This window comes from Variovorax sp. 10N432 (assembly GCF_056394465.1).
Window position 1 is genome coordinate 54,466 of sequence record NZ_JBFTHX010000018.1, and the last position, 84,469, is coordinate 138,934.

86 protein-coding genes and 1 pseudogene (1 of these 87 cut by a window edge) are annotated in these 84,469 nt (G+C 67.8%); 48 read left to right on the forward strand and 39 right to left on the reverse strand.

Annotated features, from left to right (window positions below):
- From AC1DF3_RS20950 to AC1DF3_RS20985, 8 genes are all read left to right on the forward strand, one after another.
- Window positions 1–800, forward strand: partial view of an N-acyl-D-amino-acid deacylase family protein gene (locus AC1DF3_RS20950; protein WP_286536523.1) — the 3' portion only. The gene continues 706 nt to the left of window position 1, outside the view; the window shows 800 of its 1,506 coding nt (coding positions 707–1,506); its start codon lies beyond the left edge, outside the window; it ends in the stop codon at window positions 798–800.
- Between the two features lie 96 nt (window positions 801–896).
- A complete protein-coding gene (locus AC1DF3_RS20955) occupies window positions 897–1,874 on the forward strand; it encodes a Bug family tripartite tricarboxylate transporter substrate binding protein (protein WP_286522933.1) in 978 nt (325 codons plus the stop codon).
- Window positions 1,875–1,935: 61 nt separating this feature from the next.
- On the forward strand, window positions 1,936–2,889 hold the full coding sequence (locus AC1DF3_RS20960; RefSeq protein WP_478140750.1) for a 2-hydroxyacid dehydrogenase: 954 nt from the start codon (window positions 1,936–1,938) through the stop codon (window positions 2,887–2,889).
- A 10-nt stretch (window positions 2,890–2,899) separates the two neighbouring features.
- Window positions 2,900–3,646, forward strand: a complete 747-nt coding sequence (locus tag AC1DF3_RS20965; protein WP_286536526.1) for a FadR/GntR family transcriptional regulator — start codon at window positions 2,900–2,902, stop codon at window positions 3,644–3,646.
- A 78-nt stretch (window positions 3,647–3,724) separates the two neighbouring features.
- The gene (locus tag AC1DF3_RS20970) at window positions 3,725–5,101 is read left to right on the forward strand and encodes an ABC transporter substrate-binding protein (protein ID WP_478140751.1); all 1,377 of its coding nucleotides are present in this window, start codon (window positions 3,725–3,727) and stop codon (window positions 5,099–5,101) included.
- Window positions 5,102–5,120: 19 nt separating this feature from the next.
- Entirely contained in the window at window positions 5,121–5,993 is an 873-nt protein-coding gene (locus AC1DF3_RS20975) for a carbohydrate ABC transporter permease (protein WP_286522926.1), read from the forward strand.
- Window positions 5,990–6,847: a carbohydrate ABC transporter permease gene (locus AC1DF3_RS20980; RefSeq protein ID WP_286522924.1), complete on the forward strand. Its 858-nt coding sequence runs from the start codon at window positions 5,990–5,992 to the stop codon at window positions 6,845–6,847. Before AC1DF3_RS20975 ends, AC1DF3_RS20980 begins: the two co-directional genes overlap by 4 nt.
- 143 nt (window positions 6,848–6,990) lie before the next feature.
- The gene (locus AC1DF3_RS20985) at window positions 6,991–8,061 is read left to right on the forward strand and encodes an ABC transporter ATP-binding protein (protein ID WP_478140752.1); all 1,071 of its coding nucleotides are present in this window, start codon (window positions 6,991–6,993) and stop codon (window positions 8,059–8,061) included.
- Between the two features lie 44 nt (window positions 8,062–8,105).
- Here the strand turns inward: AC1DF3_RS20985 and AC1DF3_RS20990 are convergent, their stop codons facing one another.
- Both AC1DF3_RS20990 and AC1DF3_RS20995 read right to left on the reverse strand, forming a co-directional pair.
- On the reverse strand, window positions 8,106–8,588 hold the full coding sequence (locus AC1DF3_RS20990; protein WP_478140753.1) for a DUF2846 domain-containing protein: 483 nt from the start codon (window positions 8,586–8,588) through the stop codon (window positions 8,106–8,108).
- A 156-nt stretch (window positions 8,589–8,744) separates the two neighbouring features.
- Window positions 8,745–10,547 (reverse strand): DEAD/DEAH box helicase, encoded by a 1,803-nt coding sequence (locus AC1DF3_RS20995; RefSeq protein WP_478140754.1) that lies wholly within the window; start codon window positions 10,545–10,547, stop codon window positions 8,745–8,747.
- 291 nt (window positions 10,548–10,838) lie between these two features.
- On the opposite strand from AC1DF3_RS20995, the gene AC1DF3_RS21000 reads away from it, so the two are divergent.
- Window positions 10,839–11,084, forward strand: a complete 246-nt coding sequence (locus AC1DF3_RS21000; protein ID WP_478140755.1) for an AbrB/MazE/SpoVT family DNA-binding domain-containing protein — start codon at window positions 10,839–10,841, stop codon at window positions 11,082–11,084.
- 220 nt (window positions 11,085–11,304) lie between these two features.
- Here AC1DF3_RS21000 and AC1DF3_RS21005 read toward each other — a convergent pair whose 3' ends face one another.
- Window positions 11,305–12,558, reverse strand: a complete 1,254-nt coding sequence (locus tag AC1DF3_RS21005; protein ID WP_478140756.1) for a class I SAM-dependent DNA methyltransferase — start codon at window positions 12,556–12,558, stop codon at window positions 11,305–11,307.
- Between the two features lie 252 nt (window positions 12,559–12,810).
- Here AC1DF3_RS21005 and ettA point away from each other — a divergent pair, with 252 nt between their 5' ends.
- Entirely contained in the window at window positions 12,811–14,472 is a 1,662-nt protein-coding gene (gene ettA, locus AC1DF3_RS21010; RefSeq protein ID WP_286522890.1) for an energy-dependent translational throttle protein EttA, read from the forward strand.
- A 169-nt stretch (window positions 14,473–14,641) separates the two neighbouring features.
- Window positions 14,642–15,823 (forward strand): PQQ-dependent sugar dehydrogenase, encoded by a 1,182-nt coding sequence (locus AC1DF3_RS21015; RefSeq protein WP_478140790.1) that lies wholly within the window; start codon window positions 14,642–14,644, stop codon window positions 15,821–15,823.
- Window positions 15,824–15,863: 40 nt separating this feature from the next.
- On the opposite strand, the gene AC1DF3_RS21020 is transcribed toward AC1DF3_RS21015, so the two are convergent.
- From AC1DF3_RS21020 to AC1DF3_RS21035, 4 genes are all read right to left on the reverse strand, one after another.
- Window positions 15,864–16,250, reverse strand: coding sequence for a carboxymuconolactone decarboxylase family protein (locus AC1DF3_RS21020; protein ID WP_286536534.1), 387 nt, complete (start codon window positions 16,248–16,250; stop codon window positions 15,864–15,866).
- Window positions 16,195–16,662, reverse strand: coding sequence for a MerR family transcriptional regulator (locus AC1DF3_RS21025; RefSeq protein WP_286536535.1), 468 nt, complete (start codon window positions 16,660–16,662; stop codon window positions 16,195–16,197). The genes AC1DF3_RS21020 and AC1DF3_RS21025 overlap by 56 nt, the downstream gene beginning before the upstream one ends.
- A gap of 34 nt (window positions 16,663–16,696) precedes the next feature.
- Window positions 16,697–18,070, reverse strand: a complete 1,374-nt coding sequence (locus tag AC1DF3_RS21030) for a TAXI family TRAP transporter solute-binding subunit (RefSeq protein ID WP_286536536.1) — start codon at window positions 18,068–18,070, stop codon at window positions 16,697–16,699.
- 113 nt (window positions 18,071–18,183) lie between these two features.
- On the reverse strand, window positions 18,184–19,200 hold the full coding sequence (locus AC1DF3_RS21035) for a P1 family peptidase (RefSeq protein ID WP_286536537.1): 1,017 nt from the start codon (window positions 19,198–19,200) through the stop codon (window positions 18,184–18,186).
- Between the two features lie 65 nt (window positions 19,201–19,265).
- On the opposite strand from AC1DF3_RS21035, the gene AC1DF3_RS21040 reads away from it, so the two are divergent.
- Window positions 19,266–19,523, forward strand: a complete 258-nt coding sequence (locus AC1DF3_RS21040; RefSeq protein ID WP_478140757.1) for an AbrB/MazE/SpoVT family DNA-binding domain-containing protein — start codon at window positions 19,266–19,268, stop codon at window positions 19,521–19,523.
- Window positions 19,517–19,837, forward strand: a complete 321-nt coding sequence (locus tag AC1DF3_RS21045; protein ID WP_286536538.1) for a type II toxin-antitoxin system PemK/MazF family toxin — start codon at window positions 19,517–19,519, stop codon at window positions 19,835–19,837. Before AC1DF3_RS21040 ends, AC1DF3_RS21045 begins: the two co-directional genes overlap by 7 nt.
- Before the next feature lie 23 nt (window positions 19,838–19,860).
- Here AC1DF3_RS21045 and AC1DF3_RS21050 read toward each other — a convergent pair whose 3' ends face one another.
- The 10 genes from AC1DF3_RS21050 to AC1DF3_RS21095 form a co-directional block, all read right to left on the reverse strand.
- On the reverse strand, window positions 19,861–20,844 hold the full coding sequence (locus tag AC1DF3_RS21050) for a glycerophosphodiester phosphodiesterase (protein ID WP_478140758.1): 984 nt from the start codon (window positions 20,842–20,844) through the stop codon (window positions 19,861–19,863).
- Window positions 20,841–21,404: a YceB family lipoprotein gene (locus AC1DF3_RS21055; RefSeq protein ID WP_286536540.1), complete on the reverse strand. Its 564-nt coding sequence runs from the start codon at window positions 21,402–21,404 to the stop codon at window positions 20,841–20,843. The genes AC1DF3_RS21050 and AC1DF3_RS21055 overlap by 4 nt, the downstream gene beginning before the upstream one ends.
- Window positions 21,405–21,453: 49 nt before the next feature.
- Complete coding sequence (locus AC1DF3_RS21060; RefSeq protein ID WP_286536541.1) at window positions 21,454–22,248, reverse strand: amino acid ABC transporter ATP-binding protein; 795 nt, start codon at window positions 22,246–22,248, stop codon at window positions 21,454–21,456.
- The gene (locus AC1DF3_RS21065; RefSeq protein ID WP_286536542.1) at window positions 22,232–22,885 is read right to left on the reverse strand and encodes an amino acid ABC transporter permease; all 654 of its coding nucleotides are present in this window, start codon (window positions 22,883–22,885) and stop codon (window positions 22,232–22,234) included. The genes AC1DF3_RS21060 and AC1DF3_RS21065 overlap by 17 nt, the downstream gene beginning before the upstream one ends.
- 7 nt (window positions 22,886–22,892) lie before the next feature.
- Window positions 22,893–23,555 (reverse strand): amino acid ABC transporter permease, encoded by a 663-nt coding sequence (locus tag AC1DF3_RS21070; protein WP_286536544.1) that lies wholly within the window; start codon window positions 23,553–23,555, stop codon window positions 22,893–22,895.
- A gap of 15 nt (window positions 23,556–23,570) precedes the next feature.
- The gene (locus AC1DF3_RS21075; RefSeq protein WP_286536545.1) at window positions 23,571–24,362 is read right to left on the reverse strand and encodes a transporter substrate-binding domain-containing protein; all 792 of its coding nucleotides are present in this window, start codon (window positions 24,360–24,362) and stop codon (window positions 23,571–23,573) included.
- Window positions 24,359–25,156 carry a GntR family transcriptional regulator gene (locus AC1DF3_RS21080; protein WP_478140759.1) on the reverse strand — a complete coding sequence of 266 codons (798 nt, stop codon included), beginning with the start codon at window positions 25,154–25,156 and terminating at the stop codon, window positions 24,359–24,361. The genes AC1DF3_RS21075 and AC1DF3_RS21080 overlap by 4 nt, the downstream gene beginning before the upstream one ends.
- A 209-nt stretch (window positions 25,157–25,365) precedes the next feature.
- Entirely contained in the window at window positions 25,366–25,680 is a 315-nt protein-coding gene (locus AC1DF3_RS21085) for a hypothetical protein (protein WP_478140760.1), read from the reverse strand.
- 73 nt (window positions 25,681–25,753) lie between these two features.
- Window positions 25,754–26,719 (reverse strand): Bug family tripartite tricarboxylate transporter substrate binding protein, encoded by a 966-nt coding sequence (locus AC1DF3_RS21090; RefSeq protein ID WP_478140761.1) that lies wholly within the window; start codon window positions 26,717–26,719, stop codon window positions 25,754–25,756.
- Window positions 26,720–26,774: 55 nt separating this feature from the next.
- Complete coding sequence (locus AC1DF3_RS21095) at window positions 26,775–27,215, reverse strand: OsmC family protein (RefSeq protein WP_286536549.1); 441 nt, start codon at window positions 27,213–27,215, stop codon at window positions 26,775–26,777.
- A gap of 192 nt (window positions 27,216–27,407) precedes the next feature.
- Here AC1DF3_RS21095 and AC1DF3_RS21100 point away from each other — a divergent pair, with 192 nt between their 5' ends.
- Window positions 27,408–29,102 (forward strand): long-chain fatty acid--CoA ligase, encoded by a 1,695-nt coding sequence (locus AC1DF3_RS21100; RefSeq protein WP_478140762.1) that lies wholly within the window; start codon window positions 27,408–27,410, stop codon window positions 29,100–29,102.
- 58 nt (window positions 29,103–29,160) lie between these two features.
- Here AC1DF3_RS21100 and acpA read toward each other — a convergent pair whose 3' ends face one another.
- On the reverse strand, window positions 29,161–31,386 hold the full coding sequence (acpA, locus tag AC1DF3_RS21105; protein ID WP_478140763.1) for an acid phosphatase: 2,226 nt from the start codon (window positions 31,384–31,386) through the stop codon (window positions 29,161–29,163).
- A 167-nt stretch (window positions 31,387–31,553) separates the two neighbouring features.
- Between acpA and AC1DF3_RS21110 the strand changes: the two genes are divergently transcribed.
- Window positions 31,554–32,948 carry a cytochrome-c peroxidase gene (locus AC1DF3_RS21110; RefSeq protein ID WP_286536552.1) on the forward strand — a complete coding sequence of 465 codons (1,395 nt, stop codon included), beginning with the start codon at window positions 31,554–31,556 and terminating at the stop codon, window positions 32,946–32,948.
- On the opposite strand, the gene AC1DF3_RS21115 is transcribed toward AC1DF3_RS21110, so the two are convergent.
- Together AC1DF3_RS21115 and AC1DF3_RS21120 are read right to left on the reverse strand one after the other, a co-directional pair.
- On the reverse strand, window positions 32,837–33,328 hold the full coding sequence (locus tag AC1DF3_RS21115; protein WP_478140764.1) for a RidA family protein: 492 nt from the start codon (window positions 33,326–33,328) through the stop codon (window positions 32,837–32,839). The genes AC1DF3_RS21110 and AC1DF3_RS21115 overlap by 112 nt on opposite strands.
- Window positions 33,328–34,686, reverse strand: coding sequence for an NAD(P)/FAD-dependent oxidoreductase (locus AC1DF3_RS21120; protein ID WP_286536554.1), 1,359 nt, complete (start codon window positions 34,684–34,686; stop codon window positions 33,328–33,330). Before AC1DF3_RS21120 ends, AC1DF3_RS21115 begins: the two co-directional genes overlap by 1 nt.
- A 160-nt stretch (window positions 34,687–34,846) precedes the next feature.
- Between AC1DF3_RS21120 and egtB the strand changes: the two genes are divergently transcribed.
- The 5 genes from egtB (at window position 34,847) to AC1DF3_RS21145 (ending at window position 38,698) form a co-directional block, all read left to right on the forward strand.
- On the forward strand, window positions 34,847–36,094 hold the full coding sequence (gene egtB, locus AC1DF3_RS21125; protein ID WP_478140765.1) for an ergothioneine biosynthesis protein EgtB: 1,248 nt from the start codon (window positions 34,847–34,849) through the stop codon (window positions 36,092–36,094).
- A complete protein-coding gene (gene egtD, locus AC1DF3_RS21130; protein ID WP_286536556.1) occupies window positions 36,094–37,083 on the forward strand; it encodes an L-histidine N(alpha)-methyltransferase in 990 nt (329 codons plus the stop codon). Before egtB ends, egtD begins: the two co-directional genes overlap by 1 nt.
- A 38-nt stretch (window positions 37,084–37,121) precedes the next feature.
- Complete coding sequence (locus tag AC1DF3_RS21135; RefSeq protein WP_286522852.1) at window positions 37,122–37,403, forward strand: DUF427 domain-containing protein; 282 nt, start codon at window positions 37,122–37,124, stop codon at window positions 37,401–37,403.
- Window positions 37,400–38,140: a 2OG-Fe dioxygenase family protein gene (locus AC1DF3_RS21140; protein ID WP_286536557.1), complete on the forward strand. Its 741-nt coding sequence runs from the start codon at window positions 37,400–37,402 to the stop codon at window positions 38,138–38,140. The genes AC1DF3_RS21135 and AC1DF3_RS21140 overlap by 4 nt, the downstream gene beginning before the upstream one ends.
- Window positions 38,141–38,251: 111 nt before the next feature.
- Window positions 38,252–38,698, forward strand: a complete 447-nt coding sequence (locus AC1DF3_RS21145; protein WP_286503925.1) for a universal stress protein — start codon at window positions 38,252–38,254, stop codon at window positions 38,696–38,698.
- 6 nt (window positions 38,699–38,704) lie between these two features.
- Here the strand turns inward: AC1DF3_RS21145 and AC1DF3_RS21150 are convergent, their stop codons facing one another.
- On the reverse strand, window positions 38,705–39,343 hold the full coding sequence (locus tag AC1DF3_RS21150; protein ID WP_478140766.1) for an RluA family pseudouridine synthase: 639 nt from the start codon (window positions 39,341–39,343) through the stop codon (window positions 38,705–38,707).
- A gap of 124 nt (window positions 39,344–39,467) precedes the next feature.
- Here AC1DF3_RS21150 and AC1DF3_RS21155 point away from each other — a divergent pair, with 124 nt between their 5' ends.
- On the forward strand, window positions 39,468–40,655 hold the full coding sequence (locus tag AC1DF3_RS21155) for an MFS transporter (RefSeq protein WP_478140791.1): 1,188 nt from the start codon (window positions 39,468–39,470) through the stop codon (window positions 40,653–40,655).
- A gap of 3 nt (window positions 40,656–40,658) precedes the next feature.
- Here the strand turns inward: AC1DF3_RS21155 and AC1DF3_RS21160 are convergent, their stop codons facing one another.
- Genes AC1DF3_RS21160 through AC1DF3_RS21170 form a run of 3 tightly spaced genes read right to left on the reverse strand, consistent with a single transcriptional unit; the run spans window position 40,659 to window position 41,364 of the window.
- Window positions 40,659–40,940 (reverse strand): 2Fe-2S iron-sulfur cluster-binding protein, encoded by a 282-nt coding sequence (locus tag AC1DF3_RS21160; protein ID WP_478140767.1) that lies wholly within the window; start codon window positions 40,938–40,940, stop codon window positions 40,659–40,661.
- Complete coding sequence (locus AC1DF3_RS21165) at window positions 40,937–41,221, reverse strand: VF530 family protein (RefSeq protein WP_286536560.1); 285 nt, start codon at window positions 41,219–41,221, stop codon at window positions 40,937–40,939. Before AC1DF3_RS21165 ends, AC1DF3_RS21160 begins: the two co-directional genes overlap by 4 nt.
- Complete coding sequence (locus tag AC1DF3_RS21170) at window positions 41,218–41,364, reverse strand: hypothetical protein (protein ID WP_286522844.1); 147 nt, start codon at window positions 41,362–41,364, stop codon at window positions 41,218–41,220. The genes AC1DF3_RS21165 and AC1DF3_RS21170 overlap by 4 nt, the downstream gene beginning before the upstream one ends.
- Before the next feature lie 94 nt (window positions 41,365–41,458).
- On the opposite strand from AC1DF3_RS21170, the gene AC1DF3_RS21175 reads away from it, so the two are divergent.
- Both AC1DF3_RS21175 and AC1DF3_RS21180 read left to right on the forward strand, forming a co-directional pair.
- The gene (locus tag AC1DF3_RS21175; protein WP_286536561.1) at window positions 41,459–41,974 is read left to right on the forward strand and encodes a GNAT family N-acetyltransferase; all 516 of its coding nucleotides are present in this window, start codon (window positions 41,459–41,461) and stop codon (window positions 41,972–41,974) included.
- 12 nt (window positions 41,975–41,986) lie between these two features.
- Entirely contained in the window at window positions 41,987–42,892 is a 906-nt protein-coding gene (locus AC1DF3_RS21180; protein ID WP_478140768.1) for a DUF808 domain-containing protein, read from the forward strand.
- A 603-nt stretch (window positions 42,893–43,495) separates the two neighbouring features.
- On the opposite strand, the pseudogene AC1DF3_RS21185 reads toward AC1DF3_RS21180, so the two are convergent.
- Window positions 43,496–43,885, reverse strand: a pseudogene (locus tag AC1DF3_RS21185) (transposase); the annotation flags it as partial.
- 490 nt (window positions 43,886–44,375) lie between these two features.
- Here AC1DF3_RS21185 and AC1DF3_RS21190 point away from each other — a divergent pair.
- The 6 genes from AC1DF3_RS21190 to AC1DF3_RS21215 are packed head-to-tail and all read left to right on the forward strand — an operon-like array spanning window position 44,376 to window position 49,762.
- Window positions 44,376–45,614: a phophatidylserine decarboxylase associated domain-containing protein gene (locus tag AC1DF3_RS21190; protein ID WP_478140769.1), complete on the forward strand. Its 1,239-nt coding sequence runs from the start codon at window positions 44,376–44,378 to the stop codon at window positions 45,612–45,614.
- A gap of 58 nt (window positions 45,615–45,672) precedes the next feature.
- The gene (locus AC1DF3_RS21195) at window positions 45,673–46,407 is read left to right on the forward strand and encodes a HalD/BesD family halogenase (RefSeq protein WP_478140770.1); all 735 of its coding nucleotides are present in this window, start codon (window positions 45,673–45,675) and stop codon (window positions 46,405–46,407) included.
- Window positions 46,400–47,326: a hypothetical protein gene (locus AC1DF3_RS21200; protein ID WP_478140771.1), complete on the forward strand. Its 927-nt coding sequence runs from the start codon at window positions 46,400–46,402 to the stop codon at window positions 47,324–47,326. Before AC1DF3_RS21195 ends, AC1DF3_RS21200 begins: the two co-directional genes overlap by 8 nt.
- Window positions 47,323–48,585, forward strand: a complete 1,263-nt coding sequence (locus AC1DF3_RS21205) for an ATP-grasp domain-containing protein (protein ID WP_478140772.1) — start codon at window positions 47,323–47,325, stop codon at window positions 48,583–48,585. Before AC1DF3_RS21200 ends, AC1DF3_RS21205 begins: the two co-directional genes overlap by 4 nt.
- Window positions 48,586–48,601: 16 nt before the next feature.
- Window positions 48,602–49,585, forward strand: coding sequence for a PLP-dependent cysteine synthase family protein (locus AC1DF3_RS21210; protein WP_478140773.1), 984 nt, complete (start codon window positions 48,602–48,604; stop codon window positions 49,583–49,585).
- Window positions 49,586–49,762 carry a hypothetical protein gene (locus AC1DF3_RS21215; RefSeq protein ID WP_478140774.1) on the forward strand — a complete coding sequence of 59 codons (177 nt, stop codon included), beginning with the start codon at window positions 49,586–49,588 and terminating at the stop codon, window positions 49,760–49,762. It abuts the gene before it with no gap.
- A gap of 88 nt (window positions 49,763–49,850) precedes the next feature.
- Here AC1DF3_RS21215 and AC1DF3_RS21220 read toward each other — a convergent pair whose 3' ends face one another.
- Window positions 49,851–50,072, reverse strand: a complete 222-nt coding sequence (locus AC1DF3_RS21220) for a hypothetical protein (RefSeq protein WP_478140775.1) — start codon at window positions 50,070–50,072, stop codon at window positions 49,851–49,853.
- Window positions 50,073–50,338: 266 nt separating this feature from the next.
- On the opposite strand from AC1DF3_RS21220, the gene AC1DF3_RS21225 reads away from it, so the two are divergent.
- From AC1DF3_RS21225 to AC1DF3_RS21235, 3 genes are all read left to right on the forward strand, one after another.
- Window positions 50,339–53,707, forward strand: a complete 3,369-nt coding sequence (locus AC1DF3_RS21225; RefSeq protein ID WP_478140776.1) for an autotransporter outer membrane beta-barrel domain-containing protein — start codon at window positions 50,339–50,341, stop codon at window positions 53,705–53,707.
- A gap of 94 nt (window positions 53,708–53,801) precedes the next feature.
- A complete protein-coding gene (locus AC1DF3_RS21230; RefSeq protein WP_286536565.1) occupies window positions 53,802–54,218 on the forward strand; it encodes a hypothetical protein in 417 nt (138 codons plus the stop codon).
- A gap of 19 nt (window positions 54,219–54,237) precedes the next feature.
- A complete protein-coding gene (locus AC1DF3_RS21235) occupies window positions 54,238–55,035 on the forward strand; it encodes an enoyl-CoA hydratase/isomerase family protein (protein WP_286536566.1) in 798 nt (265 codons plus the stop codon).
- Window positions 55,036–55,132: 97 nt separating this feature from the next.
- On the opposite strand, the gene AC1DF3_RS21240 is transcribed toward AC1DF3_RS21235, so the two are convergent.
- Together AC1DF3_RS21240 and AC1DF3_RS21245 are read right to left on the reverse strand one after the other, a co-directional pair.
- Window positions 55,133–56,230, reverse strand: coding sequence for a M14 family metallopeptidase (locus AC1DF3_RS21240; RefSeq protein WP_286536567.1), 1,098 nt, complete (start codon window positions 56,228–56,230; stop codon window positions 55,133–55,135).
- A gap of 214 nt (window positions 56,231–56,444) precedes the next feature.
- Window positions 56,445–57,095 carry a glutathione S-transferase gene (locus tag AC1DF3_RS21245; protein ID WP_286536568.1) on the reverse strand — a complete coding sequence of 217 codons (651 nt, stop codon included), beginning with the start codon at window positions 57,093–57,095 and terminating at the stop codon, window positions 56,445–56,447.
- Between the two features lie 82 nt (window positions 57,096–57,177).
- Here AC1DF3_RS21245 and AC1DF3_RS21250 point away from each other — a divergent pair, with 82 nt between their 5' ends.
- From AC1DF3_RS21250 to AC1DF3_RS21265, 4 genes are all read left to right on the forward strand, one after another.
- The gene (locus AC1DF3_RS21250; RefSeq protein ID WP_478140777.1) at window positions 57,178–57,840 is read left to right on the forward strand and encodes an alpha/beta hydrolase; all 663 of its coding nucleotides are present in this window, start codon (window positions 57,178–57,180) and stop codon (window positions 57,838–57,840) included.
- Window positions 57,841–57,936: 96 nt separating this feature from the next.
- Window positions 57,937–59,514 (forward strand): glutamate--cysteine ligase, encoded by a 1,578-nt coding sequence (gene gshA, locus AC1DF3_RS21255; protein WP_286536570.1) that lies wholly within the window; start codon window positions 57,937–57,939, stop codon window positions 59,512–59,514.
- 119 nt (window positions 59,515–59,633) lie between these two features.
- Window positions 59,634–60,014, forward strand: a complete 381-nt coding sequence (locus AC1DF3_RS21260) for a response regulator (RefSeq protein WP_286536572.1) — start codon at window positions 59,634–59,636, stop codon at window positions 60,012–60,014.
- Window positions 60,015–60,096: 82 nt separating this feature from the next.
- Window positions 60,097–61,014 (forward strand): SDR family NAD(P)-dependent oxidoreductase, encoded by a 918-nt coding sequence (locus AC1DF3_RS21265; RefSeq protein ID WP_286536574.1) that lies wholly within the window; start codon window positions 60,097–60,099, stop codon window positions 61,012–61,014.
- A gap of 34 nt (window positions 61,015–61,048) precedes the next feature.
- Here AC1DF3_RS21265 and AC1DF3_RS21270 read toward each other — a convergent pair whose 3' ends face one another.
- Window positions 61,049–61,408, reverse strand: coding sequence for an HPF/RaiA family ribosome-associated protein (locus AC1DF3_RS21270; RefSeq protein ID WP_478140778.1), 360 nt, complete (start codon window positions 61,406–61,408; stop codon window positions 61,049–61,051).
- Window positions 61,409–61,565: 157 nt separating this feature from the next.
- On the opposite strand from AC1DF3_RS21270, the gene ylqF reads away from it, so the two are divergent.
- Window positions 61,566–62,528 (forward strand): ribosome biogenesis GTPase YlqF, encoded by a 963-nt coding sequence (gene ylqF / locus AC1DF3_RS21275; RefSeq protein WP_286536576.1) that lies wholly within the window; start codon window positions 61,566–61,568, stop codon window positions 62,526–62,528.
- 12 nt (window positions 62,529–62,540) lie between these two features.
- Here the strand turns inward: ylqF and AC1DF3_RS21280 are convergent, their stop codons facing one another.
- Together AC1DF3_RS21280 and AC1DF3_RS21285 are read right to left on the reverse strand one after the other, a co-directional pair.
- A complete protein-coding gene (locus AC1DF3_RS21280; protein WP_478140779.1) occupies window positions 62,541–63,464 on the reverse strand; it encodes an RNA polymerase sigma factor in 924 nt (307 codons plus the stop codon).
- The gene (locus AC1DF3_RS21285; RefSeq protein ID WP_478140780.1) at window positions 63,445–63,750 is read right to left on the reverse strand and encodes a hypothetical protein; all 306 of its coding nucleotides are present in this window, start codon (window positions 63,748–63,750) and stop codon (window positions 63,445–63,447) included. The genes AC1DF3_RS21280 and AC1DF3_RS21285 overlap by 20 nt, the downstream gene beginning before the upstream one ends.
- Window positions 63,751–63,895: 145 nt before the next feature.
- Here AC1DF3_RS21285 and AC1DF3_RS21290 point away from each other — a divergent pair, with 145 nt between their 5' ends.
- The 8 genes from AC1DF3_RS21290 to AC1DF3_RS21325 all read left to right on the forward strand — a co-directional run bounded on the left by AC1DF3_RS21290 (window position 63,896) and on the right by AC1DF3_RS21325 (window position 72,115).
- Window positions 63,896–64,939, forward strand: a complete 1,044-nt coding sequence (locus tag AC1DF3_RS21290; RefSeq protein WP_286536579.1) for an aldo/keto reductase — start codon at window positions 63,896–63,898, stop codon at window positions 64,937–64,939.
- 131 nt (window positions 64,940–65,070) lie between these two features.
- Window positions 65,071–66,300 carry an ABC transporter substrate-binding protein gene (locus tag AC1DF3_RS21295; RefSeq protein WP_478140781.1) on the forward strand — a complete coding sequence of 410 codons (1,230 nt, stop codon included), beginning with the start codon at window positions 65,071–65,073 and terminating at the stop codon, window positions 66,298–66,300.
- A 79-nt stretch (window positions 66,301–66,379) separates the two neighbouring features.
- Window positions 66,380–67,255, forward strand: a complete 876-nt coding sequence (locus AC1DF3_RS21300; protein ID WP_286503956.1) for a branched-chain amino acid ABC transporter permease — start codon at window positions 66,380–66,382, stop codon at window positions 67,253–67,255.
- Window positions 67,256–67,262: 7 nt separating this feature from the next.
- Window positions 67,263–69,212 carry a branched-chain amino acid ABC transporter ATP-binding protein/permease gene (locus AC1DF3_RS21305; protein WP_478140782.1) on the forward strand — a complete coding sequence of 650 codons (1,950 nt, stop codon included), beginning with the start codon at window positions 67,263–67,265 and terminating at the stop codon, window positions 69,210–69,212.
- Between the two features lie 14 nt (window positions 69,213–69,226).
- On the forward strand, window positions 69,227–69,949 hold the full coding sequence (locus AC1DF3_RS21310) for an ABC transporter ATP-binding protein (RefSeq protein ID WP_286503958.1): 723 nt from the start codon (window positions 69,227–69,229) through the stop codon (window positions 69,947–69,949).
- 118 nt (window positions 69,950–70,067) lie between these two features.
- Window positions 70,068–70,493, forward strand: coding sequence for an ester cyclase (locus tag AC1DF3_RS21315; RefSeq protein ID WP_478140783.1), 426 nt, complete (start codon window positions 70,068–70,070; stop codon window positions 70,491–70,493).
- The gene (locus AC1DF3_RS21320; RefSeq protein ID WP_478140784.1) at window positions 70,490–71,107 is read left to right on the forward strand and encodes a TetR/AcrR family transcriptional regulator; all 618 of its coding nucleotides are present in this window, start codon (window positions 70,490–70,492) and stop codon (window positions 71,105–71,107) included. Before AC1DF3_RS21315 ends, AC1DF3_RS21320 begins: the two co-directional genes overlap by 4 nt.
- A 72-nt stretch (window positions 71,108–71,179) precedes the next feature.
- Window positions 71,180–72,115, forward strand: coding sequence for a M14 family metallopeptidase (locus tag AC1DF3_RS21325; RefSeq protein WP_286536586.1), 936 nt, complete (start codon window positions 71,180–71,182; stop codon window positions 72,113–72,115).
- A 6-nt stretch (window positions 72,116–72,121) separates the two neighbouring features.
- On the opposite strand, the gene AC1DF3_RS21330 is transcribed toward AC1DF3_RS21325, so the two are convergent.
- Together AC1DF3_RS21330 and AC1DF3_RS21335 are read right to left on the reverse strand one after the other, a co-directional pair.
- The gene (locus AC1DF3_RS21330) at window positions 72,122–72,979 is read right to left on the reverse strand and encodes a peptidoglycan DD-metalloendopeptidase family protein (protein WP_478140785.1); all 858 of its coding nucleotides are present in this window, start codon (window positions 72,977–72,979) and stop codon (window positions 72,122–72,124) included.
- Window positions 72,980–72,987: 8 nt separating this feature from the next.
- A complete protein-coding gene (locus AC1DF3_RS21335; protein WP_286536589.1) occupies window positions 72,988–74,790 on the reverse strand; it encodes a glutamine--tRNA ligase/YqeY domain fusion protein in 1,803 nt (600 codons plus the stop codon).
- Window positions 74,791–74,926: 136 nt separating this feature from the next.
- Between AC1DF3_RS21335 and AC1DF3_RS21340 the strand changes: the two genes are divergently transcribed.
- Window positions 74,927–75,265, forward strand: a complete 339-nt coding sequence (locus AC1DF3_RS21340) for a hypothetical protein (protein ID WP_301812377.1) — start codon at window positions 74,927–74,929, stop codon at window positions 75,263–75,265.
- Between the two features lie 77 nt (window positions 75,266–75,342).
- Here AC1DF3_RS21340 and AC1DF3_RS21345 read toward each other — a convergent pair whose 3' ends face one another.
- From AC1DF3_RS21345 to AC1DF3_RS21370, 6 genes are read right to left on the reverse strand one after another with little or no spacing between them, the layout of a single operon-like run.
- Window positions 75,343–76,164, reverse strand: coding sequence for a LytR/AlgR family response regulator transcription factor (locus AC1DF3_RS21345; protein WP_286536592.1), 822 nt, complete (start codon window positions 76,162–76,164; stop codon window positions 75,343–75,345).
- Window positions 76,165–76,168: 4 nt separating this feature from the next.
- A complete protein-coding gene (locus tag AC1DF3_RS21350; RefSeq protein WP_286536593.1) occupies window positions 76,169–77,230 on the reverse strand; it encodes a sensor histidine kinase in 1,062 nt (353 codons plus the stop codon).
- Window positions 77,227–78,267 carry an alpha/beta hydrolase family protein gene (locus AC1DF3_RS21355; RefSeq protein WP_478140786.1) on the reverse strand — a complete coding sequence of 347 codons (1,041 nt, stop codon included), beginning with the start codon at window positions 78,265–78,267 and terminating at the stop codon, window positions 77,227–77,229. The genes AC1DF3_RS21350 and AC1DF3_RS21355 overlap by 4 nt, the downstream gene beginning before the upstream one ends.
- The gene (locus tag AC1DF3_RS21360; RefSeq protein WP_478140787.1) at window positions 78,261–78,551 is read right to left on the reverse strand and encodes a 2TM domain-containing protein; all 291 of its coding nucleotides are present in this window, start codon (window positions 78,549–78,551) and stop codon (window positions 78,261–78,263) included. Before AC1DF3_RS21360 ends, AC1DF3_RS21355 begins: the two co-directional genes overlap by 7 nt.
- 24 nt (window positions 78,552–78,575) lie before the next feature.
- Window positions 78,576–79,097: a DUF6622 family protein gene (locus tag AC1DF3_RS21365; RefSeq protein ID WP_286536596.1), complete on the reverse strand. Its 522-nt coding sequence runs from the start codon at window positions 79,095–79,097 to the stop codon at window positions 78,576–78,578.
- A 40-nt stretch (window positions 79,098–79,137) separates the two neighbouring features.
- Window positions 79,138–79,551 (reverse strand): DUF2306 domain-containing protein, encoded by a 414-nt coding sequence (locus tag AC1DF3_RS21370; protein ID WP_286536597.1) that lies wholly within the window; start codon window positions 79,549–79,551, stop codon window positions 79,138–79,140.
- A 216-nt stretch (window positions 79,552–79,767) separates the two neighbouring features.
- Between AC1DF3_RS21370 and AC1DF3_RS21375 the strand changes: the two genes are divergently transcribed.
- The gene (locus AC1DF3_RS21375) at window positions 79,768–81,060 is read left to right on the forward strand and encodes an efflux RND transporter periplasmic adaptor subunit (protein WP_286536598.1); all 1,293 of its coding nucleotides are present in this window, start codon (window positions 79,768–79,770) and stop codon (window positions 81,058–81,060) included.
- Window positions 81,061–81,070: 10 nt separating this feature from the next.
- Window positions 81,071–84,184, forward strand: coding sequence for an efflux RND transporter permease subunit (locus tag AC1DF3_RS21380; protein WP_478140792.1), 3,114 nt, complete (start codon window positions 81,071–81,073; stop codon window positions 84,182–84,184).
- Window positions 84,185–84,469 lie beyond the last annotated feature (285 nt).

Sequence of the window (84,469 nt, forward strand, 5' to 3'; positions counted from 1 at the left end):
TCCGCGACGAACTGGCCGGCATCCTGCCGGCGCTGCAGGAGGCCGCGCTGACTGCGCGGCAGTCGGGACTGCCGCTCGTGATCTCGCACCACAAATGCGCCGGACCCGCCAACTGGGGCCGCACCCGCGAGACGCTGCCGCTCATCGARGCGCTGGCGCAAGGCCAGGAGATCGGCATGGACGTCTATCCCTACACGGCCGGCTCGACCGTGCTGCGCGAGGACCTGGTCGACGGCATCATCGACATCCTGATCACCGGCAGCCAGCCGCACCCCGAGGTCGGCGGCCGCTATCTGGCCAACATCGCGGCGGAGTGGGGCGTCACGCAGCAGGAGGCGGCCCGGCGCCTGAAGCCCGGCAATGCCTGCTACTTCCAGATGCGGGAGGACGACGTGCAGCGCGTGATGGCGCATCCGCTCTCGATGATCGGCTCCGACGGCCTGCCGAACGACGAACGTCCGCATCCGCGGCTGTGGGGTGCGTTTCCGCGCGTGCTGGCCAGCTACTGGCGCGAGAAGGGCCTGCTGCGGCTCGAAGAGGCGGTCCACAAGATGACGGGCCTGTCGGCRGCGCGCTTTCGCATCGACGGCCGCGGCCTGCTGAAAGCCGGCCACATGGCCGACGTGGTGGTCTTCGATCCGCTGCGCGTGAAGGACGGCGCGACCTTCGAGCAGCCGCGCCAGTTCAGCGAAGGCATCGAACGGGTCTGGGTCAACGGCGTGTTGAGCTACACGGCCGAGGGGCGCGCCACCGGTGCGCGCGCGGGGCGTTTCGTGCGGCGGGCAATGGCCGCCGGCTGATCGCGGCCGATCAGGGTTTCTCCTGCCGGCCGTCGAAGTCAATCATCATATGATTTGAATCGAGGGCTCCGCGGCGGGCTCCGCAGGAGACGATTCATGGCCCATTCATCGAACGCGGGGCGCCGGCAGTTGCTGCAGGGCCTCGGTGCCGCAGCCTTGCTGCCCTGGGTGCTGCCCGTGCAGGCCGAAGACTACCCGACCAAGCCGGTCGAACTCGTGGTGCCGGCCTCCGCCGGCGGCGGGACCGACGCGCTGGCGCGCGCCTTCGCGGAAGCCGCGAAAAAGCACTTCCCGCAGCCGCTGGTCGTCAACGACCGGCCCGGCGCAAGCGGCGTCGTCGGCATGAGCGACGTGCTCAACGGCAAGCCCGACGGCTACAAGGTCAGCGTCGTCATCGCCGAACTCGTGATCCTGCCGCACCTCGGCCTTTCGAAGTTCACCTACGCCGACTTCCAGCCGATCGCGCGCCTCAACGCCGACCCGGCCGCGATCACGGTGCAGTCCGACGCGCCCTGGAACACGATCGAGGAATTCCTCGCCGCCGCCAAGGCCAAGCCCGGCGAGATGAAGGTCGGCAATTCCGGCAACGGATCGATCTGGCACCTGGCCGCCGCGGGCCTCGAGGACAAGACCGGCGTCAAGTTCAACCATGTGCCCTACCAGGGCGCGGCACCCGGCGTGGTGGCGCTGCTCGGCGGCCACATCGACGCGGTGGCCGTGAGTCCCGGCGAAGTCGCGGTCCACGTGCAGGCCGGCAAGCTCAAGATGCTTGCGGTGATGGCCGACCAGCGCCTGAAGGCCTTCGACAAGGTGCCTACGCTCAAGGAGCGCAAGATCGACCTCTCGATCGGCACCTGGCGCGGGCTGGCGGTGCACAAGGCCACGCCTGCCGAGATCTCGACGGTGCTGCGCACCATGGCCCGCAAGGGCGCCGACGAGCCGCTGCTGCGCGAGCAGCTCGACAAGCTCAACCTCGGCTTCGCGTACCTCGACGCCGAGGCCTTCGGCCAGGCGATGCAGCGCGACCACGACTATTTCAAGCAGCTGGTGCAGAAGCTGGGGATCAAGGTATGAGCCCCCGCCCGGCCGTTCCGAAGGGGGCTCGCACCGCAGTGCGAAGCACGGAGGTTTTCCAATGAGCAGCGCCACCGACCGGCCCGAGCTGCTGCTCGTCGCGCCGCTGATGCCCTTCCTGCTCGACCAGCTGCGTCAGCACTACACGCTGCACGACCGCATCCACGTCAGCGACCCGGCCGCCTTCGCCGCCGTGGCGCCGCGCATCCGCGGCGTGGTCGCCAACGGCGAGGCCAAGGTCCCGCGCGAACTGATCGCGCAAATGCCGGCGCTGGAAGTGATCTCGGTCTTCGGCGTCGGCTACGACGGCATCGACGTCCCGGCCGCGCACGCGCGCGGCGTGYCGGTCACCAACACGCCGGCGGTCCTCAACGACGATGTGGCCGACCTCGCCATCGGCCTGCTGATCGCGGCCGCGCGCCGCATCCCGCAGGCCGACCGCTTCGTGCGCGCCAACGAATGGACCCACGGCCCGATCGCGTTGAGCCGCAAGGTCACGGGCGGCCGGCTCGGCCTGGTCGGCATGGGCCGCATCGGCCAGGCGATCGCCGAGCGCGCGCTGGCCTTCAAGATGGAGGTGGCCTACACCTCGCGCTCGCCGCGTGCCGGTGTCCCTTATGCCTACCACCCCGACCCGGTCTCGCTGGCCGCGGCGGTCGACTTCCTGGTCGTGATCACGCCCGGCGGCGCCGCCACCAAGGGCCTGATCGATGCCCGCGTGCTGCAGGCGCTCGGCCCCGACGGCTACCTCGTGAACGTCGCGCGCGGCAGCGTGGTCGACGAAGCCGCACTGATCGATGCGCTGCGCCACGGCACCATCGCCGGTGCCGGGCTCGATGTCTTCGCCAACGAGCCGAACGTGCCGGAAGCCCTGCGCACGCTGCCCAACGTGGTGCTGACGCCGCACATCGGCAGCGGAACGAAGCAGACGCGCGAGGCAATGGGCCAGCTCACCTTCGACAACCTGCACGCCCATTTCACGGGCCGGCCGCTGTTGACCCCGGTCGACGCCTGAGCCGATCGCGATGGCCAAGAACACCCATGGCCGCACGCTGGACCTGCTCGGCGAGGCGATCGTCTCGCGCCGCTACGCAGTCGGCACGCCGATGCCGGCCGAGCCCCAGCTGTGCGAAGCTTTCGGCGTCAGCCGCACGGTGGTGCGCGAGGCCGTGAAGTCGCTGGTGGCCAAGGGCCTGATCATCACCGGCCCCAAGGTCGGTACCCGGGTGCTGCCCGACGAGGACTGGAACTGGTTCGATCCCGACGTGATCACCTGGCAGGCGCGGGCCGGCCTCACGCCCGAGTTCCTGCGCGACCTGCAGGACCTGCGGCGCGCGGTCGAGCCGGCCGCGGTGCGGCTGGCGGCCGAGCGCGCAACGGCCGAGGACATCGAAGAGATCGAGGCCGCCTATGCCGGCATGAAGCACGCCGTGGAATTCGGCGGCGATTACGTCAGCTTCGACCTGCGTTTCCACAACGGCCTGCTGCGCAGCGCCCGCAACCGGATGCTGGCACAGATGAGCAAGGCGCTGCACGCGCTGCTGCGCACCAGCTTCGAGATCTCGACCATCAAGAAAGACGGCCCGGCGCAGTCCCTGCCGATGCACCGTGCCGTGCTCGACGCCGTGATCGCGCGCGATCCGGCGCGGGCCGAGCAAGCCATCATCCTGTTGATCGACGGCGCGCGCGCCGACATCGACGAGGTGCTGGGTTCGCGCCGACGACTGCCCCGGCTGTCGCGTCCGCCGCCGCGCCTGCGGGCCGCCGTCTGACGCGGAGCACCATAGTTACTTCCCACCCCCGGCTCGCGCATCGAGCTGTTCAGCTGCAAGAAAAAGGAGACAGGCAACATGAAATTCAAAGCACTCGTGGTCCCGACGATGATGGCCCTGGGCCTCGCCGTCGCCGGCCAGGCCTCGGCGCAGGAGAAGCTCACCGTCTGGTGGGTCAAGGGCTTCTACAAGGCCGAGGACGATGCCTTGTTCGCGGCCATCAAGAAGTTCGAGGACAAGCACAAGGGCGTCAAGGTCGAACTGTCGCAGTACCCGGTGCAGGACATGATCCCCAAGACCGTCTCGGCGCTCGACTCCGGCAGCCCGCCCGACGTCGCCTATGCCGACGTCTACGACTTCCAGGTCACGGGCAAGTGGGCCTATGACGACAAGCTCGAGGACATCAGCAGCGTGCTGGCGCCGATCGCCTCCCGCTTCGCGCCCAACACGATCGAGACCACCTTCCTCTACGACGACAAGACGAAGTCGAAGGCCTACTACGCCTTCCCGATCAAGCAGCAGACGATGCACATCGAGTACTGGATCGACATGCTCAACGAGGCCGGCTTCAAGGAGTCGGACATCCCGACGAACTGGAAGGACTACTGGTCGTTCTGGTGCGAGAAGGTGCAGCCCGCGAGCCGGCAGAAGAGCGGCAAGCGCAACTTCGGCATCGGCATGCCGATGGGCGTCGATTCGAGCGATGCCTTCTATTCGTTCCTGACCTTCGCCGATGCCTACAACGTGAAGCTCGTCAGCGACAGCGGCAAGCTGCTGGTCGACGACCCGGCCGTGCGCGCCGGCCTGATCTCGGCCATGACCGACTACACCAAGCCCTACCTGACGGGCTGCACGCCGCCGTCCTCGACCAGCTGGAAAGACCCGGACAACAACGTCGCCTTCCACAACAAGACCACCGTGATGACGCACAACGCGACCATCTCGCTGCCGGCCAAGTGGCTCGATGACTCGAACAATGCCTCGCTCACGCCCGAGCAGCGCGAGGAAGCGAAGAAGAACTACACCGAGCGCATCCGCACGGCCGGCTTCCCGAACAAGCCCGACGGCAGCAAGATGGTCTATCGGACGGCGGTGAAGACCGGCGTGGTCTTCAAGGAAGCCAAGAACAAGGCGCGCGCCAAGGAATTCGTGGCCTTCCTGCTGCAGGAAGAAAACCTCACGCCGTACGTCGAAGGCTCGCTGGGGCGCTGGTTCCCGGTGACCAAGGCCGGCCAGGCAAGCCCGTTCTGGCAAGCCGACTCGCACCGCAAGTCGGTCTACAACCAGTACGCCGCCGGCACGGTGACCTTCGAATTCACGAAGAACTACAAGTTCACGGTGCTCAACAACGAGAACGTGTGGGCCAAGGCGATGAATCGCATCGTGAGCGACAAGGTGCCGGTGGACAAGGCGGTCGACGAGATGATCGAGCGCATCAAGACGGTCGCTCGCTGAGCTGAAACGGCGGCCGACCATGAGTTCCACAGCAAGCGCCGTGACCGCGGCCGGCACCGCCGCGACACCCATCAAGCTCGGACGCTGGCAGTTCTGGGGGCGGATGATGGTCATCCCCTACCTGCTGGTGTTCGCCATCTTCGTGCTCTACCCGGTGTGCTACGGCCTCTGGCTGGCGCGCCATCCGCAGAGCTACGTGCACCTGGTCGAAGACCCGATCTTCTTCCGCTCGGTGATCAACACGATCATCTTTCTGGTCGTCGCGATCAACGTCAAGATGCTCGTGGCGCTGGTGCTGTCGGGCTTCTTCGTGCAGTCGCGCTGGTGGATCAAGATCCTCGCCGGGATCTTCATCCTGCCCTGGGCGGTGCCGTCGATCCCGACCATCCTTTCGGTGCGCTTCATGCTCAACCCCGAATGGGGCGTGATCAACACCACCATCTTCCGCCTGACCGGGCTCGACGGGCCCAACTGGCTCAACGACCCGACGCTGGCGCTCAGCTTCGCGATGCTGATGCACATCTGGAAGTCGCTGCCTTTCTGGACCCTGATCCTGGTCGCCGGGCGGCTCGCGATTCCGGGCGAACAGTACGAGGCAGCCTCGGTCGACGGCGCGAGTTCATGGCAGAAGTTCCGCTTCATCAGCTGGCCGGCACTGCGCACGCTCTACGTGACCTCGCTGATCCTGTCGATGATCTGGACGCTGGGCGACTTCAACAGCGTCTACCTGCTGACCGGGGGCGGTCCGGCCGACCTCACGCACGTGCTGGCGACGCTCGGCATCCGCTACCTGCGACTCGACCAGGTCGATCTGTCGATGGCCTCCATCGTCGTCGCCATGCCGCTGGTGCTGCCGCTGGTCTATTTCATGATGAAGAGGTTGTCCAAATGAGCCGCAAGCGCTGGACCGTCAAGGCCGTCGGCAACGAGGCCAAGCTGCTGCTGATCGGCATCCCGGTGCTGCTGTGGACGCTGATCCCGATCTACCACATGGTGCTGTTCGCGATCTCGCCGCGCGGCACCGCGACCAGCGGCCGGCTGTGGCCGACCTCGCCGACCTTCGACAACTTCTCGACGGTCTTCCATCAGAAGCACTTCTATCTCGATCATTTCTGGGTGCAGCTCGGCAACTCGCTGTTCATCGCGGTGGCGGTCGGGGCGATCACGCTGTTCGTCGCCACCACCGCGGCCTTCGCGATCAGCCGGCTGCGGGTGCGGGGCGGCCGCACGGTCATGAACATGGCGCTCTTCACCTACTTCATCCCCGCCGCGTTCCTCGCCGTGCCGATGTACAAGACCATGGGCAACTACGGCCTGCTCAACAGCCAGTGGGCGCTGATCCTCGCGATGGTCACCATCGCATCGCCCTATTGCATCTGGGTGCTCAAGCAGGCCTCCGACAAGCTGCCCTACGAGCTCGACGAAGCGGCGCGCATGGACGGCGCTTCGCCGCTGCAGCTGTTCCGCCTGGTGTACCTGCCGCTGATGGTGCCCTCGCTGGTGGCGGTGGGTACCTACGCGCTGCTGCTGGCCTGGAACGAGTACCTGTACGCCTTCCTGCTGCTGTCGAACGACCGCAGCGTGACCCTGGCCGTGGCGCTCGGCAACTTCCTCGCGGCCGACGATTCGCCCTGGGAACTGTTGATGGCGACCGGCCTTATCTACGCGCTGCCGCCGGCGGCCATCTACTACACGTTCAAGCGCTACATGGTCGGCGGCATCACCGCCGGCGCTGTAAAGAGCTGACCCCCAGGTTGCCCGGCACTTCGTGTCCGGGCGCCGACCCCCTTTCAGGGGGCGACACCGGCGGCCCGGCAAAGCCGGTTCCGCGGTGTCCCCCGAACAGGCCCGGGCTACGCCGGGCCAACAGAGAGAAAGAGACGAAAACAATGGCTTCAGTCACTTTTCGGGACGTCCAGAAGTCCTACGGCAAGACCCGGATCATCGAGCGCCTGGGCTTCGAGATCGAGGACGGCGAGTTCGTCGTGCTGGTCGGGCCTTCGGGCTGCGGCAAGTCGACGCTGCTGCGCATGCTGGCCGGCCTGGAGGACATCAGCGGCGGCCAGATCATGATCGACGGGCGGGTCGTCAACGAGCTCGAATCGAAAGATCGGGACATCGCGATGGTGTTCCAGAGCTACGCGCTCTACCCGCACATGACGGTCGGCGAGAACATGGGCTTCAGCCTGCGCCTGCGCAAGGCCGAGAAGGGCCTGACCGACAAGCGGGTGGCCGATGCCGCCAAGATCCTGAACCTCGACCACCTGCTCGGGCGCTATCCGCGCGAGCTGTCGGGCGGACAGCGGCAGCGGGTCGCGATGGGACGCGCGATCGTGCGCGACCCGAAGGTCTTCCTGTTCGACGAGCCGCTGTCCAACCTGGACGCCAAGCTGCGCGTCGCGATGCGGGCCGAAATCAAGGCGCTGCACCAGCGGCTCAAGACCACCACCGTCTACGTCACCCACGACCAGATCGAGGCCATGACGATGGCCGACCGGATCGTCGTCATGCACGACGGCGCGGTCGAGCAGATCGGCACGCCGCTCGAGCTCTACGACCGGCCTGACAACCTGTTCGTCGCCCAGTTCATCGGCTCGCCCTCGATGAACGTGCTGGAGGGCACGGTGCGGCGCGCCAACGGCCAGTGCAGTGTCGAGGCGCAGGGCGCCTCGTGGCCGGCGCCGGCCGCGACAGGGGCGGTCGACGGGCAGGCCGTGCACTATGGCGTGCGGCCCGGCGACATCACGCTGGCCGAGCCGTCGCAAGGCGTGCCGGCGAGGGTGATCGTGGTCGAGCCGACCGGTGCCGAGACCGAATTGCTGGTCGATGTCGGGGGCGCCCAGCTGACGCTCGCGGTGCACGGCCGGGTCGATGCCCAGCCGGACCAGATGGTCGGGCTGGTGATCGGCAGCGAGAGCGTGCACCTGTTCGATCGCCAGACCGCCAAGCGGCTGGGCTGATACGGCTTCTGATACGGCTTCGCAGGGGGCGCGCCGCCGCGCGCCTACTTTTCTGCCTTGAGGACCGTTCCGAGCTGCAGTTGCTTGACTTGGTACTTGCCTTGGACTTCGTCGATCTTGCTCACGCTGTTGCGGGCCATGATGACGCCCATCGAGGGCTCCTGCTGGATGTAGATGATGTCGCCGTCCTTGGCGCTGATCTCGGTGTCGGCCCAGTTCTCGGCCTTGGAATAGATCTTGTGCGTTCCGGGCTTGACGTTGAAATAGATGTACTGGCTCGATCGGGTGTAGCCCATCTCGGACGCGGCTTCCTGATCGTCGACGAAAACGTTGAACCGGACCAGGCCGCCCATGCCGGAAGGGCGCACGACGTAGACGATCGCTTTTCCGGACTCCGGCAGCTTGGGGAGTTGGAAGGAAGCAGTTTCGCTTTTCATGACCTCGGGTGAGGGCAGGCTCGCGCACCCGGCGAGCACGGCGAAAGCTGTTGCGAGGAAGACAGCGGAGATCGAACGGTCGAGTTTCATGGAGGAGGCAGTCTATGAATGCACGCGCCGGGCCGTCTAGAGGAAATGCTTCATGGGCGCACCGGAATCGGCTGCTTCGGGCGTGCCGGATCGCGGCGCAATGAAGCAACGAAAAAGGGCGCCGAAGCGCCCTTTTGTGGATGTGTGGTCGAGCTCTCAGCGACCGAAGGAGCGGCCACCGCCGCCACCGCCGTAGCCACCGCCGCCGCCATAGCCGCCACCCGAGCGGCCGCCGCCACCCGAACGGCCACCGCCGCCGGAACGGTTGCCGCCGTAGCCGCCGCCGCCGCCACGACGGCCGCGGCCGCCGAGGCTGTCGACGCTGGTGCGCAACGGATCCGGCTGGCCGTCGCCGCCGGCGACCGCTTCGGCGCGCAGATGCGCCACCGCATCGGCTTGCGTCGGGCTGTGGCTGTTGCCGTGATGGCGCGGCTGGCGCTCTTCATGCGGCAGGTGGTTCTGATGGTGCGTCGGCGCATGGTGCGGCGCGCGCGCCGGTCCTTGCGGTCCGCGTGCCGGGCCCTGGCCGCGGCCGCCCTGGCCACGCGGGCCCTGGCCGCCGCCGCCGTTGGCGCTGCGGCCGGCCGGTGCGCCCTGGCCCTGGCCGCCGCCGCGACGCTGGCCACCGCCATTGCCACCGCCGCCGCCACCACCACTGCGCTCGCCCTGGCCCGCCTTGTTCTCGCGGATGCGCTGCATCATCTCGGTGCGAGCCGCCTTGGCCGCGGCCTGCATCACTTCGCGGCTCGGCGGACGGCCGGCGCCGCCCCAGATCGTCTGGCGACCCATGGCGATCGGCTCGGCGCGTTCGCCGTCCTCGGGGCCGAAGCCGTCGATGACCTGCACCGGAATCGTCTGCTTGGTGAAGCGCTCGATCTCCTGCATGAAGCCTTCTTCGTCGAGGCACACGAAGCTCACGGCCTCGCCGCTCGAACCGGCACGGCCGGTGCGGCCGATGCGGTGCACGTAGTCTTCGCTGACGTTCGGGATCTCGTAGTTGACGACGTGCGGCAGCTCGTCGATGTCGATGCCGCGGGCCGCGATGTCGGTCGCCACCAGGGCACGGATGTCGCCGCTCTTGAAGCCGGCCAGCGCCTGCGTACGGGCGCTCTGGCTCTTGTTGCCGTGCAGCGCCATCGCCTCGATGCCGTTCTTGGTCAGGAACTCGGCCACGCTGTTGGCGCCGAACTTGGTGCGGGTGAAGACCAGCACCTGGCTCCACTTGTGCTCGTTGATGATGTGGGCGAGCAGCGCCTTCTTCTTGCCGCGGCCGACCGGGTGGATCACCTGCGTGATGCGCTGCACCGTGGTGTTGCGCGGCGTGACCTGGATGCTCTGCGGGTTCTTGAGCAGCGTGGCGGCGAGATCGCGGATCTCGTCGCTGAAGGTGGCCGAGAACAGCAGGCTCTGCTTTTCCCGGGGCACCAGCGCGAGGATCTTCTTGACGTCGTGGATGAAGCCCATGTCGAGCATGCGGTCGGCTTCGTCGAGCACCAGGATCTGCACCTGCGACAGGTCGAGCATGCCTTGCTGCTGCAGGTCGAGCAGGCGGCCGGGGGTGGCGACCAGGATGTCGACGCCGCTCTTGAGCTTGCTGATCTGCGGGTTCATGCCGACGCCGCCGAAGATCACGGTCGAGGTCAGCTGGAGGTACTTGCCGTAGGTGCGAACGGACTCTTCGACCTGGGCCGCGAGTTCGCGCGTGGGGGTCAGCACCAGGGCACGGATGCCGGTGCCGCCGAACTTGTTGGTGGCGCTGCGGCTCATCGTGAGCTTGTGCAGCAGGGGCAGGGTGAAGGCAGCGGTCTTGCCGGTGCCGGTCTGGGCGCCGCCCAGGAGGTCGTGGCCGTCGAGCACGGCCGGAATGGCCTGGGCCTGGATCGGCGTCGGCGTTTCGTAGCCCTGCTCATGCACGGCCTTCAAGATGGCCGGGGCCAGCTTCAGTTCATCAAAGTTCATTGAGTTCAACAAGCGCCCTACACGGCGCAGTGGTATCCACCCGCTCGGGCGTCATGTGGACGTCGAGCCAGTAAGGGCAGATGAAGGTCAGAGGTGGGAGCCCGAAAGCCTGCATAAGGCCGTCTTCGTCCCCGGCGGAGAGCCGGCGTCGCGGGCAACTGGACCCGGCAACAGGCGCTATTGTCTCATGAACCGGGATGAAGGGTGAAATGACGCGGCCGGTCGTGGAAGCATGCGGTCTGGAACTGCGGCGCTAAGCTCTTACTTCGTCAGCATTACCAGGAGCCGCCCGTGCGACTCACCTCCAAGGGTCAGGTGACCATTCCCCAGAACATTCGCGAGCTCGCGGGCCTCAAGCCCTACGACGAGGTGGAGTTCGAGTACCGCAACAAGCAGATCATCATGAAGCCCGTGAAGCCCGTGAAGCGCACGACATCGCCGGCCAAGGAGGCGATCGCCCTGCTGCGCGGCAGCGCGAACTCGAATATCGGCTTGTCGGCGGACGAGTGGCTGGAGATGACGCGCGGCGAACGCTGAGGCGCCGGAAACCTTCCTGATCGCCAGCAGTGTCCTGATCGACGTCATCCACGAAGATCCGGGATGGATGGACTGGTCGGCTTCGGCCATCGGTGAATGCCTGAACCGTGACAAGCTGGCTTGCCGGACTTCTATATCGGCGCCCACGCTCAACTGACGGGTTGCACCCTCGTGTCGCGCGACAGCGCGCGCTACAAGACCTATTTCCCCAAGCTCAAGCTCATTTCACCAAAGCACGAGTAGAGCGTCCGCCGCCGGCCCGCTCCAGATAGACGAACATGCCCTGGATCGCCTCGCGCTGGTCTTCGCGGATCGGTGCTCGGATCAGTTGGACCAGTTCGAAGCCGTGGCGCGCGGCCAGCCCGCGCAGGTAGCGCTCCGAATGGGCGTAGCGCAGGCTCGGCAGCAACTCGAAATCGACGCTTTCGTCGCCGCTGCTCTCGGCCGAGAAACAGAAGAGTCCGCCCGGCTCCAGCCGCTGCTCCAGCGCGGCGAAGACCGGCTCCAGGTCGCCCACGTAGATGAAGACGTCGGCGGCGGTGACCAGGTCGTAGCGGGCGTCCGTGCCTCGCAGGTAGGCCCCGATGTCGGCGTGCGCAAGCTGGTCGTAGAGCCCGAGGGCCCGGGCCTTGTCCAGCATCTGGCTCGACAGGTCGACGCCGGTGAGCCGCCCCGCCATCGGCCTGAGCAGCGCAGCGCACAGGCCGGTTCCGCAGCCGAGATCGAGGGCCGAGCGGAAGCGGCCCCGGCCCAGCGCGGCGAGGTGCCTGGCCAGGGTGCTGTGCGCCTGGTAGCCGAGCAGGCCCACCAGGTGCGCATCGAACTCGTCGGCGTAGTCGTCGAACAGGGTCTCGACATAGTGGCCCGGCGCGGTCGCCGGCGCGGGGCCGTCGGAGACCGCGGCGAGGTAGTACCGGTGCAGCGCCGGATCGCCGCCGTGCGCCAGCGCCTGCTCGAAGGCATGGGCGGCTTCGGGGTGGCGGTTCAGTTCCCGCAGGATGCTGCCTCGATTGCTCCAGGCCTGGGCGATGCCGGGGTCGGCGGCCAGCGCGTGGTCGTAGGAGGCGAGCGCCTCCGCGGGCCGGCCCAGCGCCTGCAGGGTCTGGCCATGGCGAAGCCACAACTCGCCGGCGGGAAGCGCGTCCAGCGACAGCACCTTCTCGAAGGCCGACAGGGCTTCCGGGTGCCGGTTCAGTTGCCCGAGGGCGCTGGCCTTGTGGAACCAGGCATCCGGGTCCTCGGCTTCGGCCTCCAGGGCCTGCTCGGCGGCCGCCAGGGCCGCCTGCGGGCGCGACAGCTTCAACTGCGTCGCGGCGAGATTGACCAGGGTCGAGACGCGGCCCGGCAGCAGCGCGAGCGACGACAGGAAAAGCTGCTCCGCGGCCTCGAAGCGGCCCGTCTCGAGGGCCTTCAGCCCGTCGAGGAAGAACTGTCGGGCCTGGGCGAAGGCATCGGGGGTGGGGGAGGGGCGCATGGCGGCAGGGGCGGCGGCCGCCGCGGGCGGCGTCCGGAGAGCTCGGATGGAGCCGGAGAATAGCAGCGCCGCGCGCGCTTCTTCAGGGAATCGAGGGGCTGGGTTAGACTTGGCCCCAAACCCCGGTCGGAAAACGCGCTGCAGCAGCAAGCGCCTGCCACGCAAGGCAGATTCGCCATCGATCCTCGCACAAGATCGTTGTCGGGTTGCCCGGCCACCCCGAACAGTCCCCATCACCGAACAGAGATAGACATGGCCCAGTACGTCTACACCATGAACAAGGTCAGCAAGACCGTGCCGCCCAAACGGCAGATCTTGAAGGACATTTCGCTCTCGTTTTTCCCCGGCGCCAAGATCGGCGTGCTCGGCCTGAACGGCTCGGGCAAGTCCTCGCTGTTGAAGATCATGGCCGGCATCGACAAGGAGATCGAGGGCGAGGCGCTGCCGATGCCCGGTCTCACGATCGGCTACCTCGAGCAGGAGCCCAAGCTGAACGCCGCCCACACGGTGCGCGAATCGGTCGAGGAAGCCATGGGCGCGGTCTACGCGGCCAAGGCGCGGCTCGAGGAGGTCTACGTCGCCTACGGCGCCGAAGACGCCGACTTCGACGCACTCGCGGCCGAGCAAGCCGAGCTCGAAGCCATCATCGCCACCGCCGGCACCGATTCCGAACACCAGCTCGAGATCGCGGCCGACGCGCTGCGCCTGCCGCCGTGGGACGCTAACATCGGCGTGCTGTCGGGCGGCGAGAAGCGCCGCGTCGCGCTGTGCCGGCTGTTGCTGAGCAAGCCCGACATGCTGCTGCTCGACGAGCCGACCAACCACCTGGACGCCGAATCGGTCGAGTGGCTCGAAGTCTTCCTGCAGCGCTTTCCCGGCACCGTCGTGGCGATCACCCACGATCGCTACTTCCTCGACAACGCGGCCGAGTGGATTCTCGAACTCGACCGCGGCCGCGGCATTCCCTGGAAGGGCAACTACAGCACCTGGCTCGAGCAGAAGGGCGAACGCCTGGCGCAGGAGCAGAAGAGCGAAGAAGCCCATGCCAAGGCCCTGAAGAAGGAACTCGAATGGTCGCGCCAGAACCCGAAGGCGCGCCAGGCCAAGAGCAAGTCGCGCCTGGCCCGCTTCGAGGAACTGAGCGATTTCGAATACCAGAAGCGCAACGAGACGCAGGAAATCTTCATTCCCGTGGCCGAGCGACTGGGCAACCAGGTGATCGAGTTCAAGAACGTCACCAAGTCCTTCGGCGACCGGGTGCTGATCGACAACCTGAGCTTCGAGATCCCGGCCGGCGCGATCGTCGGCATCATCGGTCCGAACGGCGCCGGCAAGTCGACCCTGTTCAAGCTGATCGCCGGCAAGGAAACGCCGGACTCCGGCGAGGTGGTGATCGGCCAGACGGTCAAGATGGCCTTCGTCGACCAGAATCGCGACGCGCTCGGCAACGAGAAGACCGTGTGGGAAGACATCTCGAACGGCCTCGACATCATCAACGTCGGCAAGTTCCAGATGGCCAGCCGGGCCTACGCCGGGCGCTTCAACTTCAACGGCGCCGACCAGCAGAAGAAGGTCGGCACCTTGTCGGGCGGCGAGCGCGGCCGGCTGCACCTGGCGAAGACGCTGATCGCGGGCGGCAACGTGCTGATGCTCGACGAGCCGTCGAACGACCTCGACGTCGAGACGCTGCGGGCCCTCGAAGACGCGCTGCTGGAGTTTGCCGGGTCGGTGCTGGTCATCAGCCATGACCGCTGGTTCCTCGACCGGATCGCGACCCACATCCTGGCGGCCGAAGGCGACAGCCAGTGGACCTTCTTCAACGGCAACTACCAGGAGTACGAAGCCGACAAGAAGAAGCGCCTGGGCGAAGAAGGTGCCAAGCCGCACCGGATGCGCTTCAAGGCCCTGAAGTAACGACAGCAGGGCGAATAGACCCGGGCGCATCGCAGCGCCCCTTCCGAAGGAGCATGCCATGGCAGCAGCGACTCGGTATCTTCTGGCGACGGCCCTGGCCGCCGTGGTCGGTTGCGGCGGTGGCGGTGGCGGCAGCAGCGTCGCCATCTCCGCCTTCGGCGTCAACGGCATGTCGACGCAGGGCGCGCCGGCCCCGGCCGGCAGCAGCGCCGCCGCACCACCTGCTGGCGCCGCGCCGGCCTCGCCGTCGTTCAAGGTCACCGAACTGGCGACCGGCCTCGACACCCCCTGGGCTTTGGCCTTCCTGCCCGACGGCCGCATGCTGATCACCCAGCGCGGCGGCCAGTTGCGGCTGCGCAATGCCGATGGGTCGGCCGTCAATGGCGGTGCCGATCTGGTCGCCGGCGTGCCCGCGGTCGCGGCGGTGGGTCAGGGCGGGCTGCTCGACGTCGCGGTGGACCCGGCCTTTGCGAGCAATCGACGCATCTATCTCAGCTTCGCGGAGCGCGACGGCGCCGATCCGAGCCTCAACGGCACGGCGGTGGCCCGGGCCGAACTCGATGCGGCCAACCGCACGCTCGGCAACCTGACGGTGATCTACCGCCAGTCGCCCAAGGTCGACAGCACGGCGCACTTCGGTTCGCGGCTGGTGTTCGACCGCAACGGCTATCTGTTCGTGACCCTGGGCGAGCGCCTGCTCGACACCCAGCGGGGCTTCGCGCAAGACCTGTCGCGCGGTAACGGCAAGGTGGTCCGGATCACCACCGACGGCGCTCCGGCGCCTGGCAACCCCTTCGCCGCCACCGCCGGCGCACAGCCGCACATCTGGAGCTACGGCCACCGCAATCCGCAGGGGGCGGCGCTGCATCCCGCGACCGGCGATCTCTGGACCCACGAGCATGGTCCGCAGGGCGGCGACGAGGTCAACCTGACCCTGCCGGGGCGCAACTACGGCTGGCCCGTCATCAGCTACGGGCAGGAATACGGCACGCTCACGCAGGTGGGCGAGGGCACCGCCAAGCCGGGCCTCGAGCAGCCGCTGACCTACTGGGAAAAGATCGACGGCTCGGCCTGGACGCCAGGCACCCAGAAATCGTCGATCGCGCCGAGCGGCATGGCTTTCTATACCGGCGATGCGCTGGCCGAATGGAAGGGCAATCTCTTCGTCGGGGCGCTCGCCGGCACCGCGCTCTGGAGGCTCAGGCTCGACGGCAACGCGGTGGTCGGCCGCGAGCGATTGCTGGCCGAGCGCGGTGAACGCATCCGCGACGTCCGGCAGGGGCCCGACGGCTGGCTGTACCTGTTGACCGACAGCAGCAATGGCAAGCTGCTGCGGGTGGAGCGTCAGTGAACTGAAAGGCGCCGGCCGACGACCGGCCGAGGCTGTCGCGTCAGTGCGCAGCCTCGGCCGCGGCGGCGAACACTTCGCGGGCCGCCCCGAGCCCGTTCAGCGCTGCCGGAAAACCCGCATACACCGCCATCTGCATGATGGTCTCGACGATCTCGGTGCGGCTCACGCCCACGTTCAGCGCGCCCTGGATGTGCACCTTGAGCTGCGGGGCCGCATTGCCCATCGCCGTGAGCGCGGCGACCACGGCGATCTCGCGCGACCGCAGGTCCAGGCCGGGCCGCGAATAGATGTCGCCGAACGGGAATTCGATCAGCAGCCGGGCGAAGTCGGGCGCGATGTCCTGGAGGCTCTCGACGACGCGCACGCCGCCTTCACCGTCGATCTCCTGCAGCTTGGCGAGTCCGCGCTGGTAGCGGGTGGTTTCCATGGTTTTCCTTTTCCGGCCCTGGGCCCTGTGAAAGGGAACGCTCGATGCCGGCGTAGTGCGCGATCTTCTGCGTGAGCGCATCGACCGATTGCGCGAGCGACTGCATCTGCAGCCGCAGTCCGGCGAGGTGTGCTTCGAGCATCTCGCGGCGCTCGCCGACGCTGGCGTCCCCCTGACTTCGAAGCCTGGCAAAGGCCTGCATGCCCTGGATGGACATGCCGGTCGTGCGCAGGCGCAGCAGGAAAGCGAGCCAGTCCATGTCACTGTCCGCATAGCGGCGCTGGCCGCCCGGTGCGCGCGGCACGGCGGCGATCAGGCCGATGCGCTCGTAATAGCGCAGCGTATGGGCCGTGAGGCCGGTGCGGCGCGCCACCTGGGCGATGGTCAGCAGTGGGCTCGGGCTCGTTTCCATGTCGGGGATTCTGGAAGTTCGAGCGCGCTCCAAGTCAAGCGGGTCCGGTTGAAAGTTCTTGCGCGGCGCCCGCCGCACGCGGTGCGTCCGCGAGCACGCGCCTGCGCACCGCCTCGATGTTGTTGCGCAGCGCATAGAGCTCGTCGGCATAGGACAGCGGCACCGCGACCTTGTTGACCACGCGGTCGAGCTCGCCGAGTTCCTTCAGCAGCGCGTCGGGGTCGCCGGTATGCGCCTCCAGCTTGTGCTCGACCTCGCGCAGCCGTGCATACCAGCGGAACACGCGGCGGCGGACCCGGAACTGGTAGAGCGGCGGCACGATCCGGCTCAGCGGCAGCATCAGCACCAGCAGGCCGCCCAGCACCAGCCACATCCGTTCGACCAGGTTGCTGGCCCAGAACGGCAGGTAGCGCTGCCAGAACGGCGGCGTGCCGTTGATGGCGCGATCGCCTTCGGGGCTGACYGGCAGCTCGCTGGTCCGGGTGTTGGGAAAGTCGCGCGCGCGGTTGAACCAGCCGGCGCCGCCATGCAGGCTCTGCGCGGTCTGTGCGAACAGCTGTCGCAGCGCGGGGTGGGTTTCCTCGCGCGACAGCAGCGAGGTGGTGGCGGCCAGCAGCGACACGTCGTGCGATGGCAGGTCGGCCGCCAGGTCGACCACGCCGCGCGGCAGGTCCACCGGCTGCAGGAAGGCGAATCGCCGCGAATAGGCGTCGCTCTGCTGGAAGTCCATCAACTGGATGTCGGGCGCGCGCAGCAGCCGCTGCACCAGCGGGGATTGCGGTGCCGAGGCCAGCACGATCACGTCGAGCAGGCCGGCCTGCAGCGCTTCGGTCGCGGGCGTCTGCTCGAGGTTCGACAGGTTCAGCGCGGCCGGGTCCATGTGGTTGGCGTGGAACATCCGCTCCATGATGTCGGGCACGCCGCTGCCCGGCTTGTCGACGTTGATGCGCAGGTCCTTGAGTTGGGTCAGCGAGGTCAGGGTGCCGGTCTTGCGGTCGACCCGCTTCGCCGCATCGGTCCGGTAGAAGAACCACAGCGGCTCGAAGAACAGGCTGCCCAGCGAGGTCAGGCCGGCGGCCTCGTCCTTGACCGGATCGGCGCTGCCGCCGCGCACGAAGGCCACGTCGGCGCCGCCGCTGCGCAGCAGCTGCAGGTTGTCGAGCGAGCCGTCGGTGGGCTTGAGTTCGACTTCGATGCCGTTGGCCTTGAGAGCCGCGGCGTAGCGCTTGCCGAACTCGGCATAGGCGCTGCCGGCCGGCCCGGTGGCCAGGGTCACGCGCCGGGGCGGCTGAGGCTGCAGCCACCAGTAGGCGGCGGCCAGCAGGGCGATGACGAGGAAGATGACGGGCCCGGCGGAAGCGATCAGGTCGCGGATCGACAGCAGGAACAGGCGGATGGCTTGGGGCATGCGGAATGTTGGAACGAGGCTCGGGGACACCGCGGTCGCGGCAGCGGCATTTTCTGTGCTTTCCGCCCCCGGCTGGTTACAAAGCGCATGTCGGGTGCCCGCGCCCGAGGTGCTCAGCCCAGGTCGCCGGCGGCCGGGAAGTGGCTGCTGCCGATGCGCACGGAGCGCGCCGCACGCACCGCGCGCACGGTCGCCAGCGCCACGACCTCGGCGGCCATGGTGCCGAGCACCGTCATGCCGGGCGCGTCGCCTTCGAGCGGCACGCGGCCGGTGGCGAGCGCGAAGAGGGTGTCGCCGTCGCTCATCGTGTGCACCGGGTTGATCGCCCGCGCCAGTCCGTCGTGGGCCACGCTGGCCAGGCGGTTGGCCTGCACCTTGGTCAGCACGGCGTCGGTGGCGACCACGCCCAGCGTGGTGTTGGTGCCGGCCAGCAGCGGCTTCGGCAGCTCGCCGCGCAGCAGCGCGCGGCGGGTGTCGAGCAGGGCGCGGCCGTCTTCGGTGCGCGCGCCCGCCACGACGTGACCCGTATCGGGATCGATCACGTCGCCGAGCGCGTTGCAGGCGATCAGCGCACCGACCGTGACGCCATTGACCGTGATCGACGCCGTGCCGATGCCGCCCTTCATGGCTCGTTCGACGCCGAACAGCTTGCCCACCAGCGCGCCGCTGCCGGCACCCACGTTGCCCTCGGCCGGCGCCGCACTGGAGGCCGCCGCGCAGGCCGCGTAGCCGGCATCGGCATCGGGCCGGATGCGGGCGTCGCCGACCGGCAGGTCGAACAGGACGGCCGCCGGAATGATCGGCAGGGTGCCGAATCGGACGTCGAAGCCCACGCCGCGCTCCTCGAGCCAGCGCATCGCGCCGTCGGCGGCGGCCAGGCCCCAGGCGCTGCCGCCGGCGAGCATCACGGCGTGGACCTGCTGCACCAGGTTGCCGGGCGCCAGCAGATCGGTCTCGCGGGTGCCGGGCGCGGCGCCGCGCACGTCGACGCCGGCCACGGCGCCTTCGCGCGCGATGATCACGGTGCAGCCGGTGGGGCGGCGGGGGTCGCTGTAGTGGCCGACTTCGATGCCGGCGACATCGGTGATGGCGCCGGCATGGGGGCGATCGGGAGCAGACTGATCAGACATCGGGCGATTATGGTTGCTGTTCGACCTGTTCAACGGAATCGGCCGGTGATAACATTGTTGCCACCATGAAAGCGCTGCAAGTTCCTATCCGGGCGATCGGAAATTCTCGCGGGATCGTCATTCCCAAGCCACTGCTCGCGCAGGTCGGCCTGGAAGCTGTCGTCGATCTCACCGTCGAGCGGGACGCCATCGTCCTGCGCAAGCCGGCCGCGGCAGTGCGCAGCGGCTGGGCCGAGGCTGCGCGGCAAGTGGCCGAGCGCGGTGAGGACGTGTTGACGATCGGCGATTTCCCCAACGCCGAAGACGATGAGTCGGCATGGTGAAGCGCGGCGAGATATGGCTGATCAACCTTGACCCGACGATCGGGAGCGAGATCAAGAAGAGCCGTCCCTGCGTGGTGGTGTCGCCATCGGAACTGCATGATCATCTGCGCACGGTCATCATCGCGCCGATGGCTTCCAAGGGCTTCGAGGCCCCATTTCGCGTGCCGGTGACGCACGCCGGAACCAAGGGCCTGATCTTGCTCGATCAGATTCGCGCCGTCGGCAAGGCCAGATTGATCCGCCGGCTCGGCGCCGTGTCGGGCAGCCGATTGAAATCGGTTCTGACAACCTTGCAGGAAGTCTTCGCGCAGTAGCAGGTCAGCGTCATCGAGCGCCCTCAGCGACCGCGCTTCGGCGGCAGGGGTGCGCCCCGCTCGCCGAGCAGGTCGCGCAGGATCGCCGGGTCGTCCGTGATGATGCCGTCCACGCCCCAGTCCAGCAGGCGCGCCATGTCGGCGCGCTGGTTGACGGTCCAGGGCAGCACGGCCAGTCCGAGCGCGTGCGCCTCTTGCACCAGGGCAGGGCTCAGGTCGTTGTAGGCCGGCGACCACGTCACCGGCCCTTTGCCGTCGCCCGCGGCGGCCTTCACGAGCCGCGGCGCGCTGCCGAAGTCCGCGATCTTCAGGCCCGCGGTCCAGCGGCTGTCCTGCAGCGTCCGGCTGCTCGTGAGGTAGGCGCGCGGCATCAGCGGCGCCGATTGGCCGACCAGCGCCAGCGTGCGCCAGTCGAAGCTCTGCACCGTCACGCGCGGGGCCATGCCGGCCTTGTCGATCTCGGCCAGCAGCGCGCGCACCATCTGCTCGGGCGACGCCGTTTCTTCCGGCCGCCCGGGGTCGAGCTTGGTCTCGATGTTGAAGCGGACGTCGGTCGCGCCGAGTTCGTTGGCCCGCGCGAACAGCGCGGCGAGGGTCGGAATGCGCTCGCCGTCGCGCCACAACTGCTTGGGAAAGGGCTTGCCGTAGCTGCTCTCGGGATTGATCCGGCCGACATCGTAGGTCTGCAATTGCGCCAGCGACAGCGCGCGGATCGGAGGGCCCTTGGCTGGCAGGAAGTTGCCCCGGGTGTCGCGCGTGTGGTCCGGATTGAGCACCGTGTCGTGCGAGATCACGACCACGTCGTCGGCGGTCAGGCCGATGTCGAGTTCGAGCGTGGTGACGCCGATGGCGATCGCATGGGTGAAGGCGCTGAGCGTGTTCTCGGGCGCCAGGGCACGCCCGCCGCGATGGGCTTGCAGGTCGACGGCGCGCTGCAGTGTCGGCGCCGGTGCGGCGCAGCCGGCCAGCAGCAGCGCCGAGGCGAGCCAAAGGGCCGGGCGGCTCATTTCAGCGCGACGGTGATGCCGTCGTCCTGAACGGTGATGTCCCCGATTTCGTAGGTCTTGCGGCCGACCGTGAGTTCTTCCGGCTTGAAGGTGCGCAGAGGCTGGTCGCGCAGCAGTTCCTGCGCGACCGCGCCGCCGATCTGCTGCAGCCGCTCGGCGTCGCGGCCGCCCAGGCCCTGCAGCTCGATCCGGTCGGCCTGCGGCCGGTCGAGCCGGACCGCACGCGCCGCGGCGTCGTACTTGAGCGCGCTGCTCACCGTGACGATGCCTTCGACTTGCGAGGGCCGCAGCAGCGGGCTGGCGATCGAGAGCACCGCGGTGATCGCCGCCCGGTTGTTGCGGGCGTCGAGACTGAGCTGGGGATCGCGCAGGCCGACCGTGAAGATCTCGGCGTAGCGCTGCTGCACCGGGAAGCGCTTGGCGACCTGCGCCTGGAGTTCCTCGCGGGTGGCGGTGTATTCGCTGGTGAAGAAGTTGAAGCCGGCCAGGGCGGCCAGCGGCGCCATGGCGGTGGCGCCCCACAGGGCGCGCAGCAGCTGTCGACGGGAATGGTGTGGCATACCCTTCCGAGCTTGCCACAGGCCGGGGGTTCCCGGCCGCGCCCCTCGATCAGTCGTGCAACGATGAAAGAAACTGTTGCAGCTCCGGCGTCTTCGGGCTGCCGAACAACTCCGCCGGCGGCCCCATCTCGTGCACGCGGCCCTGGTGCATGAAGATCACGCGGTCGCTGACTTTGCGTGCGAAGCTCATTTCGTGCGTCACCATCAGCAGGGTCATGCCCTCGACCGCCAGCGACTCCACCACGCGCAGCACCTCGCCCACCAGTTCGGGGTCGAGCGCCGAGGTGATCTCGTCGCAAAGCAGCACCGCCGGCTCCATCGCCAGGGCGCGGGCGATCGCCACGCGCTGCTGCTGGCCACCCGAGAGCTGATCGGGCATGGCGTCGAACTTTTCGGCCAGGCCGACCCGCGTGAGCAGCTTGCGGGCCTGCGAAGCCGCCTCGATGGCGCTGCGCTTCTTGACCAGGGTCGGCGCCAGCATCACGTTCCTGCCGACCGTCAGGTGCGGGAACAGGTTGAAGCTCTGGAAGATCATGCCGACGCGCTGGCGCAGCTCGCGCATCGCCATCGCGCTCTCATGCAGCAGCGGCTTGCCGTCGACCGTGAGCGAGCCTTCCTGAAACACCTCGAGGCCGTTGATGCAGCGCAGGAGGGTGCTCTTGCCGGAGCCGCTCTTGCCGATGATCGCGATCACCTCGCCGCGCCTGACCTCCAGGTCGATGCCCTTGAGCACTTCGTTGCTGCCATAGGACTTGCGCAGCGCCGTGATGCGCACGATCGGCGCGGCGGAGACCCGGGCGGCGGCAGCGGCTTCGGATGCGGGGGCTTCAGCGACGAGCGACATTGATCTTCCTCTCGAGGTTCTTGGCGTACAGGCTCACGGGAAAGCACAGCACGAAATAAAGCAGGGCGACGCAGCTGAACACCACGAAGGGCTTGAAGGTGGCGTTCGAGATCATGCTGCCGGCCTTGGTGAGCTCGATGAAGCCGATCACCGAGGCCAGTGCCGTGCCCTTGATCACCTGCACCAGGAAGCCGACCGTGGGCGCCACGGCGATGCGCGTGGCCTGCGGCAGGATCACGTGGCGCATCTGTTCGCCGAAGCGGAGCGCCAGGCTGCCCGAGGCCTCCCACTGGCCTTTCGGAATGGAGGCCACGCAGCCGCGCCAGATCTCGGTCAGGAAGGCGCTGGTATAGAGCGTGAGCGCGACCGAGGCCGCGGTCCAGGCCGAGACGTCGACGCCGAACAGGGCGATGCCGAAGTAGGCCAGGAACAGCTGCATCAGCAGCGGCGTGCCCTGGAAGACCTGCACGTAGAGGCCGATGAGCCGGTCGGCGACCGGACCTCCCGACAGCCGCGCGAACAGCAGCAGGCCGCCGACCACGCCGCCGCCGACGAAGGCGATCAACGACAGCACCACGGTCCAGCGCAGCGCCAGCAGCAGGTTGCGAAGGATGTCCCACAGCGAGAAATCGGTCATGGGCTTGCTACCTTCCGAAGAAGTACTTGGGGCCGGCCCAGTTGAGCAGGCGGCGGGCACCGACCGACAACGCGAGGTAGATCACGGTGGCGATGATGAAGGCCTCGAAGGCGCGGAAGTTGCGGCTCTGGATCAGGTTGGCCGCGTAGCTCAGCTCCTCGGTCGAGATCTGGCTGCAGACCGCCGAACCCAGCATCACGATGATGATCTGGCTCACCATCGCCGGCCAGACCTTCTTCATCGCCGGCGGCAGCACCACGCGCAGGAACACCTGCACCTTGTTGAGCGCCAGGCTCACGGCGGCCTCGATCTGGCCGCGCGGCGTGGCCTCGATGCCGGCGCGGATGATCTCCGTCGCGTAGGCGCCGAGGTTCATCACCATCGCGATCACCGACGCCACTTCGGGCGACAGCTTGAAGCCGGCCGCGGGCAGGCCGAAGAAGATGAAGAACAGCTGCACGATGAAGGGCGTGTTGCGGATCAGCTCGACATAGCTGCCCACCAGCCAGCGCAGCCAGGCCGGGCCGCTGGCGCGCGACCAGGCGCAGGCGACGCCCACCACCATGCCGATGACTGTCGCGATGGCCGTCAGCCCCAGCGTCCAGAGCACGCCCCGCACCAGCAGGGGCCATTGGCCGAGGACCGCGCCGAAGTCGAATTCGATGCCCATGGCAGGCCGTCGCGATCAGACCGGAAGGTCGCCGGCCGGACGGCCCAGCCACTTCTTCGCCATCGCGTCGAGCGTGCCGTCCTTCTTGGCGTTGGCGATGATCTCGTTGACCTTGGCCTTCAGCGGGTCCTCGCCCTTGGCGATGCCGATGAAGCAGGGGCTGTCCTTGAGCAGCAGCTTGTACTCGGCGCCGAGCTGCGGGTTCTTCTGCATCATGTCGCCGGCGACCGCGGCACTGGTGGCCAGGGTCTGGGTCTGGCCGGCCACGAAGGCGGCGATGGTGGCGTTGTTGTCCTCGAATCGCTTGTACTCGAGGCTGGCCGGCGCGACCTTGGCGAGCTCCTGGTCTTCCATCGCGCCGCGGGTCACGGCGACGGTCTTGCCGCCCATGTCGGCGAAGCTCTTGATGTTGAGGTTCTTGCCCGCGTAGACCGCCTGGAAGAAGGGCGCATAGGCCGCCGAGAAGTCGATCACCTTTTCGCGCTCGGCATTCTTGCCCAAGGTGGAGATCACCAGGTCGGCCTTGCGGGTCTGCAGGTAGGGGATCCGGTTGGCGCTTGTCACCGGCACCAGCTCGACCTTGACGCCCAGCTTGCTCGCGATCAGCTGCGCCATCTCGACGTCCAGGCCCTGCGGCGTCATGGTCTTGTCGACCGAGCCGTAGGGCGGGTAGTCGGTCGGCACCGCGATCTTGATGAGCTTGGCCTTCATGACGTTGTCGAGCGCGCTCTGGGCATGCGCGAAGCCGGTGGCGAACAGCGTGACGGCGGCGAGTGCGAGCGCGAAACTGCGCTTGGATGACTTCATAACAGGGCTCCTAGGTAGGTCGATGAATCGTCGGGTGAAGCTTCGGGTCCGGCCGCCTTGCGTCCCCTCCTGGCGGGGGTGGTACGCAAGAGCTGTGCCTCGCTCCGGGTGGGGTCGGCCGCGCCCTGCATCGGCGCCAGCGCATCGCGCAGCCGGGCCAGCGGGTCGGTCGGTGACGGCACGCGCAGCGCCGACTGCACGGTGCCGATGTGTTCGCTCATCAGGGCCTCGGCGGCCGCGGTGTCGCCGCGCTCGAGTGCCGCGACGATGCGCACATGGTCCTCGCAGGACTGCGCGGCGTCGTGCGAAGACTGGTAGAGCATCGCGATCAGCGTCGTGCGCGCGGTGAAGTCGCGCAGCGTGTCGGCCAGCAGCGAGTTGCCGAGGCATTCGGCCAGGCAGACGTGGAAGTCGCCCAGCAGGTAGCTGCGGTTGCCGATGTCGCTGTCCTTCAGTGCGGCCTTCTCGCGCTTGAGGTGTGCCTTGAGGGCTCGCAGCGCGTCGCGGTCGATGGCGCCGGCGCTGCGGATCAGGCCGGACTCGATCACGCGGCGGGCTTCGAAGGCTTCGCGCGCCTCGTCCTGCGAGGGTTCGATCACGAACCAGCCGCGGCGCGCGCTCACGGTGACGATGCCGCGGGCCGCGAGTCGTGTCAGCGCCTCGCGCACGATGGTGCGGCTGCAGTCGAACAGCATCGCGAGCTGCTGCTCGCCCAGGCGGGCGCCGGGCGCGAGCTTCTGCGCCATCACCGCTTCGACGATGCGTGCACTGATTTCGGGAGCGCTGATGGACATGCCTGCACATCAGCAGCTTTCATGCCTGCTTGTATGCAAGAAGCTGGTGCATGCATGCGTGCGCGTACGTGCGGGCGAAAAAAAGGCCCGCACGAGGCGGGCCTAACCTTGATTGCACTTGCAGCAATGACTAACACCCCGATTTTCGCGCTGTCCGGCGCGTTTGGGTGTGAAAAATTCGACAGTCGCGGACTGTTACCTGATTTGCTTTACAAGCCCATGAACTCCGAAATCCTCCGGACGACGGATTTCGGCGGCGGCGTCGAGAAGAGCGTTTCAATGGGCGGTGGCGCGCGCCGGGCGGCCACGGTCTCCAGCGCCTCGGCGACCAGCATCGACGAACCATCGGCCCGCCGCCGCCATGCCCGGGCCACCTGGGCCAGTTCGGCGGGGGTCAGCGGCTTCGGCGGACTGTCCGGGGCGGGCCGCCGCTCCAATTGCTCCGGCGCCAGCCTGGGCCGCCGGCCGCCGAACAGGCCGTCGGGTGCGGGGTCGGGGCGGCGAGAAAAATAAAGATGATCCATGTAAGACATTGTGACTACACGGATTGCGCGTTTGAAGCCGTCCGAAAGTTGTAGGGCGAGCTTTGCCCGGCCCTCAGTCCATCTTCGCGCCCGACGCCTTCACCGCCTTGTCCCAGCGCGGGGTTTCGGCGGCCAGGAACTTCGCGAAGTCTTCGCTGCCCAGGAAGGCCGGATCGGCGCCCTGGCTCACCATGCGCTCGCGCACCTCGGGGCTGGTCAGCACCTGCCTGAAGGCGTCGCTGAGCTTGGCGACGACGTCCTTGGGCGTGCCCGCCGGCGCCAGGAAGCCATAGAAGCCGACCACTTCGAAGCCCTTGATGCCGGCCTCGATCACGGTCGGCACCTCGGGCAGCGCCGGATTGCGGGCGGCGCTGGTCACGGCCAGTGCCCGCACCTTGCTCTGCTTGTGGTAATTGGCCGCCTGCGGGATCGACTCGGCCATGAACTGCACCTGGCCGCCCATCAGGTCGGTGAAGGCCGGCGCGCTGCCCCGGTAGGGGATATGGACCATGAAGATGCCGGTCGCGCTCTTGAACATCTCTGGCACCAGGTGGCTGATGCCGCCGTTGCCGGCCGAGCCGTAGTTGAGCTGGCCGGGCCGGGCGCGGGCGTAGTCGACGAACTGCCGCAGGTTCTGGACCGGCAGCTTGGGCGTGACCAGCAGCGCGAGCGGCTGCATCGCGGTGCGGGCGATCGGCGTGAAGTCGCGCAGCGTGTCGTAGGGCAGCTTGGCGTAGAGCGCGCCGTTGATCACCGCGACGCCGGTGTTCGCCAGCATCAGGGTGTAGCCGTCGGGTGCGCTCTTGGCGACCGCCTCGGCGCCGACCGAGCCGCCGGCGCCGGGCTTGTAGTCGACGATCAGGGGCTGGCCCAGCACCGCCTGCAGCCGGTCGGTGAGCAGCCGCGCATGCTGGTCGAGCGGGCCGCCGGCCGGGAAGCCGATGACGATCTTGATCGGCTTGTCGGGAAAGGCGGCCAGGGCGGCCGTCGAAACCGCCAGCCACAGCAGTGCGGCGATGCCTTTGCGGGCCATGTTCATGCGTGTCTCCTCGTTGTGAGGGCGATCATAAACAGCGGCCCGGCGGCCTCGGGCGTCAGGACTTGAGCGTGGCTTTCAGCGTGATCTCCGGCACGCTCGCCAGCGCCTTCGACAGCGGGCAGCCGGCCTTGGCGCCGGCCGCGAGTTCCTGGAATTTCGCCTCGTCGAGGCCGGGCACCACGGCTTCGAGTTCGAGCTGGATGCGATCGATCTTGAAGCCCGGACCGTCCTTGGCCAGCCGCACGGCGGCTTTGGTGTCGATCGAGGTGGCGGTCAGGCCCGCGCCTTCGAGGGCGAAGGCGAAAGCCATCGTCAGGCAGCCGGCGTGCGCCGCGCCCAGGATCTCTTCGGGGTTGGTGCCGCGCTTGTCGTCCTCGAAGCGGCTGGCGAAGCCGTAGGGGTAGTCCTTGATCGCCCCGGTCTCGGTGCTGATCAGGCCCTTGCCGGTCTTGCCGGCGCCTTCCCAGTGAACGCTCGCGTGCTTGTCTGCAGCCATGGAAGCTCCTCGTCGAAATGGGTTGAGAGGCTGCTCTTTTACGGCAGATCGGGCGCCGCGTCTGTCGGTCGATGGCGGTAGCCGGCTTTTTCCTGGCGGCAAGAGGGAGTCGCCCAGGTGACGTCTGTCGGGGCTTCCCCGATGCGTCGGCGCGGCCGGGCATCGTAGGCTCTCACGCTCTCTGGAGACTGTATGGATCGACCGCACTACAAGTTCTGGCCCCAGCGCCTGCCCCATTCGATCACCGTGCCCGCGACCTCGCTCTGGCACAACCTGGCGGTCAATGCCGCGCGCTATCCGCGCAAGCCCGCGCTGGTCTTCTTCGGCAGCGAGATCAGCTATGCCGAGTTCGCGGCCCAGGCCGAGCGGCTGGCCGGCACCTTGCACGCGCTGGGCGTGCAGCGCGGCGACCGCGTCATTCTGGACATGCAGAACTGCCCCCAGCTGGTGATCGCGCATTTCGCGATCCTGCGGGCCAATGCGGTCGTGGTGCCGGTCAACCCGATGAACCGGGCCGAGGAGCTCAAGCACTACATCACCGACCCGGATGCCAAGTTCGCGATCACCACCGGCGACCTGGCACCCGAACTGGCCAAGGCCAGCAATGCGCTCGATCCCAAGGACCGGCTGGCGCACATGATCGTCACCCAGTTCACCGACACCTTCGACCCCGAAGTGACCGGCGACGAGGCCCCGGCGCCGGCGTGGCGCGACTGGCTGCTGACGCAGCATCCGCCGCCGGCCCTGGAGGGCGGCGCCGTGATGCGCTGGACCGAGGCGCTCGCTGCCGGCCATCCGCCGCCCGAGCATGTGGTGGGTGCCGACGACATGGCGCTGCTGCCCTACACCAGCGGCACCACCGGCCTGCCCAAGGGCTGCATCCACCATCATTCGAGCCTGATGCACAACGCCTGCGCCGGCCAGCTCTGGGGCCTGGGCTCGGCCGAGGTGGTGGTGCTGGCCGTGGTGCCGATGTTCCACATCACCGGCGTGGTCAGCATGATGCACACGACGGTGCTGATCGGCGGCACGCTGGTCATCATGCCGCGCTGGGACCGCGACGTCGCCGGGCGCCTGATCTCGCGCCGCAAGGTCACCAGCTGGACCAACATCCCGACCATGGTCATCGACCTGATGGCCAGCCCGAATTTCGCCAGCTACGACCTCAGCAGCCTGAGCTACATCGGCGGCGGCGGTGCCGCGATGCCGCAGGCCGTGGCCCAGCGCCTGTTCGAGCAGTTCGGCCTCAAGTACCAGGAAGGCTACGGCCTCACCGAGACCGCCGCGCCCTCGCACGCCAACCCGTTCGAGAACCCGAAGCAGCAGTGCCTGGGCATCCCCTACATGAGCACCGATGCGCGGGTGGTCGACCCCGACACCCTGGTCGAGATGCCGGTCGGCGAATCGGGCGAGATCATCATGCGCGGCCCGGGCGTTTTCGAGGGCTACTGGAAGCGGCCCGACGCCACGGCCGCGGCCTTCATCGAGTTCGAGGGCCAGCGCTTCTTCCGCTCGGGCGACATGGGGCGCATGGACGAGGACGGCTACTTCTTCATCACCGACCGCCTCAAGCGGATGATCAACGCCAGCGGCTTCAAGGTCTGGCCGGCGGAGGTCGAGCTGCTGATGTTCCGCCATCCCGCGATCCAGGAGGCCTGCGTGATCGGCACCAAGGACGCCTACCGCGGCGAGTCGGTCAAGGCGGTGGTGGTGCTGCGCCCCACGCACAAGGACACGACCGAGCAGGAGATCATCGACTGGTGCCGCAAGAACATGGCGGTCTACAAGATCCCGCGCGCGGTGCAGTTCGTCGACGCGCTGCCCAAGAGCGGCAGCGGCAAGGTGATGTGGCGGCTGCTGCAGGAAGCCGAGAGCGGCGGCGCCTGAGCCAGTCGCCGCCTGCCGCCGCAGGCCGGGGCGCGCAACGCCCCCGGCCCCATGCGGATCAGGACTTGCCGCCGAAGTCCAGCGCGGCCGTGAGGTCGCCCATCGGATGGGCGCCGTTCTTCACCAGTGCCGCATCGCGGTCGAGCAGGCCCTGCAGCGGCGGCAGCGACCAGCGGTGCGTGATGAAGCGCAGGGTCGAGGCGGTGTCGTACGGGGTCTTGTCGACGTAGCCCTTCTTCGAGAAGGGCGAAACGATCAGCGCCGGGATGCGCGTCCCGGGGCCCCAGCGGTCGCCCTTGGGCACCGCTGCGTGGTCGTAGAAGCCGCCGTTCTCGTCGTAGGTGATGACGACCAGCATGTGGCCCCATTGCGGGCTGGCCTTGAGCTTGGCGACCAGGTCGGCGATGTGATCGTCGCCATCCTTGATGTTGGCGTAGCCATTGTGCTGGTTCAGGTTGCCCTGCGGCTTGTAGAAGCTCACGGCGGGCAGCTTGCCGGCGGCGGCGTCCTTCAGGAAGTCGCTGTCGAAATCCTTCAGGTGCGCGGCGCGGGCGTCGGCGTGCGCCACCGGGTCGAAGCTCGCGTAGTAGTTGAAGGGCTGGTGGTGGAACTGGAAGTTCGGCGACTGCGCCGCCGGCGGCACGGCGGCCGGGAACTTGCGGTCGCCCTCGGCGATGGCGGTGGTGCTGTTCCAGGCGCCGCCATACCAGGCCCAGCTGAGCCCCTTCTTGTCGAGCAGGTCGCCGATGGTGGTCTGGGTCTGCGGCGGCAGCGTGTTGGCCTTGGTCGGGTCGGCATAGAGCTTGGTGCTGTCGCCGGCCGCCGGCGCATTGCTGCTCGGCTGGTAGGGCGGCTGCATCGTGTTCACTGCATAGAAATTGCCGCTGGCGTCCTTGGGCGTCAGCGTGCTGTCGTTCTTGTAGACCGCGGCGCCGGCCAGGACCGAGGCCGGCGAGGTGGCGGCCGGCGTGAGGCGGACGAAGTTGCCGCTGGCATCGACGTCGATGGCCGAGATCGAGGCCTTGGCCGGCGAGCTGTCGGCGTCGGCATTGGGATAGACCGGCGCGCAGGCGCACACCAGGTACTGGTGGTTGAGGAACGAGCCGCCGAAGGCGCCCATGTAGAAGTTGTCGGCCAGGGTGTTCTCCTGCGCCAGCTTCCACAGCTTCATCTGACTGCCGTCGAAGTAGCCCATGCTCAGCGCACCGGCGTCGGAGTAGGCTGCGAACTTGTCGTTCTTGCCGCCGTTGATCTGCATCTGGTTGTTGTAGAAGCGATGGACCAGGTCGCGCGTGATGGTGGTGCCGTCGATCGCGGTGCCGGTGTTGAAGAAGCCCGCGGGATCGTCGATGCGGAACATCTTGTTGGGCATGCCTACCGTCTGCGCCTGCGTGATCACGGTGGTCTGCCCGCTGGCGGTGACGCCGCCCCAGACCGGCGGAAGTGCCGGCAGCACCGAGCCGTCGAAGTCCTTCTGCGCCTCGACGCTGCCGGTCGACGAAGGGTTGACGCCCGGGATGCCGTTGGCGCCGGGATAGAGCCCGTAGAGGTTGTCGAAGCCGCGGTTCTCGGCGTAGATGACGACCACGTTCTGGATCTGCTCGAGCGCGAAGCGGTTGCGCAGCGCCTGTGCGATGTTGCCGCCCGCGCCGGCCTCGGCCACGGCCTCGGCGATGCGCTCGATCGACTGGTCGATCTCCACCTGCAGCGCGGTCCGGACGGCGACGTCGGTGATCTTGTTGTGGTCGGCCAGCAGCTGGGCCTCGCTGACGCCGATGCGCGCGGCCAGCGCGGTGCGGGCGGCGGCCAGGTCGCCGCCGTTGGCATCCATCAGCGCGGCGAGCTCGGTGCTGATGGCGCTCACCACGCCGTTGGCGCCGGCCGGCGCGCGGAACACCAGCGCATCGGTGACGGCGCTCTCGACGCCGGTGGCCGGGTCGAAGCGCTTGCTCGCGGTGCCGATCTCTGCCACCAGCGCGCCCTGGCCGTTGACCTTGAACGCGCCGTTGGCGTCGGTGACGGCGCTGGCCTCGCCGCTGTCGCAGCGGCCGTTGTTGTTGGCGTCGATGCAGACCTTGGCATTGCGGTAGTAGCTGCCGGTGACCACGCCCGAGGTGGTCGGCGTGGCGGCGCTGGTCGGCAGGAAACCGAAGTTCGATCCGCTGCTGCCTCCGCCGCAGGCGGCGACCACCGCGACGGCGATGATCGAGGCGGGCCAGGGCGCGAGGCGCAGGAACTTGGCGCGCAGGGGAGCGCGTTCGCTGTTGGAAGTGCGGTTCATCATGTGAGGTGTTCTTGGATGTCGATGAGCTGGCCGAATGGCCAGCGTCCGCGATGCTCTGCCGGCTTCGTGACAAGGAGATTTCAGCGCGGCTGTCATGGTGCTGACACGGGTCCCGGATAGGCTGGGCTCCCCGCACCGCCTCCGTTCCCTGAAGGCGGCGCCCCTCGATGCCGCTCTTGTTTCCGTCGTTCTCCCGCTTCGTCCCGCACGGTCTCACCGTCCTGCTCGCCATGGCGCTGGTCGGCTGCGAACGACCGGCGCCGCAGGCAGCGGCCGCCACGCCCGCCACGGCGCCGGTCCCTGCCTACGTGGGAGCGACCTATGCACCGGTCCCCGGCCGGCCGCAACCCGGTGCCGCGCAATTGACCGCCCTGGGCCGACGGATCTTCTTCGACGCCTCTTTGTCGGCATCCGGCACGCAATCGTGCGCCAGCTGCCATGACCCGCGCCATGCCTACGGCCCGCCGAACGCGCTGTCGGTGCAACTCGGCGGCGCCGACGGCCGCACGCCGGGGCCGCGTGCTTCACCGTCGCTGCGTTACCTGCAGACGCTCGCCGCCTTCAGCGAGCACCATCACGACAACGACGGCGATGACAGCATCGATGCCGGACCGACCGGCGGCCACATGTGGGACGGCCGTGCCGATTCTGCCCACGCGCAGGCCGCGCTGCCCCTGCTGTCGGCGGCCGAGATGGCGAACGCCTCGATCGAAGAGGTGGCGCACAAGCTCGCGCGGGCCGCGTATGCGGACGAGCTGCGGGCGGCCTTCGGCGACGACCTGTTCCAGGACGACGCGGCGGCGTTCCGGGCCGCCAGTCTGGCGCTGGAGGTGTTCCAGCAGTCGCCCGCCGACTTCTATCCGTTCACGAGCAAGTTCGACGGCGTGCTGCGCGGCCAGCTGAAACTGGACGCCGCCGAGGCCCGCGGGCTGAAGCTCTTCAACGCGCCGGACAAGGGCAACTGCGCCGCCTGCCACATCAGCGAACGCACGCCGGACGGCGCTTTTCCGCTGTTCACCGACTTCGGCATGATCGCCATCGGCGTGCCGCGCCATCGCGGCTTGGCGGCCAACGCGGATCCGGACTTCCACGACCTCGGCCTGTGCGGGCCGATCCGCACCGACCTGCGGGACCACCCCGAATATTGCGGCCTGTTCCGCACGCCGAGCCTGCGCAACGTCGCGCTGCGCCAGGCCTTCTTCCACAACGGCGTGTTCCATTCGCTGGAGGAGGCCGTGCGCTTCTATGCGCAGCGCGACAGCGCGCCGGGGCGCTGGTACGGGCGCGACGCCAGGGGCCGGACGGTGCCGTTCGACGACCTGCCCGCGCAGTACCACGGGAACGTCAACACCGAGCCGCCCTTCGGCCAGCATCGCGGCGACCGGCCGGCCTTGAGCGAAGCGGAGATCCGCGACGTGGTCGCGTTCCTGAAGACGCTGACCGACGCCGATCAGCTGCCGCCGTCGAACTCGACCTCGGCCTCGATCTCGACCGGGATGTCGAAGGGCAGTTCGGCCAGGCCGACCGCGCTGCGCGCGTGGGCCCCGACCTCGGGGCCGTAGAGTTCGAGGATCAGGTCCGAGAAGCCGTTGATCACGGCCGGCATGCGGTTGAAGCCGGCCGCGGCGTTGACCATGCCGAACACCCGCACCCAGGCGCTGACGCGGTCGAGGTCGCCGAGGGCGCGCTGCAGGCTGCCGAGGATGCCGAGCGCTGTCAGGCGTGCCGCTTCATAGCCCTGCTCGACGCTGAGTTCGCGCCCGACCTTGCCCAGCGGCAGGGCGAGTCCGCCGTCGCTGGCGGTCGGGCCGTGGCCCGATATGAACGCCCGCCGGCCGACCAGCCGGACCCACGGAAAGGGCAGCACCACACCGGGCGGCAGCTTGGCGGGCGGCGGCAGCGACAGGCCGAGGTTCTGCAGTTTCTGCTCGATGCGTGCCATCAGTCTTTCCCCTTGGCGCGGACGTCCGCCACGACCCGCGCATAGCGCTGGAAGCTCCAGTAGGCGCTGGCCCAGTCCATCAGCACCACGAAGCGGTTGCGGAAACCGATCAGGAAGTAGATGTGCGCGAACAGCCAGAACAGCCACGCCAGCTTGCCCGAAAAGCGCAGCGGCCCGAACGGGCTGCCGAGGTCGACCACGGCCGAGTTGCGGCCGATGGTGGCGAGGTTGCCGTAGTCGCTGTAGCGGAAGGGCTCGGTCGGCTGGCCCGCGATCCGGCGCAGGATGTTCGAGGCCGCGGCGCGTCCCATCTGCTTGGCACCGGGCGAGACGCCGGGCACCGGCGTCGGCTCTTTGCCGGGCTGGTGGCTCATCGCGGCCGCCAGGTCGCCGACCACGCTGATGTCGGGCCGGCCCGGCAGGCTCAGGTCGGGCAGGACCTTGACCCGGCCGGCGCGGTCGGTCTCGGCGCCGGTGGCCGCGGCCAGCATCCGGCCGAGCGGTGAGGCGGCGACGCCGGCGGCCCAGATCACGCAGCCGCAGTCGATGCGGTGGCTGCCGAGGCCGGCGCCGCCATCGCTGAACGGGGAGGCGATCTGCAGCCCGGTTGCGTCGATCGCGGTGACGCGGGCGTTGAGCCGGACCTGGACGCCGAGCTTCTGCAACTGTTCCAGCGCCCGCTGGCTGAGCGACTCGGGCATCGCCTGAAGCACGCGGGGACCACCCTCGATCAGCAGCACCTCGGCGCTGCTCGGGTCGATGTGGCGGAACTCGCCTTCGAGGGTATGCCGGGCGATCTCGGCCAGCGTGCCGGCCATCTCGACGCCGGTCGGGCCGGCGCCGATGACCGCGAAGGTCAGCAGCGCGCGCCGCCGCACCGGATCGGTCTCGACCTCGGCCGCCTCGAAGCTCACCAGCACGCGGCGGCGGATCTCGAAGGCGTCGGCCAGGGTCTTGAGGCCCGGTGCCATCGGTTCCCAGGCGTCGTTGCCGAAGTAGCTGTGGGTGGAGCCGGCGGCGACGATCAGGTGGTCCCAGCCCAGCTGGCTGCCGTCGGCCAGTTGCACCGTGCGGGCCGCGGGATCGATCTGCGTCACCTCGCCGAGCAGCGTCGTCACGTTGGAATGGCCGCGGAACAGCACCCGGATCGGCGCCGCGATGGACGGCGCGGCCAGGCCCGCGGTGGCCACCTGGTAGAGCAGCGGCTGGAACAGATGGTGGTTGGTCTTGTCGACGATCGTGATGTCGACGTCGGCTTTCTGCAGCTTGCGCGCCGCCTCCAGGCCGCCGAAGCCGCAACCGACGATGAGGACATGGGGGCGGCCGGAAGCCGGGGCCGTCGGCGGGGGGATGCTCATCCGCCGGATGATACGCAGGGACCGGGTCGGCGCCGGGCTGGCAGGCGGAAGCGAGTTGTGCCAAAGTGGCGCGTTCCGGTCAGCGCGCAGGCGCGACCTCGTCCTACGGCGTCTCCCCGCCTGCATCGGCTAGAAACACCCAAGTCAAACTGGAGACCCCATGAACCTGATCCGGCCCAAGCTGCCGGCGGCAGAGGCGTTGCGCGAACTTTTCGAGGCCGTGCGCGCGCACAGCCTCGAACTGGCCGCCCCCCTGTCGGCCGAGGACCAGTGCATCCAGTCGATGCCCGACGCCAGCCCGACCAAGTGGCACCTGGCACACACCACCTGGTTCTTCGAGACCGTGCTGCTGCAGCCGCACGCGAGCGGCTACCAGGCGTTCGACCCGCGTTTCCACTATCTGTTCAATTCCTACTACGAGGCGCTGGGACCGCGCCACCCCCGGCCCCAGCGCGGCCTCCTGACGCGGCCCTCGCTCGACGAGGTGCACGCGTACCGGCGCCACGTCGACCGCGCGGTGCTGGACCTGATCGCGCACGCCGGGGAAGCCGACTGGGCGACCATCGAGCCGATCCTCACGCTCGGCCTGCACCACGAGCAGCAGCACCAGGAACTGATCCTCACCGACATCCTGCATGCGCTGTGGTGCAACCCGCTGCTGCCGGCCTACCGCGCGCCGGGCGGACCGGGGCTGCGCCTCGCATCGTCGCCGCCGCCGCTGAACTGGCTGGCGCGCCCCGGCGGCGTCGCCGAGGTCGGCCACGTCCAGGGCGGCTTTGCCTTCGACAACGAGATGCCGCGCCACCAGGTCCTGCTGCGCCCCCATGCGATCGCCGACCGGCTGGTGAACTGCGGCGAGTTCGCCCAGTTCGTCGCCGACGGCGGCTACCAGCGGCCCGAGCTCTGGCTGTCCGACGGCTGGGCCGCGGTGCAGGCACAAGGCTGGCGCGCACCGGCCTACTGGCTGGCGGCCGACGACCCGCGGCTGGCGCACGAAGGTGTGCCGGGCGGCTGGCAGGTGTTCGGCCTGCACGGGGTGCGGCCGCTGGAACCCGAGGCGCCGGTGGCGCAACTGAGCTTCTTCGAGGCCGCGGCCTACGCCGAATGGGCCGGTGCGCGGCTGCCGACCGAATTCGAATGGGAGGCCGCGCATGACGCGCCCGGCATCACGCAGATGAGCGGGCAGGTCTGGCAGTGGACCCGGTCTTCGTACGATCCCTACCCGGGCTTCCGGCCGCTGGCAGGCGTCGCGGCCGAATACAACGGCAAGTTCATGGTCGGCCAGCTGGTGCTTCGCGGCGGCAGCGTCGCGACACCCCCGGGGCACACGCGGCCCAGCTACCGCAACTTCTTCCCGCCGGCCGCACGCTGGCAGTTCTCAGGGCTGCGGCTCGCGAAAGACCTCTGATGGGCAATCCGGCATTCAACCTCCATGCGTTCCGCGCCGCGCAACGCGCAGCGCCCCTGTCCGACTTCGCGCGCGAGCTGTTCGCCGGCCTGAGCCTCGACGCTCGCAGCATCTCGCCGAAGTTCTTCTACGACGTCGCGGGCTCGGCCCTGTTCGATCGCATCTGCGAACTGCCCGAGTACTACCCGACGCGCACCGAGCTGCGCATCCTCACCGAATGCGCCTCGGAGATCGCCGCCCAGATCGGTCCCGATGCCGAGATCATCGAGTTCGGCGCCGGGTCGCTGACCAAGGTGCGGCTGCTGCTCGACGCGCTCGAGTCGCCGCGGCGCTATGTGCCGATCGACATCTCAGGTGCCCATCTCGAGGCCGCGGCCGAGCGGCTGCGAACCGACTATCCGCGGCTGGCGGTGCAGCCGGTGGTGGCCGACTACACCATGCCGCTGGTGCTGCCGCCGGGGCGCGGCAATGGCGCCGGCCAGCGCGTCGGTTTCTTCCCCGGCTCGACGCTGGGCAATTTCTCGCCCGACGAGGCGCTGGCCTTCCTGCAGCTCGCGCACCGGCTGCTGCGCGGCGGCGGACTGCTGCTGGGGGTCGACCTGGTCAAGGATCCGGCGCTGCTGCACGCCGCCTACAACGACGCCCAGGGCGTCACGGCGGCCTTCAACCTCAACCTGCTGCGGCGCGCCAACACCGAGCTCGGCTGCGACTTCGATCTCGACGGCTTCACGCATGCGGCCTTCTACAACTCGCCGCTGCGGCGCGTCGAGATGCACCTGGTGAGCCGCCGGGCGCAGGCGGTGATGCTCGACGGCCAGCGATTCCAGTTCGACGAGGGCCAGACGCTGCACACCGAGAACTCGCACAAGTTCACCGTCGAGGGCCTGCGCGCGCTGGCCGTCAAGGCGGGCTTCCGGCCGGCGGCGGTGTGGACCGATCCCGAGCGGCTGTTCAGCGTCCACTGGTTGCAGGCGCCCGCGGCACAATAGGGCGCTGCCCCCGTTGTGGCGGGCACCGGAGAAACTTGATGAAAGCAGTTTGGAACGGCGTCACCGTGGCGCAGAGCGACGACACGGTGCTGGTCGAAGGCAATCACTACTTCCCCATGGATTCGCTCAACCGCGACCATGTGACCTTCAGCAATCACAAGACCACCTGCGCCTGGAAGGGCACGGCGAGCTATTTCTCGCTGCTGGTCAACGGCGAGCTGCATGCCGATGCGGCCTGGTACTACGCAGATCCCAAGCCCGAGGCCGAAATGGTCAAGAACCGCGTCGCCTTCTGGAAGGACGTGAAGGTGACGGAGTGAGCCTTGCGTTCAGTCCCCCCTTCACACCGCCCGACCGACTCGTTCCCACCCTGCGCCAGGACGGCTATGCGGTGCTGAGCCCGCAGGGTGTAGCCGACTGGCTGGGCACGCCGCTGGCACAGCTCGAAGCCCTGCACGACGACTGGTCCCATCTGCCGCCTGACGACTACCTGAAGGACGGCGGCCGCTATCGCACGCGGCGCCACGCCTGTTTCACGGTCGACGGCGCGACGCTCGAGCAGGCGCCCCACCGCGCCCACTGGCAACCAGTCGAATACAACGCCTTGCACGGCGGCATGCAGCGCTGGTTCGCGCCGATGGAGGCCGCGACCGTGGCGCAGCCGGCCTGGCAGCAGCTGATGCGCAGCCTCGGCGAGGTGGCCAGCGGCGTGCGCGGCACGCAGCGCTGGTATGTCGAGGCGCACCAGTTTCGCATCGATACCGCCGACGGCATCGGCCGCCCGACGCCCGAGGGCGCCCACCGCGACGGCGTCGACCTGGTGGCGGTGGCGCTGGTCGGGCGCCACAACATCAAGGGCGGCGAGACCCGCGTGTTCGAGGCCAGCGGGCGGCGCGGCGAACGCTTCACGCTGACCGAGCCGTGGACGCTGCTGCTGCTCGACGATGCCCGGGTGATCCACGAGTCGACGCCGATCCAGCCCTTGATCGAGGGCGAGGCCGGCTGGCGCGACACGCTGGTCGTCACCTGTCGCAGCGGCGGTTTCCAGGGCGATTGACGCCAGCGTTCCCGCTCCGCAGTCGTCCTACAACCGATGGCCGTGCCTTGGATGTAAATTCGAGGCCCGGTTCGCGCGAACGAGCCCTGTAGAGAACCAAAGAGGTCCGCCATGTTCAATCACATCCTGGTCCCGATCGACGGGTCCGACACCTCCATGCTCGCGGTCAGCAAGGCCAGCGGGCTGGCGCTGGCGTTCGGCAGTCGCATCACGCTCATCCATGTGGTGGACAACTACCCTTTCATCGGCGTCGGCGCGGACTATGCGCTGGGCCAGAACGAATATCTCGCGGCCGCCACCAGCAGCGCCAACGCGGCGCTGGCACGCGGCGTCGCGGCGCTGGCCGCCGAAGGCCTGCACAGCGACCAGCGCGTGATCGACGGCCATGTGGTGCACGAAGGCATCGTCGACACCGCGATCGCGATCGGTGCCGACCTGATCGTCATGGGTTCGCATGGGCGCACGGGCATCGAGAAGCTCCTGCTGGGCAGCGTCACGCAGCGCGTGCTGCAAGACGCCAAGTGCCCCGTGCTGGTGGTCCGCGGCGACCTCCACTGAAGGCCCTCAGGCGAACGGCAACGGACTTTCGAATCGGAGCGCCCGGCCGTCGGCCGGGTGGTGCAGCGCGAGCGTGGCCGCGTGCAGCAGCAGGCGGGGCGCGCGCTGCCGGATCTCCTCGCTGCCGTAGAGCGCGTCGCCCAGGATCGGGTGCCCGATCGACAGCAGATGCACACGCAACTGGTGGCTGCGCCCGGTCAGGGGCTCCAGCCACAGGTGGCTGGCCCGGCGTTCGGGAAGCAGCCGCTTCACGCGCCAGCGCGTCTGGCTCGGCTTGCCCGACGGATCGATCTTCTGCAGCGGCCGGCGGGGCCAATCAGCCGCCAGCGGCGCGTCGATCAGCGACCATTCCGCCGCCGCCGGCAGCAGGCCGTCGACGATCGCTTCATAGCCCTTGTGCACCTGCCGGGCCGCGAACGCATCGCCGAGCAGGCGCTGCATCTGCGCACTGCGCGCCATCAGCACCAGGCCGCTGGTCGCCATGTCGAGCCGGTGAACCACCCGCGCGTCGGGCCATTGGCGCTGGGCCCGGGCACTGAGGCAGTCCTGCTTGTCCTCGCCGCGGCCGGGCACGCACAGCAGTCCGGCGGGCTTGTCGAGCACCAGCAGGTGCGGGTCTTCGTGGATCGGCTGCAGCTCGGTCATCGGGAGACCGAGTCTAGGGCCTGCGAACAGGCCCTAGGCTCGGATATCCTCGACGCCGATGTCCGCCGCCTCCGAACCCGTCCGCCGACCGAGCTTTTCCGACCTGACGAGCGAGCGGCCCTTCATGCGGCTGTGGTCGGCGCGGCTGTTCGGCACGGCCGCCAGCCAGATGCTGCTGGTGGCGATCGGCTGGCACATGTACGACCTCACCGGCAGTGCCTGGGATCTGGGGTTGGTCGGTCTCTACCAGTTCGTGCCGGCCCTGCTGCTGGCATTGCTCGCCGGCCATGTGGTCGACCGGCACCATCGCGGCCGCATCGTGGCCGCCTGCTTCGGGGTCCAGGGCGCGGTGGCGCTGGTGCTGCTGCTCGCCGTGCAGGCCCGGCACGACACGCGCGGCCTGCTGCTCACCCTGTCGCTCGTGCTCGGCGCCGTCCGTGCCTTCCAGATGCCGGCGCAGCAGGCGCTGACGCCGCTGCTGGTGTCACCCATGATGCTGCCGCGCGCGATGGCCTTCAGCTCGGCCGGCATGCAGGGCGCCATCATCGGCGGGCCGGCGCTGGGCGGGCTGCTGTTCGTGGCCGGCATGGGCGTTGTCTACGGGGTCGCTGTGGCCTTCTTCGTGGTGGCGGCCGCGCTGGTGCTGCGGCTGCGCTATGCCCACCTGCCACCGGCGCGCGAGCCCGTCACCCTGCGCACCGTGCTGGCCGGCGTCGACTTCATCTGGAAGCGCAAGCCGGTGCTGGGCGCGGTCTCGCTCGACCTGTTCGCGGTGCTGCTCGGCGGCGCGGTCGCGCTGCTGCCGATCTATGCCAAGGACATCCTTCACACCGGGCCGTGGGGCCTCGGGCTGCTGCGCGGTGCGCCGGCGGTGGGTGCGCTGGCCATGTCGATCCTGCTGACGCGGCGGCCGGTCGAGCGGCACGTGGGCCGCACGCTGCTGCTGGCGGTGGGGCTGTTCGGCGTCTGCATGGTGGTGTTCGGCCTCTCGCGCAGCTTCACCGTGTCGCTGGTCGCGCTGGCGGTTTCCGGCGGCGCCGACATGGTCAATGTCGTGATCCGGCAGACCCTGGTGCAGCTCGAAACGCCCGATGCCATGCGTGGCCGCGTCAGCGCGGTCAACTCGATCTTCATCGGCGCCAGCAACCAGCTCGGCGAGTTCGAATCGGGCGCCACCGCGGCCTTGCTGGGGCCCGTGGGCTCGGTGGTGGCGGGCGGCGTCGGCACCGTGCTGGTGGCGCTGGCCTGGTTCAGGCTCTTTCCGTCGCTGGCGCAGCGCGACCGGATCGTCCGTCAGTCGGGGGCGGCGTGAAGCTTAGAAGACGGAGAACGCGTACGGCACGTCGAGCACGACATCCCCCACCGGCTCAGCCACGCACGGCAGGATCCAGCCCTCGGCCTTCTCGTCGACGCTGACGCCGGGCCACTCGATGCGATAGCGGATCTCGCCGCTCACGAGCCTGCACAGGCAGGTGCGGCAGGTGCCGTTGCGGCACGAACTCGGTAATTCGATGCCGGCGGCATCGGCGGCCTGCAACAGGGTCTGGCCGGCGTCGCAGTCGAAGCTGAAGCCGCCGGGCTGGATCTCGGCCTTCATTCGGGCCGCTGCGCCGCCGACTGCTGGCGGCGCTGGTCGCGCAGCATGAAGAGGTACAGGCTCTCGACCTTCTCGCGCGCCCACGGTGTCTTGCGCAGGAACTTCAGGCTCGAGGCCACGCTCGGGTCGCTGGTGAAGCAGCGCAGCGGAATGCGCTCGCCCAGGCCGGCCCAGCCGTAGTGCGCCGCCAGCGCGGTCACGATGGCTTCCAGCGTGAGCCCGTGCAGGGGATTGCGCGGCTGCTTCGGCGCGGCCGCGCCCGGAGCGGGCGCCTGGCTCACTTGTTCTTGAGCTTGCCGCGCGGAATCACGGCCGTGGTGATGGTGCGCACCGGCTCGATGGCGGCGCCCGGCGGCTTCGGCGGCGAAGTGTCCTTCTTCGGTTTCTTGGCTTCCTTGGTGCTGCGCTGCTGACTCTTTGCCATGGTTTTCTCTCCGGAATAGATGCGAATTGCGTCGGTCAGTTTAGCGGGGCGGCGACAATAGGCTGCTTCACCGTTCCGTTTCCCGCATTCATTCATGTCCGACTACGAAGTTCGCCCCGCCACCCTGCGCGATGCCAAAGCCATCGCCGAAGTCCACGCCGCCGCCGCCCGGGCCGCCTATGAAGGCATCCTGCCCGAGGACGAATTGCGCGCGCTGGCGCCTGCCACCCGCGAAGCCAAGTGGCGCGATGCCATCGAATTCAGCGAGCCGCAGGTGCAGGTCGCGGTGCTCGACGGCGAAGTGGTCGGCTTCGTCGGCTTCGACCGCTCGCGCGATGCCAAGACGCCGTCGACCACCGGCGAGATCTGGGCCATCTACGTCCTGCCCGAGCACTGGGACAAGGGTGTCGGCGTCGCCCTCTGGGACGCCGCGCGCGACGGCCTCGAGGAAGAGGGCTGCACCGTGGTCACGGTCTGGGTGCCGCTGCGCAACGATCGCGCCATGCGCTTTCACGAACTGGCCGGCTTCAAGCGCGAGATGAAGACCGCCAAGACCACGGCCATCGGGAGCGTGAAGATCGAGGAGATCCGCCTCAAGCGCAACGTCTAGCCGAACCACGCGATGGCCTCCAGCCTGCTGCTGCTGCTCGACGACATCGCGACGGTACTCGACGATGTCTCGGTCCTGACCAAGGTCGCGGCCAAGAAGACGGCCGGCGTGCTCGGCGACGACCTGGCGCTCAATGCGCAGCAGGTGTCGGGCGTCAAGGCCAACCGGGAACTGCCCGTGGTCTGGGCGGTCTGCAAGGGATCCTTCGTCAACAAGGCGATCCTGGTGCCGGCGGCGCTGGCCATCGGCACTTGGTTGCCGTGGCTGGTGACGCCGCTGCTGATGGTCGGCGGCGCCTTCCTGTGCTTCGAGGGTTGCGAGAAGCTCGCCCACAAGTTCCTGCACAAGGAAGAGCACGCGCAGGACACGGCCCGGCACGAGCACGCCGTGGCCGACGAGCACGTCGACATCGCCGCGGTCGAGAAGCAGAAGGTCAAGGGCGCGGTGCGCACCGATTTCATTCTCTCGGCCGAGATCATCGCGATCACGCTGGGCACGGTGCAGGGCCAGCCCTTCCTGACCCAGCTCACGGTGCTGGTCGGCATCGCGCTGATCATGACCGTCGGGGTCTACGGGCTGGTTGCCGGCATCGTCAAGCTCGACGATGCCGGCCTGTACCTGAGCCAGCGCCAGGGCGCGGGCTCGCGCGCCATCGGCCGCGCCATCCTGGTCGCGGCCCCCTGGCTCATGAAGGGGCTTTCGATCGCCGGCACCGCGGCGATGTTCCTGGTCGGCGGCGGCATCCTGGTGCACGGTGTGCCGGCGCTGGGCCATGCGGTAGCGGCCTGGGCGGCGAACGTCGGCGGCCTGCTGGGCGGCCTGGCCTCGATGGGCGCCAATGCCGCGGTCGGGATCGTCGCCGGCGCGATCGTGCTGGCGGCAGTCGAAAGCGTAAAGAAGGCTCGCGCCAAGCGCTGACCCTCGGTGCGTCAATTGGCAGCGGGCCTTAGAGCGTCGCTTTGTCTGGCCGGGCGGTGGGCGCGGGGCGCCGCAGTCGCTTACGCGCCAGCAGCTCGATGCGCTTGCGGTCGTCTGTCATGGCATCGCTTGGGCGATGTCGGCACGATCAGCGTCGTATAGGTGTCTCTCCAGCTGGCGCCTAGGCGATCCGTGAATCTGCCGACAGTCGATAGTCGGCCCTGCAAAATTCAGCAGTTGCCCAAGCCAAGCGTTGCCCGCTGCCTGTTGGGGAGGCGCAGCCGTTGCGAGTGTCACTGCCAGGCTGAGGAGCAACGCGAACAGCGGAGCCCTTGAGCCCTGATATGGTCGCTCCTGTCAATGGGGCGCTGAGTGCTGAGGTTGGCGCCCAGTGGCCCGGGGTGATACGGCACAAGTCTGCTGCTGCGACGATGGATCAGACTGATATCCGTGGGTTGGCTACCACCGTGCATCGATCCGTCATGGAAGCTGCCTCGCTCTAGTGGCGCAGGTTGCCCCGGGGGGTTCTGAGATAGGGCCGGCGAGGGTTCTTCCCATCGTGATCGTGCCGCATCGCCTCGAGCCACTGGGGTGATGCTGGAGCTATTGCGTCGAAGTGGCCGGCGCTGCCTGCTGGGCGATGGCCCAGACGAATCCCGCCAGCTCCCGTGCCACCGCCACGCACACCTTGTTGGCCTGCACGCCTCGGCCTGACAGGTGCGCGAACCGAGAACACAAGCGCACCTGCGCCTTCCATGCGTGAGTACGGATGCCCGCAGGCAGTGCCTTGCTGCGAGCACGCAGTTCGTTGCTGATGCGCGCCGGGAAGCGGTAGTTCCACGCCGCCTCGGTCAGCAGACGCCGCGCATGTGCATTGCCGGTCTTGGTGATCGAGCCGCGGCGCACGCTGTTGCCGCTGGAGTGCTCCGAGGGCAGCAGGCCGAGGTACCCCATGAGCTGACGCGCACTGCCGAATCGGGCGATATCCCCGATCCCGACACCAGTTTGAGCACCTGCTTCTGTCGCTGCTGCAGCCACGCCTTGCAGCAAGGGCCGAACAGATCGTCCTGTTCGAGGACCTGCGGGCGAACAACGGTGCGAGGTCGGCCTCGATCTGTGTCCATGGAAGACCGGCCAGCATCGCTTGGGGTGGCGCAGGTCGATCAGGCGCGGGCGGAAGAAATCTGGGCGTTGGCGGACTCGGGCGTGCGGGAAATCTCCCAGGAATAGATGCCTCAGGCAATAGCCCTGGGAAATACCGGCGTCGGAAATATCAATCGAACAAAGCGTTCGTGCGCGAGACGAGAGATTGTCAGAGTCGACTAAAAATCCGTCGTGCATCAAGAAGTGTGTAGAAAAATTGACATTCGTGGTGCTTGCTCGCCACACAAGGTGAACCTTCGTCAACCATATTGCCGGCCAACCACTTGCCCGTTTTAATTGCGTGTCTCCAGACGCGATCCAAAAACTTATAGAGGGAGCCATGGCAGAAAACAACTCAATCTTCGCGGGGTGCTCAGCGCACGAGCGAGCCCAAGTCGAAGCATTCCTGTTAGATGTGGGTGAAGAGGCGCGTCGTGGACGCGTCGATCCGGAGAAGTACTCGGCGCCAGTGCGGGCACTGGATGATTTGCTTCAGCGCGATCCGATTATGGCGATGTACGCGCTTGAAATGCTCGAACAAGTGCCGGGTCCGCAGCGAGTGGTGGGAAGCGTGCCGGCACTGCTGGCAGCGCTGCAGCTGCTGTCGACCCGTGCCCCGGCCTTCCACCCAGATCCTCTGCGGGCAAACTTTTTCCCTGCCTCCACGCTGTTCGTGCACATGATGATGACGCCTGCCGGGCAGGCTTTGTTTCGCATGAATTCGTTCAATGACTGCCTCAGGGCCATTCTCAAAAGCTGGTGTCTCCACCTCGACTCCCCGCAATCGAAAAACGTGCTTCACGCTGAGGAGGGTGGGTGGCTATCCGCGGCGTCATGGGAGCACCACCACCTCAGTGATTATCAGATCCCAGAGAGAACTACACCTCACTGGGGTTTTCCTTCCTTCAATGCCTTTTTTCATCGACAGATTAGGCGCGAATGTCGCCCAGTTGCCGAGCCTCTCAATCCTAAGATCATTGTGTCGCCCAACGACGGAACCTTGTACAAGGTGGCGCACGAAATCAAGCGCACCGACCGTTTTTGGATCAAGAGCCAACCCTACTCCCTCGAACACATGCTGGCCGGCGACCAACTGTTCAAGCGATTCTTCGGCGGGACCGTCTATCAGAGCTTTCTGGACGGCCGCAACTATCACCGCTTCTGGTCCCCCATCGGTGGGTTCGTCAAGAGGATCGTCCACATCGAAGGCTTAATGTTTAGCAACGCCGAATCGACGGGCGCGGATTTGACCGCAGGCACCTACTCGCAAGCCTATATGAGTTGCGTCAACACGCGGGCGCTCGTGTTTCTTGAGAGTGACGATCCAGCCATCGGCTTGGTATGTCTCATGGCCGTAGGCATCTCGGAAGTGTCATCGATTTCGATTTCTGTCCTTGAAGGCCACAGGGTTGAAAAAGGCGGGGAGATTGGCTATTTCAGCTACGGCGGAAGCAGCATCTGCCTACTTTTTCAATCCGGGGTAATCCGTGACTTCACCATCGATATTCGCGATACCGGCACAGAGGTGGGTACCCGCGGCGCGGTACTAAAGGCCGGCCAAAGCATCGCATCTTGTTAATGCTCTCCGTTGCGATCTGGTGCCCTGTTCGCCCTCGAATTTTTCCTTTCAAAAAAGTATGCTGATATCTGACGAAACTGCCGATTTGGACGAAATGGCTGCTCACCTCGGGCAATACGATACGGATTCTCTCGCACAGGCATTGGGCGAAGGCGGCGTGGTCCAACTGCACGACTTTCTACCTTCTGCGCTTCTCCGCGAGCTGAGTCAGCAAGCAAATGGTATTTTGGATGCTTGCGGCAAACGGATTGACGTACGGGTTCGTTCAACCGGAAATACACCGAGGAAATATCTCAGTGTTGGCCGAAACGATGTGTTCGAGCACTCCAGCCTGATCAAACGGCTCTACTTCGACCCGAGACTCATTCGCTTCTTCGCAAAATTGATGCGAAGCGAGATTATTGTGGCACCTTACGAGCCTGAGCAAGTCGTGGTCAATCGGATGAGTCAGCGGGGTGACACCCATGGATGGCATTGGGACGACTACACCTATTCGGTCGTGCTGGTGCTGGCTGCGCCTCATCGAAAAAATGGGGCTCAGGTCGAGTGTGTTGATGGAACGTCCTGGGACAAGAATGCTGCTCAGGTGGAACACTACCTGCGTAAGCTGCCGGTCCGGTCCTTGGATCTTCAACCAGGCTCAGCGTACGTACTTCTCGGAAAAAGGGTTATGCATCGTGTCTCACCAATGTTGAAAGCCGATACTCGAAAGATTATCTGCTTCACCTACGCGACCGAGGCGGAACGATTTTTATCCGTTGACCATGGAAGTATGCAGGACATCTATGGTTAGCACGCGCTCTCGCTTTTTAATCGGGGTTCTGAGCGTGCTTGGTTTTGTGGTGCTCTCGGATGCACGAGATATCTATCTTGAGCAGCACATCAAGGTCGAGAACCCGTTTGACTACTTGCTCATCGTGTTCGGCGTCACGGCGCTGTTTTATGCCACCACCAGCCGTGTCAAAGCCCTAATTTCTCCATCTGCCGAGAAATCGAAATTCACGACAGACCTCGCATGGTTGAATCTGGCGACCGCGAGCAATTGGCTAGGGTGGTACCTCTCCCTGAGATACTTGACGGCACCGACGGTGGTTGCACTGTATGCCGGCATCATTCCCATGGCAACATTGGTGGTCAATCGGTTGCTGCGATCGACCAGTGTGACTTCAAGAGCTGATTGGCCATCCGCCATCTTGCTGCTGTCCTGCACGATGGTCTGGGCATTTGTCAACGTTCAGGCGCTGGAAGGTTCTCAAGCGGCCATGGGCCTTGGTCTTGTGGTCATGTGCTCCTTTTCCATTGCCGCCACAACCGTGGTTTCGAAGCGGCTGGCGGACGCACAGGTGCCTGCACGCAGGATCATGGCGCATCGCTTCTACCTCTTGCTCGCTATCGCGTTTACCGCATCTTCTCCCGCTGCGGAGCTGCTGGATGTGGCTTGGCGCAACTATCAGGTGCTGCTCGCCACCAGCGCGGGAACGATCGTGCCTCTCTGGCTGTTACAGAAGGGTATCGAACGTTGCGAGCCCGTATTGACCGTCGTGATCATCGCCACCTCACCTGCTTTTAGCCTAGCGCTCTATTTCCTCCTGATTGGCGGAGCCTCAGTCCAGACCGACACAGTCCTCATGTCGATGACCGTCGTGGCGATAGCCGTATCTCACACTTTTGTTCAGCATCGACACCAAACCCTTCGGAGTAACGCAGCATGAACTATACGTTCCAAAAAAAGCCCGGTTCATGGGTGATCGTGGACGGTTTCGGCAGCGGTAAGCACTACGTACGTCTTTTGAAAGAAAAGGGCAACAACGTCTATCATGTACAAAGCACGGAGAACGTCGCCGAATATTTGCGAAAAAGCTTCGATCCGCATCAGTACAAGGCGAATTTTATTCACACGGGTGACTACGAAAAAATCTTGAATGAACTGAGATCGATCGAAGACCTGGTTTTCTTGGTGCCAGGTTGCGAGACTGGCGTTGTGCTGGCCGACTTCTTGTCAGAGGACCTTGGAGCGCCAACGAATGGGCGTTTCAAAAGCTCTTCACGCAGAAACAAGTTCGACATGGTCAAGGCGCTGTACGCCAGTAACGTCAGAGCAGCGAAAACGTTTTGTGTGGGGAGTTTGGAGGAGCTTGAAGCTATCAGTAAAGAGTTGGGGCTTCCTGCAGTGATAAAGCCGTGTGAGAGTGCTGGATCCGACGGCGTCCTTATCTGCAAGACGAAGGCTGAATTATTTGCTGCCTTTCAGAAGATCCATCGAGCCATTAATTTTTTCGGTTCTGTCAATGAACGGGTCATTGCCCAGCAGCTATTGGTTGGTAAGCAATACATCGTAAACACGGTCAGCTTCGAAGGTCGGCACGCCATCGCCGAGATCTGGGAAGACAACCGGGAAGACGTGGGCTCTACCTACCTTTACAACTATGAACGATTGCTGCAGGAGCGAGGGCGGCTGGAAGAGACGTTGATTGAATATACGAAGTCGGTGCTGGACGCACTGGGCATTCGCTTTGGGCCCTGTCACGTGGAACTCATGGTCGACGATGGCGTTCCCACGCTCATCGAGGTGGGCGCGAGGCCGGCCGGTGGCATTCAACATGAAGTGATGCACGACGCTCAGGGCTATTCACACGTGAGCGCTTCGATAGACTGCTACTTGGGCCGCGGTTTGACGCAAGCCTACTTCGATCGCGATTTTGCCAAGCATGTAGCTTCTGTCTCTCTTATCAGCCGGCATTCGGGCATTCTCAAGAGGTATCGGAGCATGGAGAAAATTGAGACGCTTCCGTCATTCAAGTGCTTGGTGGGGCTTCCTGACATTGGTTCGCAGATTCCGGTGTCCAAAAGCCTCGATACCCAGCCTGGGATTTTGATGCTCTCTCATGAGCGCAAGCAGCAAGTGCTGGATGACGTGGATGCGTTCCGGGCTATCGAGCTCGACGGCATGTTCGAGCTTGAGAATTTCTGATTTGACGGAGAACGCGATGTGGAAGAAGAATATTCTCGAGACTATCGGAAATACGCCGATGGTGCAGATCAACACGTTGACAGCGCACGTCCCGGCTACACTGCTGGCAAAGCTAGAAACCTTTAACCCTGGGCACTCCACCAAAGACCGGATGGCTCTCAGGATGATCGAAGATGCTGAGCGTTCAGGATGCCTGAAGCCGGGTGGAACTATCATCGAAGGCACAAGTGGCAATACGGGCATGGGATTGGCGATAGCTGCCATAGTTAAGGGCTACAAGTGCATTTTCACCACTGACAAGCAGTCGAAAGAGAAGGTGGATGCCCTGAAGGCGCTGGGCGCGGAAGTGATCGTATGCCCGACGGACGTCGCGCCGGACGACCCCAGTTCTTACTATTCAGTGTCCTCTCAGTTGGAGCGGGATATTCCCAACGCGTGGAAGCCGAATCAATACGACAATCCTAGCAACACTCTGGCGCACTACGAAACGACGGGTCCTGAGATCTGGGAGCAGACTGACGGACGAATTACTCACTTGGTCGTGGGCGTGGGAACCGGAGGAACCATATCCGGAGTGGGAAAATTCCTTAAAGAAAAGAATCCTGACATCAAAGTATGGGGTATTGACACCTACGGTTCTGTGCTCAAGAAGTACAAGGACACAGGGGTTATAGACCAGAGCGAAATCTACCCCTACGTGACCGAAGGCATTGGCGAGGACTTTCTGCCTGCGAATGTAGATTTTTCCATCATCGACCACTTCGAGAAGGTGACGGACAAGGATGCGGCACTCATGACGCGTGAGATCTCGCTGAAGGAAGGCATTTTTGTGGGAAATTCCTCGGGTGCTGTCATGGCTGGGCTGCTGCAGTGCGCGCACAAGCTGACGAAGGGCGACGTCGTCGTCGCCATTTTTCATGACCACGGCACTCGATATCTGGGAAAAATGTTCAACAGCGAGTGGATGCGCTCTCAGGGCTATTTGGACTTGGTCGAATGATTGGAAATCACCGCAGGTGAAGATTTTGCCCACTTCTCCTATCGCGCTCGGAATTTCGATCTGGCAAAGCACCGGATCACCGAGGCGCAGGCCACGAACAAGACCTCAGGCGTGCTCGGCGACGATCTGACGCTCGTTGGCGGGCGTCAAGGGTGGTCCATGCTCAAGGCAGTCTGAAAGAGAATGCCCGCGGCCGGGGTCGTGGAACAGCGTCATATTGGCGAGTTTCGGCATCGCAAAGCGGGTGCGACAGCCCAACTGAAGCTCAGCGGTCCCGGCCCCCGGCCCGCTGCACCAGGGCCACGACCACCAGCGCGACGCCCAGCACCAGCGCGAACCATCCCACCACGGAGGCCCCGCCGACCGTCTCGCGCCAGCCTGGCGAACTCAGGAAGTTGGGGGCGATCAGCACCGCGGCGCCGATGAGGATGCACAGCACGCCGCGCTCGATCATGCGCGGGTTGCGGGAGGGTCGTCTGGAAGCCATCGTGCGAGTGTAGGGCGCCGGCTGGCTGTCACGGCAGTGTGACAGCGATCGGTCCAGCGCCGGCGCAGCCCCGATTCAGTGCCAGGTCGCCGTTCGACACGGTGGCTGCTGGGATCACTGCTATCTGAACCATAGCGTTGTTAATCGAAAGTGCACCATTTGTGCGCAATCCGTGAACTTGTTCCAACGAAAAAGAGTACCTAACTACTACAGTCGTAAGTATTAGTTTTGGCCTCCGGGCCCCTCGTTTTCGGAAGAGCAACCGCATGAACCGCGTTTTCAGTGTCGTCTGGAATTCCTCCCTTCTGGTCTGGGCCGTGGCGTCCGAACTGGCGCCGCGTGCCGGCAAGACGACGACGCGCAGCGTTGTGGTGGGCGGGATCGCCGCCGCGCTGCTGGGCTTTGGCGGGGCCGCGGCAGCCGCCTGCACGACCAGCGTCGACGTGATCACCTGCGACACCAGCAGCACGCAGGGCACGACGGTGGGCACGGGGCCCGGCATGCCGCAGAACATCTCGGTGATCGTGAACGCCGACGCCCAGGTGAGCACCGGCGACCACACCGCGATCAGCATCGGCGACCACTCCAGCATCGTGATCCACGACAACGCCACGGTCGAGAACCTGGCGCTGAACGGTTCCACCGGCCCCTACGGTACGGGCGCCAACACGATAGAGATGGGCTCGAACAACACGCTGACCATCGCTCAGGGAGCCAAGGTGCGGTCGAGCGGTTCGTCGAGCACGGCCGAGGCGATCAATCCGATCGGCAGCGGCAACGTGATCGTCAACAACGGCGAGATCCGCTCGAGCGCGGGCGGCGGCGCCTTCTGGTTCGAGGCGAACTCGGGCCACAACACCGTCGTCAATGGCGCCACCGGCATCATCGCGTTCACCGGCGGCTCGGACAACATCATGGGCGTGTCCGGCACGATGGCGATAGATTTCACCAACAAGGGCCAGGTGCTGGGCTCGCTGACCTTCGCCGACGGCGACGACCGGCTGACCATCCACGACGGCTCGAAGATCACCGGCAGCATCGACGGCGGCGGCGGCAGCAACACGCTGGCCCTCGGCGGCACCGGGGTCGGCACCTTCGACAAGGCGTTCTCCAACTTCCAGACCCTGGTCAAGGAGGACAGCGGCACCTGGACCTACAAGAACCTGCTGCCCGGTTCGGGCATCACGAGCACCCGGGTGGCGGGCGGCACGCTGGTGCTCGGCTCCGACGCGAGCGCCTATACCGGCAGCATGACGGTCGACGCCGCGGGCACGCTCGAGACGCCCGCCGCCTTCGCGCCCCTGGCGATCACCGACAACGGCCTGGTGCGTTTTGCACAGCCGGCCGACGCCAGCTACACCGGCCTGCTGAGCGGATCGGGCGGCATCGAGAAGACCGGCGCCGGCACCCTGACCCTGACCCGCGACCAGGCCATCACCGGCACGACCACGATCAGCGCCGGCACCTTGAAGCTGGGCACGGGTGTCACGGGCGGCAAGGTCGACGGGCCGATCGTCGACAACGGCGCCCTGGTGATCCACCGGTCGGACGCCGTCACCTTCGGCGCGCCGATCAGCGGCAGCGGCAGCGTGACCCAGCTCGGCGGCGGCGTCACCACCTTCACGGCCGACAACAGCTACCTGGGCGGCACCACCATCGCGGCCGGCACGCTGCAGCTCGGCAACGGCGGCTTCACCGGCGGCGTGGTCGGCGCGATCGTCAACGACGCGGCCCTGGTCATCAACCGTTCGAATGCCCTGACCCTGGCCGGCCCGATCAGCGGCAGCGGCCGCGTCACGCAGCTCGGCACCGGCAGCACGACCTTCACCGCCGACAACAGCTACACCGGCGGCACGACCATCGTCGCCGGCGCGCTGCACCTCGGCGACGGCGGCACCACCGGCAGCGTGGCGGGCAACATCCGGAACGACTCGATGCTGGTCCTGAACCGCTCGAACACGCTGCAGCTGGCGGGCGCGATCAGCGGCAGCGGCGACTTGCTGCAGATGGGCGGCGGCACCTCGGTGCTGTCGGGCGCCAACAACTACAGCGGCGCGACCACGGTCGCCGCGGGTACGCTGAAGGCCGGTGCGGCCGGTGCCTTGAGCGCCGCGTCGGCTCACACGGTGGCGGCGGGCGCGACGCTCGACACCGGCGGCTTCGACCAGCGCGTCGCGTCGCTTCGCAACGCCGGCACGGTCAGCCTGCTCGGCGCCGCCGCGGGCAGCAGCCTGACGGTGAACGGCGCCTACATCGGCAGCGGCGGCGTGCTGAGTCTCGGCACCGTGCTGGGCGGCAGCGGCAGCCTCAGCGACCGCTTGGTGCTCGATGGCGCCGGCGCCAGCGCCAGCGGCAAGACCACGGTGCGCATCACCAACCTCGGCGGCCTCGGCGGCCTGACCGCCGGCAACGGCATCGAGGTGGTGAGCGCCGTCGGTGGCGCCACCACCACGGCGCAGACCACGCGCGACGCCTTCGCCCTGGCCAATGGCCATGTCGACGCGGGTGCCTTCGAATACCGCCTCTATGCGGCCGACGCCTCGGGGGCGGGGGAGAACTGGTATTTGCGCTCGACGACGACGGTGTCGCCGACGCCGCCGACGATCCCGCCGGTGCTCGAGAACACCAACACGGGCAAGACCGAGTCGCCGGCCATCGTCGTGCCGACCTACCGCGCCGAAGTGCCGTTGTTCGCCGCGCTGCCGGCCCAGCTGCGCCAGTCCGACCTGGCGATGCTGGGCAACCTGCATCGGCGCGTGGGCGATGAACTGGCGCCGGCGGCCGGCGCGGCGGCCGGCGACCCGTCCGGCGGCCGCCAGGCCTGGGCGCGCGCGGTCTACAGCGACCTCGACATCCGGCAGGAAGGCCCGGCATCGGCCCAGAGCCAGGGCCACGTGAGCGGCATCCAGGCCGGCACCGACCTGCTGGCCAGCGGCGCCTGGCGTGCCGGCCTCTACGTCGGCACGCTCGATGGCAATGCCGGCGTGGTCGGCAATGCGCGCGGGCTGATCGCCTCGGTCGGGAGCAACGACCTGAAGTCGCGCTTTCTCGGCGGCTATGCGACCTGGATGGACGGCGACGGCCTCTACGCCGACGCCGTGCTGCAGGGCGGGCGCCACAGCTACACCGTGCAGCCCTACGGCAACCTGAACATCGACGGCAAGGCGAGCAGCCTCACGGCCTCGATCGAGGCCGGCAAGGCCTTCGCCCTGGGCGAGGGCTGGACGATCGAGCCGCAGGCCCAGCTGATCCACCAGAGCATGCGCTTCGACAACGTGCTGATCGGCGGCGCGCTGGTGACGCAGGATGCCGGCGGCGGCTGGATCGGCCGTCTGGGCGTGCGCGTCAAGGGCGACGTCATGACCGCGGCCGGACGGCTCCAGCCCTATGGCCGCCTCAACGTCTACCGCGCCGGCTCGGGGACCGACGTCGCGACCTTCATCGGTCCGGCGGCGAGCACCCCGATCGCCAGCCCGGTCGGCTCTACCTCGACCGAGGTGGCCGCCGGCATGACGCTGGCGCTGACCTCCGCCACCACGCTCTACGGCGAAGTCGGGCAGATCTACAGCGCCGGCGGCGCCGCCAAGGTCCAGTCGACGCTGCAGGGCTCGATCGGCATGCGGCTGCGCTGGTAGACGGGCGTGCGGCGGGCCTGGATTGGGTTCAAATACGCTTCCAGCAGCCGCCCCCGCCGGGCGGTGATCCGAAGCCATCGCCAGACCGGAACCCATGGACCATTCTCGTACCCGACTTTCCGTTTCCCTCGGGCGCATCGTTGCGCCGCTGCTGCTCGCCTTCGCCGCCTCGGGCGCGCCCGCGCAGCAGGACGCCGACCGCTTTCCCGCCGCCGCGATGAGCTTCCTGGGCGGCGAGCTGCCGGCCATGGAAGCCGCCATCACTGCGCGCGACCGCGACTATTTCGAGGACGCGATGGGCCGGATGCTCGACTTCTCCGACAGCTGGGGCTTCAAGACGCGCGACAACCCGGCGCTGGCGCGCTTCCCGATGTGCACCGATGCCGTGTCGGATTTCCTGGTGGTCGGCATGTGCCGCATCATGACCACCAATTCGGCCTGCGAGCCCGGCATGGCAGCCAGGTTCAACAGCAACCTGCAGAAGTGCCGCGAGCTCGCGGCCAAGCTCTGACGACCCGAGGGACTGCACCATGGACTACGGCCACTACCGCACCCTGTCGATCACCCGCCGCGGCGACGCCGGCGCCGTGCTCGACATCCAGATGCGCGCCGCCAACGGCAAACTGCCCACGGCCGGGCCTGACGGCCACCGCGAGCTGGCCGAGATCTGGCGCGACGTAGCGGCCGACGACAGCGTGCGCTGCGCCGTGCTGCGCGGCGAAGGCATGGGCTTCTCGGGCGGCGGCGACCTGGCCATGGTCGAGCAGATGTCGGTCGACGACGCGGTCCGCACCCGGGTCTGGAAAGAGGCGCGAGACCTGGTCTACAACCTGATCAATTGCGACAAGCCGATCGTCAGCGCGATGCATGGGCCGGCGGTCGGCGCCGGGCTGGTGGCCGGGCTGCTGGCCGACATCTCGATCGCCAGCAAGACCGCGAAGATCGTCGACGGCCACACCCGCCTGGGCGTCGCGGCGGGCGACCATGCGGCGATCGTCTGGCCGCTGCTGTGCGGCATGGCCAAGGCCAAGTACCACTTGCTGCTGTGCGAGCCGGTGAGCGGGGAGGAGGCCGAACGCATCGGCCTGGTCTCGCTGGCGGTCGACGAGCCCGAGCTGCTGCCGCGCGCCTACGAACTGGCCGACCGGCTGGCGGCCGGCAGCCAGAGTGCGATCCGCTTCACCAAGTACGCGCTCAACAACTGGCTGCGCCAGGCCGGGCCGACTTTCGACGCCTCGCTGGCGCTCGAGTTCATGGGCTTCGCCGGGCCCGACGTGCGCGAAGGCGTGGCCTCGCTGCGCGAGCGGCGGGCGCCGAAGTTCGGCTGAATCGTTTCAGGCCGGCGCCGGGCCGCCCCAAGGCGGCCTGCGGCCCCCTCGGGGGGCAGCGACCCACACGAAGTGGGGGAGCGTGGGGGCCATGTCTTCAGGCCGACTTCAGACCTTGCAGCGTCTGCAGCAGCACCACGCGGGTCTGCCCCAGCACCATGCCCTTCCATTCGTCGTTGTCGCAATAGAAGGCATCGCGCAGGTCCTGGCGGATCGCGCGTTGCTGGGTTGCCGGCGCTTCCGGATGGCGGCGCAGCCAGGTGTCGGCGCGCAGCCGGTTGAGCACCTCCAGGTCGGGCAGGGTGCCGAACTCCAGGCCCATCAGCGAGGCCCGGGCCTGCGGGCACTCGTCGTACACCGTCGACACCACGGGACCCGAGACGTCGGCCGAGGCCGAATTGCCCTCGAAGGGCGCGAACACGTCGGCGCCCCACCAGGCGCGCGCGCGGGCCAGATCGGCCACCGCGTTGCGGCCCGGGTAGATCTTCTCGCCGTGGCCGTAGGGACCGAGGCCGGTGTGGATGTCGATCCAGGCGATGTCGGTGGCGTTCGCCGCGTACTTGCGCAGGATCGCACGCACCGTGCGGTTGCTCCACGATGGCCCGGTGCCGCCGTAGAACACGCCGTCGGGCGAGGCGTACTGGCCCGCGGTCACCGCGGTGCGGTAGGCGCGCAGGCCGTGCTGCGCGATGTAGGCGGCCATCGCGGCCTCGTCGTCGGCGCCAGGCGGCCAGCTGGCCGGCAGCACGAAAGGCTCGACCTCGGCGTAGGCCGCGTTGACCGGCGGCGGCGCATCGAAGGAGATGTGGTTGCGGTTGAGGTCGATGTTGTCCTCGTTGGTCCGATGCAGGTGCGAGAAGCCGTGCGGGTTCACCGCATGCACCAGCAACAGCGCGACGCCCGCCTGCGCCAGCCGGGCCAGCAGGTCGGCATCGTGCAGCGTCGCCACCTGGCAGCCGGAGCCGCTGAACCCCTCGGGGCCATGGGTGCCGGAGCTCACGATCAGCAGCTTGGCGGCGCCGGGCGCGCCGATCAGCGCGACGTCGGTGGCCAGCGTCTCGCCGAGTGCGCCGCGATGGGCCTCGAGCACGAAGGATTCGACCGTGGCGCCGCTTCCGGCGGCGGCGTCGAGGAACTTGCGCCGGGCCTCGGCGTAGGTGCCTGAAAAATGGCGGGTGGCTGCGGAAGTGTGCATCGTGGGTCCTTGGGATGTCATTCGGGTTCAAGCGGGCTGATGGGCGCCCGCCGCGTCGATGTCCTTGCCGGTGAAGTCCTTGAGCCACAGAAGGCCCAGCAGCGACACCAATGTCATGGCGAGAAGGTAACAGGCCGGCAGGCAAACATCGTGCCCCGGCCGCCCAGCACTTCGTCGAGTGCGTGCAGCTGGCTGCGAAGGCGCAAGCAGGTTCTCAGGCGTAGCGCGCCAGCATGGCCTCGGTGTTGGTCTTGCGGTCGGCGTTGACCGTGGCCACGTGCGGCCGCTGGCCCATGCGCTTGAGGTAGTCGCGCGAGGCCGGCAGCAGCTCGGCCAGCAGGTCGCGCCCGTAGATCAGCCGAGTCGCATTGGCGACCAGCGGCAGGTGCGTGATCGCGGCGCAGTCGGCCAGGGTGAACCGGTCACCGGCGATGAAGGGCGTGTCGAAGCGCGCCAGCTTGCCGAAGGCCGGGATGTTCTTTTCGAGCTGCTGGCCGATCTTCTGCTTGAGGCCGTCGCTGACCTTGCCGCCGAAGAAGGCCTCGGGGTAGAGGTTGCGGGCCACCAGTTCGAGGTGCAGTTCGAGGTAGAGATTCAACTCGCGCACCTTGGCGGCGGCATAGGGGTCGGCCGGCAGCAGCGGAATGTCGGGGTAGGCGGCCTCGATGTACTCGTTGATCGCGGCCGACTCGCACAGCATGCCCTGGTCGGTCCGCAGGTAAGGCACCTTGCCGAGCGGCGAGGCCGTCAGGTCGGTTTCGCCGATCCAGGCCAGCTCTTCGTCGAAGCGAACGTTCTTCTCGAGCAGCGCCAGCTTGACCTTGTTGTAGTAGTTGCTGGCGGCGAAGCCGATGAGTGTCAGCATGGGATGTCTCCTTGGTTGGTTCGGCCGCCATTCTTGCCGGCTTGCCCGAACCCGGGCCGATTTCTGCGGTAACTTCGGTGCCATGTCACATCCGCCCATCGAAATCGAAACCGGCCCGAACCCCACGGCCACCGTCCTCCTCATGCACGGCCTCGGCGCCGACGGCAACGACTTCGTGCCGATCGCCAACGAACTGGACCTGTCGTCGGTCGGTCCGGTGCGTTTCGTGTTCCCGAACGCGCCGGTGATCCCGGTCACCATCAATGGCGGCTATCGCATGCCGGCCTGGTACGACATCCTGGGCGCCGACCTCGCCAAGCGCGAGGACGAGGCCGGCCTGCGCGGCTCGCAGCAGACCCTCGAGGCGCTGATCGCCAACGAGAAGGCCCGCGGCATCCCGGCCTCCCGGATCGTGATCGCCGGTTTCTCCCAGGGTTGCGCGATGGCCTTCATGACCGGCCTGCGCCATCCGGAGCGGCTGGCCGGCATCGTCGGCCTGTCCGGCTACCTGCCGCTGGCCGACCTGACGGCGGCCGAGCGCGACCCGGCGAACCAGCAGACGCCGATCTTCCAGGCCCACGGCCAGCGCGACGGCGTGGTGGTGATTGCCAGGGCGATCCAGGGCCGCGACACCCTGAGGGCGCTGGGCTACGACCTCGAGTGGCACGAGTACCCCATGGAGCACTCGGTCTGCATGGAGGAAATCGCCGACCTGAACCGTTTCCTGGTCCGGGTGCTAGGCTGAAAAGGGGGCGCCGGCGGCGGATTTTCAGTCCGCCTGCGCGCCTTTTCCGGTCATGCTACCTTCCGTCCCCACGAAAGAACGATGGGTGATAACTAAATGAGTAACTTCAAGGAGCGCCTGGACGCGCTCTCGCCCGCGCGGCTCCGGGGGGTGCGGCGCGGGATCGAGAAGGAAAGCCTGCGGGCGCAACCCGATGGCAAGCTGGCCCTGACACCGCATCCCGCGGCGCTGGGCTCGGCGCTCACGCACCCCCACATCACGACCGATTTCAGCGAATCCCAGCTGGAGCTGATCACCGGCGCCCATGCGGACGTCGACACGGCATTGGACGAACTCGTGCGCGTGCACCAGTTCACCTACCGCGTGCTCGATGAGGCCGGCGACGAGCGCCTGTGGGTGTCGAGCATGCCCTGCGGCCTGCCGACCGACGAAACCATCCCGATCGGGCGCTACGGATCGTCCAACGTGGGCCGCGCCAAGAGCGTCTACCGCATGGGCCTGAGCCACCGCTACGGGCGGCGCATGCAGACCATCTCGGGCATCCACTACAACTGGTCGCTGCCGGACGTGTCGAGCGAGCAGTACTTCGCGCTGATCCGCAACTTTCGCCGCCACGCCTTCCTGCTGCTGTATCTGTTCGGCGCCTCGCCGGCGCTGTGTTCGAGCTTCGTCGACGGCCGGCCGCACGAGTTGCAGCCGCTGGGCGAGGGCAGCATGCACATGCCGCACGGCACCTCGCTGCGGATGGGCCGCCTGGGCTACCAGAGCGACGCGCAGGCCTCGCTGGCGGTGAGCTACAACAGCCTCGACGGCTACGGCGCCTCGCTGCAAGATGCGCTGACCCGGCCCTGGCCGGCCTACGAGGCGATCGGCATCCGCAACCTGGGCGGCGACTACAACCAGCTCGCCACCAGCCTGCTGCAGATCGAGAACGAGTTCTACGGCACGATCCGCCCGAAGCGCGTGATCTACCCGGGCGAGCGCCCGCTGCACGCACTGCGCGAGCGCGGCGTCGAGTACGTCGAGGTCCGCCTGATGGACCTCGACCCCTTCGAGCCGGTCGGCATCAATGCCCAGACCATGCGCTTTCTCGATGTCTTCCTGCTGCACTGCCTGCTGTCCGACAGTCCGCCGGACACGCGCGAGGAGATCGCCGACCTGGCGCACAACCAGCACCTGACCGCCGCCCGCGGGCGCGAGCCCGGCCTGCGGCTGCGGCGCGGCGGCCGCGAGGCCGGTCTGACCGAGTGGGGCGCCGAGCTGCTGGAGCAGTTCGGCCCGATCGCCGCCGCGCTCGACGCGGCGCACGGCGGCACGCAGCATGCCGATGCGGTGCGCGCGGCCGGCGTGGCGCTCGGCGACCCGGCCGTGCTGCCCTCGGCCCGCGTGCTCGAGGCCATGAAGGCCCACGGCGATTCCTTCGTCGGCTTCGTGCGTGCCCGCTCCGAGGCCACCCGCGAGGCGCTGCTCGCGCTGCCGTTCGCGGAGGCGCAGCGGACCCTCTTCGAGCGCATGACCCAGACCTCGATCGAGGCCCAGAAGCGGATCGAGGCCAGCGACAGCATGCCGTTCGAGATCTACCGCGAGCAGTACGTGTCGCCGGCGCGGCTCGGCTTCAAGAACCACTGGGCCGAGACGCCGGCCGAACCGGTGAGCCAGCGCGCCGCGCTGTGAGCGGCACGGGCGGGTAGGTCGCTGCCTACCCGCATTGACCGCCGTGACCCACCCGCCTGCGCGCGGCGCCGGGGATGATGGCAACAGAGACATAAACCGCACTCTGTTGACATCCCACCATGACTTTCAAGACCTACCTGGTCGAAGACAACCCCGTCATCCGCGAGAACCTGGTCGGCTTTCTCGAAGAGATCGTCGATGCCACCGTGGTCGCGCACGCCAGCGGCGAAGACGAGGCCGTGGCCTGGCTGCGCCAGCATGGCGAGGGCTGGGACGTGGCCATCGTCGATCTCTTCCTCGACCAGGGCAACGGGCTCGGCGTGGTCGACGCCTGCCGCCAGCGGGCCGCCCACCAGAAGGTGCTGGTGGTCAGCAACTACGCCACTCCCGACGTCCGCGCCCGCTCCAAGGCGCTCGGTGCCGACGCCTTCTTCGACAAGTCGGGGGAAATCGACCTGCTGCTCGACTACTGCGAGCGCCTGAGTCGCCGAAACGACTGATCCGCCCGCTGCGCCCGCCGGGCGGCCTGCTTTCTGGGGTAAAACGCGTCGCGTCAACGACTCCTACGAAAGCACTGAAAGCATGAGCAGCATCGATTTCAAGGGCCGCGTGGCCATCGTGACCGGCGCCGGCGGCGGGCTGGGCCGCCAGCACGCGCTGGCATTGGCGGCGCGCGGCGCCAAGGTGGTGGTCAACGACCTCGGCGGTGCCCGCGACGGCTCCGGCGGTTCGGTCAGCGCCGCCCAGGCGGTGGTCGACGAGATCCGGGCGGCCGGCGGCGAGGCGATCGCCAATGGTGCCTCGGTGACCGATTTCGAGGCCGTGCAGGCGATGGTCGCGCAGGCGGTGGCCACCTGGGGCCGGGTCGACATCCTGGTCAACAATGCAGGCATCCTGCGCGACAAGAGCTTCGCCAAGATGGAACTGGCTGACTTCCGGCTGGTGATGGACGTCCACCTGATGGGCGCCGTGCATTGCACCAAGGCGGTCTGGGCGCTCATGAACGAGCAGAAATACGGCCGCATCGTGATGACCACCTCGTCCTCGGGCCTGTACGGCAACTTCGGCCAGAGCAACTACGGCGCCGCCAAGCTGGCGCTGGTGGGCCTGATGCAGACCCTGTCGATCGAGGGCGCGAAGAACGACATCCGCGTCAACTGCCTGGCGCCGACCGCCGCCACCCGGATGACCGAAGACCTGATGCCCGAAGCCGTGCTCGAGGCCTTGAAGCCCGAGGCCGTGGTGCCGGCGATGCTGGTGCTGGCCGGCCAGGAGGCGCCGAACCGCACCATCCTGTGCGCCGGCGCGGGCAGTTTCGAGGCGGCCCACATCACCTTGACGAACGGCGCCTGGATCGGCCTCGGCGGCGATGCACCGGAGCGGCTCGCCGACCGGCTGGCCGAAGTGACCGACCGCAGCGGCGAGATCGTCCCGCAGAGCGGCGCCGCGCAGGGCAGCAACGAGGTCGGCAAGGCGATGGCGAACGCCGGCCGGCACTGATGGATGATGCGGCCCGGGCACGCGCGGGCCCTCCTTATTCGACCACCGCGTCGCCGTCCTTGCGGATCGAGTCGCGGTCGCGGCGGCCATAGAGCCGGCCCAGGGTGCTGTCGAGGGCGCGCTTGAGCTTTTCGGCGGCGCCGCGGAAGGCCTCGTCGAGGCCGGCCGCGTGGTGGCTCACGGCGAGCGGCTGATGGCCCGCGATGCGGGCCTCCATCGTGCAGCGCTTGTCCGCACCGCCGCTGGCGGTGTGGTTCTCGTCGCTCAGGTGGATCTCGACGCGCGTGACCTCGGCCGCGAAGCGGGCCAGGGTCTGGCGCATCTCGGTGTCGGCCCAGCGCTCCAGGGCTTCCTTGTTCTCGATGCCGTTGCCGGTGTTGATCTGGATCTGCATGGTGAGCGGTCCTTTCCTCGCAAAACCCTACTGTGCCCTGATCGGCGCGTGCAAGACGTAAGCATTTCGGCAACGTGGTCGAGGTCGGAACGACCACCTGCGCGGCGCGGCGACAATGGCGGGCCCGCATCCCGCAGACTGAGAAAGAATTTCCCCGATGGCCATCCAGTGGTTCCCCGGTCACATGCACCTGACCCAGAAGGCCATTGCCGAACGGATCAAGGACATCGACGTCGTCATCGAGCTGCTCGACGCCCGCCTGCCCGGATCGAGCGCCAACCCGATGCTGGCCGAGCTCACCGGCCACAAGCCGGGACTCAAGGTGCTCAACAAGCAGGACCTGGCCGACCCGGCCTGCACCGCGCTCTGGCTGGCCCACTACAACGCGCTGCCCGAGACCCGCGCGATCGGCCTCGACGCCAGCCAGACCACGCCGGCGCGCCAGCTGATCGATGCCTGCCATGCGCTCTCGCCGGCCCGCGGCGGCATGGCCAAGCCGATGCGGGTGCTGATCTGCGGCATTCCCAATGTCGGCAAGTCGACACTGATCAACACTTTGACCGGCAGCCGCAAGGCCAAGACCGGCGACGAGGCCGGCATCACCAAGCTGGAGCAGCGCATCACGCTGGCCGACGACTTCTACCTGTGGGATACGCCGGGCATGCTGTGGCCGCGAATCATCGTCGCCAAGAGCGGCTACAACCTGGCGGCCAGCGGCGCCATCGGGCGCAACGCCTTCGACGAGGAAGAGGTGGCGCTCGAACTGCTCGACTATCTCAAGGGCCACTACGCGGGCTTGGTCGAGGCCCGTTTCAAGATCGATCCGATCGGCGCGCTGAGCGACGAAGAGGTGCTCGAGGCGATCGGCCGCAAGCGCGGCGCGCTGCTCGGCAAGGGCCGGGTCAACCTGCAGAAGGCGGCCGAGATCGTGATGAACGAATTCCGCAGCGGCAACATCGGCCGCATCACGCTGGAGACGCCCGGGGAGTTCGCCGAGTGGCTGGCGGCCGGACAGCTGCTCGATGCCGAGCGCGCCGCGAAGAAGGCGGCCCGGGGACGCAAGAAGGGTTCTGGCCGGCGCGAAGACGCGCAGCCGGATCCGGCGGACGATCCGGCCTGAGCACCGTTCTGCTCAGGGCGCGAGCACGAGATCGGCGTCGCGGGCGATATAGGGCACGTGGCGGAAGTCGCGGATCAGGCGCAGCCGCCCGTCGTGCCACTGCAGCTCGATGAAGTAGCCGGGCGGACCGTCGCCGCGCCCCGGCAGCACGGCCAGCACCGCGTGGCCGTCCAGCCATGCGGGCACCAGCCGCCAGTCGTCGAGGCGCTCGTAGTTCGAGAAGTACACGCCGACCTCGCGTCGCCCCGCGGCCTTGCGGCGCGACACCAGGTCCAGCCGCACGTCGTCGGCCAGCAGGGCGCGCACGCCGTCCCAGTCGCGGGCGTTGAACAGGCGGGCGTAGCGCAGCAGCTCGGGGGTCGGGGCGCGCGCCGGCGCCGTGTCCGGCGTGGTGGCCGGCAACTGCCGCAGCAGGCCGCGTCCGCGATGCAGCGCCGCCTTCACGGCCGGCACGCTGAGCTCGAGTTCGGCGGCGATCTCCTCGAGCGAATGGTCGAGCACGTCCTTCAGGATGACGCAGCCGCGCTGCGCCGGCGCCAGCTGCAGGAAGCTGCGCAGCGCGGCCCGCACGGCCTGCTCGCGCGCCAGCGCATTGTCGGGCTCGAGTGCCGCATCGTCGGCGAGCTCGAGCGCCGCTTCGAGCGGCTCGGCCCGCCGATGGGCCTCGCGCCGCCAGTGGTCGATCGCGCGGTTGTGGGCGATGCGGAACAGCCAGGGCCGCAGCGGCGGCATCGCCTTGTGCTGGGCGAGCTCGAAGCAGGCCCGCGCCAGCGTGTCCTGCACCACGTCCTCGCCATCGGCGACCGATCCGGTCATGCGCGTGGCGTAGCGGTGCAGGTCGGGCCGGATGTCGTCGACCAGCGCGAGGAACTGGCGCCGCGCCTCTTCGAGGGTGGCGATCAGCGCCTCGGGCGCCTCAGGACCCGAAGAAGCCATAGGCGCCGATTTCGCTGATCCCGACCGTGACGGGCGGCTCTTCGCAGCGCTCGCGCACGCCCGCCACGAAGGCCTTGAAGGCGGGCAGGGCGGTCAGCAGGTTGCTGCCGTCCGGCGCCTCGTGCGAGGCGATGTGGACGAAGCTCACGCCGTCCTCGAGCTTGAAGGTGGCGTAGCGCAGGCCGGTCGGCCTGCGCTCGGCGAGTTCCTGGTACACCGCCCGGACCAGGCGCTCGTTCTCGTCGACCCGATCGGCCTTGAGCTTGTAGCGGACCATGCGTTCCATGATGGAGCCTTTCTCCGGCGAGGCCGGTCTCATTGTTCACCAGGCAAAGACGTTTCGGGCGGCCCGAAGGATGCGGTGCGCGGCCGCCTGCACGATCGGCCGGACCCGCCTATGCTCTGCCGCTTCGACACAAGGAGTGTTTTCGATGCGCAACCATCCCCTGGGCCGCACCGGCCTTTTCGTCTCCGAACTCTGCCTCGGCACCATGACCTTCGGCGGCAGCGAGGGCATCTGGAGCCAGATCGGCGACCTCCAGCAGGCCGACGCCGAGCGCCTGGTCGGCCAGGCGCTCGACGCCGGCATCAACTTCATCGACACCGCCGACGTCTATTCGGGCGGGCTGTCCGAGCAGATCACCGGCCAGGCCCTCAAGAACCTCCAGGTACCGCGCGACAGCGTCGTGGTCGCCACCAAGGTCTTCGGCGAGACCGGCCCCGGGCCGAACGCCCGAGGCGCCTCGCGCAGCCACATCATGGATGGCCTCAAGGCCAGCCTGAAGCGGCTTCAGCTCGACCACGTCGACCTCTACCAGATCCACGGTTTCGACCCCGCCACGCCGATCGAGGAGACCGTTCGGGCCCTCGACCAGCTGGTGCGACAGGGCCATGTGCGCTACGTGGGCGTCTCCAACTGGGCCGCCTGGCAGATCGTCAAGGCGCTCGGCATCGCCGAGCGCTGGGGACTGGCGCGCTTCGAATCGCTGCAGGCCTACTACACCGTGGCCGGCCGCGACCTCGAGCGCGAACTGGTGCCGATGCTGCAGAGCGAAGGCGTCGGACTGATGGTCTGGAGCCCGCTGGCCGGCGGCCTGCTGAGCGGCAAGTACGGGCGCGAGCAGCAGGCCGAGCAGGGCAGCCGGCGCGTGAGCTTCGACTTTCCGCCGGTCGACAAAGACCGGGCCTGGGACTGCGTCGATGCGATGCGCCCGATCGCCGCGGCGCATGGCGTCTCGGTGGCACAGGTGGCGCTGGCCTGGCTGCTGCACCAGCCCCAGGTCACCAGCGTGATCGTCGGCGCCCGCCGTGCCGAACAGCTGGCCGACAACCTGGCGGCGACCCAGGTGGCGCTGAGCGCGTCCGAGCTGGCGCAGCTCGACCAGGTCAGCCGGCTGCCGGCCGAATACCCCGGCTGGATGTTCGCGCGGCAGGGCGAGAACCGCCGCAAGCAACTGGCCGGCGAGCCGCGTTGAGCTGCCGTCCGGGAGGTCTGGGGATGGATATTTCCTATAGCGTTTTTAGGGTTGTCACTCTCTCTGAAAGACGCGTGTAACGGTATGTTCTCAGGACTACTTTTTCTCGACCCCTATTGGAGACATTCCTGATGCTGTTTCGATTCAAGCTTCTTGCCGTGGCGGGCGCCGTGGCCTTCAGCGCTGGCGCGTTCGCGGCCGACCCGATCAAGATCGGCGTCGACGGTCCGTTCACCGGCGGTTCGTCTTCGATGGGCGTCAGCATGCGCGACGGCGTGCGCCTGGCCACCGAGGAAATCAACAAGAGCGGCGGCGTCCTGGGCCGTCAGATCCAGCTGGTCGAACGCGACGACGAGGCCAAGAACGAGCGCGGCGTGCAGATCGCTCAGGAGTTCATCAACAAGGAAAAGGTCGTGGCCGTGGTCGGCTACATCAACACCGGCGTGGCCCTGGCGTCGCAGCGCTTCTTCCAGGAAGCCAAGATCCCGGTGCTGAACAACGTCGCGACCGGCTCGATCATCACGCACCAGTTCGACAAGGAGCCCGAGAACTACGTGTTCCGCAATGCGGCGCACGACAGCATCCAGGCACCGATGATCGTCGAGGAAGCGGTCACCCGCCGCGGCTTCAAGAAGGTCGCGATCCTGGCCGACTCCACCAATTACGGCCAGCTGGGCCGCGAAGACCTCGAGAAGGCGCTGAAGGCCAAGGGCATCACGCCGGTGGCGGTCGAGAAGTTCAACATCAAGGACGTCGACATGACGGCCCAGCTGCTGAAGGCCAAGGAAGCCGGCGCCGAGGCGGTGCTGACCTACGGCATCGGCCCCGAGCTGGCGCAGATCGCGAACGGCATGACCAAACTGGGCTGGAAGGTCCCGATGGTCGGCAGCTGGACCCTGTCGATGGCCAACTTCATCGACAACGCAGGCCCGGGCGGCGACGGCGCGCGCATGCCGCAGACCTTCATCCAGGAACCGACCACGCCCAAGCGCAAGGCCTTCATCGCCAGCTACCTGGGCAGCTTCAAGCCGAAGAACAACCGCATCGATTCGCCGGTCTCGGCCGCCCAGGGCTACGACTCGATCTACCTGCTGGCCGCCGCCATCAAGCAGGCCAACAGCACCGAGGGTCCGAAGATCCTGGCCGCGCTGGAAGACCTGAAGACGCCGGTCGAGGGCGTGGTGACCACCTACACCAAGCCTTTCGCCAAGGGCGACCACGACGCCATCACCGCCAACATCCCGGTGTTCGGCGAGGTCAAGGGCGGCCGCGTCAACTACGCCAACGCCGACGACATGAAGAAGGCGGCCACGGTGCAGCTGAAGAACAACGCGGCCAACGACGCCCTGCTGAAGCCCTGATCCGCGCCTGCCTGACGGCGCCGCCCCGGGTCGCTCCCGCGGCGGCGCCTTTTTGTGCCAACGCCTCCCGAAAGCCGTCATGCAAATCCTGACCCAACTCATCTTCAGCGGCATCGCGCTGGGCATGATCTACGCCGTCATCGCCTTCGGCTACCAGCTCACCTTCGCCACCTCGGACACCCTCAACTTCGGCCAGGGCGACGCGCTGATGCTCGGCGCCCTGGTGGGCCTCACCCTGGTCACCCTGGGCGTCAACTATTGGCTCATGATCCCGCTGGTGTGCCTGTTCGGCGCGGTGCAGGGCGCCGTGGTCGAACGCATCGGCGTGCGGCCGGCGATCAAGATCAAGTCGGAATTCGGCTGGATCATGTCGACCATCGCGCTCGGCATCATCTTCAAGAACGTGGCCGAGAACGTCTGGGGCCGCGACGACCTCAAGTTCCCGTCGCCGCTGCCCGAGGCGCCGATCAAGTTCCTCAACGCCAACGTGCTGCCGATGGAGATCCTGGTGGTGGTGGGCGCCATCCTCATGATGCTGGCGGTCGAGCTGTTCAACCGCCGCTCGATCTACGGCAAGGCGGTGGTCGCGACCTTCAACGACCGCGATGCAGCCAAGCTGATGGGCATCAACACCGGCCTGGTCATCACTTTCTCGTATGCGCTGTCGTCGCTGACCGCGGCCTTCGCGGGCGTGCTGATCGCGCCGCTGACCTTGACCGGCGCCACCATGGGCGCGGTGCTGGGCCTGAAGGCCTTCGCGGTGGCGATCATCGGCGGGCTGACCAGCGGCATGGGCATCATCCTCGGCGGCATCATCCTGGGCATCGCCGAGACCACCACCGGCTTCTACCTGAGCACCGGCTACAAGGACGTTCCGGGCCTGGTGCTGCTGCTGATCGTGCTGGCGGTGCGCCCGGCCGGCCTGTTCGGCAAGACCGCGATCAAGAAGGTCTGACGCTCACATGAATACCAAAATCGGACGCTTCCTCCTCGCTCTCGTCGGCTTCGCGGCGCTGCTGCTGTTCCCGATCGGCGTCGACAACCCGTACTACATCCACCTGCTCGAGACCATCATGATCTACGCGATCCTGCTGTTCGGGCTGGACATCGTGGTCGGCTACACCGGCCAGGTCTCGCTGGGCCATGCGGGCCTGTTCGGGCTCGGCGCCTACACGGCGGGCGTGCTGGTCTACAAGCTCGGCGCACCGCTGATGGTGGCGCTGATCGCCTCGATCGGCGTCACGGCGCTGTTCGGTGCGCTGCTGGCATTGCCGGCCCTGCGTGTCACGGGGCCGTACCTGGCAATGGTCACGCTGGCCTTTGGCACCATCATCCAGATCCTCATCAACGAGATGAGCTTCATCACCGAAGGGCCGATGGGCATCAAGCTCACCAAGCCGCCGCTGTTCGGCCACAAGCTCGACGAGCGCGAGTTCTACTGGCTGGTGGTCGTGATGCTGGTGCTGTCGCTGGTCGTGGTGCATCGCATCCTGCGCTCGCATCTCGGGCGCGCCTTCGAGGCGCTGCGCGGCAGCCCGGTGGCGTCGGACTGCATGGGCGTGTCGGTGTACCGCTACAAGGTCTATGCCTTCGTGATCAGCGCCGGCTTCGCCGGACTGGCCGGCAGCCTGTATGCGTATTCGGAGCAGTACATCTCGCCGAACACCTACAACTTCGAGCTCACCGTGCTGTTCCTGCTGGCCGTGATCATGGGCGGGCGCAAGAGCCGCATCGGCGCCATGCTGGGCGCGACCATCATCGTGCTGCTGCCCAAGCTGCTCGACGACGTGGAGTTGTTCCGCTACGTGTCGGTGGCGCTGGCGGTGCTGGTCATGGTGGTGGCGGTAGTGGGCGTGCAGATGAAGCGCGTCACGCCCAAGCAGATGGCCATTCCGGTGGTCGGCAGCATCGCGCTCGCGGGCCTGTCGTTCTGGCTCCAGACCATGACCGACTGGCGGCTCTCGATCTTCGGCGTGATCATGCTGTTCGTCGTCTACTACCTGCAGGACGGCATCGTGGGCTTCGTGCGCAACGCGCTGAACCTGCGCCGGCCCAAGGCCCGGCTCGAGGTCGAGGGCGCCGGCATCGCGCCGGCCGATGCCGTGGCGACCGCCGCCATGGCCGGCGGCCAGCCCGAGGTCCTGCAGGCGTCGGGCGTGCTGATGCAGTTCGGCGGCCTGAAGGCGCTCAACAATGTCGACCTGACTGTCAGGCGCGGCACCATCCACGGCCTGATCGGGCCCAACGGCTCAGGCAAGAGCACGATGATGAACGTGCTGACCGGCATCTACGTGCCGACCGCCGGCGCGATCAGCTTCGGCGGGCGTTCGCTGGTCGGTCGCACATCGTCCGACATCGCGCTGTCGGGCATCGCGCGCACCTTCCAGAACGTGCAGCTGTTCGGCGAGATGACGGCGCAGCAGAACGTGCAGGTCGGGCTGCATCACACCTTCCGCAGCAACCTGTTCGACGTCGCGGTCCACACGCCGCGCTACAAGCGCGAGAGTGCGGCGGCGGCCAACCGGGCGCTGGGCCTGCTCAAGTTCGTCGGCCTCGAGGCCTTCGCCGCCGAGGAGGCGCGCAACCTGCCGTACGGCAAGCAGCGGCTGCTCGAGATCGCCCGCGCGCTGGCGCTCGACCCGCAGCTGCTGCTGCTCGACGAACCGGCCGCCGGCCTGACGGCGCCGGACATCAAGGAGCTGATCGCCATCATCCGCAAGATCCGCGAGCACGGCGTGACCGTGATCCTGATCGAGCACCACATGGACGTCGTGATGAGCATGTGCGACACGGTCTCGGTGCTCGACTTCGGACAGAAGATCGCCGAAGGGGAGCCGGCCGCAGTGCAGGCCGACGCCAAGGTGATCGAAGCCTATCTGGGCGGCCAGGAAGCCGAGCCGCAGCCTGCGTAAGGAAACGGGACCCAATGCTCACCATCCAGAATCTATCGGCCGGCTACGGCAAGGTGCAGGTGCTGCACGGCGTCTCGATCGAGGTGCCCAAGGGCAAGGTCGTGACCCTGATCGGCTCCAACGGCGCCGGCAAGACCACGACCATGCGCGCCGTCTCCGGAATGATCCAGCCGACAGCCGGCGAGATCACGCTCAACGGCAAGCGCATCGACGGCCTCGAGTCCTACCACATCGCCAAGCTCGGGCTCGCGCATTCGCCCGAAGGCCGGCGCGTGTTCGCCACCATGACCGTGACCGACAACCTCACGCTGGGTGCCTTCCCCCGGCTCACGGGCAGTCGGCCGCGCGGCGATGTCGCGGGCGACCTCGAGCGCGCGCTCGACCTGTTCCCGCGGCTCAAGGAGCGGCGCACCCAGCTGGCCGGCACCTTGTCGGGGGGCGAGCAGCAGATGCTCGCGATGGCCCGCGCGGTCATGCTGAATCCCGAGGTGGTGCTGCTCGACGAGCCCTCGATGGGCCTGGCGCCGATCCTGGTGGCCGAGGTGTTCCGCATCATCGAGCGGCTCAAGCAGGAAGGCGTGACCATGCTGCTGGTCGAGCAGTTCGCGGCCGCCGCGCTCGGCGTGGCCGACTACGGCTACGTGCTCGAGAACGGCCGGATCTCGTTGCACGGGCCGGCCGAGAAACTGCGCAACGATCCGGGGGTGAAGGCGGCGTACCTGGGCAGCGGACACTAGGTTTGCGGCCATAGATTCCGTCAATGAACGGGGCTGGCTCATTTGAGACTAATTTCTTGTAATGAGATTATTGTCTCATTAGAGTTGACGGGAACCCCATCCCCTGGAGGACCCGGACATGGCGCTCACCCGAACCGAGATGGACCGCAGGATCGATCAGCATTTCCGCTTCGAGGCCGCGGACGATGTCGAAGGCGTCCTGGCGACACTGTCGCCCGACGTCGAGCACGACATCGTCGGCGCGCCGTCGGGGCCGACGCGGGGGCGCGACGGCGCGCGGCCTTTCTACGAGGCGCTGTTCAGCGACCTGTCCGACAGTCGCGTCGAATGCCTGCGGCGGCTTTACGGGGCCGATTTCCTGGTTGACGAATCGATCTGGCGCGGCAAGGCGCCCGGGCGGCCCTTCGGCCTCGAGGGCCGCGGCCGGCCGCTCGAATTCAGGCTGCTCCATGTGGTCGAGTTCACTGACGCCGGGGACATCCGGCGTGAGAACGTATGGCTCGATCTCGCGGCCATCATGCAGCAGCTGCCACAGGATTCATGAGCGGCCCGCCAAGCGAGAAGGCCGGCCGTCCCAACCAGCGCCGGCGCACGCGCAAGGACCTGCTGCAGGCCGCCGCACGGCTTATGCAGGCGGGTCGCCAGCCCAGCCTCGAGGAGATCGCCGAGGCGGCGGCCGTGTCGCGGGCCACCGCCTACCGCTACTTTCCGAGCATCGAGGCGCTCCACCGCGAGGCCTCGCTCGACATCGCGGTGCCCGAAGCCGCCGCAGTGCTCGGCGACACCCGCTCGCAGGACCCGGTGCAGCGGCTGGAACGCGTCGATGCGGCGCTGAGCGGCATGATCGCCGCCAACGAGGCGTCGCTGCGCATGATGCTGGCGCAGTCGATGGAGCGCGTGGTGCGGGGCGGGCACGACGCCGAAGTGCCGGCGCGCCAGAACCGGCGCAGCCCGCTGATCGAGGCCGCGCTGGCGCCGGCCCGCAGCCAGTTCAGGCCAACAGCGGTGAAGACGCTCGAGCAGGCGCTGGCGCTGGTGATCGGCACCGAATCGATGGTGGTCTGCAAGGACGTGCTGCAACTCGACGACGCGCAGGCGTCGAAGGTCCGGCGCTGGGCGATCCGGGCGCTGGTGGCGGCGGCGAAGAAGGCCGACTGACGCTCGCCCGCCGTGCCGGATCGGCGCACTTGTAGCAAACTGCTGCAATTCCGTCTCCTAACGACCCCCCCCATGACCGACCCCCAACCCGCCCTTGAAGTCCTGCCACGCGACATTTCCGCCTACCGCGAGGGCAACACGGGCATCGACTACGTGCACCGATTCGAATCCGGCAAGCCCGGTCCGCACGTGCTGATCAATGCGCTGACCCACGGCAACGAGATCTGCGGCATGGTGGCCGCGACCCATCTGCTGGACAGCGGCGTGCGGCCCAAGCTCGGCACGCTGACTGTCAGCTTCGCCCATGTCGAGGCCTACAACGCCTTCGATCCGGCCAAGCCTTTCGACAACCGGCAGATCGTCCACAACCTCAACCGCGTCTGGTCCGACGAATGGCTCGACGGCCCCGAGGACAGCCCCGAGCTGCGGCGCGCCCGCGAACTGCGGCCGGTGGTGGCTGCCGCCGACCACATCCTCGACATCCATTCGACCAGCCAGGACGTGGTGCCGTTCTGGGTCTACCCGGACTTCGAGCGCAATGCGCGGGTGGCGACCGCCATCGGCCTGCCGCCGGTGCACCTGGTGATGCCGAGCGGCCTGGGCTCGGGCACGCCGTTGATCCAGCACGGCCTGCATGCCGGCGCCGATGCGCCGGGCGCCGCGATGGTGGTCGAGTGCGGCCAGCACTTCAAGCAGAGCGCGGCCGATCTGGCGACCGAGGTGACGCTGCGCTTCCTGGCGCACTTCGGCTTGATCGACCGGGCAGGGGCGACGCCCGAGGCCGAAGCGCAGCGCCGCTTCGAGCTGCTGCAGACGCACCTGATCAAGTCGGAGGATTTCCGCTTCGTGCGGCCGCTGATCGGCTTCGAGACCTTTGCCGAGGGCGAGCTGATCGCCACGCAGGGGACTGACGAGATCCGCGCGCCCTGCGACGACTGCACGGTGTTCATGCCGGCGCAGCGGGTGATCGTCGGGCGCGAGGCGGTGTATCTGACGAAGCCGCTGTAGGCCGCCTCAAGCCGCAATGAACAGCGCCGGATCCACCATCGTCCGGTTCAGCATCACCCCCCAGTGCAGGTGCGGCCCGGTCACGCGGCCGGTGGCGCCCACGGCGGCCAGCCGCTCGCCGCTCTGCAGCACGTCGCCGGTCTTGACGTCGATCCGGCTCAGGTGGCAGTACATCGTGAGCAGGCCACAGCCGTGGTCGAGCCAGACGGTGCCGCCGTTGAAGAAGTAGTCGCCGGTGTCGATCACCCGGCCCGGCAGCGGCGCCAGCACCGGCGTGCCGGTGGCGGCTGCGATGTCCATGCCGCTGTGCGGATTGCGCGACTGGCCGTTGAAGACGCGGCGCAGGCCGAAGGAGCTCGAGCGTCGGCCCGGCACCGGCACTCGCATCTGCAGCGCGTGCGGCGCGGGTTCGCTGAAGGTGGCCATCACCGTCGCCTGATGATCGCGCTCGCGCTCGTAGCGGGCCTGGTCGGCAGCCGACAGGTCGACCGTGCCCGGTGCCACCTTCAGGCGCTGTTCGCTGTATTGCTTGGGCGCGATCGTGTAGGCGATCGGACGCTCGGCGCCATCCCCCGTGCGCACCATGATGCGGGCCTTGCCCGGGGCTGTCGCGAGGGGAATACCGACCAGCGCGGTCCATTCGATCGGGTCACCCAGCACCAGCAGCGGGATGCCGCCCTCGGTGCGCGCCTCCGGCCGCGCCGCGGCAGGACCGAGCGACAGGCGCGCCACGCCGCCCGGGACCTGGGCGCCATGCGGCCAGAGCGCAGGGGCGGGCGTGGCCGGCGAGGGCGTTGCAGCGGCCTGCGCGGCCGGCAGCGACAACAGGCCCATCGATGCAAGCAGGAGCGAGCGGCGCTGCATGGCGTGCCTCACTTGCCCCAGCTGTCGCGCATGCCCGCTGCGCGGTTGAACACGCGCTGGCCGGCGGCCGCCGCCTTGGCATCGACCACGAAGTAGCCGTGGCGTTCGAACTGGAATCCGGCTCCGCCCTCGGCGGCGCCGGCGAGCGAGGGCTCGACGAAGGCCTGGCAGGTGACCAGGCTGTCGCGATTCAGTTCTTCCAGCAATTCGCCGCTGCCCGGCTGGGCCGCCGCGAACAGGCGTTCGTACAGGCGCACCTCGGCCTGCAGCGCATCGGCCGCCGCCACCCAGGTGATGTTGCCCTTGACCTTGATCGCGTCCGCACCCGGCGTGCCGCTCTTGGTGTCGGGCACCAGCGTGGCCTGCACTTCCTGCAGCTTGCCCGAGGCGTCGCGGGTGCCGCCCGTGCAGACGATCGTGTGGCCGTACTTCAGCCGCACCTTGTTGCCCGGGAACAGGCGGAAGAAGCCCTTGGGCTGCACGTCCTCGTAGTCGGTGCGCTCGATCCAGACCTCGCGGCCGATCTTGAAGCTGCGCTGGCCGCGCTCGGGGTGGTGCGGGTGCACCGGCGCCGTGCAGTCGTCGAGGAAGCCGGCGCCCATCAACTCGTCCCAGTTGGTGATGACCAGCTTGACCGGGTCGAGCACTGCCATCGCGCGCGGCGCGATCGGGTCGAGTGTGTCGCGCAGCGCGGCCTCGAGGCTCGCGTAGTCGATCCAGCCGCCGGACTTGGTGACGCCCGAGCGCTCGCAGAACAGCTTCAGCGCCTCGGGCGTGTAGCCGCGGCGCCGCAGGCCGGCCAGGGTCGGCATGCGCGGATCGTCCCAGCCGTCGACGTGGTTCTCCTCGACCAGCTGGCGCAGGCGGCGCTTGCTGGTGATGACGTGGGTCACGTTGAGCCGCGCGAACTCGTACTGGCGCGGATGCGGCGACGCGACCAGGCCGCCTTCGGCCAGCCGGTCGAGCAGCCAGTCGTAGAAGGGCCGCTGGTCTTCGAACTCGAGCGTGCAGAAGCTGTGGGTGATCTGCTCCAGCGCGTCCTCGATCGGATGCGCGAAGGTGTACATCGGATAGATGCACCACTTGTCGCCGGTGTTGTGGTGGGTGGCGCGGCGGATCCGGTACAGCGCCGGGTCGCGCATGTTGATGTTGGGGCTCGCCATGTCGATGCGGGCCCGCAGCACGGCGGCGCCATCTTCCAGCTGGCCGTCGCGCATGGCGCGGAAGCGCGCCAAGTTTTCCTCGGGCGTGCGGCCGCGGAACGGGCTGTCGGTGCCGGGCGTGTTGAAGTCGCCTCGGTTGGCGCGGATCTGCTCGGCGCTTTGCTCGTCGACATAGGCCAAGCCGGCGCCGATCAGGTATTCCGCGGCCTGGTACATGAAATCGAAGTAGTTACTCGCGAAGTACACATGGTCGTTGGCCTCGCCCGGCTTGGCAGGGTTGTCGGCCAGATGGGTGTCGTAACCCAGCCATTGCACGGCGTCGCGGATGGCGTCGACGTATTCCTGCTCTTCCTTTTCGGGATTGGTGTCGTCGAAGCGCAAATGGCAGACGCCGCCGTATTCCTTCGCCAGCTCGAAGTTGAGCCAGATGCTCTTGGCGTGGCCGATGTGCAGGTAGCCGTTGGGCTCCGGCGGAAAGCGCATGCGAACCTTGGCCGGATCCTGCATGCCCCCGGCGTGATGGGCCGCGTCGCCCGGGGATCCGCCCCATTTGCGGGTGGAATAATTGCCCTGTTCGAGGTCGCTTTCGATCACGTGGCGCAGGAAATTGCTCGGCTTGGTGCTGTCGTTGTCTGCAGGGGAAGTCATCCATCCATTCTAGGTGGCCCCTCAGGCGCGTTACCTTTGGCAACGATCTTCACGCAAGGCCGTGCACCAGGTTCACACCTCGCGCGTTCAATACATGACATGGGCGGCCAATATCCGCCTTCACAGGAGTTTCACGATGAGCCTTACCCGCACCACCTTTTTCAAATGGGCTGCCGCCGGCGTCGTTGCCGCCGGAGCCTTGTTCGCCACGGCATCGGCCAGCGCGGCCGTCGGCTGGTCGGTGGGCGTCAACGTGCCCGGCGTGGCGATCGGTGTCGCCACTCCGCAGCCCTACTACGCACCCGCCCCGGTGTACGTTGCGCCGGCGCCGGTCTATTACCCGCCGCCGCCGGTCTACTACCGCCCGGCACCGGTGTACTACGCGCCGCCTGCCGCCTACTACCGGCCGGCTCCCGGCTACTACCGTCCGGGCCCGGGCTACTACCGCCATCACGGACACGGGTACTACCGCTGAGCGGCCGATAGCCTCTTTGTTTTGCTGTCACCATGAAAAACCGGCCCCGTCGAACGGGCCGGTTTTTTCATGTCGGTTCACATGGCACGGAACAGGTGCGCGTAGAGCCGGCTGACCGGTATCCGGTCGTCCCGGCCCCGCAGGCTGAGGTGCTGGCGGCCGGTCTCGTCGCGGTGCACCGCCTCGATCGCGCTGCTGCGCACGACCACCGCGCGATGCACCTGCCAGAAGATGTCGGGGTCCAGCTGCGGCAGCAGCTGCTTCAGCGGCGTGCGGATCAGGTATTCGTGGCCGGCGGTCAGGACGCGGACGTACTTGTCGGCCGCCTCGAAATACAGCACCTCGTCGACCGGGACCATGCGCACCGTGGCGCCGCCGGCCTCGCTGGCGGCGATGAACCTGAGCGGCCCGCCGTTGGGGGCCGGTGCCGCCGCGGCACCGGCCAGCAACTGGCGCCACTGGGCCAGCGTCCGCTCCAGGGCGGCGGGCTCGGCGGCCGCCGCGGGCGCCTGGGCCGCCAGCGCCTGCTGGAGGCGCGCGACGGTCTTGCGCAGCCGTTCGGGCTGGACCGGCTTGAGGACGTAGTCGATCGCCTGGGTCTCGAAGGCACGCGCCGCGTATTCGTCGTAGGCGGTGACGAACACCAGCTGCGGCATCGGTGCCTCGTCGGCCGGCCAGGTGTCGGCCAGTTCGGCGGCAGCGCCCAGGCCGTCCTGGCCCGGCATCCGGATGTCGAGGAACAGCACCTGCGGCAGCCGCTGCAAGGCCTCCCGCACGGCGCTGGCACCGTCGCCGACGCTGGCGATGATCTCCAGGTCGGGCCAGGCGGCAGCCAGTTCTGCGCGCAGGGCCTGCGCGAGCAGCGGTTCGTCTTCGGCGATGAGGGCGGTGGCTTTCATGCGATCAGGTGGGAAAGACGACAGTTGCGAGGGTTCCGCCCGCGGCCGTGGCCTCGAGGGTCAGGCTGCCGCGGGCGCCGTAGACCGTGGCGAGGCGCTCGCGCACCTGCGTGACGCCGAAACCGCCGCCCTCGGACGGCGGCCCGGTGCCGAGCCCGACACCGGTGTCGAGGATCTCGATGCGGATCTGCGGCAGGCCGTCGGCGGCTCGGTTCTCGCGCAGCGCCCGAATGCGGATCTCGCCGCCCTCGACCTTCGGCTCGAGCCCGTGGCGGATGCTGTTCTCCACCAGGGGCTGCAGCAGCAGCGGCGGCACGGGCAGCTCGCGCAGGGCGTCCGGCAGGTCGAGCGCGAAGCGCAGGCGCGGACCCATGCGCACCGACATCAGTTCGAGGTAGTCGCGCAGGCGTTCGAATTCGCGGGCCAGCGGATGCGCCGTGGCGCGCGAGGCGGCGAGCGTGACGCGCAGGTAGTTGTTGAGGTGGTCGAGCATCTCGACCGCCCGCGGCGGATCGACCGTGATCAGCGCCCGCAGGTTGGCCAGCGTGTTGAACAGCATGTGCGGCTCGAGCTGGGTTTCGAGCAGCTTGAGCCGGGCCTCGCCCGCATCGCGCTCGGCGGTGGCGATCTTGGCGATGAGGGCAGCCGCCTTGCCGCGGGCGTGGAAATAGAAGCTCGCGGCGGCACCGGCGACCACCGTGATGACCAGGCTGATGGTGTTGTCGCGCGAGGACGAGACGTTGCGGTAGTTGAAGAGGAAGTCGCCCACCCGGTCGCCCGCCAGGAAGCCGCAGGCGATGCCGATGGCCGTCAGCAGCAGGCCGCGCCAGCCTTGCGGCCAGCCATGGCCGCGGCCGGGGCCGCCGCCCTCGCAGTGGCGCTCGTCGACCAGGTAGCGGCCGAACTCGATGACGCTCCAGGTGATGGTCCCGACCGACAGCGCATAGCCGACCTGCACCAGGTAGGTCTTGTTCGGCCAGATGGCGGTGGTCAGCACGGCCACCACGCAGCAGAACGCGATGACTTGCAGGTAATGCCGGCCCGCGCTGGACCAATGGATCTTCATGGCGCCAGATTCTGGACGAAGAAGCGGGCGATGGCGGCGTAGACGCCGGCGAGGCTCGCCCGGTCGAAGCCCGGCGGGTCGTCCAGCAGCCGGGCCGCCCGGTCGGGCAGGTCCGGCACCTGCGGCGACAGGATCGAGCCGTGGCCCGCGGCGGGCATGTCGGCGAGCAGTGTGCAGCGGGCACCGCAGGCGGCGCGCACCGCGTCGATGTGCCATTGCGGGGCGAGCCACTCGTCGTGGCCCGCGCGCACGAGTCCGAGGGGAATGCGGGGATTCGCGAGCGAGCTCATCTCGATGGTGGCGGCCATGGGCACCGCCGCCACCGCCGCAGTGACCCTTGGGTCCGTCCAGGATTCGAGCGTGGTCTGGCTGCCCAGCTTCCAATCGATCACCCGGCGGGAAGCCGCGAGGCGCAAGCCATCCAGCATGCCGCCCGTGAGCGAAGTCGCAAGGCCCACGCAGGCCGGGAAGTCCTGCGCCAGGTGCGCCTGGCAATGCGCGTTCAGCAGGGCAGGCGACCAGCGCGCGCCGGCCAGGGTCAAGGCAGTCAGGCCGCCGGCGGACATCCCGTAGACGCCGACGTGGCTGAAGTCGAGCAGCGGCGCGAAACGCGCGTCGGCGGCCATCGCATCGATGGCTTGGGACACCTCCCTTGGGCGATGGCGCCAGGTGGGCGGACCGACGTCGCGCATGTCGCGGTAGTTGTCGCCGGCGTGCTCGGGCATCGCCACCGTGAAGCCGGCGTCGACCAGCGCGATCGCCAGGTCGGCCTGCGGCCAGGGCGAGCCGCCCGAGCCGTGCGACATGACGACCAGGTGCCCGTTGCCGCGCAGCGGCGCCGCGTCGGCCGCCAGCTCGAACGCGAACGGGCCGCGGACGAAGCGGGCGGCCGGCGCGGCGGTCGGGAAGAACACAGTGACCGGACCGGTGTCCGGCGGTGCCGGCAGCACGGCGACACCGGTGGCGGCAGACGCCGCGTGGCCGAGGGCGCCGAGCAACGCCAGCGCCAGCAGGCGCCGCAGGCCCGCCGTCACCACGGGTCCCCCTTGGCGCCGGCGGCCAGCCTGGCGCGCTCGCGCTCGACCATGCGGCCGAGCAGGGCGCCGCCCGGAGGCAGCATCCAGACCGACAGGCCGTGGGCCAGCAAGCCGACGCCCCAGCCGAGCAGCGGGTAGATGGCCCAGCTGCGGCCGTTGGCCAGCGACAGGGCGACCAGCCCGAGGTTGACGAGGGCGTAGACCGCGGCATGGGCGAACCAGCCCAGCTTGGCCTTGGCCCGCCGCAGGGCGAGCTTTTCGATGCGTGCTTGATCGATGGACATGAGGGACTCCCGGGTCGAATGGATTCAGGCGCCACCGACGTTGTACAACGCGCGATCCTCGCGCAGCGCCAGCTTCCAGAGCCGGAGCGCGCGGCCGGCGAAGACGCCGCTGAAGAAACCGTACATCAGGGGCACCGCGAGCGCGAAGGTGGCGTCGTGGCGGATTTCAGGATGCATCGCGAGCGTCGCCCCCACAGCGTACTTGGTGAAGAAGATGCCCATCATCAGCGCCAGCGGCACCGCGCTGCCGGCCAGGTGGAAGGTGCGTGACGCCGGTGCATAGCGCGTGCTGGCCGGCAGCCCGCGCTGGAGCACCAGCGTCAGGGCCACCAGGGCGGTGGCGGCCCAGGCCAGCAGGGCGGTCGGCGAATCGCCGAAAGCCGAGGTCACGCCGAAGATCGACAGGCCGGTCATCACGATCGGCATGACCGTCACGCGGCCCAGTCCGACGCTGTTCGCGAACAGCTGCTTGGCGCCGAGCCACACCAGGGCCGCGAACAGGACGAACACCCACTTGGGCGTGTGCAGGAAGATCTGGGTCAGCATGGCGATTCTCCGTGAGAGGTTGAGGAAGGAAGGTGCGGGTTCAGGCCACGCCGAGCCATTGGCTCCAGAGGATCTGGCCCAGATAGCGGCTTGGCAGCAAGGTGAAGGCGCCGGCGACGATGCAGGCGCTGATGTAGGTCGCCTGCATGGCGATGCGGTGGCCGCGGATGTCGCCCTTGGCGAGTTTCCAGAAGGCGCGCGACAGGCCGAAGAAGGTGGCCGGCACCAGCAGGTGCACCAGCGTGTAGCCGCCGATGTTGGGCAGCCTGAAATCGCGGATGAAGAGCGCCGACAGCGCGGCCATGACGATCAGCGTGACCCAGGCGTAGCCCAGTGCGCGGTGCAGGCGCGGCCGCTGGGTCCGGCTCTGGCGGGCCCAGAGCACCAGCGGCCCGAGAGCCAGGGCGGAGGCGGCGGCGGCGAGGTGGACGGCGATCACGGGGGACATCTGCATGGCGGGCTCCTGAAGACGATGGGCGGACTGTGCCGAGGCTTCCGGGTGCCCGCCATGGGCATGCGACGAACTGCAGCCGGGCGGCGCCAGTTGCATTCGGTGATCGCCGGACGCACGCGGTCAACGCCGGCTTTACCGAGGCTTTACGGTTCGTAAGGGCTGGGCGCTACGATTCGGCGATCCACTACGGGCTGCCGAATCCACGCCCACTCACCGATGTCGTCCCCCCTTCCCGAGCCCGCCACCGACCACCTCCCCGCGATCCGCCCTGTTCCTTCACGACGGCGGCGCTGGCTCGGCAGCCTGGTGGCGCTGGCCGTGGTGCTGGGCCTGGCCGTGGGCGGCTGGTACCTGATCAAGCGCTCCGGCGAGCCGGCCGGCGGCCGGCCGAACTTCGGCGGCGCCAGTTCCACGGTCGGCCACGCAGCGGCCAGGCGCATGCAGATGCCGATCGTGATCGACGCCCTCGGCACCGTGACGCCGCTGGCCACCATCACGCTCAAGCCGCAGGTCGGCGGCGTGCTGACCGAGGTGCTCTACACCGAGGGCCAGTCGGTCGCCAAGGGCCAGCTGCTGGCCCGCATCGACCCGCGTCCCTACGAGCAGGCCTTGATGCAGGCCCAGGGCACCCGGGTGCGCGACGAGGCCCAGCTCGAGGCCGCGCGCGTGACGCTGTCGCGCTACCGCACGCTGCTGACCCAGGACTCGATCGCCCGCCAGGACGTCGACACCCAGGCGGCGCTGGTCAAGCAGCTCGAAGGCGCCGTGATCACCGACCGCGCCGCCGAGGCGGCCGCCAGGCTCAACCTCGACTACACCCGGATCACCGCGCCGGTGGCCGGACGCATCGGGTTGCGCACGGTCGATCCGGGCAACAACGTGGCGGCCAACGCCAGCACCGGCATCGCGGTGATCACCCAGATGAATCCGATCGACGTCCAGTTCGCGGTGCCTCAGGACCGTGTGCCCGACATCCAGGCCCAGCTCGCCAAGGGCGAGGCGCTGCAGGTCAAGGCACTCGACCGGGTGCGCAGTGCGGTGCTCGACACCGGCGTCTTCTCGACCCTCGACAACGTGGTCGACACCAGCACCGGCACGGTGCGGGCCAAGGCGCGCTTCGCCAACAACGGCACGCCGCTGTTCCCGAACCAGTTCGTCAACGTTCAGATGGTGCTGCGCACCGTCGATGCGCTGGTGGTGCCGGTCACCGCGGTGCGCATCGGGCCCAACGGCAACTTCGTCTACGTGGTCAACGAGGACCGGACGGTGTCGGTGCGCAACGTCAAGCGCGGCGACGCCACGGTCGACGTGGTGGCGATCCTCGACGGGCTGACGGCCGGCGAGGATGTCGTCACCGAAGGCGGCGACCGCCTGAAGGACGGCGCCCGCGTGGCGCTGCAGGGCGACAAGCCGGCGACGGCGCCGCGGCCGGGCGCGTCCGGTCCGCGCGGCCCGCGTGCGCCCGGCAGTCCGGGCGGCGAGGGCAGGCGCCAGCGGCCGCCGCAGTGAGGCAGACGTGCTGAGTCCTTCACGTCCCTTCATCGAGCGGCCGGTCGCGACCGCGCTGCTCATGGTCGCGATCGTGCTCGCGGGCCTGGTCGGTTTCCGATTTCTTCCGCTGGCGGCGCTGCCGCAGGTCGACTATCCGACGATCCAGGTGCAGACGCTCTACCCGGGCGCCAGCCCCGAGGTCATGAGCCGCACCGTGACCGCGCCGCTGGAGCGCCAGTTCGGCCAGATGGCCGGCCTCGACCGCATGAGCTCGACCAGCGCCACCGGCGTCTCGATCGTGACCTTGCAGTTCGCGCTCGACCAGACCCTGGACGTCGCCGAGCAGCAGGTGCAGGCGGCCATCAACGCCGGCGGCTCGCTGCTGCCGGCCGACCTGCCGGCGCCGCCGGTGTACGCCAAGGTCAACCCGGCCGATGCGCCGATCCTGACCCTGGCCGTGAGCTCCGAGACCATGCCGCTGACCGAGGTGCAGAACCTGGTCAACACGCGGCTGGCGCAGAAGATCAGCCAGGTCGGCGGTGTCGGGCTGGTGTCGCTGTCGGGCGGCCAGCGCCCGGCGGTGCGCATCCAGGCCAACACCAACGCGCTGGCCGCGGTCGGCATCGGCCTGGACACCCTGCGCACCGCGATCGCGGCGGCCAACGCCAACAGCGCCAAGGGCGGCTTCGACGGCCCGAAGCGGGCCTACACGATCAATGCCAACGACCAGCTGGTCACCGCGGCCGACTACAAGAACCTGATCGTCGCCTGGAAGAACGGCGCGCCGGTGCGCATGACCGATGTGGCCCGCGTCATCGACGGCGCCGAGAACACCCAGCTCGGCGCCTGGGCCGGCTCGGATTCGAGCGCCGCGCCGGGCGCGCAGGACGGCAAGCTCTATCCCGCGATCATCCTCAACGTGCAGCGCCAGCCCGGCGCCAACGTGATCGGCACGGTCGACGGCGTCAAGAAGCTGCTGCCCGAGCTCGAAGCCTCGCTGCCCGGCGCGCTGAAGGTCGAGGTTCTGAGCGACCGCACCACCGGCATCCGCGCCTCGGTGCGCCACGTGCAGCTCGAGCTCGCGCTGGCGGTGGTGATGGTGGTGCTGGTGATCTTCTTCTTCCTGCACAGCCTGCGCGCCACCGTGATCGCCAGCATCGCGGTGCCGATCTCGCTGATCGGCACCTGCGGCCTGATGTACCTGCTGGGCTACAGCCTCAACAACCTGAGCCTGATGGCGCTGACCATCGCGACCGGCTTCGTGGTCGATGACGCGATCGTGATGATCGAGAACATCGCGCGCTACCTCGAAGAGGGCGAGCCGCCGTTCCAGGCCGCGCTCAAGGGCGCGACCCAGATCGGCTTCACCATCATCTCGCTGACGGTGTCGCTGGTCGCGGTGCTGATCCCGCTGCTGTTCATGGGCGACGTGGTGGGGCGGCTGTTCCGCGAGTTCGCGGTGACCCTGGCGATCACGATCCTGATCTCGGCCGTGGTCTCGCTGACCCTGGTGCCGATGATGTCGGCGCGCTGGCTCAAGCCGCAGGCCGAGGAGGGCGGACGCTTCGGCGCCGCCGTGCAGCGCTTTTTCGACCGCATCATCGCGCGCTACGACACCTGGCTGCAATGGGTGTTCCGCCATCAGCCGCTGACCTTGCTGGTGGCGCTGCTGACGCTGGCGCTGACGGTGGCGCTGTACGTGCTGATTCCAAAGGGCCTGTTCCCGACCCAGGACACCGGGCAGCTCAAGGCGCGGGTGCTGGCCGCGCAGGAAGTGTCCTATGCGCGGATGGCCGAACTGCAGCAGTCGGCGGCCAACATCGTGCTGGCCGACCCGGACGTGCAGAGCCTGAGTTCGGTGGTCGGCGTCGACGCCGCCAACAACATGGCGCTCAACACCGGCAGCATGCTGATCAACCTGCGCTCCGGCCATGACAGCCAGGCCGTCGTGATGCAGCGGCTGCGCGAGCGGGTGCGCGAAGGCGTGGCCGGCGTGTCGCTCTACCTGCAGCCGACGCAGGACCTGACCATCGACGCTGAGACCGGTCCGACCGAGTTCCGGGTCTCGCTCGAAGGCGCCGACACGGCGACGGTGAACTCCTGGGCGCAGAAGCTGGTCGAGCGCCTGCGCAGCGTGCCGCAGGTGCGCAACCCGACCACCGATGCGGGTGCCAAGGGCCTGTCGGCCTACGTCGACATCGACCGCAACACGGCGTCGCGGCTGTCGGTGACGGCCAGCTCGGTCGACGATGCGCTCTACAGCGCCTTCGGCCAGCGGATCGTCTCCACCATCTTCACCGAGACCAACCAGTACCGGGTGATCCTCGAGGCCGATCGCGAGTCGCTGTCCTCGCCGGAGGGCCTGGGCACGCTGCAGCTGCGCACCGGCGCCGGCACGGCGACGCCGCTGTCGGCGCTGGCGACGGTGCGCGAGCAGTTCGCGCCGCTGCAGGTGACGCGGGTGGCCCAGTATCCGGCCGCCACCATCGGCTTCGACACGCCGCCGAACGTGGCGCTGGGCAAGTCGGTGGCGGCGATCCGCGCCGCGGCCAAGGACATCGCGCTGCCGCCGAGCGTGACCATGACCTTCCTCGGCGCCGCCGGGGCCTACGAGAAGTCGCTCACCAACCAGCTGTGGCTGATCCTGGCGGCGGTGGTCTGCGTCTACATCGTGCTGGGGGTGCTCTACGAGAGCTACATCCACCCGCTGACCATCCTGTCGACCTTGCCGTCGGCCGGCGTCGGCGCGCTGCTGGCGCTGATGGTGACCGGCAACGACCTCGGGGTGATCGGCATCATCGGCATCATCCTGTTGATCGGCATCGTCAAGAAGAACGCGATCATGATGATCGACTTCGCGATCGACGCCGAGCGCAACCAGGGCAAGGGGCCGCTGGAGGCGATCCACCAGGCGGCGCTGCTGCGCTTCCGTCCGATCCTGATGACCACGCTGGCGGCGCTGTTCGCGGCACTGCCGCTGATGCTGGGCTGGGGCGAGGGCGCCGAGCTGCGGCGTCCGCTGGGTCTCGCGATTTTTGGCGGGCTGGTGGTGAGCCAGGTGCTGACCTTGTTCACCACGCCGGTGATCTACCTGGGCTTCGATCGGCTGGGGCGGCGGTTCGGGGCGAGGGCCGTGGGATGAGCTTCCTAGCTGTTTTCGTTGCACGGGCGCCCGGGATGCGGTGTGGGCCGAGCGACCCCACTGCGCCGGCCCTTCGGGCCGGGCTTGGGGGTGATCAAAGATCCGTGTCGTCTCCAACGTCGATGCAACCCCGACGTCTCAGCGGTGGCGGGCGGTATGCCCTGGGCCGGCCGTTGAGGCACCGCCGAGCAGCGGAGCGGCAGGCGGATCAGGGCCGCGCGTGTTTGAGTGGAGCGCAGCGGAGCGAGTTTGCGCGGACCCCGCCTGTCGCGAGCAGCGCAGGGA

What these genes read in the sequence shown, in the direction of transcription:
- AC1DF3_RS20955 (WP_286522933.1), top strand. Translation starts at nt 897, where the DNA reads ATGGCCCATTCATCGAACGCGGGGCGCCGGCAGTTGCTGCAGGGCCTC.
- AC1DF3_RS20965 (WP_286536526.1), top strand. Translation starts at nt 2,900, where the DNA reads ATGGCCAAGAACACCCATGGCCGCACGCTGGACCTGCTCGGCGAGGCG.
- AC1DF3_RS20970 (WP_478140751.1), top strand. Translation starts at nt 3,725, where the DNA reads ATGAAATTCAAAGCACTCGTGGTCCCGACGATGATGGCCCTGGGCCTC.
- AC1DF3_RS20975 (WP_286522926.1), top strand. Translation starts at nt 5,121, where the DNA reads ATGAGTTCCACAGCAAGCGCCGTGACCGCGGCCGGCACCGCCGCGACA.
- AC1DF3_RS20980 (WP_286522924.1), top strand. Translation starts at nt 5,990, where the DNA reads ATGAGCCGCAAGCGCTGGACCGTCAAGGCCGTCGGCAACGAGGCCAAG.
- AC1DF3_RS20985 (WP_478140752.1), top strand. Translation starts at nt 6,991, where the DNA reads ATGGCTTCAGTCACTTTTCGGGACGTCCAGAAGTCCTACGGCAAGACC.
- AC1DF3_RS20990 (WP_478140753.1), bottom strand. Translation starts at nt 8,588, where the DNA reads ATGAAACTCGACCGTTCGATCTCCGCTGTCTTCCTCGCAACAGCTTTC.
- AC1DF3_RS20995 (WP_478140754.1), bottom strand. Translation starts at nt 10,547, where the DNA reads ATGAACTTTGATGAACTGAAGCTGGCCCCGGCCATCTTGAAGGCCGTG.
- AC1DF3_RS21005 (WP_478140756.1), bottom strand. Translation starts at nt 12,558, where the DNA reads ATGCGCCCCTCCCCCACCCCCGATGCCTTCGCCCAGGCCCGACAGTTC.
- ettA (WP_286522890.1), top strand. Translation starts at nt 12,811, where the DNA reads ATGGCCCAGTACGTCTACACCATGAACAAGGTCAGCAAGACCGTGCCG.
- AC1DF3_RS21015 (WP_478140790.1), top strand. Translation starts at nt 14,642, where the DNA reads ATGTCGACGCAGGGCGCGCCGGCCCCGGCCGGCAGCAGCGCCGCCGCA.
- AC1DF3_RS21020 (WP_286536534.1), bottom strand. Translation starts at nt 16,250, where the DNA reads ATGGAAACCACCCGCTACCAGCGCGGACTCGCCAAGCTGCAGGAGATC.
- AC1DF3_RS21025 (WP_286536535.1), bottom strand. Translation starts at nt 16,662, where the DNA reads ATGGAAACGAGCCCGAGCCCACTGCTGACCATCGCCCAGGTGGCGCGC.
- AC1DF3_RS21035 (WP_286536537.1), bottom strand. Translation starts at nt 19,200, where the DNA reads ATGTCTGATCAGTCTGCTCCCGATCGCCCCCATGCCGGCGCCATCACC.
- AC1DF3_RS21040 (WP_478140757.1), top strand. Translation starts at nt 19,266, where the DNA reads ATGAAAGCGCTGCAAGTTCCTATCCGGGCGATCGGAAATTCTCGCGGG.
- AC1DF3_RS21045 (WP_286536538.1), top strand. Translation starts at nt 19,517, where the DNA reads ATGGTGAAGCGCGGCGAGATATGGCTGATCAACCTTGACCCGACGATC.
- AC1DF3_RS21050 (WP_478140758.1), bottom strand. Translation starts at nt 20,844, where the DNA reads ATGAGCCGCCCGGCCCTTTGGCTCGCCTCGGCGCTGCTGCTGGCCGGC.
- AC1DF3_RS21055 (WP_286536540.1), bottom strand. Translation starts at nt 21,404, where the DNA reads ATGCCACACCATTCCCGTCGACAGCTGCTGCGCGCCCTGTGGGGCGCC.
- AC1DF3_RS21060 (WP_286536541.1), bottom strand. Translation starts at nt 22,248, where the DNA reads ATGTCGCTCGTCGCTGAAGCCCCCGCATCCGAAGCCGCTGCCGCCGCC.
- AC1DF3_RS21065 (WP_286536542.1), bottom strand. Translation starts at nt 22,885, where the DNA reads ATGACCGATTTCTCGCTGTGGGACATCCTTCGCAACCTGCTGCTGGCG.
- AC1DF3_RS21070 (WP_286536544.1), bottom strand. Translation starts at nt 23,555, where the DNA reads ATGGGCATCGAATTCGACTTCGGCGCGGTCCTCGGCCAATGGCCCCTG.
- AC1DF3_RS21075 (WP_286536545.1), bottom strand. Translation starts at nt 24,362, where the DNA reads ATGAAGTCATCCAAGCGCAGTTTCGCGCTCGCACTCGCCGCCGTCACG.
- AC1DF3_RS21080 (WP_478140759.1), bottom strand. Translation starts at nt 25,156, where the DNA reads ATGTCCATCAGCGCTCCCGAAATCAGTGCACGCATCGTCGAAGCGGTG.
- AC1DF3_RS21085 (WP_478140760.1), bottom strand. Translation starts at nt 25,680, where the DNA reads ATGGATCATCTTTATTTTTCTCGCCGCCCCGACCCCGCACCCGACGGC.
- AC1DF3_RS21090 (WP_478140761.1), bottom strand. Translation starts at nt 26,719, where the DNA reads ATGAACATGGCCCGCAAAGGCATCGCCGCACTGCTGTGGCTGGCGGTT.
- AC1DF3_RS21095 (WP_286536549.1), bottom strand. Translation starts at nt 27,215, where the DNA reads ATGGCTGCAGACAAGCACGCGAGCGTTCACTGGGAAGGCGCCGGCAAG.
- AC1DF3_RS21100 (WP_478140762.1), top strand. Translation starts at nt 27,408, where the DNA reads ATGGATCGACCGCACTACAAGTTCTGGCCCCAGCGCCTGCCCCATTCG.
- acpA (WP_478140763.1), bottom strand. Translation starts at nt 31,386, where the DNA reads ATGATGAACCGCACTTCCAACAGCGAACGCGCTCCCCTGCGCGCCAAG.
- AC1DF3_RS21110 (WP_286536552.1), top strand. Translation starts at nt 31,554, where the DNA reads ATGCCGCTCTTGTTTCCGTCGTTCTCCCGCTTCGTCCCGCACGGTCTC.
- AC1DF3_RS21115 (WP_478140764.1), bottom strand. Translation starts at nt 33,328, where the DNA reads ATGGCACGCATCGAGCAGAAACTGCAGAACCTCGGCCTGTCGCTGCCG.
- AC1DF3_RS21120 (WP_286536554.1), bottom strand. Translation starts at nt 34,686, where the DNA reads ATGAGCATCCCCCCGCCGACGGCCCCGGCTTCCGGCCGCCCCCATGTC.
- egtB (WP_478140765.1), top strand. Translation starts at nt 34,847, where the DNA reads ATGAACCTGATCCGGCCCAAGCTGCCGGCGGCAGAGGCGTTGCGCGAA.
- egtD (WP_286536556.1), top strand. Translation starts at nt 36,094, where the DNA reads ATGGGCAATCCGGCATTCAACCTCCATGCGTTCCGCGCCGCGCAACGC.
- AC1DF3_RS21135 (WP_286522852.1), top strand. Translation starts at nt 37,122, where the DNA reads ATGAAAGCAGTTTGGAACGGCGTCACCGTGGCGCAGAGCGACGACACG.
- AC1DF3_RS21145 (WP_286503925.1), top strand. Translation starts at nt 38,252, where the DNA reads ATGTTCAATCACATCCTGGTCCCGATCGACGGGTCCGACACCTCCATG.
- AC1DF3_RS21150 (WP_478140766.1), bottom strand. Translation starts at nt 39,343, where the DNA reads ATGACCGAGCTGCAGCCGATCCACGAAGACCCGCACCTGCTGGTGCTC.
- AC1DF3_RS21155 (WP_478140791.1), top strand. Translation starts at nt 39,468, where the DNA reads ATGCGGCTGTGGTCGGCGCGGCTGTTCGGCACGGCCGCCAGCCAGATG.
- AC1DF3_RS21160 (WP_478140767.1), bottom strand. Translation starts at nt 40,940, where the DNA reads ATGAAGGCCGAGATCCAGCCCGGCGGCTTCAGCTTCGACTGCGACGCC.
- AC1DF3_RS21170 (WP_286522844.1), bottom strand. Translation starts at nt 41,364, where the DNA reads ATGGCAAAGAGTCAGCAGCGCAGCACCAAGGAAGCCAAGAAACCGAAG.
- AC1DF3_RS21175 (WP_286536561.1), top strand. Translation starts at nt 41,459, where the DNA reads ATGTCCGACTACGAAGTTCGCCCCGCCACCCTGCGCGATGCCAAAGCC.
- AC1DF3_RS21180 (WP_478140768.1), top strand. Translation starts at nt 41,987, where the DNA reads ATGGCCTCCAGCCTGCTGCTGCTGCTCGACGACATCGCGACGGTACTC.
- AC1DF3_RS21190 (WP_478140769.1), top strand. Translation starts at nt 44,376, where the DNA reads ATGGCAGAAAACAACTCAATCTTCGCGGGGTGCTCAGCGCACGAGCGA.
- AC1DF3_RS21195 (WP_478140770.1), top strand. Translation starts at nt 45,673, where the DNA reads ATGCTGATATCTGACGAAACTGCCGATTTGGACGAAATGGCTGCTCAC.
- AC1DF3_RS21200 (WP_478140771.1), top strand. Translation starts at nt 46,400, where the DNA reads ATGGTTAGCACGCGCTCTCGCTTTTTAATCGGGGTTCTGAGCGTGCTT.
- AC1DF3_RS21205 (WP_478140772.1), top strand. Translation starts at nt 47,323, where the DNA reads ATGAACTATACGTTCCAAAAAAAGCCCGGTTCATGGGTGATCGTGGAC.
- AC1DF3_RS21210 (WP_478140773.1), top strand. Translation starts at nt 48,602, where the DNA reads ATGTGGAAGAAGAATATTCTCGAGACTATCGGAAATACGCCGATGGTG.
- AC1DF3_RS21220 (WP_478140775.1), bottom strand. Translation starts at nt 50,072, where the DNA reads ATGGCTTCCAGACGACCCTCCCGCAACCCGCGCATGATCGAGCGCGGC.
- AC1DF3_RS21225 (WP_478140776.1), top strand. Translation starts at nt 50,339, where the DNA reads ATGAACCGCGTTTTCAGTGTCGTCTGGAATTCCTCCCTTCTGGTCTGG.
- AC1DF3_RS21230 (WP_286536565.1), top strand. Translation starts at nt 53,802, where the DNA reads ATGGACCATTCTCGTACCCGACTTTCCGTTTCCCTCGGGCGCATCGTT.
- AC1DF3_RS21235 (WP_286536566.1), top strand. Translation starts at nt 54,238, where the DNA reads ATGGACTACGGCCACTACCGCACCCTGTCGATCACCCGCCGCGGCGAC.
- AC1DF3_RS21240 (WP_286536567.1), bottom strand. Translation starts at nt 56,230, where the DNA reads ATGCACACTTCCGCAGCCACCCGCCATTTTTCAGGCACCTACGCCGAG.
- AC1DF3_RS21245 (WP_286536568.1), bottom strand. Translation starts at nt 57,095, where the DNA reads ATGCTGACACTCATCGGCTTCGCCGCCAGCAACTACTACAACAAGGTC.
- AC1DF3_RS21250 (WP_478140777.1), top strand. Translation starts at nt 57,178, where the DNA reads ATGTCACATCCGCCCATCGAAATCGAAACCGGCCCGAACCCCACGGCC.
- gshA (WP_286536570.1), top strand. Translation starts at nt 57,937, where the DNA reads ATGAGTAACTTCAAGGAGCGCCTGGACGCGCTCTCGCCCGCGCGGCTC.
- AC1DF3_RS21260 (WP_286536572.1), top strand. Translation starts at nt 59,634, where the DNA reads ATGACTTTCAAGACCTACCTGGTCGAAGACAACCCCGTCATCCGCGAG.
- AC1DF3_RS21265 (WP_286536574.1), top strand. Translation starts at nt 60,097, where the DNA reads ATGAGCAGCATCGATTTCAAGGGCCGCGTGGCCATCGTGACCGGCGCC.
- AC1DF3_RS21270 (WP_478140778.1), bottom strand. Translation starts at nt 61,408, where the DNA reads ATGCAGATCCAGATCAACACCGGCAACGGCATCGAGAACAAGGAAGCC.
- ylqF (WP_286536576.1), top strand. Translation starts at nt 61,566, where the DNA reads ATGGCCATCCAGTGGTTCCCCGGTCACATGCACCTGACCCAGAAGGCC.
- AC1DF3_RS21280 (WP_478140779.1), bottom strand. Translation starts at nt 63,464, where the DNA reads ATGGCTTCTTCGGGTCCTGAGGCGCCCGAGGCGCTGATCGCCACCCTC.
- AC1DF3_RS21285 (WP_478140780.1), bottom strand. Translation starts at nt 63,750, where the DNA reads ATGGAACGCATGGTCCGCTACAAGCTCAAGGCCGATCGGGTCGACGAG.
- AC1DF3_RS21290 (WP_286536579.1), top strand. Translation starts at nt 63,896, where the DNA reads ATGCGCAACCATCCCCTGGGCCGCACCGGCCTTTTCGTCTCCGAACTC.
- AC1DF3_RS21295 (WP_478140781.1), top strand. Translation starts at nt 65,071, where the DNA reads ATGCTGTTTCGATTCAAGCTTCTTGCCGTGGCGGGCGCCGTGGCCTTC.
- AC1DF3_RS21300 (WP_286503956.1), top strand. Translation starts at nt 66,380, where the DNA reads ATGCAAATCCTGACCCAACTCATCTTCAGCGGCATCGCGCTGGGCATG.
- AC1DF3_RS21305 (WP_478140782.1), top strand. Translation starts at nt 67,263, where the DNA reads ATGAATACCAAAATCGGACGCTTCCTCCTCGCTCTCGTCGGCTTCGCG.
- AC1DF3_RS21310 (WP_286503958.1), top strand. Translation starts at nt 69,227, where the DNA reads ATGCTCACCATCCAGAATCTATCGGCCGGCTACGGCAAGGTGCAGGTG.
- AC1DF3_RS21315 (WP_478140783.1), top strand. Translation starts at nt 70,068, where the DNA reads ATGGCGCTCACCCGAACCGAGATGGACCGCAGGATCGATCAGCATTTC.
- AC1DF3_RS21320 (WP_478140784.1), top strand. Translation starts at nt 70,490, where the DNA reads ATGAGCGGCCCGCCAAGCGAGAAGGCCGGCCGTCCCAACCAGCGCCGG.
- AC1DF3_RS21325 (WP_286536586.1), top strand. Translation starts at nt 71,180, where the DNA reads ATGACCGACCCCCAACCCGCCCTTGAAGTCCTGCCACGCGACATTTCC.
- AC1DF3_RS21330 (WP_478140785.1), bottom strand. Translation starts at nt 72,979, where the DNA reads ATGCAGCGCCGCTCGCTCCTGCTTGCATCGATGGGCCTGTTGTCGCTG.
- AC1DF3_RS21335 (WP_286536589.1), bottom strand. Translation starts at nt 74,790, where the DNA reads ATGACTTCCCCTGCAGACAACGACAGCACCAAGCCGAGCAATTTCCTG.
- AC1DF3_RS21340 (WP_301812377.1), top strand. Translation starts at nt 74,927, where the DNA reads ATGAGCCTTACCCGCACCACCTTTTTCAAATGGGCTGCCGCCGGCGTC.
- AC1DF3_RS21345 (WP_286536592.1), bottom strand. Translation starts at nt 76,164, where the DNA reads ATGAAAGCCACCGCCCTCATCGCCGAAGACGAACCGCTGCTCGCGCAG.
- AC1DF3_RS21350 (WP_286536593.1), bottom strand. Translation starts at nt 77,230, where the DNA reads ATGAAGATCCATTGGTCCAGCGCGGGCCGGCATTACCTGCAAGTCATC.
- AC1DF3_RS21360 (WP_478140787.1), bottom strand. Translation starts at nt 78,551, where the DNA reads ATGTCCATCGATCAAGCACGCATCGAAAAGCTCGCCCTGCGGCGGGCC.
- AC1DF3_RS21365 (WP_286536596.1), bottom strand. Translation starts at nt 79,097, where the DNA reads ATGCTGACCCAGATCTTCCTGCACACGCCCAAGTGGGTGTTCGTCCTG.
- AC1DF3_RS21370 (WP_286536597.1), bottom strand. Translation starts at nt 79,551, where the DNA reads ATGCAGATGTCCCCCGTGATCGCCGTCCACCTCGCCGCCGCCGCCTCC.
- AC1DF3_RS21375 (WP_286536598.1), top strand. Translation starts at nt 79,768, where the DNA reads ATGTCGTCCCCCCTTCCCGAGCCCGCCACCGACCACCTCCCCGCGATC.